Annotated in this window: 70 protein-coding genes and 1 tRNA gene (1 of these 71 only partly in view); 43 read left to right on the top strand and 28 right to left on the bottom strand. The window is 50.4% G+C overall.

Annotated features, from left to right (window positions below; translation table 11 throughout):
* Positions 1-55 precede the first annotated feature (55 nt).
* Together ACFSW8_RS15230 and ACFSW8_RS15225 are read left to right on the top strand one after the other, a co-directional pair.
* Positions 56-283: a hypothetical protein gene (locus ACFSW8_RS15230; protein WP_377086837.1), complete on the top strand. Its 228-nt coding sequence runs from the start codon at positions 56-58 to the stop codon at positions 281-283.
* A gap of 51 nt (positions 284-334) precedes the next feature.
* Entirely contained in the window at positions 335-1,105 is a 771-nt protein-coding gene (locus ACFSW8_RS15225; protein WP_377091378.1) for an ABC transporter permease, read from the top strand.
* A 6-nt stretch (positions 1,106-1,111) separates the two neighbouring features.
* Here ACFSW8_RS15225 and ACFSW8_RS15220 read toward each other — a convergent pair whose 3' ends face one another.
* The gene (locus ACFSW8_RS15220; RefSeq protein ID WP_377178676.1) at positions 1,112-1,639 is read right to left on the bottom strand and encodes a hypothetical protein; all 528 of its coding nucleotides are present in this window, start codon (positions 1,637-1,639) and stop codon (positions 1,112-1,114) included.
* Between the two features lie 169 nt (positions 1,640-1,808).
* On the opposite strand from ACFSW8_RS15220, the gene ilvE reads away from it, so the two are divergent.
* Positions 1,809-2,690 (top strand): branched-chain-amino-acid transaminase, encoded by an 882-nt coding sequence (ilvE, locus tag ACFSW8_RS15215; RefSeq protein ID WP_377086841.1) that lies wholly within the window; start codon positions 1,809-1,811, stop codon positions 2,688-2,690.
* An 86-nt stretch (positions 2,691-2,776) separates the two neighbouring features.
* Here the strand turns inward: ilvE and ACFSW8_RS15210 are convergent, their stop codons facing one another.
* Together ACFSW8_RS15210 and ACFSW8_RS15205 are read right to left on the bottom strand one after the other, a co-directional pair.
* Positions 2,777-4,309 carry a tetratricopeptide repeat-containing sulfotransferase family protein gene (locus tag ACFSW8_RS15210; protein ID WP_377178674.1) on the bottom strand — a complete coding sequence of 511 codons (1,533 nt, stop codon included), beginning with the start codon at positions 4,307-4,309 and terminating at the stop codon, positions 2,777-2,779.
* Between the two features lie 66 nt (positions 4,310-4,375).
* Positions 4,376-5,068: a PEP-CTERM sorting domain-containing protein gene (locus ACFSW8_RS15205; RefSeq protein ID WP_377086843.1), complete on the bottom strand. Its 693-nt coding sequence runs from the start codon at positions 5,066-5,068 to the stop codon at positions 4,376-4,378.
* Positions 5,069-5,381: 313 nt separating this feature from the next.
* Between ACFSW8_RS15205 and ACFSW8_RS15200 the strand changes: the two genes are divergently transcribed.
* From ACFSW8_RS15200 to ACFSW8_RS15175, 6 genes are all read left to right on the top strand, one after another.
* Entirely contained in the window at positions 5,382-6,554 is a 1,173-nt protein-coding gene (locus ACFSW8_RS15200) for an AraC family transcriptional regulator (RefSeq protein WP_377086846.1), read from the top strand.
* A gap of 100 nt (positions 6,555-6,654) precedes the next feature.
* Entirely contained in the window at positions 6,655-7,746 is a 1,092-nt protein-coding gene (locus ACFSW8_RS15195; RefSeq protein ID WP_377178672.1) for an alkene reductase, read from the top strand.
* A 127-nt stretch (positions 7,747-7,873) separates the two neighbouring features.
* The gene (locus ACFSW8_RS15190; RefSeq protein WP_377178670.1) at positions 7,874-8,023 is read left to right on the top strand and encodes a hypothetical protein; all 150 of its coding nucleotides are present in this window, start codon (positions 7,874-7,876) and stop codon (positions 8,021-8,023) included.
* Positions 8,024-8,170: 147 nt separating this feature from the next.
* Positions 8,171-8,437 (top strand): hypothetical protein, encoded by a 267-nt coding sequence (locus ACFSW8_RS15185; RefSeq protein ID WP_377086851.1) that lies wholly within the window; start codon positions 8,171-8,173, stop codon positions 8,435-8,437.
* A 243-nt stretch (positions 8,438-8,680) separates the two neighbouring features.
* Positions 8,681-9,115, top strand: a complete 435-nt coding sequence (locus ACFSW8_RS15180) for a hypothetical protein (RefSeq protein ID WP_377178668.1) — start codon at positions 8,681-8,683, stop codon at positions 9,113-9,115.
* A 125-nt stretch (positions 9,116-9,240) separates the two neighbouring features.
* Positions 9,241-9,990: an MBL fold metallo-hydrolase gene (locus ACFSW8_RS15175; RefSeq protein WP_377086856.1), complete on the top strand. Its 750-nt coding sequence runs from the start codon at positions 9,241-9,243 to the stop codon at positions 9,988-9,990.
* A gap of 10 nt (positions 9,991-10,000) precedes the next feature.
* Here ACFSW8_RS15175 and ACFSW8_RS15170 read toward each other — a convergent pair whose 3' ends face one another.
* From ACFSW8_RS15170 to ACFSW8_RS15130, 9 genes are all read right to left on the bottom strand, one after another.
* Positions 10,001-10,741: a suppressor of fused domain protein gene (locus ACFSW8_RS15170; RefSeq protein WP_377086858.1), complete on the bottom strand. Its 741-nt coding sequence runs from the start codon at positions 10,739-10,741 to the stop codon at positions 10,001-10,003.
* A 239-nt stretch (positions 10,742-10,980) separates the two neighbouring features.
* A complete protein-coding gene (locus ACFSW8_RS15165) occupies positions 10,981-12,495 on the bottom strand; it encodes a phospholipase D family protein (RefSeq protein ID WP_377086861.1) in 1,515 nt (504 codons plus the stop codon).
* Positions 12,496-12,636: 141 nt separating this feature from the next.
* Complete coding sequence (locus tag ACFSW8_RS15160) at positions 12,637-14,928, bottom strand: family 20 glycosylhydrolase (protein ID WP_377086863.1); 2,292 nt, start codon at positions 14,926-14,928, stop codon at positions 12,637-12,639.
* Entirely contained in the window at positions 14,925-15,221 is a 297-nt protein-coding gene (locus ACFSW8_RS15155; RefSeq protein ID WP_377086864.1) for a hypothetical protein, read from the bottom strand. The genes ACFSW8_RS15160 and ACFSW8_RS15155 overlap by 4 nt, the downstream gene beginning before the upstream one ends.
* A gap of 216 nt (positions 15,222-15,437) precedes the next feature.
* The gene (locus ACFSW8_RS15150; protein ID WP_377086865.1) at positions 15,438-16,154 is read right to left on the bottom strand and encodes a hypothetical protein; all 717 of its coding nucleotides are present in this window, start codon (positions 16,152-16,154) and stop codon (positions 15,438-15,440) included.
* 6 nt (positions 16,155-16,160) lie between these two features.
* The gene (locus ACFSW8_RS15145) at positions 16,161-17,921 is read right to left on the bottom strand and encodes a hypothetical protein (RefSeq protein WP_377178666.1); all 1,761 of its coding nucleotides are present in this window, start codon (positions 17,919-17,921) and stop codon (positions 16,161-16,163) included.
* A 225-nt stretch (positions 17,922-18,146) separates the two neighbouring features.
* A complete protein-coding gene (locus ACFSW8_RS15140; RefSeq protein WP_377086867.1) occupies positions 18,147-19,901 on the bottom strand; it encodes a hypothetical protein in 1,755 nt (584 codons plus the stop codon).
* A gap of 183 nt (positions 19,902-20,084) precedes the next feature.
* The gene (locus ACFSW8_RS15135) at positions 20,085-20,738 is read right to left on the bottom strand and encodes a hypothetical protein (protein WP_377086869.1); all 654 of its coding nucleotides are present in this window, start codon (positions 20,736-20,738) and stop codon (positions 20,085-20,087) included.
* Positions 20,739-20,756: 18 nt separating this feature from the next.
* Complete coding sequence (locus ACFSW8_RS15130; RefSeq protein WP_377178664.1) at positions 20,757-24,326, bottom strand: hypothetical protein; 3,570 nt, start codon at positions 24,324-24,326, stop codon at positions 20,757-20,759.
* 596 nt (positions 24,327-24,922) lie between these two features.
* Here ACFSW8_RS15130 and ACFSW8_RS15125 point away from each other — a divergent pair.
* The 3 genes from ACFSW8_RS15125 (at position 24,923) to ACFSW8_RS15115 (ending at position 27,858) form a co-directional block, all read left to right on the top strand.
* Positions 24,923-25,870 carry a DMT family transporter gene (locus ACFSW8_RS15125; RefSeq protein WP_377086878.1) on the top strand — a complete coding sequence of 316 codons (948 nt, stop codon included), beginning with the start codon at positions 24,923-24,925 and terminating at the stop codon, positions 25,868-25,870.
* 83 nt (positions 25,871-25,953) lie between these two features.
* A complete protein-coding gene (locus ACFSW8_RS15120; RefSeq protein ID WP_377086882.1) occupies positions 25,954-26,352 on the top strand; it encodes a cupin domain-containing protein in 399 nt (132 codons plus the stop codon).
* Between the two features lie 144 nt (positions 26,353-26,496).
* Positions 26,497-27,858, top strand: coding sequence for a sulfatase-like hydrolase/transferase (locus ACFSW8_RS15115; RefSeq protein WP_377178662.1), 1,362 nt, complete (start codon positions 26,497-26,499; stop codon positions 27,856-27,858).
* Between the two features lie 41 nt (positions 27,859-27,899).
* On the opposite strand, the gene ACFSW8_RS15110 is transcribed toward ACFSW8_RS15115, so the two are convergent.
* On the bottom strand, positions 27,900-28,556 hold the full coding sequence (locus ACFSW8_RS15110) for a hypothetical protein (RefSeq protein WP_377086884.1): 657 nt from the start codon (positions 28,554-28,556) through the stop codon (positions 27,900-27,902).
* Between the two features lie 105 nt (positions 28,557-28,661).
* The gene (locus tag ACFSW8_RS15105; protein ID WP_377178660.1) at positions 28,662-30,842 is read right to left on the bottom strand and encodes a GDSL-type esterase/lipase family protein; all 2,181 of its coding nucleotides are present in this window, start codon (positions 30,840-30,842) and stop codon (positions 28,662-28,664) included.
* A 109-nt stretch (positions 30,843-30,951) separates the two neighbouring features.
* On the opposite strand from ACFSW8_RS15105, the gene ACFSW8_RS15100 reads away from it, so the two are divergent.
* Positions 30,952-32,613, top strand: coding sequence for a right-handed parallel beta-helix repeat-containing protein (locus ACFSW8_RS15100; RefSeq protein ID WP_377178658.1), 1,662 nt, complete (start codon positions 30,952-30,954; stop codon positions 32,611-32,613).
* 28 nt (positions 32,614-32,641) lie between these two features.
* Here the strand turns inward: ACFSW8_RS15100 and ACFSW8_RS15095 are convergent, their stop codons facing one another.
* Entirely contained in the window at positions 32,642-34,384 is a 1,743-nt protein-coding gene (locus tag ACFSW8_RS15095; protein ID WP_377086894.1) for a sialidase family protein, read from the bottom strand.
* Between the two features lie 55 nt (positions 34,385-34,439).
* Positions 34,440-35,933: a Na+/H+ antiporter NhaC family protein gene (locus ACFSW8_RS15090; protein ID WP_377178656.1), complete on the bottom strand. Its 1,494-nt coding sequence runs from the start codon at positions 35,931-35,933 to the stop codon at positions 34,440-34,442.
* Positions 35,934-36,178: 245 nt separating this feature from the next.
* Between ACFSW8_RS15090 and ACFSW8_RS15085 the strand changes: the two genes are divergently transcribed.
* Entirely contained in the window at positions 36,179-38,254 is a 2,076-nt protein-coding gene (locus tag ACFSW8_RS15085; protein ID WP_377086896.1) for a sodium-translocating pyrophosphatase, read from the top strand.
* Between the two features lie 206 nt (positions 38,255-38,460).
* Positions 38,461-39,738 carry an O-acetylhomoserine aminocarboxypropyltransferase/cysteine synthase family protein gene (locus ACFSW8_RS15080; RefSeq protein ID WP_377086897.1) on the top strand — a complete coding sequence of 426 codons (1,278 nt, stop codon included), beginning with the start codon at positions 38,461-38,463 and terminating at the stop codon, positions 39,736-39,738.
* Between the two features lie 285 nt (positions 39,739-40,023).
* Here the strand turns inward: ACFSW8_RS15080 and ACFSW8_RS15075 are convergent, their stop codons facing one another.
* The 4 genes from ACFSW8_RS15075 to ACFSW8_RS15060 form a co-directional block, all read right to left on the bottom strand.
* Positions 40,024-40,617 (bottom strand): MarC family protein, encoded by a 594-nt coding sequence (locus tag ACFSW8_RS15075; protein WP_377086898.1) that lies wholly within the window; start codon positions 40,615-40,617, stop codon positions 40,024-40,026.
* 254 nt (positions 40,618-40,871) lie between these two features.
* Positions 40,872-41,615, bottom strand: a complete 744-nt coding sequence (locus ACFSW8_RS15070) for a hypothetical protein (protein ID WP_377086902.1) — start codon at positions 41,613-41,615, stop codon at positions 40,872-40,874.
* An 11-nt stretch (positions 41,616-41,626) separates the two neighbouring features.
* Positions 41,627-44,914, bottom strand: a complete 3,288-nt coding sequence (locus tag ACFSW8_RS15065) for a hypothetical protein (protein ID WP_377178654.1) — start codon at positions 44,912-44,914, stop codon at positions 41,627-41,629.
* Between the two features lie 54 nt (positions 44,915-44,968).
* Positions 44,969-45,403: a hypothetical protein gene (locus tag ACFSW8_RS15060; RefSeq protein ID WP_377178652.1), complete on the bottom strand. Its 435-nt coding sequence runs from the start codon at positions 45,401-45,403 to the stop codon at positions 44,969-44,971.
* A 611-nt stretch (positions 45,404-46,014) separates the two neighbouring features.
* Here ACFSW8_RS15060 and ACFSW8_RS15055 point away from each other — a divergent pair.
* Together ACFSW8_RS15055 and smpB are read left to right on the top strand one after the other, a co-directional pair.
* The gene (locus ACFSW8_RS15055) at positions 46,015-46,221 is read left to right on the top strand and encodes a DNA-directed RNA polymerase subunit omega (protein WP_377178650.1); all 207 of its coding nucleotides are present in this window, start codon (positions 46,015-46,017) and stop codon (positions 46,219-46,221) included.
* A 46-nt stretch (positions 46,222-46,267) separates the two neighbouring features.
* Complete coding sequence (gene smpB / locus ACFSW8_RS15050; protein ID WP_377086909.1) at positions 46,268-46,729, top strand: SsrA-binding protein SmpB; 462 nt, start codon at positions 46,268-46,270, stop codon at positions 46,727-46,729.
* A 91-nt stretch (positions 46,730-46,820) separates the two neighbouring features.
* Here the strand turns inward: smpB and ACFSW8_RS15045 are convergent, their stop codons facing one another.
* From ACFSW8_RS15045 to ACFSW8_RS15025, 5 genes are all read right to left on the bottom strand, one after another.
* On the bottom strand, positions 46,821-47,684 hold the full coding sequence (locus ACFSW8_RS15045) for an ROK family protein (protein WP_377086911.1): 864 nt from the start codon (positions 47,682-47,684) through the stop codon (positions 46,821-46,823).
* A gap of 51 nt (positions 47,685-47,735) precedes the next feature.
* The gene (gene purN, locus ACFSW8_RS15040) at positions 47,736-48,326 is read right to left on the bottom strand and encodes a phosphoribosylglycinamide formyltransferase (RefSeq protein WP_377086913.1); all 591 of its coding nucleotides are present in this window, start codon (positions 48,324-48,326) and stop codon (positions 47,736-47,738) included.
* 69 nt (positions 48,327-48,395) lie between these two features.
* Positions 48,396-48,471 (bottom strand) — tRNA-Val (locus ACFSW8_RS15035).
* Positions 48,472-48,591: 120 nt separating this feature from the next.
* The gene (locus tag ACFSW8_RS15030) at positions 48,592-49,350 is read right to left on the bottom strand and encodes a hypothetical protein (RefSeq protein WP_377086917.1); all 759 of its coding nucleotides are present in this window, start codon (positions 49,348-49,350) and stop codon (positions 48,592-48,594) included.
* 26 nt (positions 49,351-49,376) lie between these two features.
* Complete coding sequence (locus tag ACFSW8_RS15025; protein ID WP_377086918.1) at positions 49,377-53,060, bottom strand: hypothetical protein; 3,684 nt, start codon at positions 53,058-53,060, stop codon at positions 49,377-49,379.
* A gap of 278 nt (positions 53,061-53,338) precedes the next feature.
* Here ACFSW8_RS15025 and ACFSW8_RS15020 point away from each other — a divergent pair, with 278 nt between their 5' ends.
* The 16 genes from ACFSW8_RS15020 (at position 53,339) to ACFSW8_RS14945 (ending at position 76,734) form a co-directional block, all read left to right on the top strand.
* Positions 53,339-54,808, top strand: coding sequence for a sulfatase (locus ACFSW8_RS15020; protein ID WP_377086920.1), 1,470 nt, complete (start codon positions 53,339-53,341; stop codon positions 54,806-54,808).
* 142 nt (positions 54,809-54,950) lie between these two features.
* Positions 54,951-56,297, top strand: a complete 1,347-nt coding sequence (locus ACFSW8_RS15015) for a sulfatase family protein (protein ID WP_377086922.1) — start codon at positions 54,951-54,953, stop codon at positions 56,295-56,297.
* 133 nt (positions 56,298-56,430) lie between these two features.
* A complete protein-coding gene (locus ACFSW8_RS15010) occupies positions 56,431-57,951 on the top strand; it encodes a sialate O-acetylesterase (protein WP_377086923.1) in 1,521 nt (506 codons plus the stop codon).
* A 22-nt stretch (positions 57,952-57,973) separates the two neighbouring features.
* Positions 57,974-59,407 carry a sulfatase family protein gene (locus tag ACFSW8_RS15005; RefSeq protein ID WP_377178648.1) on the top strand — a complete coding sequence of 478 codons (1,434 nt, stop codon included), beginning with the start codon at positions 57,974-57,976 and terminating at the stop codon, positions 59,405-59,407.
* Between the two features lie 30 nt (positions 59,408-59,437).
* Positions 59,438-60,607, top strand: a complete 1,170-nt coding sequence (locus ACFSW8_RS15000; RefSeq protein WP_377086926.1) for a sialidase family protein — start codon at positions 59,438-59,440, stop codon at positions 60,605-60,607.
* A 37-nt stretch (positions 60,608-60,644) separates the two neighbouring features.
* Positions 60,645-61,727 (top strand): exo-alpha-sialidase, encoded by a 1,083-nt coding sequence (locus ACFSW8_RS14995; RefSeq protein ID WP_377086927.1) that lies wholly within the window; start codon positions 60,645-60,647, stop codon positions 61,725-61,727.
* 19 nt (positions 61,728-61,746) lie between these two features.
* Positions 61,747-62,985, top strand: a complete 1,239-nt coding sequence (locus tag ACFSW8_RS14990) for a sialidase family protein (protein ID WP_377086929.1) — start codon at positions 61,747-61,749, stop codon at positions 62,983-62,985.
* A 12-nt stretch (positions 62,986-62,997) separates the two neighbouring features.
* Entirely contained in the window at positions 62,998-64,476 is a 1,479-nt protein-coding gene (locus ACFSW8_RS14985; RefSeq protein WP_377086930.1) for a sulfatase family protein, read from the top strand.
* Between the two features lie 96 nt (positions 64,477-64,572).
* A complete protein-coding gene (locus tag ACFSW8_RS14980; protein ID WP_377178646.1) occupies positions 64,573-67,086 on the top strand; it encodes a right-handed parallel beta-helix repeat-containing protein in 2,514 nt (837 codons plus the stop codon).
* Positions 67,087-67,119: 33 nt separating this feature from the next.
* Positions 67,120-68,931: an arylsulfatase gene (locus ACFSW8_RS14975; RefSeq protein WP_377086935.1), complete on the top strand. Its 1,812-nt coding sequence runs from the start codon at positions 67,120-67,122 to the stop codon at positions 68,929-68,931.
* Positions 68,932-68,954: 23 nt separating this feature from the next.
* The gene (locus ACFSW8_RS14970; RefSeq protein WP_377086937.1) at positions 68,955-70,109 is read left to right on the top strand and encodes a sialidase family protein; all 1,155 of its coding nucleotides are present in this window, start codon (positions 68,955-68,957) and stop codon (positions 70,107-70,109) included.
* A 72-nt stretch (positions 70,110-70,181) separates the two neighbouring features.
* Entirely contained in the window at positions 70,182-71,927 is a 1,746-nt protein-coding gene (locus tag ACFSW8_RS14965; RefSeq protein ID WP_377178644.1) for a sulfatase, read from the top strand.
* A gap of 40 nt (positions 71,928-71,967) precedes the next feature.
* The gene (locus tag ACFSW8_RS14960; RefSeq protein WP_377178642.1) at positions 71,968-73,203 is read left to right on the top strand and encodes a sialidase family protein; all 1,236 of its coding nucleotides are present in this window, start codon (positions 71,968-71,970) and stop codon (positions 73,201-73,203) included.
* Positions 73,204-73,218: 15 nt separating this feature from the next.
* Positions 73,219-74,673, top strand: coding sequence for a sulfatase family protein (locus ACFSW8_RS14955; protein ID WP_377086941.1), 1,455 nt, complete (start codon positions 73,219-73,221; stop codon positions 74,671-74,673).
* 62 nt (positions 74,674-74,735) lie between these two features.
* Entirely contained in the window at positions 74,736-75,866 is a 1,131-nt protein-coding gene (locus tag ACFSW8_RS14950) for a hypothetical protein (protein ID WP_377086942.1), read from the top strand.
* Between the two features lie 67 nt (positions 75,867-75,933).
* The gene (locus ACFSW8_RS14945) at positions 75,934-76,734 is read left to right on the top strand and encodes a hypothetical protein (protein WP_377086944.1); all 801 of its coding nucleotides are present in this window, start codon (positions 75,934-75,936) and stop codon (positions 76,732-76,734) included.
* Between the two features lie 110 nt (positions 76,735-76,844).
* On the opposite strand, the gene ACFSW8_RS14940 is transcribed toward ACFSW8_RS14945, so the two are convergent.
* Positions 76,845-82,529, bottom strand: coding sequence for a cadherin domain-containing protein (locus ACFSW8_RS14940; protein ID WP_377086946.1), 5,685 nt, complete (start codon positions 82,527-82,529; stop codon positions 76,845-76,847).
* Between the two features lie 257 nt (positions 82,530-82,786).
* Between ACFSW8_RS14940 and ACFSW8_RS14935 the strand changes: the two genes are divergently transcribed.
* The 10 genes from ACFSW8_RS14935 (at position 82,787) to ACFSW8_RS14890 (ending at position 94,761) form a co-directional block, all read left to right on the top strand.
* On the top strand, positions 82,787-83,887 hold the full coding sequence (locus ACFSW8_RS14935) for a substrate-binding domain-containing protein (RefSeq protein WP_377086950.1): 1,101 nt from the start codon (positions 82,787-82,789) through the stop codon (positions 83,885-83,887).
* Positions 83,878-84,954, top strand: coding sequence for a substrate-binding domain-containing protein (locus ACFSW8_RS14930; protein WP_377086951.1), 1,077 nt, complete (start codon positions 83,878-83,880; stop codon positions 84,952-84,954). The genes ACFSW8_RS14935 and ACFSW8_RS14930 overlap by 10 nt, the downstream gene beginning before the upstream one ends.
* A 371-nt stretch (positions 84,955-85,325) precedes the next feature.
* Complete coding sequence (locus ACFSW8_RS14925; RefSeq protein WP_377086954.1) at positions 85,326-86,000, top strand: hypothetical protein; 675 nt, start codon at positions 85,326-85,328, stop codon at positions 85,998-86,000.
* A 155-nt stretch (positions 86,001-86,155) separates the two neighbouring features.
* Complete coding sequence (locus ACFSW8_RS14920; RefSeq protein WP_377178640.1) at positions 86,156-86,599, top strand: pyridoxamine 5'-phosphate oxidase family protein; 444 nt, start codon at positions 86,156-86,158, stop codon at positions 86,597-86,599.
* 136 nt (positions 86,600-86,735) lie between these two features.
* Positions 86,736-88,202, top strand: coding sequence for a sulfatase-like hydrolase/transferase (locus ACFSW8_RS14915; RefSeq protein ID WP_377086957.1), 1,467 nt, complete (start codon positions 86,736-86,738; stop codon positions 88,200-88,202).
* Between the two features lie 97 nt (positions 88,203-88,299).
* Positions 88,300-89,988 (top strand): sialidase family protein, encoded by a 1,689-nt coding sequence (locus ACFSW8_RS14910; RefSeq protein WP_377086959.1) that lies wholly within the window; start codon positions 88,300-88,302, stop codon positions 89,986-89,988.
* Positions 89,989-90,063: 75 nt separating this feature from the next.
* Entirely contained in the window at positions 90,064-90,669 is a 606-nt protein-coding gene (locus ACFSW8_RS14905; RefSeq protein ID WP_377086960.1) for a flavin reductase family protein, read from the top strand.
* A gap of 385 nt (positions 90,670-91,054) precedes the next feature.
* Positions 91,055-92,170: a substrate-binding domain-containing protein gene (locus ACFSW8_RS14900; RefSeq protein WP_377086962.1), complete on the top strand. Its 1,116-nt coding sequence runs from the start codon at positions 91,055-91,057 to the stop codon at positions 92,168-92,170.
* A gap of 121 nt (positions 92,171-92,291) precedes the next feature.
* Positions 92,292-93,113 (top strand): sialate O-acetylesterase, encoded by an 822-nt coding sequence (locus tag ACFSW8_RS14895; protein WP_377086966.1) that lies wholly within the window; start codon positions 92,292-92,294, stop codon positions 93,111-93,113.
* A 910-nt stretch (positions 93,114-94,023) separates the two neighbouring features.
* Positions 94,024-94,761: a hypothetical protein gene (locus ACFSW8_RS14890; protein ID WP_377086970.1), complete on the top strand. Its 738-nt coding sequence runs from the start codon at positions 94,024-94,026 to the stop codon at positions 94,759-94,761.
* 222 nt (positions 94,762-94,983) lie between these two features.
* Here the strand turns inward: ACFSW8_RS14890 and ACFSW8_RS14885 are convergent, their stop codons facing one another.
* Positions 94,984-95,211: a hypothetical protein gene (locus ACFSW8_RS14885; RefSeq protein ID WP_377178638.1), complete on the bottom strand. Its 228-nt coding sequence runs from the start codon at positions 95,209-95,211 to the stop codon at positions 94,984-94,986.
* A gap of 288 nt (positions 95,212-95,499) precedes the next feature.
* A protein-coding gene (bamA, locus tag ACFSW8_RS14880; RefSeq protein ID WP_377178636.1) for an outer membrane protein assembly factor BamA crosses the window boundary here: on the bottom strand, positions 95,500-96,989 show its 3' portion. Its footprint extends 844 nt past the window's final position; only the last 1,490 of its 2,334 coding nucleotides appear in the window; the start codon falls outside the window, past its right edge; the stop codon is at positions 95,500-95,502.

Below are 96,989 nucleotides of genomic sequence, written 5' to 3'. Positions count from 1 at the left end.
AAGCCTATCCGACTTTTCCTGACTACTTTAAAACACCGAAAAACCGCTTAAGTCCGTGCCATTCCTCACAGACTTGAAATCCGAACTCACTATCATCCTAGTCTCCCATTCTATCGGCCAAGTCGAGCGCATCGCTGACTTCAGCGCCCTCATGCTCGATGGTAAAATTATCGAAAAAGGAACTCCCCAACACCTCCTATCAGGAGAACACCACCACTGGACCGAACAATTCGCAAAAGGACAACTCACCTCAATGGAGGCTCGTCCCAACAACGAAATCTAACTATATCCCATTTAGCTTAAGCCATCCACCGAGCCCAGCAACTTGACTACAATGATAGCTACTCTTGAACCACTCAGCCAAATCACTGGAATCCTCGGAGCTCTGAGCCTTGTAGCACTTGCTATTGCCATCTCCTATTGGCAGAAAATTAACTTGGAGGCCAGTATGACAGTGGCAGTCGTACGTGCCTTCGTCCAGCTCATCGCTATCGGTTACGCCCTCCAACTAATCTTCGACAGCTCGAATCCCTGGTGGATAGCCATCATCATCACCATCATGCTCAGTGTTGCGGCACTCACCTCTGGAAAACGCGCCGCTAAAATCCCGCATGCGCGCCGAATCGCATTCTACTCTATCAGCATAAGCCTTGTACTGACTCTCGGCACATTGCTCCTACTGAATGTTTTCGAGCCCACCCCCAGAAGCCTTATTCCGATTGCAGGCATGATCATAGGCAATGCCATGACCTCTACCAGCCTCTCGATGATGCGCCTCAGAGATGACCTCCGCCAATCCAAAGACCAAATCGAAACAGCCCTCGCGCTGGGTGCCCCCAGCCGTACCGCCGCACAAACCACCCTGCGCACCGCACTCAGCACTGGCATGACTCCCATGATTGATAGTACAAAAACCGTGGGCCTCATCGCATTGCCTGGCGCCATGACCGGTATGATCCTAGCTGGCAGCCCGCCCATCGAAGCCGTACAACTTCAGCTCATCGTCATGTTCATGCTCGTCGGCGCCACTGCCTTCGCATCCATCTGCGCCACCTTCCTTACTTACCGCCAGTTCTTTACCCAAGCACATCAACTTAAAATCTGACTCCCCCTACGATTTGTCAGAAACCACACCCGTGTCCCCCCCCTCGATTTGCTTAGTGCCCGTGTCGGGAGTCGAACGAAAACCTGGCACCACTTTGCGCATCAATTTCTTCAAGCCACCCTCCGCAGCAACATATTCATCTTCCGCCTCCCGCATTGCTTTCTCCCATGCCGGAGCAAACCCTGGTGCCTGCTCTCGCATCACACTCACAGCGGTTTCCATCACCTCAAGACGGCGTTGCTCCACTTTTCCAGGCTTTTGCTGAATCGCACTTAAATTGACCCGCAGTGTCTCATTCTGCTCCTTGAGATCATCGAGCTGATTCTGCAGCAGCTCGTTGCCTTTGGCATTAATCTTCAACTGAGTATTCAAGTGCCCTTGTAACTCAGAGTTCTCCTCTTTCACTCGCTCCAGCTCAGTCTTCAGAAACTTCTTATCCTTCCCCGCTGAACGCCATACAAAAATCACCAATCCTAAGCCAATAAGCAGCCCCCAGGTGAAGGGAGCTGATAGAACTTCTAGCACAATATCCATTTCTCATACCCTAAATCATATTTCTTCACTGAAAAGAGATAATTCTACCCAAAGTTTCCCGTTTCCCTCACATGCCCAGCCCAAAAATCGCCCAATAATCTCAGAATCGTGAGTTGCATTCGCTACACAAATCACTACCTTCACAAAAAATTTCTATACAACACCTACCATGAGCGACACACAACAAATCTGGCTCGATGGCAACATCGTTAACAAAGATGAGGCTAAACTTTCTGTTTTCGACCACGGCCTCCTCTACGGCGACGGCATTTTCGAAGGCATCCGATTCTACAGCGGCCGCGTCTTCCGCCTCGAAGAACACATCGAACGACTCATCCTCTCTGCGAAAGCAATCCACCTTGAACTCCCATGGAGCCTCGAAGAAATTTGCCAAGCCACCGTTGATACCATCAAGGCCAATGGCCTCACAGATGGCTACATTCGCCTCGTCATCACCCGCGGAGAAGGCGGCCTTGGGCTGAACCCTTACCTCTGCCCGAAACCCTCCATGTTCATCATCGCAGCTGCCATCCAGCTCTATCCCGAGGAGAATTACCTCAATGGCCTCGAGCTCATCACATGCGCAACCCGCCGCCCAACTCCTGCCTCGCTGAGCCCACAGGTAAAATCACTCAACTACCTCAACAATGTCATGGCGAAAATTGAGTGCATCCAGGCGGGCGTGATGGAAGGCATCATGCTCAATGAACAAGGATATGTAGCTGAGTGCACAGGGGACAACATCTTCGTCATCAAAAATGGTAAGCTCTTCACCCCTCCTGTATCCGATGGATCGCTCGACGGGATCACGCGCCAAGTTATCTTTGAGCTGTGCGAAAAAGCCCAACTCGAATTGCGTGAAAAATCCATGACCCGCTATGACCTCTACACCGCCGATGAAATCTTCCTTACCGGTACAGCTGCTGAAGTCATCCCCGTCGTGAAATACGACCAACGCGAAATCGGCGACGGCAAACCTGGCCCAATCAGCAAAAAACTCATCACCGACTTCCGCGAACTCGCCAATAGTGAAGGCACACCTTGTACCTAAACGAAGGCACATTCTTAAACTAAGTCTCCTTTTCTCCATCGGCCATCGGGATCTCACACCTCCCCGTGGCCGATTTTTTTTCAGCATTACCGGTATCCCAATTGATCCATGCTTGGCTCAAGTATGCCCATCACTGGCCCCAATGCCTCCTTGTAGCACTTCCAGCGATCAAGCGACTTTTGATAGATCGCTTGCTGGACTGCAGCATAGCTAGGAGAGTTAAAACCACGCTCCTGCGCGTGCTCCCGGTAATCCACTTCGCTTCCATCGACACCGAGCCAGTTGAAAATCCTGGCTGACTCCGCTCGATAATCCTCCACCGTACTCTCGTAACGTGTCTCCATCCACAGCTCAGGTGCAAGCCGCTCTCTAACGAATATCCACCTCTCAAGCTCTTCTGCCACCCACCGAGCAGTCGCTTCCAATGAACTAAATTGCACACTCACCGAGTTCAGCGGCAACCACTGGAAATAACAACTAAGCACCACATCGCGCGGGTCACGCAGCGCATACAAAACCTTCTGATTAGGACATAACTCAAAGAGCACCGGCAGCATTCCCGTAAGAGATGGATTCTTATCTATCATTGTGCGCTTACCAACCTTCTGCCCCATCCCTTCCTCCATAGCCCTGCGGTATTGCTTCACTGCCCGCCTCTTCTGAGATGAAGACAAGGCAACCATATCTGAAATACCAAAGTAACCAGTCTCATCACGCACCCTGCCGAGTAAGGATGGAAAAATAAGATTGGGAAATACCAGTAGCTCATCAGCGCTTATTACCCCACTATGCGCATCAAGTACCTTTTCTATCAATGTCGTTCCTGAACGTGGACACCCAGTCAGCATAACTGTCTGAGGCTCGCTCTCTACCCTCTCACTGTAACTCCAATCGGTCTCTTCTAAAGTGCGCATGAACTTCTGCATGCAGTCTCTCTCCTCAGATGCTCGCTCCCGTGCCCCCCCCCAACCATCAACGCCCTTCCAATGGTTTTTCCCCTCCTGTAAAACCTGAAAAGCCTCTGCATACTCTCCCCTCTCATCTAACTGCTTTGCCAAGGCACTAGCGGCTTGAGCCCGCATGAAAGGCCCCTGCTCTTCCCTCATCAGTTTTCTGAATATCTTCTCAGACGATTCAAACTCCCCCATGCGTAACAACACCTGACCCCGTAACAATGCGGCCTCAGCACTTCCTCTCCCCCCATGTAAGTAACATTCCAACGCGTGCAAACTCTTCTCTAACTCGCCAGATTGCTCATACAAAACACCCAGTTCTAAATACACATCCCCCGCCCCTCCCGCTAGCTCTGCAGCATTCTCTAAACACTCCATAGCTTCAGCTTTACGATGAATCATGCGATAACTCTGCCCCGCCAGCATCAACACCCTTGGGTCCCCCTTGCCTAAAAATAACATCCGCTTGATCCATTGAAGTGCCTTCTTCACCTCATACCTCTGACCAAACGCCCTAGCAGCATCAGCCAATGCTAGAATGTTATTCGGCATCAACCTCGCGACCTCTTCAAATGCCCTCAAACTCCCAGCATAGTCCCCACTCGCATACAACGCTCGTGCACGTTGTAGCTCTCTACCATCTCTAAAACTATATGACTCACCCATCAAATACGATTGGTTTGTGCCACCCCATAGCCATCGGCTGCAAAGTGACACACCCAATACATCTTCCTATCTGCGGCGACGCAATATCATCGCGACACCTCCTAAACCTAACAACAGCGTAGAGCTAGGCTCAGGCACAGCCACAGATGTGCTAACAGAAAAACTCAGATTATCGGCATAAGCATCATTACCTCCTGATGTTCCATAGGTAATCTGAAAACTCTGTGTCCCTGTCGCTAACTGACCACTCGCTGTGTAGTTCGACCAGTTCTTGTTATTCCATGCCCCAGCAGGAGTCGTGCTCGTTCCCTCGACATTACCATCTGCTAACAAGACTGTCCCCAGTGAATTAGTCGCACCCGTATCAGAAAAGAATTCTACACTGATCTGAGTCACCTCCGCATTGCCTGTATAAGAAGCTAACCATCCAGAGAAATCATAGTTCGCATTCCCAAGTGCCGCAGCCGCAATCTCTCCTGCTTCTAATACCACAGTTGTAGATACCACTGGCGCCGCATTCGTCGTCGCCCCAGCTCCTCCAATCAAATTTCCGTACTTCGTCAGCCCGTCAGTCACACTGCTATGTGCATCTCCTGAGAAATTGTCACTGCTGTTATAGGTCCCCCATGAAGATTGCCATTTTGAACTATCACCCTCAAAATCTTCCGTAAAGAGTGTCGCAGCATTCGCTGCTCCTGCGAACATCAGCCCCCCAGCTAGGATCATGCCAGCTGTACTTGGTCTTTTGCTTTTTTTCATAAGTAGTTGATTCGTGTTTCATACCCAATCTCCACCATCCTTGGCTTGCATCAGGTATCTAAACATAAGTTTGATTCCATCCCACTGTGAATGGCATCATTGAAAGATCACCTTGCAAAAGCGCCAAACAACCACTCAAAATCCACGAACGAAATAGCATTTTCCACCCTAAACCCTCGCACAAACACACCCCAAACAAGACCCAAAACCCTAAACCACAACCACATACAAACCCCTCCTTCTATCTACCAAACTGTTGACAGCCCAAATACGCTGCCTCAAATACCTCACATTTGCCATCCAATCTCGCAATATGAACACAAGACCACTCCGTATCGGTATCCGTAGCCCCCGCTGGGCCACCCAGAATGACCAAATGATCAATGGCATTGTGCACTTCCTGCGTGAACACCAACTCAGCTGGATCATTGATGCCGATATCGATACAGGTAACGAACTCCCGCCTAACCGTATCGACGCCAGCTGGTCAGGAGACGGTTTGATTGTTTTCCGTTGTGACGCCCGCGAAGCCGCCGCCTGGAAACAAAATGGAATCTCAGTCGTCAATATCAGCTCCGAAACACGAATCGATGGCATTCCTAACATCTTGCCAGACAACTACCAAATGGGACGTCTCGCTGCTGACTACCTCCTGAGCTTGGGACTCAGACGCTTCGCATACGCTGGAGAAAAAGCCAGACGCTATTCCGAACTCCGCGCAGCAGGATTTATCGATACCCTCCAGCACCATGGACTCGAATGCATAGAAATTGACTTGGAGATCTCCAGCATGCTCAAATCCGAAAAGTGGACTCGCCTCCACCATGAACTCACCACCGCACTGAGTGAGCTCCCCCACCCAGTCGGCGTGCTCGCACGCGACGATATCGTTGCCATGAATGTCCTTCGTTCAGCACGAGCACTCGGCATCAAAGTTCCAGACGACCTCGCCCTCATTGGCATCAACGACTCTAGACCCTATTGTCTCATCGCACACCCCCAACTCTCCAGCGTCAAACACCCGGGAGAACTCATCGGATACCACGCAGCAAAAGCCTTACACGCCCTCCTCAACGGCAATACCGTACCACCTGACCAACTTATCCCATCCCCTGGGATTGTCGAACGTGAGTCCACTAACATCATTGCCATCCAAGACCCACTCGTCTCAAGAGCTCTCAGCCATATCAGAGCATACGCCAAATCTGGCCCTATCAATGTCAAAGACCTCAGTAGAGAACTTGGTGTCTCTAACACTACTTTGCGGTCTCGATTCAAACAATGCATCGGCCACACCCCAAAAGAAGAAATCGACTCCATCCGCCACCAAGAAATCAAGAACCTCCTCCAAGAGACTTCTCTCAATATCCAGGAAATTGCCTACCAATTAGGCTTCGCTACCCCAGAAGAATTAAGCCGATTCTTTGCTAGAAAAGAAGGCGTTCCTCCAAGCCAATTTAAACAAAACGCCCACAGGCACATCTGATCTATCTCTTCCCAACTCTCTCTGTCTGTCACACCAATTTGTAATGACTCTGCTCATTTTTTGACATCAACTCATTTGTCGCTACTAGTACCCGATGGCAATGCTCAATGACTCATACCAACTCTCCGATCTCACCCTCAAAAATCGAATCATCATGGCCCCTCTCACTCGCCTGAGAGCCGGCGATGGAAATGCCCCCACTCCCCTCAATGCCCAGTATTATGGACAACGAGCTAGCTTCGGCCTCATCATTAGCGAAGCAACACCAGTCATGCCAGAAGGCCATGGCTACCCACAAACCCCAGGTATCTACACCCCCAAACAAATTGCTGCTTGGAAAACCGTCACCCAAGCTGTCCACAATAAAAATGGCCGCATCTTTTGCCAACTCTGGCATTGCGGTAGAATCTCACACAACGCCTACCAACCAAACAACCAGACCCCACCAGCCCCCTCTCCAGTCAATCCTCATATCAAAGTCATGCACCCAAATGATTGGCACGAAATGGACTCTAACACACCCCATGCTATGACTCAGGATGAGATCCACACTACTATCAAAGCCTTCAAACAGGCCGTTGAAAATGCCAAAGAAGCGGGATTCGATGGTGTGGAAATTCACGGCGCCAATGGCTACCTCATCAACCAATTCCTCATCCAAGGTGTCAACACTCGCCAAGACCAATATGGAGGCTCTATAGAAAATCGAGCACGCTTCCTCTTTGAAGTTCTTGATGCCACTGTCCCCCTCTGGCCTGGCCGTGTCGGACTCCGACTCTCCCCACCCACTGATTACAAAGAGATCGAATCTAACAATCTAGATGACAGAGCTCAACTCTTCTCCCATGTCATAAAAAAACTTAACGACTACCAACTCGCCTACCTCCATCTCGTCGAACCCCGTATGTATGAAGATCACGACCCTAACACATACTCACTCCCCCTCTCATCCCAGGACTTCCGTCCACTCTACAACGGCACACTCATCTCTGCCGGTGGACACACGAAAGAAAGCGCTGAAACCTTAATTAACTCAGGACAAGCCGACCTCATCGCCTTTGGTCGCGATGCCATTGCAAACCCCGACCTGCCTGAGCGCCTCGCTAAATCCGCCCCACTCAATGCCTACAACCGAGATACTTTCTACGGGGGTGATGCCACCGGCTATACCGACTACCCATCTCTCAAATAGATTTCTAATCACTCCTGACTCATTCACCTCAAAAAAGCCTCGCCCCCCTCTCGGGAGTGAGGCTTTTTCTTCCTGGTACAATAACACGCATGGAAGGCGTGGGACTTTGTGGGCTCGCTATAAAAGTGTGCTCGTAGAGAATGGCAATGCGGCGCGTACGATGGCAGCCTACATCGAACTCAACCCAGTGCGGGCGAGTATGGTTGAGAATCCAAAAGCATACCGTTGGTGTGGTTATGCGGTGGCAGGTGGTCAACTAGCGTGCAATGGGGTGTAGAGAGTACTTTCTGATCTGGATAGCGACACATCCGCAGATGGCTGGAGTGGAGCCAACGATATCACAAAATACGATTGGCGCTCCGTAGCGCAGAGGTATCGCCTTATCCTCTTTGAAGACGGAGCGAGTTATGATGAAAGAGCTGAGATGGCAGACCAATTGCGCAAAGGGTTGAGTGAAGCGCAGTGGGAGAGAGAACAGGAGCGCGAGGGCAGGTTGAGTATCGCTGAGATTGCGCGCTGCCAGTCGCGGTACTTCGTTGAGGGAGCAGTCTTGGGGAGTCGCGAGTGGGTGGATGAAGTGATTGAGGGAATCAAAGGCGACTTCTTAAGTGAGAGTCGCAAAACGCTTTCGAGTAAAATGCGAGGGGCGCTTGATGGCTGCGGTTTATGGTCGATGAGGAAGTTAGAGTGAACTATCGCTGGGGGAATCGATGCGGTGTGCTTAGTTAGGATTGTCTATCAATCCAGACTTAGGTATGTACTTGGCTAATACTGTTCTGTGTTTTTATTGGTAAATCTGGAGAGAGGGTGTCCTGATTTACCAATTTTAGGTGAGAAGGGGGTGGTGTAGATTGGGCGTCTGGAAAACTGGGTAGATTTTCGATGATTTTTTTTGCTAGCTACAGAAATTCTCTGTCTCATAATCCAAAAAGTTATGAATACAAGTAAATGGTTATTAAGTATCATACTTTGCCTTGTGAGTAGTACGGGCATCTGTGAGGAGTGGACTATTCGAGGCTACGTTGATCGAAGTGGAGTTGGCTATGAATATAAAGCCGATGTGCTGAAATTAAAGTCTCTTAAGGCTTGGCAAAAAGGAACACCACCTCCTTTCGATCTGTCAAATCTCATTAAGAAAGTTGATGCGTATATAATACAGAAATATGGAGATGTGGACTATATCTATGAAGAGATTGAGCTAAATTATCGTAAGTATAAGTCAGGCAAAGATATCGGGTTTTACTGGCTGATTACTTTTGATTTACACGATACTAAGCGAAAGATGGAGCTATTGCCTGTAGCTATGCTTGTCGATGGTAGTATTATTGAACCGCAGAAGCTACCAATACCAGATAACAACACGCTCTAATACTTCAACATTTCTTGCCGGTACCCACATACCGGTAGACACCCCACCAAAATCCATCACATCTCCTTTTTCTATCTCGAAAAAAGTCAGCATGGCATTATAGTGACTGATACATCTCTAATGCCATGAACATCCAACTCATTCGTAACGCCACACTGCGGATCAAATACGCAGGAAAAACCATTCTACTCGATCCCTTCTTTGCGCCTAAAGGAAGCCTACCCGCATTCGCTGGCATTGCACCAAACCCAACCGTGGATCTTCCACATCCAGTCGCCGACATTATCGACTCAGTAGACCTAGTCCTTATCACACATCTACACCCCGACCATTTTGATGAATCGGCCCAGGAGGCCCTCCCGAAACATATCCCCATTATCTGCCACGCTGTGGATAGACCAAATATAGAAGACAAAGGGTTTCATAACATCGACACCATCGGCTCTGGCATAACTTGGGAAGGCATCGATATCTCACCAACTCCAGCTCAACACGGTTCAGGTGAATGGCTCGCCCGTATGGGGCATGTCACTGGATACTTCCTCAAGAAAGCAAACTCCCCATCGCTTTACCTCGCATCCGACACCATCCTTACAGACGATGTCCTAGGAGTCCTCTCTAGCAAACACCCAGATGTCATCGTCACAAACTCTGGTGGTGCCCACTTTCCTGATGCTCCCCCTATTATTATGGATGCAGAAGAAACCATCACCCTTTGCAAAGCCGCCCCTGAGGCAAAAGTCGTTGCGACCCACCTCGAGTCTCTAGACCACTGCCCAGTCACCAGAGAAGCCCTGCGAGAAGCCGCAGCCGCCGCCGCGATATCCGATAAACACTTATATATCCCTAGCGATGGAGAAACTCTCACCTTTTAGCCACACATCACTAACGCCTAAAAAAACCAAACAACCCCTTCTTTCTCTTTACCACACTGGGTCGACTAACATCTAGCAACTCACTCACCCCCACCTTGTCGAACCCATCAAATAATGATTCAGCTCCCATCTTTAACTTCTGTTCCATCTCATCTGAATACATCGGAATGAGCGCGTGAAAATGCACGACCTTCTCAGAACTGAGCTCCATCTCATAAAACGCTTCCGACGCCAAGATCGGAGGCATAAGCATCACGCCATTAAACTCAGTGTTCGGCGCATAAGCTTCCGCTGGATCCCCATTTGGCACCGTATGCATCGCCCATAGCCAAGTCTGGTATTCATGAGGAAAACGAGCAAGTTGCTTTAGCAAACGAATGGGCCAATAATTCCCCTCATCCTTGAGGTCATCCTCTCCTAACTTCCAGTCAGCAGGCAAACAAATCATCAGCTCAGAGTAAGCTAGGTCCTCATAACCCTCTGGTGCCTTCATGGGAAGATCACTCATCCCTGATGTCACTAATGTGTAAAAATTACGCTCAGCAGTCGGCGCTACAATATGCACATCCAGATGCACTAAATCAGAAATGATCTCATGGTACACAGATGCCACAGCCCCAATGTGCTGCTCCACATGAGCACTCACTCTATCAATGGTTTGCTCATAACCACTTGCTACCTCAAAGGGTACTTCGCGCTCCTCATAACGATAAATGGGCGCTCCCGACTCAGATCTCTCACCTTGTTGCATAACGATAAATAATAATTGAATCTAACTAAGCATAGCTAGCCCCAATAACACCAGCAGATTCTCCCCTACCCAGGTGATGTCAGCGATACAATAGACATCATTGCGAGAGATGATTCTTCATCTAACTTTTCTTCCTGATCACACTGTGAAGCAATTTGTCTGCATTGCCTAACAAGAGCCATTTCCTCACCCAGAAATCAAACAATGATGTTGAGAACTTAACTGCCCCCACACGAGCTCTATAGCTCACTCTCAATCGGAATCCACCTCGTGATCGCATCTATGATTCTCTGCCACTCGTTGCGCGCTGGCTGGCGAGTCAGAACACACTCCCCCCGCCATTGAATACGCCCACGATCAGTCTGCTCTAGCTTCCAGGCATTCGCAGGGAGAGTCATTGCCTCAACAATCTCTAACATCTGCTTTGTAAGCTCCTCGGATTCTATGAACATCCCTTCCTCGGTGTTGATATCCATCGCCCGTGGATCCATGTTCAATGACCCAATAAAGCAAACCCGCCGGTCAATAATAACCGCCTTCATGTGCATACCTATGAAACTCGCTCTCACAGGCTCTACGTCGCAGAGAGCACGCTGCCCCGCATCGGGTTGGAAATGATACTCATATAAAGAACAACCCGCATCCAATATTGCCTTCCGATACTTCCGGTAATGACTGTGTGCTGGCGTGTGGTTGTTCGCCCCCAATGAGGGCACCACAATATTTACTTTCACCCCTCTCTCTATCAACTTATCCACCCCATCAAATCGATTCGCATAAGGAATAAAGTACGGTGAAATGATCGTAATCTCCGATTGCGCATTGGCCAGAGCCTCGGTCACATAATCGACCACTATCCTTTCCCTGCCATAGGGGTCGTCACCCACAAAATGAGCCTGCCCCGAAACCATCTCATTTCTCAGAATTTTAAGCTCATCTCCCCAATCACGCACTCGAATCGGATAGGACTTTAAGAGCCCATCTTCATGACGAACGATCACCTTACGCATCCTCTTCAAACTCGATGGCACATCATATGACTCTGCCTCATCGCTAAGATATTTGGCCGGATAAGCATAGGCGCTATTCCAAAAAAGGTCGAATTCTTCGCGTACCTCACTGAGTACCGGACCTGTCGTCAAGACATCGAGATCCCTAAAGTTGTACTTCTTTGATAAACCAAAATACTTCCCACCTAAGTTCCTCCCGCCATTGATAGCAAATACCCCATCCGCGATGAATGTCTTGTTATGCATGCGCCGATTCATCTTCTTATAATTAGTCAGAAAATACATCGCCCGACTAACACTACCGCCTCGAACTCTACTCGGATTGTACAAACGCATTGAGAGGTTCGGATGCGCATCAATCGCCGCCATCGCCTGCTCATCACTCTCAAACCATATGTCATCCACTAACAAACGCACACGCACCCCTCTATCCGCAGCCCTCAACACCCGATCAAAGAGCAAAGCCCCCGCATCATCACTCTCCCACATAAAGGTCTGAATATCCAACGAACTCCTCGCCGAATCTATCAATGCAAGACGCCATTTCAATGCCTCCTCCGCATTATTCAACAACATGAAATGCGAATCCGCTCCACCTCTTACCACCTCTTGTGAAGCTTGTACAAGTGGGCCAGAATGAGGAACAGGACGAGCCCTCTCCACCACCTCATGTTCAATAATAGGTATGGTGGTGCAGCTCGTAAGTGCACAAAATAAAACAAATGCTATGAGTCGGCGTGGCATCACCCTCAAACTACCTTTTATCAAGCAGCTGAGAAGTGCATTTTTCAAACTCCCTCACCACGCCAACGAATCACCACTTATACCATACTTACAAATGACCAGCAGCCTCATTTGAAAACCAAAGCGGCATTACTACAATACCTAAAAATTGAGTTCCCTAACCATCAACCAGCTTCCCTGAGGTCGGATCACTTTGATGCGAACGGCACGCACAGCCTTCTTTGGCCGCCCTTTCGCCACACCACCTGTAAAGTCACTGACCTTTTCAAACTTCTCTCCATCGTAACTCACTTCCAAAATACCTCCCTCCAAAATATCACTACCATTCGCACGTCCAGTGAGTACTTCCACCTCCTTGATTACCTTTGGCTCGCTCGCCCACACCGTAAGATGCTGCCCCGGCTTCACTCCCCCTTGAGAATGAAAATAGCTCTCCGCATCACTATCTAGTAAATTACCGGCAACATGCTTACCTGCTGCCTTCATGTCGGTCTCTACACTCAACAATGCCTGAGGCTGCATCGAACGACTAAAGTAAATATCGTCCTTTCCAACAGGGACATAATCCCCAACCTCTGAACGCATCTCCAAACGCAATCGCTCCGCGCCTGCATCCTCCCGAAATAACACAGTCAACGGATGGTAGCCACGCCCCAAAAACGCGCCACCCACACTTCCTTGCTCAGCTACCTTCCTCCCATTGAGATACAACACCGCAGCATCATCAGCATGCAAACGGAAATGATAACTCCCATCCTGCAACACCTTCAAGTAACCATCGTATGCGACAATAAAATGGTCCTTGCCCTTCATTTCCTCAGGAATCGTTAATCCCTTCAGGTGACCACGCTTCACAGGCTCCTGCTTAAATACCTCTCCAAAATCATTGCCACTTTTCTCAAACACTCGATACGCCAAGCCCGGCTTAGCTCCAGTCACACGCTGCCCCTTTTTGGCTTCTTGCTTCTCAGCTACTACAGAAGTCCGATAACTCTCCCGAGCATTATCTAACACAACGATGGCTTTCACTTCAGCACTCTCACTCAGCTTAATTCCAGGCTCCCGATAGGTATTTGACGCAGCTGATGGCTCACTTCCATCAGTCGTATAATAGATCGTTCCAGAGGAGTTGGGATTCGTAAATTGAACAAGCCCCGTCTCCACAAAACTCACCGCCTTTCGCACAGGTAGGGGAGCCGCAACTCGATACTGAATCGCATGCTTATCCATGTACCCCTGGTGGGCATCCAAACGGCTCTGGAATTTATCCCAGTCCTTTTTTTGCTTTGGTGACCAGAGAGCCTCAGACAAAGCCACTGCACGTGGATACGTGATGTACTCCACATGCTGAGGTAAGGGGATGAACTCCGTCCAAACACACCCTTGCCCACCTAACACTAATGCCTTCTCTGCATCACTCAATCCCTCATCGATTGGGTCAAACTTATACACCTTCTCCATCACAGTCCGATACCCACCGTGCCCTGGAGCATTCGAACCAATGTCTTCCTGATAATTGAAATACGTCTGCATCGATGGCGTCACCACGGTCTTATGCCCCAACTTCGGCGCCTTGATCCAGCCACCATTGTCGCGCCATGCCATCACCACAGTGTCCTTGCCGACTTTAGCATCTAACACTTCACACCAAGCTACCGCTTCCTTCTTCTCTCCAGCCAAATGCTTTTGTAAATGCTCCACAAGCCACTTGTGCAACACATGCGGATCATCCGTCCCTAATTCCTTCATCTTTGCCTGGCAATCAGCATTGCGCATCCACGCCCCCCCGAGCCCCACCTCATCACATCCAATGTGAACATAACTAAAGGGAAACAACTCAGCCACCTCAGAAAACAATTCTTCAAGGAACTTCACCGTCGCAGGATTGCCTATATTCAACACGTCACTACCCGGATGCGTCCCATACTCCGGATAAGACAACACAATAGCCTTAGAGTGCCCAGGCACATCAATCTCTGGTAAAATCTCAATGTGGCGCGCCTTTGCATAGGCTATAATCTCCTTCACTTCCTCGCGCGTATAAAACCCTCCATACGGCTTCCCATCATCCACGTTCAAGCCCTTCGCCTGATTACCAGCCCTCCCCACTCGTGACCGATACGCCCCTACCTCAGTCAGCTTCGGAAACTTCTTACTCTCTAATCGCCAACCATCATCATCAGACAAATGCCAGTGAAACACATTGTACTTATACAATGCCATTAAATCCAAGTAACGCTTGATAAATACAACATCGAAAAAATGCCGCGACACATCCAAATGTAATCCCCGCCAGCCATAGCGTGGCGCATCCACAATCTCAACCGCAGCCACCTCATCACCATCCACAAGCTGAAGCAAACTCTGAACCCCATAAAAAATTCCAGCGTGACTATTCGCTTCGAGCTCAATCACCCCCTCAGATACCTTCAAGCGGTACGCCTCATGCCCACCCTCAACCTTACCAATTTTGAATAGTATGACCTTGTCCCAGAACTTACCAAGCGCTTCTCAGTGACCTTCTCAATCAATCCTGTCAATACCTCCAACTGCTCCGCAGGCATTGAGGTCGCATCTTTCAATACAACCGGTGCAGCAAATGAAAAACCAGTTCCCTCTAACTTTTTTAACGCCACGGGTTGTGGTATCACATCGACAACCTCAGCCTGTAACGCGAATGGTATCGCCAAACACGCCGCTACTATCATTCCAAATCTTCTGCTCATAAGTGGGTATGTGTTCACAAAACAAGGAGAGCATCATCCCCCCCCAAGTTTCTGTACCTATTCACGGCCCTCTGCTCCCAAATCTTAGCCCCTAATTGTCAGGAAACTTATCAAAACATGACACAGAAACATAAATCCAAGAATCAGCAACCTAACCCAAATACTACCACCAGAACCCTACAGTTCAAAAAAATTACCCCCCAAAAAAAATAAGCGCTACTCACCTCTAATCGGGACACCGGAAAAATAGCGTATGTTGGGGCGTGGTGTACCTTTGCTATCAAAAATAACAACATAGTTGCGACGATCTGGAGTATGATACCACCGGGTGCTCAGTAATTTCTCCCATCCCTTCGCCTCCTGATCGAAGTATTCTCCATAGATACGTCGACCAGTTAAAGCTGGATCACCCTTATCAACAGGAACCACTACTCTCACTCTCTTTGGAGCCACCTCAAACTTGCGTATCCATTTGTCATTCTTTGATTTACCATACAACGCCCGCACCCGCTTACTTGAAGCATTTATTACCATACGCGCTCCCACCGGAACTTCATCTAATGAAACGTCAAATGCCTGTGCTTGATAGGTGCCATTCGCCGAGTTTGCTGGAAATAAAAATACCAAAACATGTGCACTCCCCTTTGGTAGTACACACTTTGCTACTGATTGATATTCCTCACCACGAAGAGTTCCCAACTCCAAATTGATAGAACCTGAATATTCAGTTGGGTAATCTAAAGCGCCATAGGATACTAAAACTGACTGCTCTTTGATCTTATCAACCGCCTGATCTGCCTCACGCCAGTATAATTGATCAATTCCAGCACCACCCTCAAACATCACCACACTGAGCCCAGTCTTTACGCGCACCTCCGCATACCCGTTGGCCACTAAGGTCACAATTGCTAAAACTACTAAAATACAACGCATAGCCATCTATACTTCATTTGGGTTAAGATACTTGAAAGATATAATTTTGAGCTTCCTCCCATACTGGTCATTTTTTGATGACTTGAGAGAAGACAGAGTCCCATCTGGGTTGAGCATGCTAACTGTAGCTGAGTCGCCTCCTGATGCCTCATCCACAACGTATTCAGGAAATCTCCTAACAACGGCTTCACACCATGACTGAGCCATCACTTTACCCGCAGAATCTCTCGATTCCCCATACGCTCGTATGGTAAAAGTGTCGCATCTCACACTTAAGGATGGCGCTACCCCCATGAATAAATCAGCTTGAGTCAAATATCCTGGTGCCCCCTTGATCATTGAGCCCCTCATAGGATTCCCCTCAGCATCGTAGTGACCAAAGGCATCTACATTTTGAAACTCCTGACTCCCCTTAGCCGGCCCAATAAAAGTAGATGAATCGACGGGCTTGGAGTCAGCTCGGACCGCATCATTCAAGCCCGCATTGTCAATCGCTGCTTGAGCAGCTCCTTTAACATATCTCAGAGAACGCCCCTCCCCAGAGGACTTAAGCCCTCGATTCATGAACTCTCCCAAGCTCAAAAATGGCCCTCTCAACTTCACTTGCTCCACCATTTTCTCCGCTAAAGACTCAAGCTCACTCTCATTCAACGCTCGTACTCCAAGCCACCTTTGGTTACGTTTGCTAACCACATCTTCCGTTCGAACCGATTCCCCCATCGGGACTCTGAATCGTGAAAAAGAATACACAGATTCCCCCGCACTACTCTCAAGCTGCCATTCCATCGAAAGCGGCGAACCTGGCGTACTTGACGGCTTGAGATATAGCACATCACGCGTAGTCAAATCAGCTCCCGCTAATACTAACTTCCATGCCGTCTCCGAAGTCGAGTTAACATTAAATTGCCCCCGATTCTCTAGGTATCTGGCTATCTTCTGATACGCCTCAGCAGACACCTTACCACCATCGATCAAATCAGACTCGGCTTCCTCCTGATCTACCACACTTGAGCGATGACGCTTATTCGGTAAATCCTCACTGCCATCTGAAATATCGACAATATTTTCTACCATCTCGACAGCACTCAAGCTTGGAACACTAGAATCCACATAGTTTTCCCAATCGCCTACCCCACTCATAAACCAACTATCCCAAAGCACTGCATTGAGTTTCCATGATTTGTCATGAAGTAAGACATCCCAACTACCATTTTGAATCCTCCCCACAATATCTGAAGCCCCCCGTCGCTCCATCTCTGAATCTGAAAAGTAAGGTGAGTTGAAGGAATTACCAAATGCATTCGCCACGTAGGGAAACGATAAATAAGAGCGCCCCGCCTGATTCCATAATATTCCGCTCGCGGGGTAGACTGGATTCACCCTATACCCACCCAGCCCTGAATGCTGCAATTGCATCATGGATGTTAACGGTAAAACCGGCCTCTCTATCAACGGCACGCGTACACTCCCGTCCTCGAAAATACTCTGCCCAATACCCGATGCTCTTCCGTAGTATCCCGCATCTGCATTTTTCGCGATCGTCGACTCCTCAAAGAGCAAGGGCGGTTGGCTACCACTAATCGTTCGACCAAAAAATGCGTAACCATTTGTATCCAATGTGTGGGCAAACTTTCCAAGATGAAACGAATACTTGTTGGTTGGCAACCCATGATAAATCCATGGCGGTACCGATGACTTCTCGATTTCAGACACCTCTCCTGCTGGAGGGTTCTCTTGTGCCACACCAAACTCATCTTTCAATTTCACCCCTACCAGAAAGAACGGCTCGGGTGCCCCAATCGACCCCGGAGATATCGTCCTTTTCTGATAACTTTCACCAAAAAATTTTAAATCAGACTGATTAACCCAAGAACGATTTTCACTCACAAAAGCACTCGGTGCATTATTTGAGGTGTCAAAAACTCTAATGTCATTGGATGTTTGATGAACACCTCCCCGAGTAGAAACTTGGATCGAAATACTCCCCCCCTTTTAATCCTCAATAAGTGGAGCTCCTTGACGATACAAGCCACCTCTCAAATTAGCTAATCCTCCAACTTTCACCTCCTTGTAATGCTCATGATTGGAAACTTCAGCATCGATATCTGAAACATAGACCGACTCACCTGCCGGAATCTCCATGCCATTGAAATCAATTAAGTATCCCCCTCGAAAGACATCACTCAAATGCACCACCCCAGACTTACCTCCAGAAACTTCATAACTTAGGGACAAAGGAAACGCCTCCTGGTCCACTCGCAGACGAAAATCTGGTGGCATTACTAAAGGAACATTGTTGGGATTCCACACTTCACAAATCGGCTTCACCGCAACATAAACATTACTTTTCGCGTTATCGCTTGGATCTGGATTTGTAAAAAGAGAAAGCTGCCACATACTTTTTCTGAATACAGGCAAGTTAAAGCGCCAACTTTGTGAGGCATAAACCTTATTCATGTCAGCTCCCTTCTTAAAACTTGGTATACTACCTAACCATTCTGTGGAACCTCCCTCCGAATACTTCTTATAAGAGTTCATATACTCCAGTAAATCATCCCATGCAGGACCTACATCCCCCATGTTGTTGAACTCTCCAGTTGATGTCCAACCACTTAATGCATAATTCTTAGTCGCAAAAATAAACTGATTGCCATTCGGTGCTTCTATCCAGCCACCCAGTGGAGCATTGGGCTCAGTTCGTCTCAAACTGTATTGCGCAGGTCTCTTAACCTTCGATGAAGGATCATTAGGTAGCTCAGCCAATGTATTCAAATCTTGTTTCCACCCCCCCCACTTTGGATTGGTTAATAACCCCACTGAATGAGTCGAAATATCAAAAAAATACGGCTTAAGATCCCCAGCTAGTGACGGTGATCCATCACCTAACAAAGCCATCGTTCCCTGAGTAATGGCATTATCCATATCTTCTCTAACTTTGTTATTCGACGTTAAAAATTCCTTCCCAACGTCACGACGTAAGGGGTCATTTGCTCTGTTCCAAGATTTGATGCCACTCACTGGAATGGCACACCGCTCAGTAAGCTTTTCCATCCTCCCCTCAGCCAAGGCATGAGATTCGTTCACTCGGACCTTCATGTTCTCACTTAGCACCCCCCATGCATACGCTCCACTCTCTAAATCCACCATCCCCACTCTCATATGCTCCGTTCTTGGTGCCTGAACTCCCAATGAGCCCTCTCCCACAATGGTAACATATTCATTTGAATCAAGGATGTCAGGACGCTTCGGTAAATCAATGTCTCTTTGATTTAATTGCGTCTCAGAAACCATCCATTTAAGAAATCGACCACCACGCTCTTTGTCCCCACCATCCCAACTTGTTCTGTACTCCTCAGCTAACTCTTCTAACTCAAATGTATTGGTTAGCTTCCTTCTGACCTCTCCATCCACTGTCTTTTCCATCGTCATCGGCAACCATACACCCAAATAGTTGCTCTGGTACCCAGTTGCGCCCGCTTCCTCTAAAATAGAAGAATTCGCTGTCACACGTGTGTCTGGCCCCACCGCCTCCTGTAACTCACCCAATGCCACCATCAACGCCATGCGCGCATTCGCCCGAGCCTCCATCGCATACTTCTCCTGAGTGGCCGCTTTCGACTCACTCGTCGATAAACTCAACATCCCCACCACCAACATCACCAACAAGGTCATGATCGATAAACAGGCTATCAGGGCAAACCCCCGTTGATCAGGGTTTTGAAGAGCTGTGGTAGAAAGCTTTTTCATGGGTTTAGAAGACAATGGATTAGTATAGCCAAAATACAATCACCCAAAAGGATTGAATGCATGTACATAGCATATTCATTAATTAACTTCTAAACTACTTCAAATCTTAACAAAGAGATGCAGATTCGACCTGTACCCAAATGATACAAGTTGATTCTTCGATCAAACCCAATCCAATTATAATCAGCGATTTACCGCACCATACTGACTAATCCCCTTCATCGCAACCTTTCCAGTCTTCGGGTGATTATAAAAAATCAGTATTTCTCTGCGGTTGGGTACCATCCTCCATGAGGTCGAAAAAAGTAACTTGAAGGAATTCTCTGATGCTGGCCGAAAAATTTTGACCGGGATATTCTCCGACAAGCTCTGACTCGCTTGAAATGTTTTCCCCTGTCCACTATCCACAATCATCTTTTCGCCCTTACGCATCACAAACCCCAATGATTGATCACTCAAATTATACAGGTACACTCCTCCCTCAGGCGCACTCTTCTCAGAGATGAAATGACACTTGTAGCCTTTGCTGTAAGGGATCAACAATACCGTCCCCTGACTCAAATTTGCAGGCACCCTCACCGCACCAATCGCCACAAGCTCTGCCTCGAAATTCTGGTCGGCACCATAAATCTTCAATGCTTGTCCCTCCTCGATCTTGCACCGAACTTGCGCACTCGGATAACGTAAACTCAGCTGCACCTCAGTTTTCTCATCAAGCTTGATCTTTGACTTCCCTCCATAAAGCCCAACCGTCGCAAATCGCAGCTTCACCTCCCGCCCCTCCTGGGCAGAAACACAAGCAAGACACCCTAGCACAAATATCAAAAAGAAACGCATAACCCTAAATAAATCAGTTTATATCTCAGATGGCGAGAGCCAACGGAAGGACAGAATCATCATGCGCCTCCCAAAGCGTTTGTTAGTCGCTGAAAGCATATTTAGCTCAACTCCAAGCGCATCTGTACTCGCCTCCCACGGCTCATCACCCGGATCGCTGTACTCCACCCCACGTACTACCGTAGCCTCACAATAGGCAGTCGCTACCACCTTACCACCCGCATCACGACTCTCACCATATGCACGCACTGTAAAACTGTCACAACGAGGTGTGAGTATATTCCCCACCCCTTGAAGAAGATCAGATGCCATCACATAGCCTGCAATCCCTGCATAACGCGACCCCACAGCGGCTTTAGTATTCGGATACGTTGCCGTCGCTTGTGTGATACGATCCTCTTCTCCCTTGAACCTATGATTGATAGAATTTTCCTCAGAACTGCTGCCGTCAACCCCTCCATCAAAGACCCCTTTCTCCCATTGATTAAACTCGTCCCAGTCAATCGCTGCTTGCAATGCCGAACTCATCCCCAGAGCTCCATCTTCCAACCTCCTATTCACAAACTCACTCAGGTTTAAAAACGGTCCCCGTAACTTTACCTGACGCACCATCTCTTCTGCTAATTTCTCAATTTGGCTATCCGTCAACTTGCGTACTCCAACCCAAGCATACGGGTCAGAAACATCAACTCCCTCTTGCCTACCTGCCGCCCTCCTACCGCGACTCACTATGACATGATCCTCATCCTCCAGCACTCCAGAATCTCCTGTGTAACTGTCCAAATAAGGAATGCGCCTAGATTTCAACCCCAAGAATAAAGCCTTCCACGCTTCTACTGAAGTAGAGTTAACATTGAAGGCTCCATCTACCGTAAAGTAACTCCCCGCCCGCTTGAAACCATCCTCATGCTGAAGAGCTTCCACGACCTCAGCAGCTTCCAAACCCTGGGGCAGATGAACCTGCAAGCGCTTATTGGCAAGTGGCTCGCCCCCCTCAAAAGTTGCCGACATAACATTTTTTAAGGAATCCTTCTCCTGCCCTCGTGCGACTTTCGGTGTAAGTGAGGAACAAAAATACTGATCCCAAAGCACATCATTGGTCAAAAACTGATGATCCCAATGATCCGCATACATAGCCACCCCCGTTGCAGGCACCCTTGTCCCATCATCATGATAAATGCTGTCCAATGGAATCATCGGATGCGCATAACCATTGCCCACTCCTAAACCATAGGTCGCTCCCTGATGCCCAACTAACTTCCACTCAGGTGCATATTGGTAAAAACCTGGCGCACTCCCCTGAAAACCTAAATCAGCTTCTAACACCCTAGCATGAGACAATGGCATATTGCCAAATGCTGCAATATTCGTCAGCGGCGCGGTTGGCAATTCCTGCGCCACCATACGCGACACACCCGTGCTGGGTCCGTGCCCCCCCCCCGAAAAAGCATTGCCGTCAACCTCTTGTATCACTTGTGAAAGCGACAAACCACTGACCGGTTCATAATGCATTTGATAGGCAAAGTTAGAGCGCTTTACGTCGTTCGCCCCCTGCAAATGTTGAATCGGGCTCAATGCCTGTGAATGCAACCAAGTCCTGTTTCTAAAATCCTTCGCTCCAGCTGGAACCTGCCCGCCCCCCAAAGGACTCTGATACACTGGTTCCTCACCTGTCTTGAGCACATAGTTAACCACCGCTATGGGTGTAATCTCCTCCGAGCTCATGTCCACCTCCGCCAAAGTTGCCGGGTTGTCTTCAATGATTGGTGTGAGATTGTCCTCACTTTCAAACCAGTCAATGAACAAGCCTGACTGATGCTTCCTCCCTCCTGAGAGATAACCAGGCCACTGAGAGTCCCCAGAATGGTGGTACACTCCCTCTTTGCCTGCATTGTCATCTACCAAAATAGCCGCCCCTGACTTATCCACTCCCCACCAATGACAATTCTGTGGCTGGATACTGTTCATATCCGCAATTTCGCTAAAACGTAAAGCCACTCGGACCTTATCCGTCTTCTTAGCCTTTCCTTTAATTACCGCCTGCGAACCCGTAAGCTCAGGTAAAGATGGGTCATAGCCAATGTACGCCCGATCCTTCGCCACCGAATGAGGAGTAAACATCAATAACTCCCCCGGTCGCATCACAATATCCCCATCAGGCTTCTCCGGGCTGTTGCGCATCTGCAAATACCCAAGACTCGTCGTATCACTCTGCCTTGCAGACTCCCACCCCCAGTGCTGAGAATTTACGTACACTTTGAATTGGTAGTACTGAGACTTGTAAAAGGCGGTATGCATCAAGAACGCATCCGCAGGATAGCGCATCGTCACATTGTACGGGTTCCAAAACACCATCACAGGTGTGGAGGTGAAATAACAATCGCGGTAATCAGGGTCCTCATTCGGCTTCGAACGTAAACCAAAGATATACGAATACCTCAATAACACTGGAAGTCGCGTGTAGTTCTCCACATCAGCCACCCGTACTGCATGTGTCGGCACATCCGCTGTCATGTGCCTCTCCGTATAAGGATTCCCATCCGCATCCCACTTCAAGCCATGGTCAGCACTCGTGTAGAGCCGATAATAATCTCTCAAATGCCTCCAATCCGCTGGCAAAATATTCGGATTCTTCGGGCTAGGTAAAGTCCCCTCAATCTTGCGTACAGGCGCATTCACTAGAGCCCCACCCACCGATGCCTCACGATATGCATCAGGAAAAACATCGAGCTCAAAAAGCAAATTTAAATCCTTCTTAGTCCCTCCAGAAGTCACGTTACACAACACCCCCTGCGCAGCATGGGTAAAATCAAAATATCGCGACTTCGATGCTTCATAACCACCACTCGCATCAGTCAAATGCTCGGTCACCTTGTAGTCCACCAAACTCTTCCTTTCCTCCTCCGTGTCTGGGAATTGCTCAAAACCGACTTCCTCCCGTGGATCAAAATGCGACAACTCCGCTGCAAAAAGCTGAGCTTCATCCTCCCCCAATCCCTCATCTTCACTCTCCCTGAAATTCAGCGAAGCCTTCAAATTCTGACTCCCCACCCACCAAGCATAACCTCCAGCCCTCTCACTATCCAAAACCGTGGGAACAACCTCTGCTCTCACATGATGCTCCTTTGGCGCACTCCCACCAAGGGTACCCTCCGCCACCAAAGCAACCCCCTCACTTGCGGCTCCATCACGCGGTAATAGCACATTCTCCGCCGTCTTCGAATCCTTGCGACTCACCAACCACCGCCTAAAGCGACTCCCCTTTGCCTCCTCCCCGTAAAGGGATTGAATCGTTGCCCCATCCAAGGGCTCATTCAAATAGGTCTTCCAAGAATCCCAGACCCCTAACAAATGAGGGCTTTCCACAGAATCTATCTCTTCCGTGCTCGGATCCGTATCCATAATCCCCGCCCACGCCGAAACCCGCTGATCTGGCCCCATCTCTTCCTGTAACTCTGCAAGCGCCACCATCAAAGCCATCCGAGCATTCGCCCGCGCCTCCATGATATACTTCTCCTGCGTCGCCGAACGCGTCTCAGTCGTCGCTAAACTTAACATCCCAACTAACAATAAGACCAAAAGAGTCATAATCGATAATGAAGCAATCAGGGCAAAACCCCTCTCCCCCCTTGGTTTCCTGTGGTAGTCGTGTCGCATCGTGTTGGGTTTGGTTCAGCTTCCTCCCCCTCGCCTCTAGCGAGAAAGTAAAGCTAGTTCACTTTGTATACAGCCACTCCAATCAAAACGTTAACCATTTGATTCGAAAACTGAATGATAGGTCACTCAACATTCACCATCAATAGGTAGCACTATCAAAAAGGTGTCCATTTCTGACCATAAACTTTAATCTATAATACAGAAAAAGTGGGCGCAATATGATTATGCGTCACCTTTGTCATGCTGCTCCCATCTCTCGTAAAAATGCTCAGCGATTAAATTACCATACCACCACCATCACGCTGGTTACATTTTTTTCATAAGAGCTTTGGCCTTGCTACTCGATATCTCCTCTGTATATCTGCCTTCACATGCAAACCACTGCACACATGCTTATGACTCGCACACTCCGTTGGCTCGATCCAACGCGGGTAACGAATCGCTGTGCTTATTGAGTTTGTTAGTAAAACAAAAGAACACGAACGACGACCCGCCTCGATTACCGATGCGGGTCTTTTTTTGTACCCATGAATAGACCACCAATAATAAATGAGTCGATCACCACCCCATCTCTGGTGATCACAGGCTCCTTTTTGTTTTGCGCAAAAGGGATTATCGTAAAAGCCTTGTTTGAGGAAGGGCTCAGCCCAAACGCAGTCATGGCATTGCGCATGCTGAGCGCTCTACCCTTCTTTCTCATCATGGTGGCCCTTCGCTGGCACCAACTTTCACAGATCACACGACGCGACTGGGCACAGATGGGTGTGCTCGCATTTGTTGGCTTCTTTCTGTGCTCACTGATTAATTTCACCGGCTTGCAATATGTCAGCGTGGGACTGGAGCGTATCATCTTGTTCAGCTACCCAAGCATTGTCTTAGCAGGCTCCTTCCTCTTTCAAGGAAAACGCCCGACTCTGCCAATGCTTTCCGCGTGCTTCCTGTCTTGGATTGGCCTCACGATCATGGTCAGAGATGAAATCCACCTCACAGGCAACTCCACTTGGATCTTGTACGGGACCCTCCTCATTCTTCTCAGCGCAGGCATCTACGCAGGATACATCCTCCTCGCTAAACCCATCATCCAGAGAGTCGGCACCCAACTCTACACAGGAATATCCATGAGCCTCTCCGCGTGCTTCGTTCTGCTCTATTTCTCACTGACTGGTGGGGAGTACAACCAGCTAGTAAAAAGCCAACAAGTGCTGAGCTACGGCCTCGTCATTGGTATCCTAGGTACCGTCGCTCCCACCTTCTTGCTCAGCTACGGCCTGTCCAAGATCAGTGCCGATGCCTATGCAGTCATTTCTTCCATAGGCCCTGTCGCTACCATTGCCCTAGCCACTGGACTCGCAGGACAAATGCCCACGCTCGCACAATGCCTCGGCATTGGACTCAGTATTGTCGGTGCCATACTCGCAGCAAAACCTAAATCCCCAATTGCTCTAAGCCCGCTGAAGCGCCCCACCACCACCTAAACTCCACAATCATACCTGTAGAATCCACAATCAGGTCGAATGCCATTGCTTCCGCAATGGTGTTCGACCACCCTTCCCCAATCATGTTCCTCAGCAAAGACAACATTATCGCAGAGCCCGCCCCCATGGGGATGAATGAATTCTTCTCCCACCCCTCAGCCGACGGCGCCGCTCCCACCGAAGACCTCATCTTCATCCGCGGAACCCTCCAACCCGGTATGGGACATGACTTCCACTTCCACCAAAATAGAGAAGAATTTCTCTATATCCTCAGCGGCTCCATCGAACAATGGATCGGTCATGAAAAACGCCTCTGCAAACCAGGTGACGTCATCTATGTCCCCCCAGCAACAGTCCACGCCTCATTCAATGTGGGACAAGAAACTGCACAATTGTTAGCTATCTTTAATAAAAAGTCAGATCCTGCCGAACTTGCCACCGACGTCTCCACCCAAGCCCCTTGGAACAACATCCGCGCCTAACACACGCATCTAGCCGCATCCCCCCTATCTCATAACAGAAATCCCCCTCTAGTGTGGTGTGCTTTTCTGACTCCCAAAAAACAGGATTAGGAGTAATATTCTTTCTGCTTATTGCATACGTTAAAAGAATACTCCTCATCCACCATGACTAAACTATTCCTCGCCCTATTCTCTTCCTCAGTTCTAACACTATCAGCTGCTAAACAACCAAACGTAGTCATCCTCTACTCAGATGATGCCGGCTACGCAGACTTTGGCTTTCAGCCAAATTGTGTCGAGGAAATGAAAAAACTTACCCCTCATATCGACAGTATTGCCAGCGACGGCGTGCGCTTATCTAACGCCTACATGACCGGCTGTGTCTGCTCCCCGTCTCGCGCAGGCCTCATGACCGGGAAATACCAACAGCGCTTCGGCTACGACAATAACCTCCCCCCAGGCTACAAAAGTGGGGTCGACCTCAATGTCACCTTCGGCGTCAAACACCTCCAGTCGCTAGGCTACAAAACAGGCCTCATCGGTAAATGGCACCTCGGATACCCCGAAGCCTACCACCCGAACAAACGTGGGTACGATTGGTTCTACGGCCTACTCCAAGGCTCCCGTGGATACTTCCCCTACGATAAGCCCAGCCCTAACCGAGTCATTCTAGAAAACTCCAAACCGACTCCAGAATCTGGCTACGTCACAGATCGCTTTGGTGACGCAGCCTGCCGCTTCATTAAAGAAAACAAAGATACCCCCTTCTACCTCTTCGTCTCATTCACCGCCCCACATTCTCCCAACCAACCCAAACCCGAAGATAAAAAGCGCATCGCCCATATCTCCCCTAAAGGACGACAAAGCTATGCCGGTCTCATCGTCTCGCTCGATGACAATGTCGGCAAGATTCTCAAGTGCCTCAAACAACAGGGGCTCGATGAAAACACCCTTGTCATCTTTACCAATGACAATGGCGGCCAGACCGCCACTGGAGCGAACAACTCCCCACTCAAAGGGAAAAAAGGAACACTCTGGGAAGGAGGAGTACGCGTTCCCTGGGCCATGCGCTGGCCAAAACATATCCAAAAAGGCTCCACCATCGACGACCCCATCATAGCATTCGATATCTTCCCCACCGTCGTAGAAGCCTCAGGTAATCCCATCAAAGCCGAATGGGGAATCGATGGCCGCAGCTTCCTCCCTCTGCTCACAGGCAAAAAAAATACCCTCCCAACCCGCGCCCTCCACTGGCGCCAACATGGATCTCGCGGCTCCATCGCCATGCGTGAAGGAGATTGGAAACTCATCTATAATCGCGCCCAAGCCGGCTCCAAACCAGAACTCTACAACCTCAAAAACGACATCGAGGAAAGCCAAAACCTCGCCGATAAACACCCAGATGTCGCCAATCAACTCATTACCAAAATGCAACAATGGGAAGCCCAAATGGTCGAACCACTCTGGGGACCCGGCTCACCAGGGAAACCCGCAAAGACCAAAAAAAATTCCCAAACTACAAAGTAATACCTACCATGTAGGAACCATTCCCCTCATCACAACCAGAACTAACGATCGCGCAGCACAATTGACATGGATCCGCCAAGGCTGATCAATGCAGATGACTCCTGCTGCTTTCTCATGCCCTCTTTTTGGGCCACCTGAATATTATCAAAGCCCGCCCAGCCTGGCCGCTCACCGTTCTCGCGCACCTTCAAACGGATCGCTAAAGTCCCCTTTGCAGGTGCTGCATCCGTTTTCAGAATAAAAGGCTTCAATGCCTGCTTCTTCCCCTTCCCAAAAAAGTAACTCGTCTCCCCACTGTTGTGTAATTCGGTGCGAGCAGCCTCCGAGAGTGCTACGAAATTCCCTCCCTGCAGCACCCCCAACTCCCACTCAAGAGTGCTCGATGCCCCATCGCTTGAAACATACAAACCACCATGGAGGTCCAACTGATACACACTGCGTGGCTGCAGCTTCACCCCCAAATTACGTACCGCAACCCAGTCCTTGAATTGCTTGCCAATCAATGCCCGATCATTCCCACCAAAGTCCTCAGATGTCTCTGGTCCAAAGGCCCGCACCTCCACTCCTGAAACACTCACCCAGCCATCAGGTGACATCGTGTTGTGCTCAATAGACTGGAAATTTTGCTCTTCATAAAGCGTCTGCCCAAACAACGGGGACACAAGCATCGCGGTGAGTAGATGGGGTAGTTTCTTCATGGATTTATAGGCTCTCTACTAAACACATTAGTCCATCACACCTACCTACACGAGCGGCTTCAAATGGTAGCATAACCAAACCACCACTCCCCCCCTAAGCCCACACTATTGCTTGATCATCTGATACACCTCTCTGGCGATCACCGCTGCGCCATCGGCATTCGGGTGAATGTGGTCAGGAAACATCGCCCCCTTGCCTGCAAACGGCTTCGCCATGTCAATCGTCTCAATTTGCATCTCCTTCGCCACCTTTCCAATCGCCTCATTGATCTTGCCCACTCGCGCATCACCAAAAAACTTCTGTCCCTTAAAGAGAGGCGCTAAATCTTTCCAAATAATCACCCTCGGGTAACTGTCTAATGTCTTATACGACTCGAGCAGCTCTTTGTAATCAGGGACGAAATCATCACCGTAGCGGTCAAAGTCCATAATGTCGTTGATCCCAAGATTACAAACCACAATCTGAGGCTCAAATGCCAGTGCCTCTTTGTGCTCCTTCATGAAAAGATACGCTCTCGGTCCACGTCCACGCTTCGACTTCTTGATCACCCCCCGACCAGAATTTCCAAAGTTGCGTACTTCGTATTTATCACCTAACAATTTCTGTAACTGCGCTGGGTAGGTCATACCTCTGTCCTTAATCCCTGCTCCATAGGTGATCGAATCCCCAATACAAGCAACGCGAATCTTATTGCTGCGCTTCGCAGGCACGACAAGTGCCGCTGCATTCTTCTTATTCAAGTGCCCACTAGGCTCCACCTCTTTCCAAGTGTCAGTCCTGAACGGGCTGGCTGGCAAACCAACAGCATTCACCAAATTACAAACGGGATCGTTGTCCCAGGCATAACGCACCGCCACCGGACGCTTCACCTTAGCACTCTTCACCACTAGATATTCTCCATCTACCTTCGCTGTCGCGGGATAAAACTTCTTATCGATCCCTGCCACCTCAAATCCAACAATCGCACCTCCTTCACACGCTTTCATCCCCGCGCCGGATTCAAAATCTAAATACACAGCGTCGCCTTTGATCGTATGCCTCTTGTAAATCGGCCCCTCAGAAACCAGTTCCTTACCATAGGTCTTATCCAATGCTAACAATGCAAGTCTCTCTCCCACCGGCTGCTTCTTATTCGGATGCACATTGGTAGGATGCCCAACATCCATTGTCACAGCCATCCCCACATGAGGAATCTCCTTGCTCGCTTGTAGCTGCATCTCACGAAATACTGGCCACTTCCGATTGAGCCCCGGCAATTGCACATAATACACCGGTAGCTCTTGCTGGTTCCAACCATCCCTCCAGCTCTCTACTAACAATTTAAACTTCTTCTTGTTTAGTGTGCCATCCACAGCGGATCCAGGGCTGCCATCCTTACCAGCATTCGACTCACCCTGATACCATATCACCCCCTTGATCGGAAGCGGCTGAAACCTCTCCGGGCCAGCATTCCACAAAAACATCGGAGTGAACGGATGAGGTGGCGCTTGCCCCTTTAACTTTGGATCAGCAAACCAATGCGTCAAATTGTGCGCCGCACGGCCTCGGCACCACACCGGATACTCAGGGTTCTTCCACCAATCCTTCAGTAATGGAGCCAACTCTCTATCAGACTTAAATTGCTTCGGTGCAATGTGCGCCTCAATCGGTGTCCCCCCAACAGAAACATTTACAACACCAATCGGCACCTTGAGCTCGTCTCGTAACTTCTGCCCAAAAAAGTATGCCACACCCGACATGTTTGAAGTCGTCTGAGGCCCACTTACCTGCCACCCCTCAGTCTGATAGTAATTCTCAGGACTCATCTGCTTTAAATAGTCCACCGTGTATTTCTTACTTCCAGGGTGCAAACCTCCAGCATGATTGAACAAACGTAATCCTTCGTCAGCTGACTTTGCAATCGCATCAGCTCCACCCTCACACTGGCGTAACTTCCACGCCATATTCGATTGACCCGAGGCATACCAAACATCCCCAACTAGCACATCATCCACACTGACAGTTTTCCCTCCACCATTGACCACAATGGTCTGCGGCTTGGCGTTCGCCTCCATCGCAGGAAGATTCACTTGCCACTTACCATCCGCTCCCGCCTTTCCTTGAACCGTGTTGCCACTAAAACTGACCGCTACATCAGTCTGAGGCTCAGCCGTCCCCCATACCGGAATCTGATGTTCACGCTGCAGAACCATGTGGTCACCAAATGGGTAGGCCAGCTCCAAGGCTCCCGCGATACTCGCGAGCCCAAAAAATGAGGCCAAATGAGTGAGTTGTTTCAAATGCATGCTACTAGCATAACCTACTCGTAAACGTATGCACTACCACCATAGTGGATTGCTAAACAGACCAGAACCTTCAAGACTAATCACACTCCCAATCCCGTACCATACCCCTATGACCCAAAAACTCTACGGCTTGCTCATTTTCCTCAGCCTCATCTCCCAAGCCTTTGCCCAAACTCCCCCGCCACCCACTCCCAATCTCCAAAAATTCATCGATGACCGCCTTGCAGCTGGCGAATCACGTATCGTCATCCCCCCCGGAAGATACCACACAATCCCACAAAAAAATGTCCACCTCAGACTCGAAAACTTAAAGGACATCGAGCTCATTGCCGATGGCGTCGAACTCGTCTGCACCGAAACCACCCGCGCACTCAATATCCACCAATGCCAAAACCTCACCCTACAAGGCCTCACCATCGACTACGACCCACTTCCCTTCACCCAAGGCACCATCACCCATATCTCCGATGACCGACTCACCCATGACATCACACTGAGCTCAGGCTATCCCACAAATGGCAAAATCTTGGCGCATAAATACGAAATCTATCGCAATGACACACGCACCCTCCGCTTCGGAAGCTACCATGGCTGCGAAGTCCTACGTATTAGCCCAAACAAACTGCGCATCACTAAACCACAACGCTGGAAAAATAAAGGTGCCGAACAAGTCGGCGACCCCATCGTCATCGAGTGCCTCCAAGCAAAAAAAGGGCACCTCCCACACGCCATCAGCCTCAAAGACTCCAAAAATGTCACCCTCAGCTCCGTCACCCTCTTCAGCTCCCCCATGTTTGGCTTCATCGAAAATGATTGCTCGAAAACTACCTACCTCAAATGCCGCGTCGACCGCCGTCCACTCTCCAACGACCTAAAAAAACGCGCTTCAGCCAGACTCCGCTCACTCAATGCCGACGCCTTCCACAGCTATAATGCCCCCATCGGCCCACGCTACCTCCAGTGCTCAGCCCAATTCCAAGGCGATGACTGCATCGCCATCAACAGCGAATTCCACCTCATTCTCAATCACCAACAAAATAACCTCCGCGTGCTCGCACGACGCCACATGAACCTGCAAAAAGGTGACCCAGTCATGTTCCTCGACGACCGTGGCATCCCCCACCCACTCACCACCATCAAAAACATCCAGCCACACCACCCACTCACTGACCCAGAGAAACAATGGATCCAAACCCTCCCGCTCAGCCAAAAATTTAAAAGCTCCATGCGCTCCACCTTCCTCGTCACACTCGACGCACCACGCCCCCTCCCCAAAGATTCACTCATCTATGCCACCAACAAAATGGCCGAAGGCTTCCAAATCATCGATGGATCATTCGCCCAAACCCGCTCTCGTGGCCTCCTCATCCAAGCCAACAACGGAATCATCAAAAATAATAAAATCAATGCCTGCCACGCCGAGTCAATCAAAGTAGCTCCCGAGTTCTGGTGGCTCGCCGCCGGCCCAGTCAATCAACTCGTCATCGCTAATAATGAAATTTCTAACAGTGCACGCGAGGCCATCCAAATCACCTCTCATGGTGCAAAACGGACTGACATCTCTCCACCCGGCACACACAACGCCATCACTATATCTAACAATACCATTCTAGATTCCCCTCCCCCACATATCTATGCCACCTCCACTGCAGAACTCACACTCAAAAACAACCGTGCCAAGAAAAACGGCAATCACATACCCCCAGTACTCGAAATCAAACGCTGCTCTGGGGTTTCTGTAGACGGTAAGCCATTCCCACCCCAACTGTGAAAATGGCTTACCTAGGTGGTGTCAGCCCTTATTGAGCTAACAAAAAGTTGAAATACTCCACACTCAACAAGAAAGCTGTAGCAGTGTAGCGTTCATCTTTCCCCTTCCCATTGGGTTTCAAATCTAACCATTGATAAGTTGATTCATGCACTGGCTCAGATTCACCAAATAACAAGATCCCGTCCTGGCCTAAGCCCGCGTACGCCTTGTTGTCTGCACTGAGGTACTCCAAATCACAATACCCCCATGCAATGCCCTGCATCACGGTTGCCATCTCATACATCTCTGCACTGATCGTGGCATTCCCATGAATCGCTTGCTTAGTCCGATACAGCTGGATGTGATTACGTGAACCAGATCCCTGACTCGCCACTAAAACCTTCCCCTTATCAGGACCTGACTCAATCCCACGCATCCCAAAATGACAGCGCCTCGCGGGCAAATTCTTTAGCTCCTGGTTGTGAAGCGCCTTCACCTGCATCCCTAATGGACCAGACTTGAAGTCCTTCGATACCACATATTCATTCTTATAACCTTTGAACGATTGTCGCCTCCAAGCCATGTAGATATCCCCTTCCGCGTTGTCTAACACAGCCCACGCCAGCTCGTTTTCAATCTGGACCGGCTTGCCGTAACCATTCGACTTCGCATCCGCAAACTTCTTACAATCTCCCACCATCTGCCATTGCTTCCCGCCATCAATCGACGCCCACATGAAACCATGTGCATAAGTCGAAAAGAGCAAACCCTGCCCCTCAGGTGCCACTTTCCCATCAATGCTCATGCCCGGAACCACTAAAATGTTACAATTGGGTGAGGCTCCATTTGGAATCTTCCGTCCAAGCTCAATTCCAAGCGCCTCTGAGAGTTGATCATGGCGCTGACGCGTACTCCAAGTCTTCCCATCATCCTTGCTGGTGTAAAAATACATCCCGCGAATCTCATTGTTCGCATCCTGATGCCCCGGATGACCAGCCACAACATAACAATACAGAACCCCATCCACTTCCACGAGCGCCGAATACCCCCAGACATCCTTGCCATTCTGATCCAATAGAAACCCACTGGACCATTCTGCCCCAAAGTCGGTGCTCCGCTGAATGACAATCCCTTGTCCAGTGGGTGCATCGTTCTTGCCAATCCTCCTTGCTTGAGTCGCCGCGATCAAGGTCCCCTTAGAAGTCTTGAATATCCTCGGCTCAGTCGTCTCGAAAAAACCTTTCTTGATCTGCTCAGAATTGCGATCCCCACGGCTAATATCCCCAGGTAGGTATGCCATCCCTTTGGACGACGCATGCACATCGTGAAGGTCCCCTCTCCTGATATTCGCACGTTCTTCCTCACTCAGCTTTTCCGCTTCTCCTCCCAAAACTCTCCGCGCAGCAAAATGACACTGCACCTTGTCTTCCACCTCAGCCATTTTGCCTGACTTCATGTCCTTCGCCCTAATCAACACCACATTCTCTCCATACCAATCAGCTCTGAAAAAATTCCTTCCAGCACCCTGCTTCATTTGAAAATCCACATCCCCACGCTTCTCCTTGAAACTAAAGTGAAACTTCGTCTGCGCTGGATCCAAACCACTCCCCTCTGCCACCCGTACTCGATAGTGAACCTCAGCTCCTTGCACAACCATCCCCTCAGGCAATTCCAACCCCTTCTTGCTCTCCAAATACTGCCCGTCTTTGAGCACAATCCGTTTTTCAACCACCAAGTCCTGCGCCGAAGCTACTCCCACGCTCACACTCGCCAATAATAAGGTAAATCTCATAACCCCATACTCTCCCCATCTGGACCTCCCAACAAGCCACCAAGATTGGTCTTATCTACACACCAGATTCCTGGCCGCGCGAACCCCACACCATGCTCACCACCACCAATAACACCGCCCCAATCAATGTCGCTACCCACGCCGCCGCACCCAATGCCATCACCCCATAACTCACAGTCGCCCCACCCGCAGCCAGTAACGCATAAGGCAGCTGACTACTCACATGTGAACTCGGACTACACCCTGTCGCCAATGAGGTCACAATCGTGGTGTCTGAAAAGGGGCTGCAGTTATCCCCAAAAACCGCCCCACCAAAAACCGCCCCAATCAACATCGGAACCACTCTGATGAAATCTCCATCCGCACCTAACATTTCAACCCCCAATGGCAAAACAATCGGCATCAATATCCCCATCGTCCCCCATGATGAACCCGTCAAAAATGATGTCAGTGACCCCACTAAAAATACCACCAACGGCAACCACACCACCGGCACACTCCCACCTAACATGCCACTGAGAATCACTGCCACCTCAAGGTCCTTAAAAACCGCTCCCAATGACCACGCAAAAATTAAAATAACCAGAGCCGGTAACAAACTCGCAGCCCCCTCAAGCATCACCCTTCCTAAAATCCCTTTCTTCGGAAAACAAACACACGCCACAACCAACGAAACTAAAGCCCCAGCCACCATCGCTTCCGGCACATGGGTGCTCGAAAACGCATTCTGCCACGACCTCTCACCACCATCTTGCCACATGTAGATCACCCCAGGAATCGTTACCAATATCGATAGTAGCGGAACCACCACACGCCATGCTGCCGCACCTTCTAACTCCTCTCCCCTCTCAAACTCTTCCCCCTCAGCAACACCCTGATACCTACGCATCGGCCCAATCCACCAAGATCGCCAAATCACCACAAATAATAACACTAACACCAACCAACAATAGGGATTCGCAGGAATCGAACGAAAATACAACTCCGCCGAACTCAGCCCCATCGACACCCCCGCAACGCCATCATTGATCAATGATAACTGCGTCGCAATCCACGTCGAAATAAAGGCAATGCACGCCACCGCCGAACTCGTTGAGTCAATCAAGTACGCCAATAGCTGACGCGACACCCTCATCCCCTCAGTAAAAGGACGCGCCACACTCCCCACTAAAATCGCATTCGCTAAACCATCAAAAAAACAAATCAACCCCATCCCATAAACACCTAACAATGTCTTGCGCCTCGCTCCCCCCTCACGCTCACCAATAAGCCATTGCATCACACTCACAAACCCACCTGATCGCTCCAACACCTGCGCAAAAGCCCCTAAAATCAAGGTAAACAATATCGGACCAATATGCCACGACCCCGATAATGCCGGAAATAAATAGTCCACCACCAATGCCTTCCCCCCACCCATAACATCCCCCTTATGCTGTAACATCACCCCCACAATTAAGGCACTCAATAATGATAGCGCTGCCTGCCGCGTAACCACGATCATCACTAATGCCACCACCGCAGGTAATATCACCAAAATCTCATTCATCTCCCCATTGCCCCCATGTTCCTAACATTCACCCCCCCTCTATCACATACTTCCCACATACCAGCAAGACAACACTCTCATCCCAACTTGTTCTGATTGGTAATCAATCAAGAATTCCTTACTTTTTTGGTTGTGCGTCCACCGCTTTATTCTAAGCTACTTAGTGAATGATTTTTCTATCAGATTACTAACTTCTCTGTTGTTAACTCTGAAGAAAGCTCTCGTGTAATAAAATCCCAAATACCATGACCCAAACATATATCCTCACCCCAATCGCTGGGGTCGTCGGCTTAGCCATAGCCGGTGCGATCCTCGCCTCCATCACTAAAAAATCCGGAGGAGAAGGGAAAGTCGCTGAGATTGCAGAGAAAATCCACAAAGGAGCCATGGTATTCATGAAGCGCGAGTTCGTCTTAATCTCGCTCTTTGCAGTCGTGATCGCAGCCCTCATCTTCTTTTTCCAAAAACAAGAATACGCCGCTTACCAAGCATACGCCTTCCTCTTCGGCTGCCTTGCTTCCTCGTTTTCTGGCTTTGTCGGAATGTTCACAGCGACGAAAGCAAACGTCCGCACCACCATCGCGGCAAAAGAAGAGGGGCCAGCTTCCGCATTGGGAGTCGCCTTCTTTGGTGGCTCGGTCATGGGCCTCACCGTAGCCTCCATGGGCCTCGTTGGCCTCGGCACACTCTTCTACATTTTCATCTCAGGTGAAAGTAAGCCACACGTAGCCGAAATCATGGAAGGCTTTGCCATGGGCGCGTCCCTAGTCGCCCTCTTCTACCGTGTCGGTGGGGGCATCTTCACCAAAGCTGCAGACGTTGGAGCCGACCTCGTCGGTAAAGTAGAAGCTGGTATCCCTGAAGATGACCCTCGAAACCCCGGCGTGATTGCAGACAATGTGGGTGATAACGTCGGCGACGTGGCCGGCATGGGCTCAGACATCTTCGAATCCTACTGCGGAGCACAAATCGCTACCATCGCCATCGCCGGTGCAGCCGGTGCTCGCCTCGCAGAAACCCAAGGTCCCACCCTATTTGATAAAGTGGGCATCGCTGCAGAAAAAGCAGAGTCTTTGATGTTCCTACCTCTTGCCCTTACCTCAGTGGGCTTAGTCTGTTCAATCCTCGGAATTCTCTTAGTCAAAATGATGGCCAGCAAAGAGCCCGCATCAGCATTGAGAATTGGCACCATTGGCGCTGCCGCCCTCTACATCCTCGCCGCCTTCATCACTTGCGCCCAGTTCGGCTTCAACAGTAACCCCGCCATCGCCGTCCTCGCCGGTGCCGTAGGCGGTATCATCATCGGCCTCGTCACCGAACACTACACCGGTGGTAAACCAGTCCGTGACCTAGCCGAACAAGGAGAAACGGGTGTCGCTACCGTCATGATCTCTGGCCTCGCACTCGGTATGCAATCCGTCGCCATCCCCTTGCTCACGCTCGCCGCTACCATCTCAGTTTCCTTCCACTTCGTTGGCCTATACGGAGTCGGCTTGGCCGCCGTAGGGATGCTCGGCACCGTCGGGATCACCATGGCCATCGATGCCTATGGTCCCGTCGCTGATAACGCCGGCGGTATCGCCGAAATGGCAGCTATGGGCCCCGAAACGCGTAAAATTACCGATGGCCTAGATGCTGTCGGAAATACCACTGCAGCCATCGGTAAAGGCTTCGCTATCGGAGCCGCAGGCCTCTCCGCCCTCGCTCTCATCACCGCCTTTATCCAAAAAACCAATATCGACCTCAACCTCGCCGACAACTCCGTACTCGCTACCTTCTTTGTCGGCCTCTTCATTGGCGGTATCGTCCCCTTCCTCAATGGAGCCATCACCATGACCGCCGTTGGTTCAGCAGCCTTCGAAATGATCAATGAAATCCGTCGCCAGTTCAGAGAAATCCCTGGGCTGCTCGATGGCAAGGCCGAACCTGAAACTGACAAATGCGTCGACATCGCCACCCGCGCCGCTACCAAAAAAATGGTCCTCCCCGCATTACTCGCCGTCGGCACCCCCATCGTCGTCGGCTTCGGTTTCAATGCAGTCAATGGCATGGGCGCGGTCGCTCTCACCGGCACACTCGTTGGCGCCCTTCTCGGCTGCATCCTCATGGCCCTCATGATGTCCAATGCAGGAGGTGCCTGGGACAATGCTAAAAAACACGTCGAGGACGGCAACTGCGGAGGTAAAGGCTCAGAAGTGCACGCCGCATGTGTCGTGGGTGATACCGTAGGTGATCCGTTCAAAGACACCTCAGGCCCCTCCATGAATATTATCATCAATGTCATGGCAATCGTCTCCCTCGTCATCGCCGGACTCCTCTAAGCCCCCCTCAAATCCCTCCTTCTTCACGGCCTCGCCCCACGGTGAGGCCCTTGTCTTTTGAGATCTATCTTCCCATCTCCATCACGACCCTCACCGTGCACTATCGTGTTCTGAAAAGCATTTCCTAGCCGCTTCCCCTTCTTTCTATCAGAACCCCTGCTTTTTTCCTACGCAGCTCGCCCTCTATCATGTATGCCTGATCACCCATGAAAAGAGAAACACTTTGCCTCCACGGAGGTCAACAAGCTGACCCGACAACTAATGCCCGTGCCGTCCCACTCTACCGCACCGCCTCTTACGTCTTCGATTCCGCCGAACACGCTACCAAACTCTTCGCCCTCCAAGAACTCGGATACATCTACACCAGACTCCAAAATCCCACGACAGATGTACTCGAAAAACGCGTCGCTTTACTTGAGGGCGCTCCCGAAATGGGCGGCCTCGCCCTCGCTTCCGGCACCTCAGCCATCTTCTACACCATCATTAATATCGCCCAAGCTGGCGACAATATCATCTCAGCCAATAGCCTGTACGGCGGCACCTACACCCAATTCAATGACATCCTCCCAACCCTCGGGATCGAAGTCAAATTCGTCGCCCCCAATAACCTCGATGAAATCAAAGCCGCTATCGATGAGAAAACCCGCGGAGTTTTCATCGAAACCATCTCCAACCCAGCATCTGAAGTCACCGACATCGCTGCTATCGCCGACATCGCTCACGAAGCCGGCTTGCCACTCATCGCCGACTCCACCTTCACCACCCCACACCTCTGCCGCCCACTTGAACACGGTGCCGACATTGTTGTCCACTCCCTAACAAAATGGCTCGGCGGACACGGCACCGCTATCGGTGGCATCGTCATTGACTCTGGGAAGTTCAATTGGGCAGCTGGTAAACACCCACTCTACGATACGCCCGACACCTCTTATCACGGTCTGCGCTGGGGCCACGACCTCCCAGAACCCCTCGCCCCACTTGCTTTCATCCTCAGAATGCGCACCGTACCACTACGAAATCTCGGCGCATGTATCTCACCAGATAATTCCTGGATGGCCCTACAAGGTATCGAAACCCTCCCCCTCCGCATGGATCGCCACTGCGAAAATGCTCTCGCTGCCGCCACATTCCTTAAACAACACCCCCAAGTCGAATGGGTCCGCTTCCCCGGACTCGAAGACGATCCGCAATATCACAAAAACCTCAAGTATATCGAAGGGAAAGGCGGCTCAGTCGTCGTCTTCGAAATCAAAGGTGGTCGCGAAGCCGGTCAAAAATTTATCGACCAACTCGAACTCTTCTCCCACCTCGCCAATGTTGGCGATGCCAAATCATTGGCCATCCACCCAGCATCTACCACCCATTCCCAAATGAGTGAAGAACAACAATCCGCCGCCGGTATCAGCCCTGGCATGGTCCGCCTCTCACTCGGTATCGAACATATCGATGACATCCTCGCTGATCTCAGCAAGGCCCTCGACTAACAGCCCCCTCACGCAGTGGCCAACTCCATAGCTGGCCAAGAAATGCAACAAATCCTCCCCACTTGCTTCTATGCAGGTGGGGATTTTTACCTGTCCCTTAGTGTCGTGTCAGTTAGGTAATCCTCCTGAGCAACAAGGGTAGAGGAAGGCCTGAGTAGACCTTCAGGACTGACGAAGAACGCAGTGGATCAAGAATGACCCGAGACTCCTCAAAGAAGCTACTAGCAGGTCTTATATCCTCCCCCTAAAACCATCCAATTTCTTGCGGACTTTACGGACTCCACACTAACCCGTCTGCATCCCCATGAAGGCTGCCACACCATCCAAGATCATCTGCACCGAAATCATTACCAATAACATCCCCATCAGCCGCTCAATAGCACGCATCCCCTTCCTTCCTAACACCTTCATGAAAAAGGGTGAAGCTAGCATGATCACCGCCACCGTGAGCCAAGCTAAAAATACCGCCAATGTCACTTGCCCCATCTCATCCTGATGCTTCGCCGCTAACAACATTATCAAGGTCAATACCGATGGCCCAGCCATCAATGGCACCGCCAGCGGCACAATAAATGGCTCTTCCGTTTCCACTTCTTTCAATACCGACTTCGCAGGAAATAACATCCCCATCGCGATCAAAAATAAAACCACTCCTCCCGACACCCTCAAAGTCGAGGTCTTGAGATCTAAGAACTCTAACATGTGATTCCCCAAGAATAAAAAGAACATCATAATCAACAGGGCAAACAACAACTCTCTCAACATAATCTTTCTGTGACGATCCTCAGGCGTTCCACTCAATACCGCATAAAACATAGGAATGTTCCCGAACGGATCCACCACTATCACCAGCATCACTATCAATCCTAAAATGTCCATCCACTGCTTCTTGTTGATGCGCTACCCAATAGCAAGAAAGATCTCAGCTGTCAGACAAGTGGCTCCCCCCTAAATTCAAAGGCGCTCCTATCGCTAATAGGAACGCCTCATGATGGTTTGGGGGGAATAGGGTGTGGTAGTTGTGTACGGACAGCCCAATAGAAACCTCTCTCGCCCGAGCTGTCACCTAATGACGGCCACACCCCCACAGGATCTTAACAATTTTTTTCACCTTTTTTAAAAACCTCCAAAAATCACGGATTCCCACCCACCATTTCTTGCCTCTCCATTGGCTTTTGCTGACTCACAGTAAAGACATGCGCCCGATTGCGCCGGCCATCTTTGTAGAGAAAAACAAAATGCCTCAAGTCAGGTGTGTCAAACCACCGTCCCTGTGAAAATTCCTCCCAGCGCTTTCCCTTCTTGACCCCGATCACCAAGGGCATAGGCGCCCAATCACCGGGCGTATTGGTCGGGCGTGGTACTAAAACACTCCCACCAGCAGCACATTTCACGCGTACATTTCCCTTCGCCCCTCTCTGCAATGGCAAGGTCGGACTCACCTCCACACCCACGTCTTCCCCAGTCAAATTAAAAAGTAAACGCTCACCGAAACTCGGGCTCGAGCCACCCACATTGATCGCCTGCGAGATCATCCGCTTCTTACCCTCATACACCACTGGAAATAAGACAACCATGCATTCCCCCTCAAAGAGCTTCACCCTCGCCAATGGCTTCGATTCCTCATTCGCCTCCCTATATAACTCCAAAACCTTCGGGCCTTGATATAAATACGCATCTCCCATGCTCGCTCTCCCCACCTCAATACTCGCAAACTCTACTTCCTTCCCTTTCTTCTTCGGGCTCACTTTATAGTAAAGCTTCGAATCCGTGATCCGCACAGGTGATTGGATGTAAAGCTTGGTGCGCATCTGCCCAACACAAGGTACGCTCAAGCCCAAGATTATTAATAACAATGTAAGTAACTGCGCTTTCATAGTTTCTCCTATTAGACTTCGTCAGCATTCAACCATCGGAATGAGACAATCTTTATCTTTCTACCATATCGCTCGTTCAAAGCACTCAGATTATCGAGACTCACTCCATCCATATCCACAAAAGCTTCCTCCGGCTCATTCCCCCCATCCACAAAGTCTACCGTGCGTTGGACAATCGCTTCACACCACGCAGTAGCCACCACCTTCCCTGATGTATCTCGAGATTCCCCATACGTTCGAATCCTAAATGTGTCCGAACGCACCTTCACATAAGGTGCCAGTGGCATCAGTAAATCAGCCTGCGTCACATAGCCAGGTGCCCCTTCACCACTAGCACCAATCAATGCTTCCTTGTGCTTCACCTCTAAATTACTTCCCCCCTCTAAATCCTCTACATCCGCCTCTCCAATGCTATGCAACTCGAAGCTTTCATTGATGTCAGTCGCATCAATTGCAGCTTGCAACGCCCCCTTCACTCCCTCATCTGACTCCTCTAAGCGACGATTCAAAAAGTCGGCCACAGAAAGAAAAGGACCTCTCGCCCTAACCTGCTTCACCATCTCTTCTGCCAATGCATCTAACTCGTCCGCCCCAAGCTGACGAGCCCCCCTCCATCGTTCATCCCAGTACGTCTCATCTACCATATCACCGCTCGCGGCGCCTTCACTCATCGGCAAACTAAAACGACTCACTGGCATCTGTACCTTCCGTTCCTTTAACTCAAGGCCATCAAAATATAACAATTCCTCATCACTCAAGCTCGCCAGAAAACCCTTCCACGCACGCTTTGAAGTCGAATTCACATTAAAGTCCCCCACAGATCGAATAAACTCAGCAATCTCCCTGTACCCCTTTCTCTCACCCTCCAAATCCAGTAACTCACTAGCCAACCCATCTGCCGTCTGCCCCCTCAGATCAAATTGATACAAGGTATTCGGCAGTGGCTCAACCTCCGTCATAGCCTCTTTGAGGACGTCGTGAGCCAGCCTTTCACTCCCATACAGTTCCGACCGCTGGATGCCCACTGAGCTGTAAAAATAATCATCCCACAATGCCGTGTTGATTAACCAACACTTGTCGTAGAACTTTCGCTGGTACAGCGCTCCATTATCATCGCTCTGAAATAATCCTATCTGCTCAAGCATTGAATCAGCACCTATCAATGGGTGAGCCCAGCTGTTGCCCGATGCCGATGCGACATAGGGATAAGAAACCTGCCATGGCATAGACCGCGCCCCCCCATAATAGGTCCCAGCCTGCCCCTTCTTGCTGTTCGCCTGGTCCGCCAATGACATCGTGTCTCCCAGACCTGCGTGCTGCAGCTGAGCCATCGATGAAATGGCTGCCAAAGGAATCTCACGTAAAGGTGCCGTGTGCGTACCGTCTGTCGTGAAACGCGTCCCACTCCCCATGTACCCTTCATAATTCGTCTCATCAAAATCCACTGGCTTTAGATTACTGTCCGCCCAGAAACTCCAGTTAGGGTCCGGTGCTGCCATCCAGTTGAAATGATAGGGGTTGAGTAAATGCGATACCTTCGAGTCCACCTCATCGTTCGGGTCCTCAAATGATTTGTAGTTCGGTGCAATGCGTGGACAGAATAAGTAACTCTTGAATGGGCGCGACGCCGACGGCGTGGATGCCTCATCATAAGCATAGCCGCCTTCAGTCTTCATCTCAAAAGACACAATACATAATGGCGCGCGCTGTGACCCAGCCATAGGAATCGAGTCTCTTACCAAGACGGTTTCACCCGTATCTGAAATCTTCCTCCCCTTACTCCCCGTTCCTCCCACCGTATAAGTCGCCCCTACCTTGCCATTATTCTTTGGAGTCCCCGCACCTAGAGTGGATAAGAAATGACGCCCAATCCGATAACCATTGCCCATGCTAAAATCCGCAGCGTGTGTCGATGCCCCACCCACCACAGTGTCAGGCTCAATAAACAATTCCACACGGACACTCTCATTCGCATCCACAAAAAGTGATTCCGCTGGCGCTCCCCCCTCGCTCCCAGTATTCTGATTACTCGGATTACTACGCACATACGCAAAAGTACCACCAGTGGGGCCTCCCCCCCCACCCCGCTCAAGCTTCCTAGCCTTGAAGTTCACCGCCCCAGCCGCCGATGGAGTATTCTTGGTATGATGAGTCGCCCCCCCAGTCTCAAATGGTGCACTGTACACAATCGCTTTCCCAGCCGGTATCACCTCCGTCGTCCCAGACCCCTTACCAAAATCAATATTCGAAAATTGTACCGCATTCACCCCCGCTATCTTTAGAAAGTTGGTGACACTCGCATTGCCAAAATCACTCACGCCAGCCGCTGAATAACGCAACTTGAAGGGATACCCACCCAATACTGCATATACCTCCGCCTCACCATGAGGCTTAAAATCTAGATTGTATGGATTAAACATCTCAACCGTCTGATTCGTCAATATCCGCACAACATAGGGCTTCTGCCCCTGAACCGTATGCGTCTGGCGGTCGTGTGAAAAAATGGACGCCCATTTCGAAACCTGAGGGAAATACTTATACCAATTCCATTTCGTAATCACCTCTCGCTCCGTGTCACCCAATGTCATCGTTGGCACACCATCCACCCATCGCACCATCCCTCCCATCTCCGGTGATAAATATTGATGCCCATAGGCCCAAATATCCATCCACGTCGGCCCATCATATTCTGGTAACTTCCCCTTGTTATACTGCCCAGTCGTCTCAAAAATCGGATACAATACCCGAGCCTTGCCATTCACGAGGAACTCCTCAGGCAACAAAGCAGACTGCACCTGAACCTCACCTGGCACCACCGTCTCAGTAGCTCGCGACATCGCTATGCTCAAGTCACGCTGCAAGCCCCCATTCGTCGACGTACGAATCCCAACGACCTCAGTACTCGCATCAAAAAAGAACTTGTGGTAGTTCACCGAACTCGATTCCGGACCTGTCAATCGCACCGTCCCAAAATCAATGGCACGCTCACGCATCACCGCATCGATTCCTCCCAACTCAGGCACAGCAATATCATCGTCCATCATCTCTATGCCAGGACCCGCCGAACTCGCCCCCTTTACAAACCGATCCCCATGACTCTCTGGCGCCTCCTGAAGCTCATGGTTGATCCGCACTTTCACCCCTTCATCTCCTACCCACCACGCATAGGCTCCAGAATCTCCCGTCTCCACTTTCTTAGCATAAACATAGTGCTCCTCCAGCAATGGATCTGCCGCCCCAATGTTGATATTCAAACTCCCCGGCCCAACCAAACGTACCGCTTTCGTGTCAGCAGACAAATCTGTCTCAATGTATTTGACCGAGGCTCTCGACACCGCATCGCCCGATTTCAGTCACTTTAAAAAACGCGAAGCGCGCCCCTCCCCCTCGTAAGTCTCAGCCATGCGCTTCCCAATCTCACCAGCTGTCAAATCCCCTCCTACTATGTGATCTTGCCTATTTTCAATGTCCAACGGGTCAATACGACACCCCAAGCTCCGCCAAACTCCCATCGTGTGCTTCTGCCTTGCTCCCTCAATAATATCTGACTCAGCTGTCACCCTCTCATCCTTACCCGCTGCTTCCTGTAATTCCCCCAAGGCAATGATCAATGCCATCCGAGCATTCGCTCTAGCCTCCATCCTGTGCTTCTCCTGAGTAGCCACCTTCGTCTCACTTGTGGCCAGCCCCAGCATGCCCACAACCAAAAGAATCAGTAATACCATAATCGATAAGGCTGAAATAAGGGCAAAGCCCCCATACTTGGTCTGAAGTTTGGGCGTTTCCATAGATATTGTAGAAGGTAGACCGTGAGGCTTCGCGAGAAGTCTCAACTATACAGTCCACCACATCCTATGAATTGATCGATATTTTTCTCACGCATTTGTCATGCATTGTACATTCATTGCTCAAACAACACCCCAGTCACAACAACTCCCTCTCTCCTAAACGCCCCCTCATCTCCCCTCACGGTAGTATGTGACATATTTCAAACCTAACAAAAAACACAACATAACCCACTCAACATAAACACAGTATGCACCCAATTTCAAACGACCGTAATGCTAAAAATGAAAAAACGATGCAGAAAAAGCTTGCAGCAAACCGGGAATCGAAGCAAAGTCCTTTCACGACACAACGCAAGTTGATCGTCTGGCCAGAACCGGTATTTCGGGGGGAATTTTCCGGTTCTGTGCCTAACTTTCCTAATCAAGCCCAATCATGCGCGACAAGATGCAGATTGGGCTTGATTCTTTCTAGGAAAAGAGGTTCAACCTTCTCTCGCAAAGCACGGCAGCCACCTGCCACCATAACCATCACTGATACACTGACCATGGACCCATCAAACATCATCCCGTTTGAACAACCCAAGCCAGTGAATCGATTTCCAGGAACACCCATGAAAAGCGACCTTGTCGAACAAGCATCTGAGATCGTCATCGATCCCCAAGTACTCATCAACGTAGTTTCCCAACGCGTCCGCCAACTTAACACTGGCCGCGCACCACTCGTGGACACCCTCCCTAGCATGGGTGCCGCTGACATTGCCCTTACCGAAATCATCGAAGGTAAGCTCAAAGTCATCCCAGGTGGCTCAGAAGACTAATCTCAGCCCCAACCCCGAGACCGCCTTCCCACCTCTCTAGTATCCTATGAGTGCCGAGATTTCTAAAAATAGAAAAGCCCGCCACGAATACCATATCCTAGAAACCTACGAAGCCGGCATCGAACTCAAAGGCACGGAAGTCAAATCCATCCGCGCCGGTAAAGTCAATATCGCTGACTCTTTCGCTCGTATCGATAAGGGTCAGCTTTTTTTATACGGTTGTGACATCCAACCATGGGAAACCGCCGGTACCTGGTTCCAACACCAAAGCCGACGCCCCAGACGACTCCTCGTCCACAAAGTCGAAATCCTTAAACTCGACCAACTCACTTCCCAAAAAGGATGCACACTCGTCTGCCTCCGCATGTATTGGAAAAATCGCCGAGTCAAAGTCGAAATCGGCGTCGCGAAAGGCAAAACCCACGCAGACAAACGCCATAGCCTCAAAGAAAATGTCGAAAAACGTGAGGCCCAACGCGAAATGCAACGCTTCAATAAAGGCTACTAATCCGTCCACAAGGCCCGACCATCGCAAGGCGCGCGTCCAAGCCAGCCAACGACCGCGGGGCCATACTAGTGCGATCACCGCCAGCTACAAGCTACAGCTCTTGGTCCAACAACAGAAACGCACCTTGTATACCCGCGTTCTGCCCCAAGCCCGGAGCCACCACGTATCGATGAGAACCATCTAATACCGTGAAATACCCCCCTGCCACCTCCCTCAAACATGCCTCGACCTTGGCGTGAAATCCCTCAGCTTGAGAAACCCCTCCGCCAAGAACAACCAGACTCGGGCTCAAAATCGCCAACATCGACAAAATTCCATGAGCTAAGTACCAAGCCTCGATATCCCACGCTGGCTCATCAGCGGCAATCTCGTGCCCTCCTCGCCCATATCTCTGGATCAATGACGTCCCAGAAGCCATCCCCTCCAGACAATCACCATGGTACGGGCAGACACCCTCAAAATCATCATCAGCATGACGAGGCACCTTGAGATGCCCAAACTCTGAATGCAGTGCCCCGTGGAGCACTCTGCCCTCTACCACAAATCCAGCACCAATCCCCGTACCAATCGTAATATATCCCACGTTCTCATGCCCACGTGCCACCCCCAAATGCACTTCAGCCAAAGCCGCGGCATTCACATCGGTATCCAACACAATACGAGCAGCTGGAAACGCCTCTTCTAAGGCACCGACCAAATCAAAACCACCCCAACCTTGCTTAGGGGTCGCCAATAACTTCCCGTAATCCTCACGCTGCCGATTCACACTAATCGGTCCAAAAGCAGCCACTCCGAGCTCACAAACCTCCCCCTGCTCTCTCAGCCAAGCTACCGCTTCCGCCACCGTCTCCTCTGGAGCTCCCGTAGGAAAACGATGCTGCTTCCGCACCCCATTATCTTCCCCTGCAATGCCAACGACTGTCTTTGTCCCACCGAGCTCGATTCCTGCTTTCATAGAATTTCTCGGACAGTGCTAACAAGCCTAGGCCCTCCACGCAGCATTTTTTTACTGGCGCAATTTCTGACCAATTGCTGCGACCACTTCCGGGTAAAGCTTGTGCTCCTCCACCTGAATGCGCTGATGCAAACTATCCGCCGTGTCATCCGCTAACACAGGCACCTTCGCCTGCTTAATAATTGGTCCCGTATCCATCCCCGCATCTACATAGTGCACCGTACAGCCACTTTCCTGCGCCCCATCATCCACAGCCTGCTTCCAAGCCATCAATCCCGGATACGCCGGCAATAACGAAGGATGAATGTTCAAAATGCGCTCAGGAAATACATCCAACATCGGCTGCTTTACCAATCGCATGAATCCAGCCAAACACACTAACTCGACCCCAGCTTCCTTCAACTGTGCCGCCACTGCCGCCTGCTTCTCCTCAGGAAACTTCGTCTTGTAGCCCCCACAATCAATCACCTCAGCCACAATCCCCGCCTTCCGCGCACGCTCCAAGATATACCCCTCAGGATTGTCGCTCAATACCAACACGATCTCTGCATGAAGCTCCCCAGAATCAATCGCATCCAGAATCGCCTGCATGTTCGACCCAGATCCAGATCCGAGAACCCCAAGTTTCAGTGGCTGTGACATAGTACTTTCAATCTGCAGTTTAGATAAAAAAAAGGCCAGCCTTTTGAAAGGCTGGCTCTATTGAACAAGTGGTACAGGAAGAGGGACTTGAACCCCCGACCGCCTCGGTGTAAACGAGATGCTCTACCAACTGAGCTATTCCTGCTTATCACTTGCGTCGTGTTGCCTCGCGGCGACGGCGGAAATATCTACAGAACGACGAAACATGCAAGCTCTTTTTCAACGATTTCTTCACTTTTTTTAGAAGCCCTTAAACGCCCCCAAATTAGTGCGTCGCAGCAAGCTCTCTAAGCCTCTCACCCTCTACAGGTGACGGACGAAACTCAACGATCCCCTTGGATTTCACCTTCACACGTCCACGCGCATCCACTGTTGGGTAAAAGAAATATACCAGATACTTCTGCGGTTTATAAGTCAGCGTATTTCTTTGCAACCACTGCTTTTTCCCCTCGACTGACGCCCAAACACCAAAATTTAAAGAACGCGACTTATCCCCTGTAAACTTCACAATCTGATTCTTCTTCGGTTTGATAGAAATGCGCGTCTTGCCAATCCCCCCATTGATCTCAAGTGAAGACAAATTCACAAACTGATAAGAACCATACGGCGCATGACTGCGGTCGTCACGTAATGGCATCAACTTGTAACTCCCCTTCTTCTCACCTGGGAAGAAAACAAAAAGCACACGCTTCCAACTACTAGGCACCGTCGCCGTATTCACAGGCTGCACTCCTGCCACCGTCTTGCGGTAAAATGTAATCTTCTGACCACCCTCAAACGCATAATTCAACGAACGCGTCATCTCTGAAAGATCCACTTGCTTCAGCCTCTCCATACTCTGCTCCTCCGTCTCACCCTTCTTAGGCTTCCCCTCCAAATAATACAACTGATCACTGCCCACATTCTCCCAGCTCGCACAGCTGAAACTAAAGTTCGCCTTAGACTTGCGCTCCTGAGCTCCCCCCATCGTGACCATGCTCGCCAATGCGATGCTTAAACTTACGATTCTCTTTAAAATTTTCATGACTCTTATTTGCTCTTTTGAAATTCTTAGACCCCGTCTTTGTTCAACCAACGGAATGATATGATTTTGTAACTGCGACCCAATGAACTCGCATTCTCGTCTTTAATGTAGGCATCAATCGATGCAGGATTGCTCCCCGGATAAGATGGATTCGGCTTCGTAGCCAACCTTCCCTCATCCCCTACTAACAATGGCGTGCGCTGTACTACCGCCTCGCACCAAGCTCGGGCTACAACCTTACCTGAACCATCAGGACTCAGCGCCTCCCCATAAGCTCGAATGACAAAAGTATCCGAACGAGCCGATACCGCCCCCCCAATGCTCGCCAAAACATCACTCTGCCTAATTGTCCCGGGAACTCCCAGCTCTGAGCCACCCCCAGTAGACAAACCACTTTCCTTCAGTGCCGCCTGTACAGCACCCATCTCTCCCTGCTCATCATCGCTCAACCTGCGATTCACAAAATCCGCAACGGATAGGAATGGCCCACGCTTGCGCACCTCCTCTACCATCTTCTCTGCCAATTTCTCAATGTCCTGATCATTGAGCTTGGAATACCCCTTCCATAGTTCGTCTGCATCTCCAGCTGTGACAGCAGCTCTAGAGAATGCCACACCCTCTACATCCTGTACTGACATCACACCCGTCTCAGATACCCGATCTATCTGCTTCCCCTTTAAACTCCCTAACCAAGACTTCCATGCCTCTACTCGTGTGGAATTGATATTCATCGCACCATCCAACATCAAATGACGAGCAATCCAGCGGTAATGGGTGAGCTCCTTTACCAAAGCCTCTTCTTCCACCCCCACTGAGCTGGATGCCAAAACCAAGCGCTTGTTTAATAATGGATTCTTACGCTCCTTGTCCAAGAACTGCTTCATCAATCCTTCTGCGGCTTCTAGCGGCTGAGTGGGCTCATCTCCTCCAAAATTCATCCCAGTGAAAAAATAACGATCCCAGAGCCCCTCGTTTGCTAAGTATGACATGTCGTAATACGTCGCCTTGTACCCCTCTGGGCTCTGCGTACTCTCCTGCCTGATCAAACGATTCTTAGGCACCTGCGGATGCGGAAAGGAACTACCAATCGCGTAAGAAACATCCCAAGCGTTAGCCCCTGCCTGCACATGCTGCAGCCCTGCAATATTCGTAAGAGGTGCATCCGGAACTTCAAATGCAACGACATGCGTCTGACCGCTCCCATCGTGACTCTCTCCCCAGAAGCCATTGTTCCGGCTACCAACACCTACCTGTAATAAATCAAAGTCACTTACCAACGCTAAGTTCACCTCCCAGTTGCTCGGCGCATCCCCCTGAATCCCCTTACCCATGCTGTAAGAATGATTCACAACCGCACGCGGGTCATACTGAGCCAACACTCCATTCGGACTCGTATCCGCGGCCCTCAACTTAAATTCCAACGCACAAATTGCTGTCTGCTCGTTAGAAAAGCTGCTCAACAACTGAGTCAGTTTACTCTGCCCCTGCGGCAAAATATCCGATGCGCTCGCCACATCCACCGATGACAACATAGGTAGATCCTTATACGCATCACCATAACGACCAGCTACAAAGGGATTAGCCCTCCTCCCCTTGGTCTCCTCAAAATACCCTAAGTAATTACCAATGCCAATCGACTCATTCTTCTGTGGCAATAACTCAAAGCGATACTTCTCACCACTCTTCACCCGCCAATCATTGGAGAATCGTAAAAACATCCCACCCTCCCAGTTGTTAGTAAATGACCCAGGCTGCGCTGCAGTCGACCCCCAAGAATACCCCTTCGGCTCAGGAAAGCTTAATGCAAATGTCCGTGACTCACCGGGATTCAAACGAATCAACTTGGTCGGACGCTCACTGCTGAAAGGATAATTTGGATCTTCTTCTGCAGTCACCCCCACACGGAAGTTCTGAAAGGGAAAATACTTCTCCGCACCAAAACTTCTCTGCTCTGGGTCTATCGCTAATTCTTCCTCGCTGCCATCCGTCTTGATCCGCGTGAAGTTCCACCGCAATCCCTTCAACTCCAAACTCGTGAATGCCGCTTCAAATTCAATCGGCACATTGTATGGATTCCACAAGGTCCCCACAGCATTCAAAACCAAATCAATCCTCTTCTCCTGAGTCGCACTGTAAGACCCAGAAACCTTATGACTCAGCACCACTCCCACCCGGGTAAACACTGGTGCCAAACCCAAAGTATTATGACCAAAATTGTTCCATGAACGACCGCTGTTCTGACCAAAGTTGTAGAAAGGGTCCATCGCATCTGGCGAGATAACCTTGTCCTTACCTCCATCCACTCGTCCACCCACATAGGTGACATTCAATGAGTGGTTCGCCGCAGAGTTGTGCCAATGACTATAAGGCTGGTAGGGCTGAGCTAGCCAAGTTCTCTCATCACTTGGTGGCATCCAACCACGACGAGAAACATCCGTTACTGGCAAGTTCTCATACTCGCGCTTGTACTGACGGTAATGATTGCGCAGTGACTGCCATGTCGGCCCGCGCAAGTACCGACCCATCCCACTTGCATCACTCCCACCATTGCTGTCGGGAAAGGCAAAAACATAGCCTAACTTGTTGGCCCACCACTGAGGACGGTATCCACTCGGCCAGTAAACCGATGCCCAAGCTGGGTTCTGGTCACCAGAATTGCTAAACTCACCAATCGATTGAAAATCCGCACTCCGCTCATCAATGGCATCCGTGTGATTCAGTGTATAATCCCACTCTGTAGCTCCAGATTCCGGCATCAATGAAGGAAGCTCAAATGGTAATGATAAATCACGCTTTAACCCCCCCAGTGCTACATCTGCGAGCACCCCTCTACTGTAGGCGGTCACATCGTGGTAGCGCGCGCGCACACTCGCAACGTCATCATTGACCACTTCAAATTGACGCACACTCAACATCGCAGCCAATTGCTCATCAGTGAGTAACTCGGCATCGAGCTTCTCAAGCCCCTCCATGTAATCAATCCGATTCTGTGCCGGGTTCATCCGCTCTGCGCGCAACTCCCAGTCCGTATCCTTAAGCTCCCTCTTGTCTGATAGATTTACCTTCGCTTTGACACCCTGGTCGCCAACCCACCATCCAAGACGACCAGTCGTGCCACCATCGCTTCCCTTTACATCCTCAAGTAATACTACAACCCGGTCACTCGGATCTGTACTACCTACCGTCCCCTCACCGACTAACTCCACCACACCTTCCTTAGGTAGCACACTCTGTGCAAAATCTAACTCCGTAACCAGAGCCTCTTCCCCAGAAACCAAATAACGCTCAAATGCATCTCTGTTGCGATCCTCTTTGTATTCCTTCTGACTCTCACGGACACCACTCGAGTCGCGCTCATGCCACTTCTCAGTCGTATACACTCCCACATAATGCTTCTTGTCCACAGAAGCTTCCCAACCCGTGAATCCATCCTCACTATAGATGTCAGCTTCAGCCGTAACCCTCTGATCCGGACCCGTGCTCTTCTGCAGCTCACCAATAGCCATCATCAATGCCATCCGCGCATTCGCACGCGCCTCCCCATTTGCCCGATCCACCTCAGATGTTTTCATCTCTACCGCCGACAGCGATAGCATGCCCACAATCAACATCACCATCAAAGCCATGATCGAAAGGCAAGCAATCAATGCAAACCCCCGCTGCTCCACTGGCAGCATACGCATTCCTCTGGTATTTGGTGTTTTTTTCATCGTCTGAAGATCACAATCGGTAACTACATAGAATACACCTAAACTCCCCTAAGTCGCCACTCATTTACTGGTTCACCCATCCAACCAGAGACACCCAAGCAGCTGATTGAAAGAAATCGGCAACTCACCTACTTTCAATAACAAGCTTCTATTCCCCACTGTTCCCACTGGCCACTTAATCGAGAAAAACTAACATCTCCAGCTGCACATACTGGTAGCAGAAAAATACCAGAACGGAGGCCTTATATCACACCAATGCGGCACGTATGCTTGATACTATGCACTTTCGATCACTCCTGCTCTCCGCCCTACTCACAACCACCCTCCTCGCCAAACCCAATGTCGTCTTCATCGCGATCGACGATATGCGACCTGAAATTGGCTGCTACGGTGCCTCCCACGTCAAGACACCACATATGGACGCGCTCTCAAAAAATGCAGTCACCTTCCATAAAGCCTACTGCCAACAAGCCATCTGTGGCCCCTCACGCGCCAGCCTCCTAACGGGCATGCGCCCAGACTCCTCCAAAGTCCACGGCAACCACAGCCACTACCGTGACATCCACCCCAACCTCAAAACCCTCCCTGAACTCTTTAAAGATCATGGCTACCACACCTTCGCAGCCGGTAAAATCAACCATGGTGTCTTCCCTAAAGGAATGGCCCCAAAATGGGATTGTATGGGCGACCCACAAAGCTGGAGCGAACCAGCATTCCGCCCAGGACCTCGCTACTACTACACCGAAGAAGGCATCAAAGCCGCCCAATCAGTCTTTAAAAAACGCTTCAAAAATCGCCCTCTATCAGATTGGGATAAATACCTCACCTTCGGACCACTCACAGAAGCTCCCGACGTCAGCGACGACACCCTCTACGATGGGCAAGTCGCCGCCAAAGCTGTCGAAAAACTCAAAGACTTCTCCCAAAACCCCAACCAACCCTTCTTCCTCGCCCTCGGATTTATCAAACCACACACCCCCTACATAGCTCCTAAAAAATACTGGGACCTCTACCAACGAGATGCCATCCCCCTCGCCAAAAATCAAAACTTCCCTACCGGTGCACCAACCTGGGCCGGCCATGCCTCCTCCGAACTCCGCCGCTATACCGATCAACCAAAACGCGGAACATTCTCCGAAGCACAACAAAGAAAAACCAAACACGGCTACTACGCGTGCATCAGCTACATCGATGCACAAATCGGCCGCGTCCTCCAATCCCTCGACCAACTCAATCTCCGTAAAAATACTATCGTCATCCTCTGGTCAGATCACGGCTACCACCTCGGTGAACAAAACCTCTGGGGAAAAACCACAAATTACGAACTCGATACCCGAGTCGTCCTCATCTGCAGCGCCCCCAATAAACCCGGTAATGGACAAGCCTCACACGCACTCGTCGAACTCGTCGATATCTACCCAACACTCACAGACCTCGCCAACCTCCCCACACCAAAATCCTGTGAAGGGAAAAGTTTTGCACCATTGTTAGAATCACCTAACAAAATTTGGAAGCCGGCCGCATACTCACAATTCCCACGCGGCAAACGTAAAGGCTATTCCCTAACTGACGGAAAATACCGCTACATCGAGTGGATCGAAAATAACGCCGTCATCGCCAGAGAACTCTACAATCACCAGTCAGATCCCTACGAATCTACCAATATCGCCGATAAAGAACCCCTCGAAGTCAAACGACTCTCGAAGTTGTTAGACCGAGGCCAGGGATGGAAGCTCATGAATGAATAATCCACCCCAATCTCCCACCAGAGAAAGTATGACTGAACACACTCCACTAAACTGGTAGGATGGAAACACCACTGTCTATTGAGGAAGTCTCTGCATTCGGCTCAGTACCACTCTATACCTACCGATTTTACCCAATTACCAAATGATAAAACATTTCTTCAAAGCAGCTCTCGCTGGCATCGCCATCAGCCAATCAACCCTCGCTGATAAACAACCTAACATTCTCTTCATCGTCATCGACGACGCGGGATACGATGACTTCAGCTACGCCGGATGCAAAGACTGGAAAACCCCTCATATCGATAGTATCGCAAAAAATGGCACCACATTCACTAATGGCTATGTCACAGCATCAGTCTGCGGACCATCAAGAGCGGGACTTCTAACAGGGAGATACCAGCAATCCTTTGGTCACGAGGAAAACATCACTGGCGGACAAGCATGGAAAGTCCCATCTGAGAAGTTTGGTCTCCCCACCGAAATACCAACCCTCGGAACGCTCCTACAAAAAAAAGGATACACAACCGCCGTCTTCGGCAAATGGCACCTCGGTGAGCATGAAAATTTCCACCCCAACAATCGAGGCTTCGACCACTTCGTCGGCTTCCTCGGTGGCAGCCGTAGCTTCTGGCCACTCGATAAAGCCTCTCATGGGCATAAACTCCGAATCAACGACACCGTCATTAAGTCACCCGAGTACCTCACCGATTACCTCGGTAAAGCCACTGCAGAATTTATTACCCAAAATAAAGAAAAGCCATTCTTTGCTTACCTCGCATACAATGCCGTCCACTCACCACTCCATGCCAAAGAAAACGACCTTCAGTCACTCTCCCATATCGACCACAATGGAAGAAAACTTCTCGGAGCGATGACCGTCGCTCTGGACCAATCCATCGGACTCGTCCTCGACACACTCAAAAAACACAACTTAGAAGAAAACACCCTCATCGTTTTCTCTAACGATAATGGAGCTGCTACCTACCTGAAAACCGACAACGGTGGCCTCAGAGGACGCAAAGGAACCGTCTGGGAAGGCGGCCTCAAAGTACCATTCCTCGTCCAATGGAAAGGTCATATCCCAGCAAACACAACCTGCTCCCAACCCGTTAACTTGCTCGATGCCGGTTCCACCTTCTGCAAACTCGCCGGCTATAACGCCCCCGCTGAACTCGACCTTCCCGGAACCAACCTCGTCAGCCTCGCCAATGGAAAAACCATCCAACGCAACCTCTATTGGAAACGCGGTAACACCTCCGCCATCCGAAATGGCCAATGGAAACTCATCACACTCAAGGATAAACCAACCTTCCTCTTCGACCTCAACGCTGATCCAAAAGAAACCAATAACCTCCTCAAACAGGAGGATAGCATCGCTAACAAACTCGATTCCTCACTCAAACAATGGGAAGCCACACTCCCAGCTCCACTCTGGAAAAAGAAAGTCGCAGATCAATACGACACCTTCCTCATGAAGTATTGGGACTAACAATCCACCAGGCATAGCCTCTTTCATTTTTCCAACGCCACAGCTCCCCACCTTCGTGTGTTTTTGTGTCTAGATAGGACTATTAACTGATACAATTTGGCCCAAAAACGCACTATAATTGACTGCTTTTGTCATGAATCCAACTTCTACCATAGCAACCTTAATCACCAGCGTATCGCTATTGTCGCTCTCTGCACACGCCGACGTGAAACTGCCTGAAGTCATCGCCGATCACATGGTGATCCAGCGTAACAAACCAGTAAACATCTTCGGCACTGCGAATCCCGGAGAAAAAATCTCAGTGAACTTCGCAGGAAAAACAGTCGCCACAACCACGGCCAAGGATGGAAAATGGATCGTTCAACTGCCAGCTCAAAAAGCAAGCGCTACAGGACGCCCGATCACTATCAAAGGCGAAAACACGATCACGATTAAAGATGTGCTAGTTGGTGAAGTCTGGCATGCCAATGGTCAGTCTAACATGGCATGGACTCTGAAGCAGTGTGGAGGCGCCGGCCAGCCGGTGCTCGCGAAGTCCAACAATGCGCAGATCCGTTTCTACAACCGCCAACGCATCATTTCCCCAAAGCCAGTTTACAACGAAAAGCAACTCGAGATCCTCAAGAACAAAGCCATCTACGCAGGTGGCTGGGAAATCAGTGCTCAGCAAACAGCCCCCAAGTTCTCTGCAGTAGCCCTGATCTTCGCCCAGAAAATGCACGAAGAGCTGAAGGTGCCTATCGGCATTCTGCACACAGCAGCTGGTGGTTCTCCAACAGAAGCCTTCATTTCCAACGAAACACTCATGGCCAACAAGCGCACCGCTGCCTTAGTCAAAAACTGGCCATACTCAAAAGAGTGCAGCACTCCGCAAGCGGCGAAAAACTTCAAGAACGCCTTAAAGCCGGGTGAAAAGATCGTCTTCGGCAAGTTTCCCTACCACCACCCATGGGAGCCCAGCATTCTCTTTGACATGGGCGTGAAGTCTCTCATGCCATACACAATCAATGGAGCCATTTGGTATCAGGGCGAAACAAACCAAAAGAACCCAGACCTCCACAATCTTCTTTTCCCAATGATGGTGCGCGACTGGCGCAAACATTGGGGCCTCGGTGACTTCCCAGTTTACTACGTGCAACTTCCATCAGTCAATCGCCCTACTTGGCCTGAGTTCCGTGACGGCCAACGCAAGTTTGTTACAGCAGAGCCTAACATTGGCATGGCAGTCACCATCGACACCGCTGACGTGCGCCGCAAGACCAATGTCCACCCGGCTGATAAGGTCGAAGTCGGCAACCGCCTTGCCTACCTCGCTCTCGAAAATGTTTTCAAAGGCAACAAAGTCCTAGCCACTGGGCCTCTTGTGAAAGAGGCAACAGCCAAAGGGTCCGAGGTAACGGTGCATTTCGACTACGCTGAAGGTCTTCAGGCTGTTGGCAACAAACCGCTTGAGCACTTCGAATTAGCGGGAGCCGATGGAGCCTACGTCAAGGCAACGCCAACAATCAAAGGCTCCACACTCGTTCTAACATCTTCAGTTAAAGCACCAAAGTCTGTGCGCTACGCATGGAATCCATTCCCTATGCCTCGCCCCAATTTTGGCAACAAACACGGCCACATTGCTTCACCATTCGAAATCAACATTTCCAAGTAAAAAAAACACTCACCTTCACACTATGATACTCAGAAACCTACTCATTAGCTTCGTACTAGGGCTCTCCGCCCTAAAAGCAGCTGACCGACCTAACATCCTATTCATCGTCTCCGAAGACAACAGCGAGCATATTGGCTGTTACGGCGAAAAACGCGTCCATACACCAGCTCTCGATGCTTTGGCTAAAGATGGCGTGCGCTACACCCGAGCCTATGTCCCCTACTCAGTTTGTAGTCCATCGCGTGCAGTATTCCTCACCGGTCTGTACACCCGCCAAACTGGTCACATCGGCCTAGCGACCCACAAGTTCTCGTTCTACAAGGATTTCCAGACGATGCCTTCCTACTTCCAACAGGCGGGCTACTACACAGGATTCCTTGGTAAAGTGCATGTCAACCCAGAGCACTTGGTCACCAACTTCGTCGACCACAAAGCGATTCCGCAAGCCAACTTCGGCAAAACCATCAGCATCAAGAAGTATGCTGATGAGGCAAAAAAGGTGATGCAGAATGCTAAAAAGGCAAACAAGCCATTCTGTCTGATCATCAACTATCCTGATGCCCACCGCAAGTATGTGGGCAAATCAAAGAACGGCTATCCAACAGTGTTGGCAAAGCCTGTCACCAAGGTATTCCCATGGATTGGCTCCGACTCGGACTACCTGCGTAAAGAGCTCGAAAACTACTTCAACTGCATGAACCGACTCGATGAAGGAATCGGTATGGTGCTTAAGAATATGGAGGAGCTTAAGCTACGCGACAACACCATGATCGTCTACATCTCTGACCACGGTGCTGACTTCCCACGCGCGAAGGGTAGCTCCTACGAATGTGGAGTACGTATCCCAATGATCGTGAACTACCCGAAAGCATTCTCAAAAGGCAAAGTGGAAAAGCAGATGGTTTCGACCATCGATATTCTACCAACTATGCTCGATGTCTGTGACATCAAGACCAAGAACAAACTCCCTGGTAACAACCTCCTCAAAATCGATAAAGGCGAAACCAAAGGTCACGAGTATATCCACACGTTTACGACTGGATCAGCCCCTAGTCTCCAATACCTGCAGTTCTCTATCAGAGATGATCGCTACAAACTCATCTACAATCCGTACCGCCACAAGAACCTGCTAGCAGCATCTCGCTACACCAACAGCAAGCTGCCTGCGGATCAACACGTGAAGTCATTCCTCTTCCCTGACGAGTATGAACTCTTCGATCTCCAAGAAGATCCATACGAGTGGAAAAATCTGGCCAGCAGCAAAGCGCATCAAGAGATCAAATCTCGCCTCATCGCCGAGATGAAGAAGTTCCAGACTGAAATCAAAGACCCACTCGGTGATAAGAAGAATCTAGACGCGTTTCAGGACGAACAAATCAAACACCAGAAGATCAAGTATCGCAAAAAAGGCTTCGTCTGGCCGCACCTCAAGATGTTTGAGGAAGCTAACAAATAGAATCCACCCATCCATTTCTCCGCTTACACCATGAGATTGAAAAAGAACATACTCCTATCGACGCTAAGCCTCGCCTTGCTATCGCCACTAGCTTTAACTCAGGCAGCAGAGCAAACGACGAAGTCCGACGAGACCAAACTCACCTACCCTACATACAAAGAGAACGAAACCCTTGTCTTTCGCAGTGGCTCATTTGTTCGAGACGGGAAAAAGGTGACCTTCTTCCGGGACAAATATGGCGTGTGCCAATACCGCATCCCCGACATGTCAGTCTTACCTGATGGGCGCTTATTAGCCACCATCGTTTGTCGCTGCAACAAAGATGGTGATCACTCGATCAGCACCACGTTCTTTGCGGTTTCTAACGACGAAGGAAAGACATGGGAAAAAATCACCTTCAGCACCGACTATAAAAATATAGCAGGCCGTCCAGAAACTGATTTCCCGATGACTGAGCGGACCCAGGAATCACAAGTCATTTGGCACCCTGGCATGAAGCAGTTTGTCGGCGTCTACTTGAGCAAGAGCAAGTGCTGGTTTGTCACCTCGAAAGATTTGAAGAGTTGGTCAAAACCAGTCGAGGCCAAGATCGACATGCCTGAGGTCAAAAACTATTGGCCATCGCCAACGTCCCTGCAGATTGATCAGGATGGATCTCTTCTTTTTGCAATCACTGGTAGCCTAAAAGAAGGCGGAGAACGGATGGCTCGCCTTGTTTGGACCAAGGACCTAAAGAACTTCGAGGTTTCTTCGCTCATGCCAGTCAAGGGCAACGAAACAGCCGTGATTCCTGTTTCAAATGGAAAGTATTTCGTTACCACCCGCATCTCCCCCAAACGCCTCAACATGACGTATAATCGCAAGACAAACTCCTGGAGCGATACCACGCCATTTCCTCAGCCACACACCTGGCGCTGTGAGGTGGATCTAATCAGCGATGGCAAGTCACTCTACCTCGCAACCCCAACACAAAGTCGAACACAAGGACGCCTCTACCGCAGTGACGATGAAGGCAAGACCTGGCAGGAAATTGCTAAACTGAATGGTGAAGGTCACTTTGGCTACAGTGCTTTAGTTGTCCTGAAAAACGGCGATATCGGCATTCTGGCTGAACGTGGCCGTCAGAAACAAGGCAACCGCATGCTCCTCAATGACATCGTTTTCCAACGTGTTTCTAGCAAGGGAGAAGACAAAAAATAACCGCAGCAACTGAAGCCCTAAATCAACATTCTTAACCATGAAGAATCTCATCATCCCAATCCTAGCATTAGCCACCTCGTCACTTGTTGCACAAGACGCCACGCCTGTATTTCGAGCAAAGGTCGATCAACTCGGCGACCACAAATACGAATGCTACCGTGAACCAGTAACAGTCAAAACAAACTCAGGCCGTATCGTTGTTGGAGTACACGCAGGTAATCGCCTCAGCTGGCCGGAGCGTTCTGGACAGGACTTGGTAATCCGCTACTCGGATGACCAAGGTAAAACATGGAGCCCGCTTATCGTTGCGGCAGAGCATGGCAACCACTCCTGCCAAAGCCACGGACTCGTCTATGACGCACAGAAGAACCGTTTGATGTTCCTCTATGTTGTCTACAACTGGGATTACAGCTCGATCAAAGGCCGCGGTTATGCTGCCACCAAAGACATCTACCAAAAGCTCCATGATGACGGCAAGCCCTTCACCACAGCCTACATGGTCCATTCCGATGATGATGGCAAGACCTGGAGTAAACCTAAAGACATCTCCAACATGACCGGCGGCAACGCCCACTTTGGAGCCAGCGAGGGCCGTCAGCTAACAGTCGGTAAGCATGCTGGCAGGTTGATTATCGCGGGCGGTGACAAGCGTGATATGACTCCGACCGGAAAGGTAAACAACAAGAACGTTGGGGTTTGGATCAGTGATGACCATGGTGCCAACTGGAAGTTCTCTGAGATTACGACTCCAGAGATAGAAAAAACCAACGGCATGAACATGTCCTGTGAAGCCAGAGTGACAGAACTCAAAGATGGCACCTTGCTATACAACGCCCGCATTAGCAACGGCTGCTCTATCACACTGACCGATAAAGCTGGAAAACTCACCAATACTGTTTGGCTGTCCGCGCCTAAAGGAAAACTCAACAACTGCACGCTCTTCGTCAGCAAGGACGGAGGAGCTTCATGGAAAAACCAGACGCAGCTGGTATCTGACCAATATGTCAAGTACTCTGCAATGCTTCAGTTAGACGCGAACACCGTCGGTCTATTTTACGAGACATCCCACTACAAAGACATCGAATACAAGACGCTCAAGATCGACGCCTTGATGAAATAACCAAGCCACGCCATATCCCATGAAAGCAATACTTATCGCTGGCTCTGTAGTGACTGCAGCATGTCTCAGCCATGTAGCAGCAAAGGATACCCCCAAACCGAAGATCGTTAAGATCTCATCGCTCGACGAGCTCAAGGTGAAAGGAAAACCAGGTCTTGAAAAGGAATACAAATACTTCCGTGAGCCGAACGCAGTTGTCACCAAAAATGGCACATTGTTAGTTACCTTCGGCCCTCACCATGTTCGTGGGAAAAACGACCGCGCGCATCAAGACATGCTACTCAAGCGTTCCAGCGATAGTGGGAAGACTTGGTCGGATGTGACTCTCATCGCGGACCACGGGATGAACTCAGTCCTCCCCACCACGCTGGTATACGATGAAATAAAGGACCGCGTTCTACTGGTCTACAACATCATCTTCAATGACCCTGACAGCAACGAGAAGAAGCCATGCCAACAGTTTATGATCTACTCAGACGACGAAGGTCTGACTTGGTCGAAACCAAAAGAGATTTTACCGGACCTTGGCGGTATCTGTGTCTTTGGCGGCAGTAACGGGTTACAGGTCAAACACGGGAAGAACAAGGGCCAGCTGATCATCCCCGGCGGCTGTGGTAGCAAGATTACTTGGTTCTCTAGCAGCGACCACGGAGTAACCTGGAGGACCCGCGACATCGGCGTGAAGAACAAAGGTCGCAAAGAAGCTACCGCTTGTGAAACACCTGACGGCAAACTCCACCTATTCCATCGCACCAATGGCTTTGGTATGCTCCACTCGACCAGCTCGGATGGAGGAGCAACCTGGACACCACAGCAAAAGTCAGCGGCAGAGATCTGGGCTTCATGCAACAACTCCGCTCTGACCTTCAAACACAACGGCACCGCTTACCTCGCACTCGCCGGACCGGTTGGCCCAGAGCATGCCAACAAAATTGCTCTCGAAGAGGAAGCTGCCAGTCTAGTGCGCGGCAAAGAGGACTCAAAGCAGTCAGCACGCTGCAACGGCGCAATCTTCCTATCATCCGATGGCGGCAAGACCTTCCCTCACAAGTCACTACTCACCCCCGGCTGGATCTGCGGCTACAATGGCCTCGTTCACCTTCCCGACGGCAACCTCGGCTTCATCTTCGAAGGCGCCAACAAGAACATCCCATGGAACAAAATCAAAGGTAAAGCCGACCACAATACTGGGGCCGCCTTAGGCATCTACATGGCCATCGTCCACCCCGAATGGATCCTCAAAAACTCCAAGAACTAGCCTCAATCCAATATGAAACTTAAAGTCATCCTCGCCGCACTTTGTGCCGCGGTTTCACTCCAGGCGGCCGACCGTCCTAACATCCTTCTCATCGTCTCAGAAGACAATGGCCAGGAGATCGCATGCTACGGAGACAAGAACGTCAAAACACCGCATATCGATAGCCTTGCAAAAGACGGCATGCTCTTCGAAAACGGCTACGTGACCCAGTCGGTGTGCAGCCCATCACGTGGCACCATTTTTACCGGCCTTTACCCACACCAGAACGGCCAAATTGGACTCGCTACGCACAAGTATGCAATGTTCAAGAAGTGGCCAACGACCTATTCGGTGATGCAAAAGGCTGGCTACCACACTGGCTTGCTGGGCAAAACCCACGTCAATCCAGCCGACGCCGTGGAAGACTTTGTGGATTTCCGTGCGATCAAGAACAGCAACTTCGCCAAGAAGAACCTAGCAGCCTATGCTGAGAAGTCAGCTGAGTTTTTCAAAGCTGCTGGTGAGAAGCCATTCTTCCTCACGGTCAACTACCCGGATGCCCACCACCCGCTGCAAAACCAAGTGCAGGGCCGCCCCGCCAAACCACTCACTCCAGATCAAGTAGGAACGATTCCATACATCGGCAAGGCGAATGAGCGGATGCACGAGATCGTGACTGCTTATTACAACTGCATGATGCGCCTCGATGACTGCATCGGAGAACTTCTTGTCGAGTTAGAGAAGTCAGGCAAGATGGAAAACACCATTGTCATCTACATCGGAGACCACGGCGCTCAGCTTCCTCGTGGGAAAATCTTTGCCACTGAAGCCGGCATGAAAGTGCCATATATCGTGAAGTGGCCGAAGAAGGTCAAAGCGGGTGTTCGCTCTGAAAACCTCGTGTCGACCATCGATCTCATGCCCACCTTCTGTGATCTAGCAGGAGTCGAGACTCCAAAAGACCTGCCAGGTAAGAGCCTAGTCCCGATGATCACCGGGCAGACAAAAGAATGGCGTAAGTATCTCGTCTGTGAGCGCAACTGCGACGCTATCAACCTCTACTTCCCGCAGCGCGCACTACGTGATGAGCGCTACAAAATCATTTGGTCACCACTCGTAGCCGAGGGAGAAAAAGACCGCGGCGCCGTCGACTACATCACCCAATCAAAGTGGAAAAAGTGTTCCTATACGGAAGAGGAAATGAAAGCGCTTCCTGACAACCTCAAGAAAGTCTATCAGACATGGCTCACTCCACCTGAATACCAGATCTATGACCTTAAGAACGACGAGTGGGAGTTCCACAACCTTGCTGGAAAACCAGAGGTCAAAGATGTCGAAGTACGCCTCAAGAAAGCTCTGCAGGCCTGGATGAAAGAGACCGACGACTGGGCAGCTACCCCAGCAAAGCTCAAGCAACTTACCGACGAACACCAATCCGTACGCGACGCCACGAAAGGGAAGTTTCCAAAGGACGGCTGGAAGTATCTCGAGTATCTACATCCTGAAAAGTAGGAGCACCAGAAGCATGCAGAAATCCGCATGACGCTCGCAATTCCCTTCCTGTGTCCATCACATTCAGGAGGCCGGGTATCAAAAGAAACGACACCTATGAAAATCGCAAACTATTCATCTATCTTAGGGCGCCTCATGGCAGGCGCCCTTCTCACCACCCTCACATTTCATAGTGCAGAACTCAGCGCTAAAGAAACGAAGTTCTTCTATGTTTCTCCTGCCGGCGATAACCAAAACCCGGGAACTAAAGACAAACCCTATAAGTCGCTAGACGCAACGAGGAATGCCGTGCGCCAGTGGAAGACTCAACACCCTAACCAGGACATCACTGTCTATCTGCGACAGGGGAAATATAGACTCGGTCAAACAGTCAAATTCACCCTTCAAGACAGTGGCTCAGACACCCAATCGATCACCTACGCAAGCTATCCCGGAGAACTCGCTGAAATCAATGGGTCTCGCCCCGTCCTCAATTGGAAACCGCTCAGCGATGACTCCATTCTCCCAGACCGCATCAAACACCTCAAAGATAAAATCTGGGTCTACTCAGCCCCCAGAATCAAAGATAAAACCTGGAAAATCAACACCCTCTACCAAGGTCAAAAACGCCTCCCTCGCTCACGCCAAGGCTTCGCCTACGATAACCCCTACTACACTTCACCCCAAAAATCTGCCCCCTCCCCAAAGTTCCGCAAACTCACGCCCGAACAGCAATCTAACAAAGAATATATCAGCGCCAACCGCAGCGAAATAATCGAGCAAGGACTGCGCGGCGAAGGACGCTTCGGATGCAATGAACTCTGCGCCTACCTCTTCTACCCAAAAGGAGCCATCCGCCAGTGGCAAAACTTAGACGACATCGAACTCTTCCTCTTCACCCGTGCCGAATGGCTGCATGAAATCCGAGGTATTCGCCGTGTCGACCCATCTCAAAGGAGGGCCTTCTTCGACTTCCCTACCAAATTCTCCACAGAAATGCGCCAGTGGAGAGCCAATGCCATGGCCACCAAGTACCCACACGAGTTCTATGTCGAAAATGCTATCGATTACATGGACGAACCCGGTGAGTGGTGCGTCAATACCCAGCTCGGTAAAGTCTTCCTCCTAGCCAACGAAAAACCTCAAAATGTCGAAATCGCCCACCTAACAGAATGCCTCCTCGTCGAAGGTCAGGTCGAAGGAGTCGGCGTCGGAAAATACCGCCCAGGCTTCACGGACACCCCAGTGAAAAACCTCCACTTCAAAAACCTCCACTTCACCAAAGCGAGTGGCTACCAGGAACGCCAATCAAACTTCTACACACACGTCGCTTATGACCTCTATGACGCCCCCAGTGCCATGCTACGATTCCGTGGCACCAGCCATTGCTCAGTAGAAAATTGCCTCTTTAACCACTCCGGTGCTGCAGGAATTCGCCTAGACCTCTACGCCCAACACAACCTCATCAAAAATAATAAGCTCCACGACCTTGGTAGAGCAGGCATCACCCTCATCGGCTACAGCCCCGGTACAAAGGATGTTAATAAACACAATACAATCTATAACAACCACATCTACCAGATTGGCCAAGTCCAACTCTCCTCCGTAGGTATCGGCATCATCCAAAGCGGTCAAAACCATGTCGCTCACAATACCCTCCACCACTTCCCCTTCATGGGGATCGCCACTCTTGGCCACTGGAAACATATCGCCAACTTCGCCATGAAAGGACAACTCTGGGCCAAAGACCATGGCTTCGAACGCCCCGCATACAGCGCAATCACCCGATCCCAAGAATTAAAAAATAAAGGAAACTTCTATCAGTTCCTCCACTCAAAAAAGAACCTCATCGAGTACAACGAACTCTACCATGGCTGCTACGCCCTAGGCGACATTAACCCCATGTATATCAATACCTGCAGCGGTGAAAACCTCATTCGCCGCAACCTCGTGCACCACTCAAATTCTCATTCCCACGTCGGTACCGCTTACCGCACCGACGGTGGTTCACAACACAACCACATGGTCGAAAATATCGCCTACAACTGCGCTGGCGGATTCGCTGTCAAAAGTGTCGGCAACCGCTATATCAACAACCTCACCCTCTTCGATCAAGAACACTACCAAGGCAGACACGGTCATATCAAAGTCGTCGTCCAACGAGAGAAAGACCTCTTCCAAAGCCAAACACTGCGTAACGTTTGCTACACCAAGGCCCCTATCAAAAAAGCCAACGTTCCCTACCCCACCATGCGCCGTTGGTTCCCACTCTTCTCACTCCATGTCACAGGGCGCAACCTCACCACCATCAATAACTACGAAAAACGCCAAAACCCCAACAACTGCGACCATAACATCCTCTACAGCACTTCCCCCACACCCGGCCCCCTCCCTCCTCTCCTAGGCCCAAACTCTGAAGTCACAGACCCACAATTTAAAAACCCTGCGAACTTCGACTTCACCATGCTCAACCAATCCATGCTTAAAAAACATGGTATCCTTCAAGTCGATGCATCCCAAATCGGACTCACTCGTGAATTCCCAGAAAAGTTTCGCAGATACCAAATCCAAAACGAGCCAACCCAACAAGTCAGAATCTGCTCCAAATCTCACCTTACCCCCAAATCATAACCACCCCCCACACACCTCTTCCTACTACTAACAATGAAACCTAACATTATATTTTCACTTGCTCTATCTTGCTTCCTAGCCATCCCCCTACATGCCAATTCAGAGCAAAAACCTAACATCATACTCATTATGCTCGATGATATGGGCTACTCAGACCTCGGCTGCTACGGCGGGGAAATAGAAACCCCTAACATCGACAAGCTAGCGGCCAATGGCACACGCTTCAGCCAATTCTATAATGCCGGCCGCTGCTGCCCTACCCGTGCCAGTATGCTCACCGGCCTCTACCCACACCGCTCCGGAGTCGGACACATGGCCAGCCGTGACTACGGCTTCAAAGGCTACATTGGAGAACTACGCCAAGAAACCCCCACTGTCGCCGAAAACCTCAAAGCCGCCGGCTATGACACTTGGATGGCCGGCAAGTGGCACCTCAGTATCAACTTCAACCACTCCGGACCAAAATACAACTGGCCCAAACAACGCGGCTTCGATGAATTCTACGGAACCCTCATCGCAGCAGGAAGCCAATGGGACCCCATCACCCTCACCCACGGTAACGATGCAGCAGGACCCGTGCCCGCTGATCAAGACTACTACTACACCGAGGCTCTCACCAACAAAGCCCTCACTTGGATGCAAAACCAAAAAGAAAAAGACACCCCCTTCTTTCTCTATATGGCCTACACCGCACCTCACTGGCCCTTGCACGCCCGCCAAGAAGTGATCGAAAAATATAAAAAACGCTACCTCGCTGGCTATGAAGCTATCCGCTCAGCACGCATCAAACGCCTCCACTCAGAAGGCCTCCTCCCAAATTCCGCAACCCTCACCCCCCCTCACCCAGATATCACCCCATGGAAAGATGAACCCAACCGTGAATGGCAAGCAAGTAGAATGGCCGCATACGCAGCCATGATCGACCAAGTCGATACCAGCGTCGGTAAACTCATCGAACAACTCAAAGCCGATGGCGAACTCGAAAACACGCTCATCCTCGTCCTCTCAGATAACGGCAGCTCATCCCTGGAACATCCCAATGGGAAAATCGGCTCCACTGGCGCCCCCTGGACCACCATGCGCTACGTCCCCGTCCATACCCGTGATAAACGGGTCGTCATCTCAGGCGACGTCGTCGGTGTAGAGCCTGGACCTGAGGACACCTACGGTGGCTGTGGTGTCGCGTGGGCCAATGTCAACAACACCCCCTTTAGACTCTTCAAACGCTACGCCCACGAAGGTGGCGTCTGCACTCCAATGATCGTCCATTGGCCGAAGCAACTTCCTAACAAAAATGCCATCGTCCACACACCTGCTCACGTCATTGACTTCCTCCCTACCATTCTAGACGCCGCGGGCACAAAACACCTGAGCTCCCGAGCAGGTAAACCATCACTTTCACTCGACGGCTTGTCACTGCTCCCACTCCTTAAACATCAAACACCGCTCCCCCAAAGAGTCATCGGTTTTGAACATGCTGGCAATAAAGGTCTCCGCTCAGGTGATTGGAAAATCGTCGCCGAAAATGGAAAAGATTGGGAACTCTACAACCTCCATAACGATCGCACAGAAGCCCAGAACCTCGCCCAATCACACCCTGAAAAACTCCGCGAACTCTCCACTCTCTATTCCCAATGGGCGTCAAACAACTGGGTCGAAGATTGGAAAACCGTCTCCGCTTCCCTCCACGGTAAACAAGCAGGTGCCGTCGTACTCCCCGACGCCAAAAACCCTCTGCGCCGTAACCCAAAAGAAACGGCCGACTCCGTCAAAGCAATCAACCAAGAACGCGCAAAACGGGGCATCCCACTCCTCGATGACAACTCCAAACCAACAAACAAATAATAATCTAACATAAACACAAAACCATGAAATCCATCCTCACGATCCTCGCCCTCTCCGCCATCACCAGTCTGGCTGAGACAGTCAAAACAGACTACCCATTAATCAAGAACGCACACCGTGAAGTCATCTTCCCACAAGGCGACGGCGGCTCGAAGTTCTTCCGCATACCAGCCATTGTCACCGCCATGAATGGCGACCTCATCGCTGTCATCGATGCTAGAAGAAATACCACACGCGATATGCAACACACAGGGAATATCGATATCGCTATCAAACGTAGCTCCGATAACGGTGATACCTGGACCGACATTGACTTCATCACCAACTTCCCAGAAGGTGAAGTCGGTTCCGACCCCGCACTGATCGTCGATAAAACAACCGGCGAAATCTTCTGCTTCTATAACTACCTCGATCACAATACGGAGTTTAATAAAAAACGCCCATCAAAAACTGCTGTCGACTACAGACACTACGTCCAAAGCAGTAAAGACAACGGCAAAACCTGGTCGAAACCTAAGGACATCCGCGACCAAATTATGCCCGACCATGTCAAACCCCGTGACTTCGTCTTCATCACCTCAGGCCGCGGCATCCAAACCGCTTCCGGTGACCTCGTCCACACCATCGCCCATGTCGGTAAAGGTGGCTACCTCTTCGGCAGTAAAGACCACGGAAAAACTTGGGGAGCCTATAAAAATACAGCCTCATTCTCACCAGCTAACGAATGTAAAGTCATCGAACTCAGCGATGGTTCCCTCATGATCAATGCCCGGAATAATGGCTCAAAGTTCCGCTACGTCCACCAGTCTAACGATGGCGCTCAGTCCTGGACCGGACACAAAGATACCAACCTACCAGACCCTGGCTGTAATGCAGAACCCTTCGTCTATACCCTTAAAAAAGATGGCTTCGCTAAAAATCGACTCCTCTTTGTCAATGCCCATAGCCAAAAAGGTCGTAAAAACCTCGTCCTCTCAATCAGCTATGACGATGGAAAAACTTGGTCGCATAAAAAATGCATCGAGCAGGGCCCCTCAGCATATTCCGCTATCACCGCCTGCAAAAATGGTGATATCGCCATCTTCTTTGAAAATGGTAAAAAAATGACTTTTGTTAGAGTGTCCTTGGATGACCTCACTGACGGCAAAGACAAGCTAACTATCCCCTACAAGCTCTAAGTCGCTCTCACGTCCCCCCATCCTCATGTGAGCTCTGCCACACCAGAGCTCACACCTCAACTTCCTTACACCATGAAACTTACCATCATCACATTCCTCAGTGCATCTCTCACTCTTGCTGCAGCTGAATCCTCCACTAAACAACAACCTTCGCGCCCTAACGTCCTCTTTATTGCTTGTGATGATATGAATGACTGGGTTGGATTTCTTGGCGGACATCCAGACACCCTTACCCCTAACATGGATCGCCTTGCAGCCCGTGGCGTCACCTTCACCCGCGCCTACTGCGCATCCCCAATCTGCGGCCCCTCCCGTGCTGCTGTCCTCACCGGGCTCAAACCCGAAACCTCCGGCGTCTACAACAATCAGGGAACCTACTCTGATTTCGTGCCCGATGCCACCAGCCTCCCAATGTTCTTTAAACAAAATGGTTATCTCGTCATGGGCGCTGGTAAAATCAACCACGCCATGGGGTGCGTCGTACCCGAGAACTACCATGAGTTCGGTCCCGACGCTGGTGCCATCGGCGGCCCCTTTACTTGGGAAGAACTCAACATGAACCCCGGCACCAAAGTCACTCGGAAAGATATCGCAGGCATCTCTAACACCATAGAAAGCGGTATCGTAAAAAATGTCTATCCAGGTAAACAAATCAAACGTGGCACACTCAGCGCCACCCTCCCCCTCAACGGAATCGACAACCGCATCGACCGACCTGCGAATGGCTATAACACCTTCGATTGGGGTCCACTCGACATCTCAGACAATGAAATGCCAGACGGCAAAATGGCCGCCTGGGCGGAACAAAAACTCAAGTCCCAATTCACGTCCCCATTCTTCATGGCCGTCGGCTTCTACCGGCCACACCAACCGTGGTATGCTCCAGCAAAATACTTTAAACCATTCGAAGGTCGTCAACTCAGCCTGCCTCCAACCATTAAAAACGACCTCGCTGACTGCCCGAAATCAGCCCACCACTACGCCCACTACCCATGGTCAGGCTCGTTCGCTACCGTCCAAAAATACCAACAATGGCAAGACGCCATCCGCGGCTACCTGGCATCCATCCATTTCGTCGATGCCCAAGTCGGCAGACTACTCGACGCCCTAGACGCCTCACCCTACGCCGATAATACCATCATCGTCCTCTGGTCAGATCACGGCTGGGAACTCGGAGAAAAAGAACATTGGGGCAAACATTCCCCCTGGGAAGGCTCCATGCGGGTACCGCTCGCCATCGTCCCACCCAAAAACGCCAATCTTCCATCTCAGCGCTCTGATGCCTTTGCGAGCCTCCTAGACCTCTACCCCACACTAGCCGACATGTGTGATCTAACACCACCTAACAAACTAGATGGCCTATCTTTGAAACCCATTGTCGATGGTGAATCTCAGTCCGTCCGCGACCACATCGTCACCACACTAGGGCGCTCCACATTTTCTATCCGTAAAGCAGACGCCAAGCTCATCAGATACTACGACGGCAGTGAAGAATTCTATGACCTCTCCAAAGACCCTCACGAATGGCATAACCAAATCAACGCCCCAGAATACAACAATACCATCAATGAACTCAGAAAGCTCGCTCCCATAGACTCTCGCTTCAAACAGTTCGTTCGCTACCGCCATTACAAAGGGATCGTCCACGCGAATGGTGAACTCAAAGTCTGCGACCTACTCCACCCCAAGAGTGGCATCGGCGAACGCTTCGAAAGTATGGTCGACAAACCAGAAATCACCAACTTTATCAAAGCCTACATCAAAAAACACAAGCCAGCCGCGCGCTACTTCACCATTCCCGCTGATGCCACGCTCTAACAGTCGCACCACTTGGACAACCTATCACCCACAACTCACAATGAAATCCATATCACTTCTACTTCTTTCGACTTTCACAGCACTCGCTGACTTTGACTGGCAAACCCAATCCTGGCCAAGCCAGCCGGCTACAGGCCTTCAGGCTCTCGACCAAAAACCCACAGAACGCAAACTCATCATCGAGGGAAATAAAACCCCTTTCGCTAAAGACGGAAAATACCACCGAGTCCGAGTCCCAGTCGCCGCACTCAGTAAGTCTGGCACCCTCATCGTTGCCAGTGAAGGCCGCCTTGGGGCCAACCCCGATCACCCGCCAGGTACCGATAGAGACTGGGACCACGTCCTCATTAGCCGCAGTACCGATATGGGCAAAACCTGGACAACTTCCATCATCGATGACGGAAAAAATAAGCTCGATGTCGGCGCTCTATCAATCTGCTCAGATAAAAAATCAGGGAAACTTTTTGTTCTCGCCTATGCCGCAAATCAAGGAGGCAAAGTCCTCATCTATCAAAGCTCAGACGATGGCCTCACCTGGACCCAACACCACCAATCCGGTACCACCTTCACCGGAGGCCCACTGCAACAAGCATTCAGAATGCGCCCCACTAATGGCATCCAACTCTCCCCACTCCACGGGCCATCCGCTGACATCATCCTGCCAGGCGTCATCGGCTACAGCAAAAACCGTATGATGGGGCTACTCCGCTACCAAAATGCTCAGGATGCTTGGACTCTCACCACCACATTCGAGAACGTCACTGACCCACAACTGGCCGGCGAAATGACCGTCGCCGAACTCGATGGCCCACAAGCTGGAAAACTCTACTTCATCACCCGACCTGAGTCGAAAATCCATGGCAAAATGAAAAGCCACCTCACCCACACTCTGGGAACCAAACCAGCCCCACCAGAAGCGTGGTCAGATTCAGCATTCTCATTCAAACGCTGCAACCAGAACCTCGCACGCTATTCCTTCAAAGAATTCCATAACAAAAGTAGACTCATCTTCTCATCTACTAAAAACCTCACTGGCAAACGCCTTGGTGGCCACATCTCAGTAAGCTACAATAATGGACACACTTGGAAATCGCGTGCCATCGTCAGTGATCAAGAACAATTCGGTTATAGCCAAATCCTACCACTCCCAGACGGAACTATCGCCGTCATCTATGAAGGTCAAAATGCCGCAGGACAAGCAACTACAGCCCTCTACTTCAAGCGCGCTTCCATGGCATGGATCACCCAAGGCGCCGATGCAGGCCTCGTAAAGTAACCACCTAACATTTCGATGAAACTTTCTCTTATCACCCTCACTCTCACCACTCTCGCTGCTGTAGCCACCCCCCCAAATATCATGGTCATCGTCGCTGATGACCTTGGCTATGGTGACCTCGGCATCACAAAACATCCCAAAATTAAAACCCCACACCTCGACGCCCTCGCCAATCAGGGAGCCCTCTTCCATCACTTCTATTCTCCAGCACAAGTCTGCTCCCCCTCACGAGCTGCTATGATCACCGGCCGTATGCCCCACCGCATGGGCATCTACAGCTTCATCGGCGGCTCCTCTGGAAATCTCACTCATATCCCAAAATCAGAAACTACCCTCCCCCAACTCCTCAAAAAACAAGGCTACCAAACAGCTATCGTAGGAAAATGGCATAACTCACTCAATGATATCCAAGCCAAAAACCCCGCAATCCCCAGCATGAGCCACTACGGCTTTGATTATTGGTTTTGCTCAGATGATAATGCCAAAATTCTTAATAAACCTAACTGGCGCCGTAATGGAAAAAATGAAGGAGTAAGACGAGACCTTGCTGCCAATGTCGTCGCTGATGAAACCATCCACTGGCTCACTAATAAACGTAAACCTAACACACCATTTATCCAGTTCGTCCACTTCTACGAACCTCATTGGCGCATCGAAGCCCCTAAACCCCTCGTCGATTCCTATCTTGAAAACGCTACCAATAACAAAAATGAAGCCATCTACTTCGCCGCTGTTAGTAATGTGGATAAACAAATTGGTCGCATCCTCACCTGCCTCGACAAACTTAATCTAGCAGACAACACCGCCGTTTTCTTTTCCTCTGACCATGGACCAGCCAAACTCGGAAAAGGCCATTCTTCAGATCGTAGCTACGGAACCGCAGCCCCCTACCGAGGCAATAAATACGGCCTCTGGGATGGTTCCATCCATGTCCCTGGCATCGTACGCTGGCCACTCCAAATCCAAGCCGGCCATGAAGTCCACACCCCAGCTGGCTCAATTGATTGGTTTCCTACTATCCTGGCGATGACCAATACCCCGCTGCCCAAAAAACTAGAAATCGATGGAGCAAACCACCTCCCTCTGTTGTTAGGAAAACCCTTCTCTCGCAACAAACCACTCCAATGGCACCACTATAACACGAACGTTAAAAATGCCCCAAACCCAAACGCCGTCATGCGCAAGGGAGACTTCATCATCTGCGGATTCTACGACCCTAGTACCCAACTCGCCAAAGCCAGCTGGAAAGAAGCGCACCTATCAAAGGTCAAAACCGGCAAACTCACCCGCTTCTCACTCTACAACCTCAAGTCAGATCCGAAACAAAAGCACGACATCAGTGGCCAACACCCACAACTCTTCTCACAGCTCAAAAAACAACTCATCAAGGCCCACCTTACCATGCAAAAACAAGCAATCGGCTGGAAAGGAACTCAAACAATCACCCAACACCCAGATCCTACACATTGAATCATCCCATTCAGGGAAGTAGCTTGAGATGATAATAATGAGTTGAACTTCTCTCTAACACCATGCGTTTCTTACTTCTATTCACACTCGCTCTCTGCACAATAAACAGCTTTGCAGAAATCAAAAAAACGCAACCCTCTGGCTTCATGCTGCGCGGTACTCCTGAGATGAAAGTGAGACCCTTGAGAGGCACAAGATCCGCATTCGTCCCTCCAGTCAATGGCGTCGACGCCACACTCGTTTTCGCAGAATGGAATGACCTCCAACCCACACGCTTCGGCCCCATTGCATCTAACAACATTATCGATCGCGCAATCTCCGCTGTCTCCGACTGGAACCAACAACATCCAGATAACCCCGTCACAATCCGCCTCAGAACCTTCGCGGGAATTTACGCACCGGATTGGGTCATGCAACACGCAGGCTCCGTCCCCATTGATTACAGAAAAAAACAAGATGCCAAACCACTCATTAGAAGAACCCCAAAGTTCTGGACCCCTGAGTACAAAGAAGCATGGCTCGACCTCCAAACGAAACTAGCTGCCAAGTATGATAAGCACCCACTTATTGCTGACGTCTCCATCTCCGGATCCATGACTCTCCATACCGAAGTCATGTGGCGCCAAGCTAGCTTCCCCCATGTTCTCAAATCTCTGCGCCGCGCCGGTCTCAGTGAAGAACAAGACCTTCACACTCTCAAACAAGATATCACCCTCTTCATGGAAACCTGGCCACACACCCCGCTAGAAATAACCTTCAATACCCAAAGAGAATGCTCAATAAATGAAAACCAAATCACTCGAATCATCCTCAGACCACAAAACTCTACAATCTTGCTCAACCACCTCCACAAAGAAGCAAATCGCCTCAACAAACGCTACATGATCGGCAACCATTCCCTCTCCGAATTCTCCGCCATCCATAACAAAAAATCAACAGACCCAAAACACATCCACTCAGCCCTAAAAAAACACAGACATCAGTTCCATACCCCACTCTACTTCCAAACCGAAGTCTTCTCCGCTCACCTCGCCTCCCCACTTATTCACGAAGCCATCAATATGGGAGCCTCCCTCATCGAACTCCCAAACGATATCTCACAACAACAAATCCAATCCCTCCAAAACCTCAGAATTGCCCTCAAAAATCAAGCTTCCTCTGGTTTACCTGCGAAACCAACTCATCTGAAATGACCTCCCCATAAGACATGATACCGTGACGTCCCCTCTGATTCTATATCTGAAACAGAAAGTCTAACAAATGCGTCACACTACACTTCTCGCTTTGCTTCTTACCGCGCCGGCTCTCGAAGCCTCACCTGTCTCCCAAAGAAAAGACAGCTCTGACTTCGACTTCTTTTACGACATGAGTTCCCCACCCGAGGAACTCGACCTCGATAATAATGGTGAGCCCGATTGGAAAAGTGAAGACACGCCCACCCTCATGAATGGATCTGCCGTATCCGATGGATCAAACCTGATATCACTTTACCAACCCTCAGATGATCACTCCATTTTCCGCAGCCTCAACCAAAGCCCAGATGCATCATGGACCATCGAAATCCGTGTCGCTAAAATAGGCGGTGAGTCTAAAGAAAAAGGGTGGTTCGCAATTGCCACATCTAACAAAGATGAATCAAACTCTAACACTATCTTTATGCACGACAATCGAGTCGTCACTTCTTCCGGCGATCACTTGTCCGGAACGCAATTTGCAGATGGCAACTTCCACACCATCAGAGTCGCTCACATCCAAGAAGAAAACGCTTACTTCTTCTGGGTCGACGGCATCCTCATAAACACTGATAAAAATTCTCCCATCTATGGAGACAATGGAAGCCGATTCACAAACTCAACCTTCATTGGCGATTATTCCTCAGGCATCGGGGGTGCCTTCAAGATCGACTATATGGCCCTCACGAAAGGCGCCTATGCTCCCAATAATGAAACAGTCATTGCAAAACCTGAGCCAAAACCTACCCCAGTCAAAAAAGTAGTTAAAGAAACTTCCTCACTCATCAGTATCGGAAATATCTCCGTCCACATCAAAGATAGCGAGTAAGCCAACCTCCCCGCCTAACACACAACTAGTTTCTTCCATAAATCATATTGTGCGTGATACGCGCACAAAAAAAATGCGCAGGGGGTGCACCCTGCGCATTTTTTTGCCTATTACTCAAAGATTAAGAACCCGACATGATCATCATGGTGCTTATTCTTTGCTTTATGGTGATACCAATGACGCTTACTGTGCTTCATCGTATCTTGCTCTAGATGGAAACTAATACCTTCTGGATTGAGCGGCTCATCCGCTAACAACACAGGCCAGAGACCCTTCTTATCAGCTACCCCAGTAACGCTGAGCGCCACCGCGCTCGCCGATACGAGGTCACCATTCAGGTCTAACACCCCGTCGTTTTTCCAGCCCTTGTTGTGGAAATGCTTAAAGTGTTTAGAGAATTTCGCAAACTTCTCAAACTTTGGATGTCTATGGTGTTTGCTTTGATCTCCAAGACCAGCTTCATAGGCAACTCCATTGATGAAGCCTGTGCCACTCTCAATCACAATATACCCAAGAGTCTCGCTTGCTCTCTCACGTTCTTCATCGCTACCGACATGCTTTCCTACATGTAAGTACTTCGAACTGGCTGTATCATGCTTCTTCTTGCCCATGCTCCAAAATACGGACCAGCGTGGGTCGTTTGCACTCATCACTTGACCCACAACAACAGGAGCCTCGTAACTATTCGCATAGCTCACTTCTTCAGCTGTCCAGTCCTTGCTGTGTGCTGTAAGCTGCGATTCTATACGAACAGCTTCCATCACCACACCATCGTCTTCTAAAGTATAAACTCCCTCTTCAACAGCGATGATGGAAACATCACAAAGATACGCTTCACCCTCTCCATCTACACGATCAATCTTCACTTCAAACTCTGAGCCTGCAGCTGCACGCACGCGTGTCACCACTGCAGTCTCACCATCAACGATCGGTGTCGCAATAATCACCGGGGAGTTGTACCTGCGCCCTAAGTCAACAGTCGTCCAGCTGTCACTAGACACCCCGCTCACTGTCGTGCGCACCATCTTTGGCGACAGATCTGCAACAGTGCTAAAGCTGCTCGTACTTGACCAACTCACCCCAGCACTATTCTCAGCACGCACTGTGAAGTAGTAATGCGTTCCATCTATCAATCCACTCAGCAATTCACTGTAGCTTCCAGATTCCGCAGCCTCTACGGATATACTATGCTGCCAAGATGACACCTCAGTACCTCCATCTAACTCTCCATATAAAACAGTGAGTGACACAGCTTCACCACCATCACTCACTATTTCATAACTAACCTCTGCTTGATCCATGCTAGTGCTCAAAACTCCATGGTTCGCCAACACTGGTACTGTCACTTCAAAGACATCTAACACAGTCACAACCACCGTAGCCTGATCGCTAGCTCCCGCACTGTCCCTGACTTCAATCTCAAGCTTATAGGAACTCAAAGTCTCATAGTCGAGTGCCGTCGCTAAAATGATGTTCCCATCTGAATCGATGTCAAATGCCTCGCCGACATTGCCTGAGAGAATCGTGTAGCTAAAACTGTCGTTAACATCCACATCCTCTACCTGCACACTTGTCACAATCGAACCAGGAGCCAAATCCTCAGCAACTGACACAGCACCAGCAGATAGAACCGGCTCGTCATTGGTATTGAGCACTTCAACTTGCACTTCAGCCTCTGCACTCAAACCACCTGCATCAATCACGCGAACGCGCAACACATTCAAGCCTGCATCTCCGTTTGCGGGTGTCCCAGAAACCACACCTTCAGCGGATACGTCCAACCATGCTGGCCCCGCCACCTTCTCATAACTGAGGCTGTCAGCTATGTCTGACTCTACAACAAATGGCTTCATGTCCGCACTGAAGAAGAGGTCTTCAGTCGCTGCCTCCAACAGAATCGGATCAGCATTGAAACTCGGAGCCATGTTTGCCCCTAGACCAATCCACTCAAGGTCATCAAATCCCACCCAAGTGCTGCTGCCTTCCAAGGTTTCTAACATGATAGCCACTGGCAGCCCTGCTGCAGCAGCTCCCGCTGTCACATACACTGATTCACCTGCTACCTTGGACCCTGAATTTACGGGATTCAGACTGCCCTCCACCGATGAAAGAGCCACGAAGTCAGCCCCATCCCAAGTGCCCACTGACACACGGTAGTGCAATACTCCATTCGCAGAAGCCGCACGAGCTCCATTCCAAGCCAACTCATAACGCTCACCTTCTACAAAGGTGTTAGCCAATTCATTCAATACACTGAAAGTCTGACCTGAATTCACAGAAATCAACATCTTGCTCGCTACACGGTTCGTGTCGAAAATTCGCGAGTCATTGTTCAACTCGATCCACCCATTGCCCAAGTCAGTCCCTGCGGCACCTTCAAAGCTCTCAGCAAATAAGACCCCTGAAGCTTCTGCAACTGAGATGACCAAACTAGTCTCCGCAGTCGCTCCCGCACTGTCACTCACTTGTAGCGTGAAATGGTTTTCACCAACCGCAGCCGCTTGAGGCACACCACTCAGTGTCCCATCTGCAGCTACCTCCAACCATGCTGGCCCACTCAACTTCGCAAAGCTAAAGCTTTCGCCTGCATCCTGATCTTCTACAAAGCCTGCCAGTGAACCACTATACAGCGCTGCTTCCATCGCCACGTCGGTGAATTCTGCATAACTAAAACGAGGCGCTTCATTCGCATTCTCCACACGCACCACCACCACAGCGCTCGCACTCAAACCTCCCTCATCCGTCACTGAGACAGTCAGAGCATAGCTCTCTTGAGTCTCGTAGTCCAGACCACTCGCTGTGCTCAAAACTCCTGTCGCAGAATCTAATACAAACACCCCAGCTTCATTACCTGACTCAATCTGATAGGTCAGAGCCCCACCCTCAGCGTCATTCGCAACAATACTGCCCACATCCGTGCCGATAGCTGCAATCTCGCTGATATTAAAATCAGCACTCTCGACTAAGGGCGCTACATTCAGCCCCCCTTCAGGAAGGTACGCATTGCCACTATCCGTGCGGATATAGTCCACAGTCACATCAAAGCCGTTCCCAAATGAACCACCAGTGTAATCACCCATGATCAAGCGCTCACTGCCCACTGACAAATCGGGACTCGCTCCTGCAATCGGTGTCAAACGCTCGCCGTCACGCCATACATGATAAACACTCTCTACTGCATCATAACCCACACGGAACACATGATACTCACCATCCAAGTTATTGTGGTATGCCACAAAGTCATTGCCGCCATTATCCTGAGTCCTGTCGCCGTATATTTCAATTACCGGAGCATTGCTGCCATTTTCTAACCAAATTGCAAAACCGTTCGGGTTGGCATCAAACTTCAGTCGAGCTTCGAAGGTGTAGTAACCGTCATTCTTTGTCGCCCAATCACTCCCTTCTCCTTCTAACCAAGTGGCTGACCCACCACTGTGCACAAGTTGCATGTCTGTGTCATTGACTATACCCGGGCTAACACCTCCTACGGTAGTCCAACCATTGACCATGTCCACACCATCGTAAATCTCGCTGCCTTCGTAGCCACCTAAAATGTTAATGTAATCAACGGTCACATCATATCCATTGCCGAAAGAACCACCCGTGTAGTCCCCCATCAGCAATCGCTCATCACCACCTACCTGATCATAGGGAGCACCTGCCGCTTCCGTCAGCATCACACCATCGCGCCAAACGCGGTAAACACCTGCAGCCGGATCGTGAGTGACTTTGAATGTGTGAAACTCACCATCCACATTGTTGTGCGCCACATTGAAGCTATTAGCTCCATAATCTTGCGTTCTGTCCGCATGAATCTCTATCAAAATCCGGTGCGTCCCAGTACCTAACCAAAGCATGTAGCCATTCGGATTAGCATCAAACTTCAAACGCGCCTCAAAACTCCAGATCCCGTCATTTATCTCACTCCAACCAATGTTGGTGCCATTGAGCATCGTCGATGTTCCTGGGTTGGACACCTGAATATCATCTGGCGCTATCTCCGTAATCACAGGGCTGCCAATTGTCGACCAGCCTCCTACAGCACTACCACTGTTCCAAATTTCACTGCCTTCTGATGCGATAGCTCCAAGCTCTCGACTCGGCTTCTCCTTCTGAGCCAACACTTCCTCAAACTCAGGCAAAGGCTGCTCTACGATCCCCATGGCGGCAGCAATACGCGCTCCCACATGATCCTCACCTAAGGCGTTAGGATGAACCTTGTCGTAGGTCATGCTGCCAGGCTCAAATCCCTCATTCGTGTCCACCAACCATACAGGCGAAGCCGATGATAGGGCATTCTTCTCCGCCACCATCGCCGGCAATAACGCGTTCACCGCATCTACCGTCGAAAATGAAATGTTTGAGGTGTAAAGTAGCTTACAAACAAAAATGCTCACCTCTGGATTCGCCCCGCGGAGCTGATCAACGATCGTTGCAATGTCGTCTCTAATTTGCGTAGCACTGCTGCTGCCCGTGTCATTGATACCGATCATCACTGAGGCCGTGTCCGGCACATAAGTGACACCCACATTGCCAGTCCCCGTTGCGTTAGGATCCGGATAGGGCACCTTGTTACCCAATGAATTTAAATCATACTCCTGTGGGTCTGCTTGCCCAGTCCAGTTAAGTAATGTCCCTTCACCTAAGTAGTTGTTCCGTCGATTCGATGGCAATGCCACACGACCATTGATCCAGAACGACCGCCAGCCCCAGTGACCATCATGGTTGTTTTCAAAAACCTGACCATTCACATCCGGCGCAGTCACCGCCCCTCCCCGATACGCATGCGCATTGCTCCCCACAAACTTGTACCCCGCATTCTCATCAATCGGCACCCCGGCCTCCGCAAGTCGCTTGAATACTTGATAACGGTAACTCGGGTTGCCATTCCCACCCTGAGTAATCGAATCACCAATGAAAACTAACTTCCCATAGTGACGCTGCACCACCCCCTCATCAAAAAAACGATTCGCAAATCGCTGACCAATCGTAAGCTTCGCTTGCTTGTTAAAATGTAATCCGTCAGCTGCCACATACGCCGCAATGTCCTCATTACCAAAATAGCTTAGATACGAAGTGCTTTCAGCAATCGCTGCGTGCTCAGCACGCGTCGTGTCAGCCGCTGCTCCAGCGGATACAATCCCTGCTATGCTGCCGTGCATGTTAGAAGCATTCGGCAAATCAACTCTCAAGTTGTCGACCAGTTCCTTGAAACGAGTCCCAGCTACCGCAGCCTCACTCGTATTGTTGCTCTCCCCCTGTAAGTACATCAAACCAACAATCTCAAAGGTGTGCCCCTCAGCTGTGAGCCCAGTTGTCGCCTCACTCACAGCATCTAATATCTCGCCATACATGTGCCCACTAGATGCTTTGTGCCAATGGCTGTTGCCACCACCACCTCGAGTCACCTTAATCACCCCAAAATCACGCACACCCGCTCGGTATAACTTGCGTGAAAAATCAATCTCCGCCCCCCAATGGCTGGCACTGCCTCCGTAAACTCCCCCCTGCTGTTCCTGCAAGCTCGTGAAAGTCACCAAAGGAGATGCCGGGTTGAGCACCTCACCTGAATGACCAATCTCTTGGCTGTCACTCACCACATTGCTCCATGCAAACTTTATATGCTGATCCGCTGGGTCCACTCCCACTGAAACATCAGCCTCACCACCATTCGTCGTGCCTAATGCGTTAGACTGACCTGTTAACAAAAATAACCTGTAGTGTTCCGCCTGTAGCTGAGCCAACGAAAACACCCCCAATGTCATGAGAGCACAATGCGATAATTTGAATTTCATAGCTTGGATTTTTCGACACACCCCGCAACCGACTACCTGAAATACAGCCATCAGAAATGCGTCATATTTGCTGGCAAAACAAACCACTAACAGACACCCCCAATCGACACCATTCAACTGGCTTGCGAAACAAACCACACATATTCCCCTTCCCACAACGCTTTCACCAAAGGCAATATGCTCTCCTCTCTGGCACTACGTCATAGAAGCAAAGCACTCCCGAGCCCCCCGTTCTTCAATGCCACACACCAAGAACAATGAAACACACCAGCATTCTGGCTCAAACAACACAAGTGCTCAGACATTCCATCCATCAAGGGAAGTGGAAACTCACACTCCCATCCGAACGAAAACTCGCGCTTGAACTCGAAGTCGGAAGAACCACCCTCCGCAGAGCCCTGGAAGTCGTCACAGAGCAAGGCTACCTTGCCCCCTGCGAACCTGGCAAAGCTCGAAAAATTGCGGACCCACTCCCCGCCGCCCCCGACCTCCACTCACCCACCCAACCCGCTCTAGTCGTCTGGCTCACCACACTCACTGAGGAACAAATGCCACACCTCATCCTGCGTGCCATTGCCAATCTCCGAATCACCCTCCCCAATATCAACGCACAACTCGAAGTCATCACTCTCCCCACCTCCCTCATCCACTCCCCACCTGAAAAACTCTCAGCTTGGGCCGAATCGCTCAACGCCAAAGTATGGCTGCTCCAGTCCCTCCCTCAAGATGTCCGCTCTTGGTTCGCACATTCCCCCCACCACACCATCGGCCTCGGCGCCAGTAACCAAAACGAATCCATCCCATCAATCTCCGTCGACATCGCCGCATCTGGCTACCACGCCATCCAACAATTCATCCGTAAAAAACACCAAAGCATCCTCCTCGTCGTCAACGACGACCAACTCGGCGATAATAAACGACTCGCTGACCAATTCCGCCAGTTCTTCCACGAAAACCCATCCCTCTCCGGTGAGTGCATTGTCACCCAGTCCTCACCAACCACCCTCCAACAATCACTCCATAACCACTTCCATACTTCACAAAATCCCGCCACCGCCATCATCGTCGACATCCCACAAAATGCCTTCGGCACCGTCACTTGGCTCCAACAAAATGGCCTGCGCATCCCCTACGATACCTCCATCGTCCTCCTGCGCAGTGAACCCAGTATCACCTTCATCACCCCCAAACTCGCCCACTACAAGGCCCGCGAAGACCTCTTCCCAAAACAAGCATTCCAGTGGATCAGTGACCTCCTCAGCTCCGGTACCTGCCCACAATCCCAAATCCAACTCATCCCAGATTTCATCCCAGGACTCTCAATCTCAAACGCCAGATCTACCACACCATGCAAGTAAAGCGACACCTCATCCAAGAACGAGCCGCAGATACCATCCGTACCAAAATTGCCCAAGGCATCTGGCCCAAACACCTCCCCTCAGAACGCCAACTCGCCCAACAACTTAATATCGGCCGGAGCACCCTGCGCAAAGTCCTCGACACCCTCACCCACCAAAACGTCCTCAAAAAAGCACAACCCAATAAAAAACGAGAAATCGCCTCCCCTCCCACAGCTACCCATACACCCACATCCCAAAGAACTGTCGCGTGGCTCTCCCCTGAACCCTTCAGCGATATGTCACAAACTTCACTCAGAATCATTGCAACCGTCAAACGACACCTCGCAGACGCTGATGTGAAAATGAATATCATCCACCTCCCCACTCGTTTCGCACCTAAATCTAACAAACACATCGAACAAATTGTCCAAGAAAACCCCGCAGGCGCATGGATCCTCCAAAGCATGGACCTTGAGGTCAGACAATGGTTCGCACACACCCAAACCCCAGCCGTCGTCGCCGGCGGCATCACCCCTAGCGAATCCTTAAACTCCATCTCCATAGACATCTCACTCGCTGGAGCTGACGCTACTAAAAAGCTGCTCGACCTTGGCCATCACTCCATAGCTCTCATCCAATCAGGTAGAGCCAAAGCCGATGACACCAAACTCGCCAGTATATTTAACTCACTCACCACTCCGGTTCAGAGCTCCGTCATTCCTGTTGCATCCACTCCAGAAAGCATTCCGACCGCTCTAGAAGGACTCTTCCAACGTAAATCCCCCCCCACAGCTATCATCGTAGATAATCCACGTAATGCCGTTGGCGTGGTCTCTTGGCTCCAACACCACGGTTATAAAATCCCACAACACGTCTCACTCATCCTCCTACGTACCCAGCCACTCATCGACTTCTGCACCCCCAAACTTGCCCACTACGTCTTTAATGAGGAAGAAGCCTGCTTCCAACTCAGCCAATGGACCATCGACCTCCTCGATAAAAAAACACTCAGCCAACAACATATCCAACTCGACGCTACTTACATCCCAGGTTCCTCGGTCAAAGCTGGCCTAACCCCAATCTAGCCCTTGGTTCAGCTCACAAACCACTACCAAAAGCTCACTCCCCCCCTCAACTCACCTATCCTCCAATCCAACCCAACGCGGTTCACACACCCGCACATAACCCAAAGAAAAACACAGCACAATCAAACCCACTTCTTGTTCGTAATAACTGCCTGTGTCCAGTTCCCCCACTTGGACACAGGTATTTTTTTGCAACCACACATTTTCTCTACACATCCCAGTAGATTCTAATACTTATTGATTTAACCCAACCATTTGGTTCAAATAAATTCCCATAACCTCCAACGACCCCAATAAGCGTCAAAGGTCCCCCCCGGTCCATAGCACTCCTTCTCATCACCCTTTTCACACTCCTCTGCTTCGCTCTCTGCTTGAACCTTACCGATAGCAAAAAGTCGGACCCAACCTCGAAATCTAACATTTCTAGCACAGCGTACCCTACCCACCCGACTCCCTCAGCGCCCGCGAAAGTGATCCCATCAGGCACGCTCACATCCGGAAAAATCAAACGCGGCCCTAACAAGCAATTGCTTTTCCCAACCCCAGCCACACACACACCTCAACCCAACAGCTTCCACACAAAGCCGATTTTCCTGACGACAAATACCCTAACCGGACCACTCAGCACCAACCGCTTTACCCTCTCAGCCACTGAAATAACAATCGACCAGAACTCCCTCGCTCAGTTTCTTAAGGCGAAGACTTCTGCTGTCAAAATCCCCCTCAGTGAATCCCGCTCGGCAACTGTCCTAGTAGACCAAATCCGCTCGCGCGGCGACCACACCCACACCATCGTCGGAAAGGTCCTCCACTCCCCTGGTAGCCAAGTAATCCTCACCTTCCACGAAGAGGTCGTCTCGGGCTCAGTCGCATATGACTCCTCTAACGAACACTTTGAATTCGCCAATGCCGGTAATGGCAATATGGTCGTCCGCCAACTCGACCCAAATGCCTTCACCGAAAAATGCGGCCAGCCAGATGACCATATCAAACTCCAGCCTCAACAACCAACCGCCCAAGCCTACAACACAGCCTCACTCTCATAAACCAGTCCCTGCACTTGCCTGAGAAAACTTGAATGTCAATCTGTTAGAATAGGGCGCATGTTAATGCCCCTAACCCAATTTCTGGAACCCATTCCTAACAATGCTTCCTAAATCACCTTCCTTCCCTCCCACACGCTGTGTTAACCTCCCTCCCTATGGCTATCCCAAAACCAAAGTCCTTCGACCCCTCCGATCTAGAAAAACTAGCACACCAAACCATTCGCTCAGCCAAATTCCCCATGCTGGCCACCATCGATGCTGACCATCCAAGATTGCGCCCCGTCTCACCAGTAAAAGTCGACCGCTTTACCATCTATGTGGCCAACCTAAAACCCTACCAGAAAACGGCCCAAATCGCAGCCAACCCAAATGTCGAACTCTGCTACCTCGACTCAGAGCATAATCAAGTCCGAATCTCCGGAACTGCCTCCGTCGTCACCGACACCTCCCTTCTCCAAGAAATCTGGGATCAAAACCCACTCCTGCGTAACTACCTCGGTGAAATCACCAACCCTCAGCTCATTATCTACAAAATCACCCCACGGCAGGTGCGCTACATGAAAGAATGGGCCCTCGAATACCACGATATCCCTCTCTAAGCCACTCCCCCATAACCCCATTGGCCACCTCACCCTCCCTCAAAACTGGCCCTGTAAACATACCAGTACTCCCCCATCAAATATCCCCCTCCCGCTTGGTACATACTTGTGAAGACTTTCTCTTTTCGTCACACCTATGAAATCGATCATCCAATCTCTAGCCTGTAGCGCCCTGCTTATTCCTCTCACCACTGCAGCCGACTCCGCTCCGCCACACATCATCCTCATTATGAGCGATGACCAAGGCTGGGGAGACGTTGCATACAATGGCAACCCCATCGTAAAAACCCCTCACCTCGACAAAATGGCCAACGAAGGCATCCGTCTCGACCGCTTTTACGCCGCCACCCCAGTCTGCTCCCCTACCCGTGGCAGCTGCCTCACGGGACGTCATCCCTACCGCTACGGTATCGAATGGGCCGGTGAAGTCGGCCTCCCCAACGAGGAAGTCACCCTCGCAGAATCCCTCGCCTCTGCCGGATACGCCACTGGACACTTCGGAAAATGGCACATCGGCCAACTCAGCAAAACCGTCAAACAAACCTACTTCCCAGGCGAAAAAGCCAACCCCGACCACTACTCACCACCATGGGAAAATGGCTACCAGGTCAGCTTCGCCACCGCCGCCTCCGTCCCCACCTACAATCCTTACTTCCATGACAGCCCAGAGCTCGGTCAACCAGGCTACAAATTCATCATGGATAAACCCGTCACCCACGGCTCCACCATCGGCATCAGAGTCAGAGAAAACTATTGGACCGGTCCCGGCCAGTTTGTCGACGAAAACCTCGCCGGAGAAGACTCTACCATCATCATGGATAGAGCACTCGACTTCATTGAGTCGCACAAAGACACCCCCACCTTCACCACCATCTGGTTCCACTCACCCCACACTCCTATCGTCGCTGGCGATGCCATGCGTGCCCTCTACCCAAACGAGTCCATCGAACGCCAACATTGGTTCGGCTGCCTCAGCGCCATCGACCAAGAAGTAGGCCGACTCCGCAGCAGACTCCGTGAGCTCAAAATCGCCGACAACACCATTGTCTGGTTCTGCAGCGACAATGGCCCTTCCTATATCCACTCCCATAATTCCTCCGGCCCCTTCAAAGGCAAAAAAGCCACCCTCTGGGAAGGTGGTATCCGCGTGCCAGGAATCGTCGAGTGGCCAGCCAAACTCAAAGGGAATCGCGTCCTCAACACCCCCATGAGCACAAGCGACTTCTACCCCACCCTACTCGCCGCCGCCGGTGTCGCACACCCGCAAAAACAACCGCCGCTCGATGGCATCAACGTCCTCCCCATCCTCCAAGGCACCCAGCAAAAGCGCGCCAACTACATCCCCTTCCAAGCCCCAGTCATGAACGACAAAAACGTCTTCGCAAAAAAAGGCTCCCTCCAAATGTGCCTCCAAGGCGACACCTACAAACTCGCCAGCTTCGATGGGGGAAACACCTGGATGCTCTTCAACATGGACACCGATAAAGAAGAACAACACAACATCGCTGACCAACACCCAGAGATTGTTAATAAAATGGCTGATTACCTCAAGTCTTGGCGCGCCTCCTGCGCCCAAAGCGCCCAAGGCGACGACTACCAATAAGCCCCCCTAACAGACACATTCACACCCGCACTCACGCCCCCTTTCTTCTCACAACGAACAAAGCTCCAATCCCCCCCAAAGCTGCTCACCATCCACCATGCGACTTCTTCTCATTTCCTTCTGCCTCGCCCAGTCCCTTTTTACCCAAGCCGAAACGATCCGCCCACCCTACAAGGTTGGCACCCCACCAGCGGATGCCGGACGAGGGCTCGTCCGTGTCAGCCCCAATGAAATTCGCCACTACCCAGGCAAGGGCGGCACCCGCTACATCCTCAGCCTCGACAACGGAGCCACTTGGTCCTCCAAACCACTCCCCCCCAGCTACCCCGGCTCCACTCTACTCAAAAAAGAAACCTCCGCCATCACCCCACTCCCCACCCCCGATAGCTTCCTCAAAATTGAACCCGCCTACCGCGGCGATAACCCCAAACAAGGCATGTTCGTCACCTACGACGGCCTCGATGGCAGCTGGAAAAAACTCACCAAGCCAGATGGTTCCCCCATCCTCCCCAAAGGCATCCTGCGCAACCCCATCGTCTTCAACCAAGGCAAACGCTGGCTCATCCCCGCTCACTCAGGGGGCTGCTTCACCTATTTCTCCGATGACCAAGGAAAATCATGGCAGCGCTCTAACAAAGTAAACGCCCCCGCCCATAAACCAGGTGGCGTCCACCTCGGTAGCCGGTGGAACCACGGCATGGTCGGCGCCACCCTCGCCGAACTAAAAGATGGACGCATTTGGATGCTCGCCCGAACCGCCCAAGACTTCTTCTACGAATCCTTCTCTGACGACCATGGTACCTCCTGGAGCCCCGCACAACCATCGCGCTTCCACGGCAATAACGTCCTCGGAACACTCCTCCGACTCGACGACGGTAGACTCCTCTTCCTCTGGAATAATGCCAACTCCCTCCCAGAACTCGCCCGCGCTAACAACGGCCGCGAAGATGTCTTCAATAACCGCGATGCCGCCCACGCCGCCATCTCTGAAGACGATGGCAAAACTTGGATCGGCTTCCGAGAAATTGCTCTCGACCACCGACGTAATGAAAGCGACTACGCTGTCTTCCAGGGCTCTAACGACCGTGGTGTCCAACAAGTCGAAGCCCTCCAACTCGACAAAAACCGCGTCCTCCTCAGCCTCGGCCAGCACCCCACCCACCGCCAACTCCTCATCCTCAACCTCCGCTGGCTCTACCAAACCGAACGCCAATCGGATTTCACCTCAGGCGCCCAAGACTGGAGCACCCACCAGTTCTTCAGCAAAGTGCGCGGCCACCTCGGGTACAACCGCACCCCTGGACCTAAAGTCGTCACGCGCGATGGCCACTCAGCCCTCCACCTCATCCACACCGACGACCCAGAAATCCTCAATAATAAACAAGGTGCCACCTGGAACTTCCCCTCAGCCACAGCTGGCACCCTCAGCACCCGCCTCATGCTCGAACCACACGCAGGCGGCACCAAAATCTGTCTCCTCGACCACTGGCTCAATCCCACTGACACCACCGTCGACCAGTTCTCCCAGTTTGCTCTCCACATCGATGCCCAAGGTAAATCTCCAGATGGCACGCCACTCCTCACCCCCGGAAAATGGCAGACGCTCACCTTCCAATGGGATCAAAAATCCTGCACCGTCAGCAATGACAGCGGCTCTAGCCTTAAACTTCCCCTCAACCTCCCTACCTCAAATGGTGTCAGCTACATCCACTTCTCAACCACCTCTGAGACACCCACAACCAAAGGGCTGCTCATTCAAAATACGAAGATGACTGCCTCCCCATAAGCCGTATCCCTCCACTACTGCAAGAGAAGACATCAAGGCTTGGCCTGCCCTCCCCTCTAGGGCACGCTCCCAGCCATGAGCACGACATTTGACCTGCAAGGCCAACACCAAGACAAAGCCTACCAAATCCTCTCCAGCCTCATTACCCCTCGTCCCATCGCCTGGGTCACCACCCTCAACGAGGATGGCAGCACCAATGCCGCACCCTTCTCCTTCTTTAACTGCTTTGGCTCGCGCCCACCACTCGTCGTCTTCGCACCAGGAAACCGTGAGCCCGGTGTCCCAAAAGACACAGCACGCAATATCCGACGCCATCGCCAATTCGTCATCCACACCGTAGATGCCTCAGTCATGCACGCCATGAACGATAGCGCCGCACCCCACCCCTACGGAGTCAGCGAAGTCGACCTCAATAAACTTACCCTCACCCCCTCCGAAACCATCGATGTCCCCCGCATCACTGAAGCCCCTGTCGCCCTCGAATGCTCCGAACATAGCTGCATCGAAATTGGCGCCAACCGGCTCGTCCTCGGTATCGTTCAGCGCGTCCATGTCCGAGAGGGCCTCATGGACCCCACCACCGCCAAACTCAATACCCACGCCTACGCCCCCATCGGCCGTATGGCCTCCCCGAATTGGTACTGCACCACCGATGCCCTCTTCGAACTCATCCGCCCATAGCCACCACATTTCCTTAAAGTGGTCGTTTCCTGCGACCATTACTCTCCTATTTCATTTTGAGAAAAAAAACCTACCTTAGGAACTGGAAATTATAGTGTATTGATTTTCACCCAGCCCTTTCTCCAATTGTGTAGGGAGAAAGGGCACCTCCCCCCTCAAAGCCCCATTTGTCGCACTTTTTGCGCCCACCCCCGACTTTTCATTGCTGTTTTTTAGCAATTGGTGCTATTTTGATACATTCTATTGCCACTTTGCAACCTATGCACATTATGAAATTCTGATTCACTTTTTGAGCAAAAAAGACACTCAAGCCATGCAGCCCAACTAGAAAAATACTCTGTATGGATGGAGATGAAACAGAACCTTATCCAACTCTTTTTCACCCATGCCAATCATTCCTCAGCGCCAATCTCTACTTGGCCAAACAGTCACGAGCATCCGTATCGCCATCACCACCGGCGACTGGACCGGCATGCTGCCCTCAGAACGCCGCCTCTGCGACCAACTCAAAATCAGCCGTAGCACCCTGCGACGTGCCCTTGAAAAAGTCGAAGAAGAAGGCCTCATCGAACCCGGTCGCCCAGGCCGCCGCAGACGCATCACCTATTCCGGTGAAACGCTCCACCCAGATGAACTGAAACAAGCTAGTAACCAAAAAGTCATCTGGCTCACCCGCCTCCCACTTTCCGAACTCCCCAGCACCAGCCTTAGGCTCATCGCCCTCCTGCAAAACCAACTCGCAGGACAACGCTGTATCGTCGATATCATCCGCGTCCCTGAACGCATCATCGCCAACCCACAACAACACATGGAAGATTGGCTCAGCGAACACGATGCTGAAGCCTACGTCCTCCACTGGATGCCCGAGAACGTCCAACTCTGGTTCCAGCAAACCCAACAACCATGCTGCATCATCGGCAGCCCAGGCAATGGCGTGAACCTCCCCAGTGTCGAAATCGACTCCCTCGCTTCCATGCGCCACGCCCTCGCTATGCTCCAACGCCAAGGCCACCAAACTATCGGCCTCATCCGTGAAGAATCTCCACTCGTCGGCGAAATCAATATCGAACGCATCTTGCTCGAACAAGCGCCTGGCCACTTCCAAGCCACCGTTGCCTCCTGCCCCAAAGATCCCTACCTCATCGATGAAGCTCTTGAGAGAATGTGGAAAAACCCAGAGAAACGCCCCAGCGCCATCATCTGCAGCCTCCCCCACCTCGCCCTCTACGCCATGAGCTGGTTCCAAAAACGCGGCATCTCCATCCCCGATGAAGTCAGTATCCTTACCCTGCGCTGGCAACCATTGCTCGACTACTTCACTCCGAGCATCGCACACTATGTGATCAATGAAGAACGTGCCATCATCGAAATGACCCCACGTCTCCTCGACTTGCTGCGCCACCAAACCTGCTCAACCTCGCCCATCAACCTCGTCCCCGAATTTGTCGACGGCGAAACCCTCCTCACCAACTCCACCTCAGCAGAGAAACAACCCGCCTAACCCACTCGGTGGTCTCCATTACCGACCAGGTGGCTTAAGGTTGGTACCAAATCATTCCTATGGTATGCCATGGGCTGTTACTTTATCCTAACAGCCCATTTTTATTTCCCAACTCAAGCGCATGGACAACAAACGTATCAGCTCCCTCGGCATCGCCGCAGCACTCACACTCAGCTCAGCAACCGCAAAGCATATCGAAATCATCTTGCTCACTGGTCAGTCGAACTCACTCGGCACCACCGCTAATAAAAAAGACACCGACCCGAGCAAACCACCCCTCGACCCGAGCGATAAACACATAGCCTTCTTCTGGAGTAATCGCTCGACCGCAGCAGCTGACGGCCCCGCTGCCATCATCGGAGACTCCGCTGGTAAAATTACCACCCTCCAACAACAACAAGGCCAAGGACGGAATACCACCTTCTGGGGGCCTGAAATCAACTTCGGCCGCAAACTCTACGCCTCAGGAAAACGGGACTTCCTGATCATCAAAGCCAGCCGAGGCGGTGGCGGCAACGGCCATTGGGTCAAAGGTCAACAGATGTACCAACACATCCTCAAAACCACCAATACCGCCACCGAAGCCCTCAAACAATCTGGCCACACCTTCACCTTCACCACACTCCTCTACCTCCAAGGAGAAAGTGATAATAACAAAGAAGCGCAGATCGCAGGCCAACGCTTCTCCGAGTTGCTCGCAAACCTCCGCAAAGACCTCCCAGAAGCCACTAACATGCAAGCTATCATCGGCGGTATCGCCCCAGTTGGTAAAAAACACGACACCGTCAGAGAACAACAAAAACAGCTCGCCGAAAGCCGCTCAGATATCCAGTACTTCTCAAACCTCGACCTGCAAAAACAACTCTACGATCGACTCCACTTCGATAAAGCCGCCAAACTCGAAATCGGCCACCGCTACTTCCAAGCCTACTCCAAAAAGTAAGCCACCATAACACCAAGGGTAAACTCCACACTCTGAGTTCGACCGCGCACCACAGACTTCTGCGCCAACCCGGACCTCTGTACCGAGTTTCCCCCCCAATAAAAAGACCCCGCTAGCATCACGCTCAGCAGGGTCTTTTGCTATCGAATAGTTACTACCGATTCGAAGGGGTCTAAGTCCTAAAATACAAAGGTTCAGAAAGAGGTGAAGGACAAAGCGATACCCATAGAGTTTTTTACTATCGATACTAACGGCGAACTACAAATCGCTAGTCAACTAAGGGTGGTTAAATTCGATGGAGGAAAACATATCAAGTTTTTGACCAATGTTCACTTTTCTGAAGATGTTGACTGATTTTACGTGTGAGCAAGAGGTTTTAATCCAGATCAGGAGATCGCTGTAACCTCTCGAACCGATCACCAGACAGAAAAATATAAAGACCCTGCAAATGTAATTGCAGCTAAAATACGACTCAAATGACAAGTGGCACATATCGGGTCCTAATTTTTTAGTAGCTGGTTCCGTTGATGATTAACACACTCAGAACCTTGAAGGAGCGATTCAGGATATTCCTGCAGACAAAGCTAAAAACGACATGAGCCATGTGACTCAACTAGGAGGAACCATTCGAAATGAAAAAGCCCTAAGGAGGAAACTGTTGGTTTGGCCTACTTCCCCAGCAACCAGACATTAGACATTAATAAACGGTATCACAACACAACCCGAATTACAGAGAGAGCTACAAAATATATCTTAGCCCATGAGATCTGTCATGTATTACTGGACCACTTAGGACATGTAAATGACCATACAAATTTACTGGGTATGGCGGTTAATCTGGACGCAGACAAGCAGAGGGCTAGGAAACGTCTAACCGCAGAACAAGAGAAGAAATTCTATAGCCATGAACATGTCGAAAAGATCACTCAATAAATATGCTTTACTTGCTGCGATACAGCTGTGCATCAGCGACTCAAAGGCTCATGAAAAATTGTCTAAAGACCAAGTCATGTTGGTTTTGGGGGCGCATTCTTCAACTCCTGAAATCATTGAGTATAAACGCTCACTCACGCCGAAGGAGTTCAAGTTTTTCGTAGACATGTATGTGAATGATAAAAGTCTAGAGCGATGGCCTGAAAGTCGTTTGTTAGCACTCATTGCTGGTAGGATGGAAGCTTTCGAAGCGCGCTCGATTGATTATAATCGCGATGCAGTACTTAAGCAGGTGATCGCTTCCACTATTGATCGAGATACTGGGCGGGAGCTTGTTTTAACTGAAGATTTTTTGCGCTACTATAGGCACTTCCGCCACCCAGATGTTAGAAAATTTGCAGAGGAACATAAAAACAGTCCTAACAAGTATGTCAAATTAGCCGCTGAGAGACTGATCTCTACACAAAGTAAGCCTGAAGATCCAATGCGCTTGGAAAAACAGGATCGAATTATTCGTAAGGAAATAGGTGATCCGACATATCGCTCTGAAAACAATTTCTACAACTTAAATAACGAAAAATCAGATGACCTGGAAACTCCTGATAAAGTTGAAGATGAGCCCCAAAGAAATAGCTATACATTACCCCTGTTCATCTTGATAGCCTTACCCTCCATCAGCGGCGTCATTATCTACATCAAGAAAAAGAAAGACTGAGGCACTATTCTTTCTTCAGTGCTCTATCAAAACCACACCTGGTCTGAGTCACTCTACTGAAGGGCCTTCAACCAGTCGACTCTTCCCCCCTTTCATTGTCCCGCTCAGTCAAATATAAGGGTGGAAATACAAATATTATCCAAAATACTAGACAGAGAGGCAAGACTCTCAATTTTTCGATATGTCTCTTAATCGAGTCTCAAAAAGGTTCTTGGTTCAATTCTAATTCTCAGCAGTGCTAGACTGCACTGGATCTGCGTTCTTATTCGGAAAGTTGAATTCCTCATACAAGCTAATGAACTCCTCTATCGTCGTTTTAGTCCCACGCTTCTTAATTGGTTTGCCCAAGGCCTTAGCCAAAGCTTCATCCCGGTCACGAGTCTCCAGAATCTCATTCAGATTGTTGATTCTGTTCTTTGCCTTCTTGAGATCATCTGTCTCCAGTCTCACAGACCACTGCTTACTCTGCCACATCGGACAATAACGACGGGAAGCTCCGTGAATGACACTTGTTCCTTTTTTGCCCCCATACAGGAAGTTTACGCACAGGCCCTAATCTAGTCTAAACACCTTTTCCTCAGCCCAATTGGAAAAAACATCAAATTAATCCACATCTCACCGAACTACTATGGACTATCCTCCCAAAGAAAAAAAGCTTCAAACCCTATAATTCAAGGGATTGAAGCTATTTTAGATCAAATCAAACTAGAACCAAGCGGCTCAAACTTTAGTCCAATTTTAAAATTCGTAATCGATGTAGAAGTTGAACTGCCCGCCCTTGTCGGCAACTGGATCCGGAGCGCGCAAGGGAATACCGTAATCCAAGGCAATTGGTCCAAATGGCAAGTTCATGCGCAAACCAACACCTGCATCAGAGTGGTAGTTGCTAAGCCCTAAATCCCAGCTATCCAAATTCACCACACCGGCATCGTAGAACACCGCTCCGCGCACTGATGATACTAGTGGCACGGAAAGCTCAACAGTCGCGTATGCCGCCGAATTACCACCAATCACACCACCCGTCGCTGGGTCACGAGGACCAACGTCGCGGTACTCGAAACCACGAAGGTTTCTTGCCCCACCTAAGAACTGACGATCGTAAATAGGTGTTGGCCCACTCGTGGTCTCAACCATGTTCACGGACCCGCCAAACTCTAAGATCGAATCGTACCAGAGGTTCCAGTACTTCGCCCCACTGAGGTTGAAGATGAATGAATCTGAGTTACCACCAAGGGATTCGAGAATACCTGTGATACCCGTATCAATCTTATGCCCTCTACGCGGCGTCTGCAGCGCATTACGGCTATCGTAAACATAACTGAGGCTCAATGCTGGTCGTGTGAAACGCCCACCCACTTCTTGGAAAAGTGAATTCGGTGGAACGTTGTTCTCAACATCCACGCGGATCTTCTCGTAACGCAAATCAAGGTTCACGTAGGAGCGATTCCCCAGCGGCTTACGCAGGAAGATCGCACCACCCACATTGCGCTGCTCGTAGTAATCACTCAAGTTCTGAGCGCCACGGTAGAACAACTCAGTTCCCAATGAAAGTCGCTGACCAAGGAACCAGGGCTCCGTAAGTGAGAGTCGGAAATCCTGGGTCTCAGCACCCAAACGTAAGTTCAAACCAAAGCGCTGACCACCCCCACGGAAGTTCCATGGGTTAGTGATATCAAAGTTGGTTTCCTCCACGTTGATGTAACCCACAATGCTGTCGATCGAACTAAACCCGAGACCGAAACTTAACTGCCCGGTGTTCTTTTCATCCACAATGATGTTGATGTCGCGGTAGCCGTCTTGAGCTGATGGTGAACCTTCTGCTACAACGTTAGAGAAGTAGTTGAGGCCCTGGAGACGCTGACGGGTGGTCTCCACATCTACCGAGTTGAAATTGTCACCTGGCTTCAATGGCACCTCACGGCGAATCACATTGTCCTTGGTCTTGTTGTTACCCTCAATAGTCACACGACCCACCTTGTAGGGACGCCCCTCAGTGATGCGATATGTGATGTTGATCACTCCAGGACCCGCATCACGAATGTCTGGATCTACAGTCGCATCCGCATACCCACGAGATCCATAGTAACTACGAATCGTGCGGATGTCTTTGCGCATCTTCTCAGAGGAAAATCCATCACCCGCAGTCAATGTCAGCACCGGCGTGAGCTCCTCAGAGCTGAATACCTTCATCGGCCCAGCAAACGCAATCTGACCCACGCTGTACTTAA

The sequence above is a fragment of the Rubritalea tangerina genome (assembly GCF_042683245.1).
Lineage (GTDB): Bacteria > Verrucomicrobiota > Verrucomicrobiia > Verrucomicrobiales > Akkermansiaceae > Rubritalea > Rubritalea tangerina.
This window is presented reverse-complemented; position numbering and strand designations above follow the sequence as displayed.

What these genes read in the sequence shown, in the direction of transcription:
- ACFSW8_RS15110 (WP_377086884.1), bottom strand. Translation starts at nt 28,556, where the DNA reads ATGAAGAAACTACCCCATCTACTCACCGCGATGCTTGTGTCCCCGTTG.
- ACFSW8_RS14935 (WP_377086950.1), top strand. Translation starts at nt 82,787, where the DNA reads ATGAAACACACCAGCATTCTGGCTCAAACAACACAAGTGCTCAGACAT.
- ACFSW8_RS15020 (WP_377086920.1), top strand. Translation starts at nt 53,339, where the DNA reads ATGCACTTTCGATCACTCCTGCTCTCCGCCCTACTCACAACCACCCTC.
- ACFSW8_RS15130 (WP_377178664.1), bottom strand. Translation starts at nt 24,326, where the DNA reads ATGACTCTTTTGGTCTTATTGTTAGTTGGGATGTTAAGTTTAGCGACG.
- ACFSW8_RS15085 (WP_377086896.1), top strand. Translation starts at nt 36,179, where the DNA reads ATGACCCAAACATATATCCTCACCCCAATCGCTGGGGTCGTCGGCTTA.
- ACFSW8_RS15070 (WP_377086902.1), bottom strand. Translation starts at nt 41,615, where the DNA reads ATGAAAGCGCAGTTACTTACATTGTTATTAATAATCTTGGGCTTGAGC.
- ACFSW8_RS15155 (WP_377086864.1), bottom strand. Translation starts at nt 15,221, where the DNA reads ATGAGCAGAAGATTTGGAATGATAGTAGCGGCGTGTTTGGCGATACCA.
- ACFSW8_RS15195 (WP_377178672.1), top strand. Translation starts at nt 6,655, where the DNA reads ATGCTCAATGACTCATACCAACTCTCCGATCTCACCCTCAAAAATCGA.
- ACFSW8_RS14930 (WP_377086951.1), top strand. Translation starts at nt 83,878, where the DNA reads ATGCAAGTAAAGCGACACCTCATCCAAGAACGAGCCGCAGATACCATC.
- ACFSW8_RS15175 (WP_377086856.1), top strand. Translation starts at nt 9,241, where the DNA reads ATGAACATCCAACTCATTCGTAACGCCACACTGCGGATCAAATACGCA.
- ilvE (WP_377086841.1), top strand. Translation starts at nt 1,809, where the DNA reads ATGAGCGACACACAACAAATCTGGCTCGATGGCAACATCGTTAACAAA.
- ACFSW8_RS15060 (WP_377178652.1), bottom strand. Translation starts at nt 45,403, where the DNA reads ATGGAAACGCCCAAACTTCAGACCAAGTATGGGGGCTTTGCCCTTATT.
- ACFSW8_RS15010 (WP_377086923.1), top strand. Translation starts at nt 56,431, where the DNA reads ATGAATCCAACTTCTACCATAGCAACCTTAATCACCAGCGTATCGCTA.
- ACFSW8_RS14950 (WP_377086942.1), top strand. Translation starts at nt 74,736, where the DNA reads ATGCGTTTCTTACTTCTATTCACACTCGCTCTCTGCACAATAAACAGC.
- ACFSW8_RS14985 (WP_377086930.1), top strand. Translation starts at nt 62,998, where the DNA reads ATGAAACTTAAAGTCATCCTCGCCGCACTTTGTGCCGCGGTTTCACTC.
- ACFSW8_RS14975 (WP_377086935.1), top strand. Translation starts at nt 67,120, where the DNA reads ATGAAACCTAACATTATATTTTCACTTGCTCTATCTTGCTTCCTAGCC.
- ACFSW8_RS15210 (WP_377178674.1), bottom strand. Translation starts at nt 4,309, where the DNA reads ATGGGTGAGTCATATAGTTTTAGAGATGGTAGAGAGCTACAACGTGCA.
- ACFSW8_RS15025 (WP_377086918.1), bottom strand. Translation starts at nt 53,060, where the DNA reads ATGAAAAAAACACCAAATACCAGAGGAATGCGTATGCTGCCAGTGGAG.
- ACFSW8_RS15150 (WP_377086865.1), bottom strand. Translation starts at nt 16,154, where the DNA reads ATGCGTTGTATTTTAGTAGTTTTAGCAATTGTGACCTTAGTGGCCAAC.
- ACFSW8_RS14940 (WP_377086946.1), bottom strand. Translation starts at nt 82,529, where the DNA reads ATGAAATTCAAATTATCGCATTGTGCTCTCATGACATTGGGGGTGTTT.
- ACFSW8_RS14905 (WP_377086960.1), top strand. Translation starts at nt 90,064, where the DNA reads ATGAGCACGACATTTGACCTGCAAGGCCAACACCAAGACAAAGCCTAC.
- ACFSW8_RS14960 (WP_377178642.1), top strand. Translation starts at nt 71,968, where the DNA reads ATGAAATCCATATCACTTCTACTTCTTTCGACTTTCACAGCACTCGCT.
- ACFSW8_RS15140 (WP_377086867.1), bottom strand. Translation starts at nt 19,901, where the DNA reads ATGAAAAAGCTTTCTACCACAGCTCTTCAAAACCCTGATCAACGGGGG.
- ACFSW8_RS15135 (WP_377086869.1), bottom strand. Translation starts at nt 20,738, where the DNA reads ATGCGTTTCTTTTTGATATTTGTGCTAGGGTGTCTTGCTTGTGTTTCT.
- ACFSW8_RS15015 (WP_377086922.1), top strand. Translation starts at nt 54,951, where the DNA reads ATGATAAAACATTTCTTCAAAGCAGCTCTCGCTGGCATCGCCATCAGC.
- ACFSW8_RS15095 (WP_377086894.1), bottom strand. Translation starts at nt 34,384, where the DNA reads ATGAGATTTACCTTATTATTGGCGAGTGTGAGCGTGGGAGTAGCTTCG.
- ACFSW8_RS15115 (WP_377178662.1), top strand. Translation starts at nt 26,497, where the DNA reads ATGACTAAACTATTCCTCGCCCTATTCTCTTCCTCAGTTCTAACACTA.
- ACFSW8_RS15170 (WP_377086858.1), bottom strand. Translation starts at nt 10,741, where the DNA reads ATGCAACAAGGTGAGAGATCTGAGTCGGGAGCGCCCATTTATCGTTAT.
- ACFSW8_RS14995 (WP_377086927.1), top strand. Translation starts at nt 60,645, where the DNA reads ATGAAGAATCTCATCATCCCAATCCTAGCATTAGCCACCTCGTCACTT.
- ACFSW8_RS15100 (WP_377178658.1), top strand. Translation starts at nt 30,952, where the DNA reads ATGACCCAAAAACTCTACGGCTTGCTCATTTTCCTCAGCCTCATCTCC.
- smpB (WP_377086909.1), top strand. Translation starts at nt 46,268, where the DNA reads ATGAGTGCCGAGATTTCTAAAAATAGAAAAGCCCGCCACGAATACCAT.
- ACFSW8_RS15075 (WP_377086898.1), bottom strand. Translation starts at nt 40,617, where the DNA reads ATGGACATTTTAGGATTGATAGTGATGCTGGTGATAGTGGTGGATCCG.
- ACFSW8_RS15120 (WP_377086882.1), top strand. Translation starts at nt 25,954, where the DNA reads ATGTTCCTCAGCAAAGACAACATTATCGCAGAGCCCGCCCCCATGGGG.
- ACFSW8_RS15125 (WP_377086878.1), top strand. Translation starts at nt 24,923, where the DNA reads ATGAATAGACCACCAATAATAAATGAGTCGATCACCACCCCATCTCTG.
- ACFSW8_RS14915 (WP_377086957.1), top strand. Translation starts at nt 86,736, where the DNA reads ATGAAATCGATCATCCAATCTCTAGCCTGTAGCGCCCTGCTTATTCCT.
- ACFSW8_RS15005 (WP_377178648.1), top strand. Translation starts at nt 57,974, where the DNA reads ATGATACTCAGAAACCTACTCATTAGCTTCGTACTAGGGCTCTCCGCC.
- ACFSW8_RS15200 (WP_377086846.1), top strand. Translation starts at nt 5,382, where the DNA reads ATGAACACAAGACCACTCCGTATCGGTATCCGTAGCCCCCGCTGGGCC.
- ACFSW8_RS15090 (WP_377178656.1), bottom strand. Translation starts at nt 35,933, where the DNA reads ATGAATGAGATTTTGGTGATATTACCTGCGGTGGTGGCATTAGTGATG.
- ACFSW8_RS15220 (WP_377178676.1), bottom strand. Translation starts at nt 1,639, where the DNA reads ATGGATATTGTGCTAGAAGTTCTATCAGCTCCCTTCACCTGGGGGCTG.
- ACFSW8_RS14945 (WP_377086944.1), top strand. Translation starts at nt 75,934, where the DNA reads ATGCGTCACACTACACTTCTCGCTTTGCTTCTTACCGCGCCGGCTCTC.
- ACFSW8_RS15165 (WP_377086861.1), bottom strand. Translation starts at nt 12,495, where the DNA reads ATGCCACGCCGACTCATAGCATTTGTTTTATTTTGTGCACTTACGAGC.
- purN (WP_377086913.1), bottom strand. Translation starts at nt 48,326, where the DNA reads ATGTCACAGCCACTGAAACTTGGGGTTCTCGGATCTGGATCTGGGTCG.
- ACFSW8_RS15185 (WP_377086851.1), top strand. Translation starts at nt 8,171, where the DNA reads ATGGCAGACCAATTGCGCAAAGGGTTGAGTGAAGCGCAGTGGGAGAGA.
- ACFSW8_RS14900 (WP_377086962.1), top strand. Translation starts at nt 91,055, where the DNA reads ATGCCAATCATTCCTCAGCGCCAATCTCTACTTGGCCAAACAGTCACG.
- ACFSW8_RS15180 (WP_377178668.1), top strand. Translation starts at nt 8,681, where the DNA reads ATGAATACAAGTAAATGGTTATTAAGTATCATACTTTGCCTTGTGAGT.
- ACFSW8_RS15000 (WP_377086926.1), top strand. Translation starts at nt 59,438, where the DNA reads ATGAGATTGAAAAAGAACATACTCCTATCGACGCTAAGCCTCGCCTTG.
- ACFSW8_RS15055 (WP_377178650.1), top strand. Translation starts at nt 46,015, where the DNA reads ATGAAAAGCGACCTTGTCGAACAAGCATCTGAGATCGTCATCGATCCC.
- ACFSW8_RS15045 (WP_377086911.1), bottom strand. Translation starts at nt 47,684, where the DNA reads ATGAAAGCAGGAATCGAGCTCGGTGGGACAAAGACAGTCGTTGGCATT.
- ACFSW8_RS15080 (WP_377086897.1), top strand. Translation starts at nt 38,461, where the DNA reads ATGAAAAGAGAAACACTTTGCCTCCACGGAGGTCAACAAGCTGACCCG.
- ACFSW8_RS15225 (WP_377091378.1), top strand. Translation starts at nt 335, where the DNA reads ATGATAGCTACTCTTGAACCACTCAGCCAAATCACTGGAATCCTCGGA.
- ACFSW8_RS14980 (WP_377178646.1), top strand. Translation starts at nt 64,573, where the DNA reads ATGAAAATCGCAAACTATTCATCTATCTTAGGGCGCCTCATGGCAGGC.
- ACFSW8_RS15030 (WP_377086917.1), bottom strand. Translation starts at nt 49,350, where the DNA reads ATGAAAATTTTAAAGAGAATCGTAAGTTTAAGCATCGCATTGGCGAGC.
- ACFSW8_RS14890 (WP_377086970.1), top strand. Translation starts at nt 94,024, where the DNA reads ATGTCGAAAAGATCACTCAATAAATATGCTTTACTTGCTGCGATACAG.
- ACFSW8_RS14990 (WP_377086929.1), top strand. Translation starts at nt 61,747, where the DNA reads ATGAAAGCAATACTTATCGCTGGCTCTGTAGTGACTGCAGCATGTCTC.
- ACFSW8_RS15105 (WP_377178660.1), bottom strand. Translation starts at nt 30,842, where the DNA reads ATGCATTTGAAACAACTCACTCATTTGGCCTCATTTTTTGGGCTCGCG.
- ACFSW8_RS14970 (WP_377086937.1), top strand. Translation starts at nt 68,955, where the DNA reads ATGAAATCCATCCTCACGATCCTCGCCCTCTCCGCCATCACCAGTCTG.
- ACFSW8_RS14955 (WP_377086941.1), top strand. Translation starts at nt 73,219, where the DNA reads ATGAAACTTTCTCTTATCACCCTCACTCTCACCACTCTCGCTGCTGTA.
- ACFSW8_RS14910 (WP_377086959.1), top strand. Translation starts at nt 88,300, where the DNA reads ATGCGACTTCTTCTCATTTCCTTCTGCCTCGCCCAGTCCCTTTTTACC.
- ACFSW8_RS14965 (WP_377178644.1), top strand. Translation starts at nt 70,182, where the DNA reads ATGAAACTTACCATCATCACATTCCTCAGTGCATCTCTCACTCTTGCT.
- ACFSW8_RS14920 (WP_377178640.1), top strand. Translation starts at nt 86,156, where the DNA reads ATGGCTATCCCAAAACCAAAGTCCTTCGACCCCTCCGATCTAGAAAAA.
- ACFSW8_RS14895 (WP_377086966.1), top strand. Translation starts at nt 92,292, where the DNA reads ATGGACAACAAACGTATCAGCTCCCTCGGCATCGCCGCAGCACTCACA.
- ACFSW8_RS15205 (WP_377086843.1), bottom strand. Translation starts at nt 5,068, where the DNA reads ATGAAAAAAAGCAAAAGACCAAGTACAGCTGGCATGATCCTAGCTGGG.